The organism is Actinoplanes sp. L3-i22 (assembly GCF_019704555.1).
Lineage (GTDB): Bacteria > Actinomycetota > Actinomycetes > Mycobacteriales > Micromonosporaceae > Actinoplanes.
In genome coordinates, this window is sequence record NZ_AP024745.1 from 895452 (window position 1) to 1010794 (window position 115343).

The following is a 115343-nucleotide window of genomic DNA, read 5'->3' on the forward strand; positions in this document are numbered from 1 at the left end:
GTAACATTGCGGGCGGGTTCCCTGAACGCTCGTTCGTTTGTTCGTTCGTGCGCTCAAGGTCGGCTTCGTTGAAGAGGGAAGGGCAAGGGACATGTCTGATTTCGACGTCTACCGGCTGCCGGAGGATCACGAGACCATCCGTGCCGCCGTGCGCGAGGTCTGTGACGCCCGGGTGGCTCCGAACGCCGCCGAGGCGGATGAGACCGGGGAGTTCCCGAAGGCGTCGTACGACGCCCTGCGCTCGTCCGACTTCCACGCCCCGCACATCCCGGTGGAGTACGGCGGCGCCGGCGCCGACGCCCTCGCGACCGCGATCGTGATCGAGGAGGTGGCCCGGGCCTGCGCGTCGTCGTCGCTGATCCCGGCGGTCAACAAGCTCGGCTCGCTGCCGCTGATCCTGTCCGGGTCCGAGGAGCTCAAGCAGCAGTACCTGACGAAGGTGGCGGCCGGCGAGGGGATGTTCTCCTACTGCCTCTCCGAGCCGGAGGCCGGCTCGGACGCCGCGTCGATGACCACCCGCGCGGTCCGCGACGGCGACTCCTGGGTGCTCAACGGCGTCAAGCGGTGGATCACCAACGCCGGCGTCTCGGAGTTCTACACGGTCTTCGCGGTCACCGACCCGACGGCCCGCTCGCGCGGCATCTCGGCGTTCGTCGTGGAGAAGTCCGACCAGGGCGTCAGCTTCGGCGCCCCGGAGAAGAAGCTGGGCATCAAGGGGTCGCCGACCCGCGAGGTCTACTTCGACAACGTACGGATCCCGGCGAGCCGCATGATCGGCGCGGAGGGCACCGGCTTCGCGACCGCGATGCAGACGCTCGACCACACCCGGGTCACGATCGCGGCGCAGGCCATCGGCATCGCGCAGGGGGCGCTCGACTTCGCGCTCGGCTACGCCAAGGAGCGCAAGCAGTTCGGCAAGTCGATCGCCGAGTTCCAGGGCTTGCAGTTCATGCTCGCCGACATGGGCATGAAGCTGGAGGCGGCCCGGCAGCTGACCTACGCGGCGGCGGGCAAGAGCGAGCGCGGCGACGCCGACCTGACCTACTTCGGCGCGGCGGCCAAGTGCTTCGCCTCCGACGCGGCCATGGAGATCACCACCGACGCGGTGCAGATCCTCGGTGGGTACGGCTACACCCGTGACTACCCGGTCGAGCGGATGATGCGCGACGCCAAGATCACCCAGATCTACGAGGGCACCAACCAGGTCCAGCGGATCGTGATGGCGCGGCAGCTCCTGAAGGACTAGCAGCTCAGAAGTGTGGTGGCCGGGCGTTCACGCCCGGCCATTTTTTATGTCCGCCCGCGATCGGCAATCACCGTGATCTATTACACAGCGTCGCCGAGAATGCCTGCAGAACGCCCAAATGGTACGCGACGGGGTATCGGCGGCTGTGCGGCTGCGGTAGAACTGCGTCGTCCGATCTGACGGCCGCGTCCCCTGTGGAGTGCGCGCCGACTCGGGCACAGCGGCCAATCCGGCCGCTGGCGTGATGGCAACGGGGGTTCCATCGTGGCTTGCTGGACGCATCGCCGTGCGGCGGCTTCAGCCGCGGCCGGCAACACGACACCCACGTCACCGTCCGCGGGCTGACCACCGCTCCACGGCGACGGTGCCACCCGGCGGGGGCGGGCCGGCCCGCGCCACCTGACAAGCGTCGATCTCCGCCGACGTGCTGCTCGATCTCGGGAATGGGTCTCGTGAAATCTCTGATGAAACGCCGCCGGCTGCGCTGGGTCGCGGCGCTGGCCGCCGGCCTGGCGATCGCGGTCGCCGTACCGAACGACGCCGCGGTCGCGGCGCCGCCGCCGGTGGCGGCGCCGATCGCGTTTCCGCACGCGATGACCGTGACGGAGGCGATCCAGCAGTTGCTGGGCTCGGCTCCGGACCCGGCCGACTCGCCGATCGACGACGACGACCTCGATCGGATGCTGACCGAGGACCTCGCCGACTACGACGAGGACCCGGCGGTGCGCGCGGCCGCGAAGGCGGTCCTGGCCACCAACGATCCGGCGCAGATCCGGGACTTCCTGGACAACGGGCTGCCCGTCTACCGCAAGGCGGACCTGCAGCGCAAGAAGGACCAGGCCGAGCGGAACCGGGCGCAGGTCGAGGAGTGGGTCCAGACCGGCGGGCCGATCGTCCGGCAGCAGGCGCAGGCCGCCCTGGACTCCGGGAACGACGCGAAGATCGCCGCGTTCGTCACGTCCGGCAGGGACGCCGCCGACCTGGCCGACAAGCAGGACGTCCTCAACGCGGCCCAGCAGGCCAAGACGATCCAGGCCCGGGTGGAGCTGATGGTCGCGCACGGCGGCTACCAGGTCCAGACGCTCGGGCAGGCCGCGCTGGACAGCGAGGACCCGGTGGTGATCGCCGAGTTCTACAACACCGGCTATCAGGCGGCCAGCCAGCAGGACACCGACGCCCAGCAGCAGATCACCGACGCGCTGGCGGCCAGGTCCAAGGCGGTCGCCGATCTGGCCGACCTGGCGCAGCGGTCCGCGCAGGCCGCGGACGCGCAGAAGAAGATCATCCTGGCCAGCGTCGCCGCGACGCAGGCGCTGACCTCCGCGTCGAACGCGCTGAGCCTGGCCAACAAGGAAGCCAAGCAGGCCGACGCCGTCTACGCGGCGGACGTGCCGCTCCGGAAGGCCGGGCAGCCGACGCACACCGCGGACGTGGCCACGTTGCGGCAGCAGGCGTGTCAGGACGCCGCCACCACCCAGCGGTACGCCGACCAGGTCACCGGCCAGTCCGGGGTGGCCTCGACCGCCGCGGAGACGCTGGACAAGACCGGTCTGACGCACGGGGTGGCCTGGTCCGAGGTCACCCAGGCGCAGGCCGACGCGGGCACCGCGGCCGCGCAGGCCGCGATGACGGCCTGCCAGGCCTCGGTGGCCACCGAGGCCGCCAGCCGGACCCTGGACGCGGACCACAACGCGACCGTGGACGCCGGCAACGCGGTCAAGTACCGGCAGGCCGCCGAGCGTGAGCAGGCCGCCGCGGAGCAACTCGCCGACCGGGCCGAGAAGCTCGCCACGGCCGCGCAGGCCGCCGCCGCGGACGCCCACAACCAGCGGCTGCGGGCGGAGAAGGACGCCGACAGCGCCCAGGGGCACGCCGACAACGCCGCCGCCTACTACGCGGACGCCAAGCAGCAGCAGGCCAAGGCCCGGGCCGCGGCCGGCGCGGCGATCGGCCAGTCGATCACCGCGTATCAGGCGGCCGGCCGGGCGATCGACCAGCAGAACATCGTCGTGAGCAAGGCCGGTGAGGCGAAGCAGAAGCAGGAAGACGCGCTGGCCGCCGGCGCCCAGTTCGCCGACAAGGCCCAGCGGGCGAAGACGTTGGTCGAGAAGGCCAAGGCGGACGACGAGAACACCGACGCCAAGGAGTTGATGGCGCAGGCAGCCGAGGCGAAGCTGCTCGCCAAGGAGACCAACTGCAAGTACCCGGACAACCCGAGCGGGGACGGCTGTCCCGGCACCGCGGAGATGCAGCGGCTGCGGGACGACGCCGCCCGGCTGCGGACGCTGGCCAACGACGCGAAGAACGCCTCCGACCAGTCGAAGACGGACGCGAACGCGGCCTCGGACGCCTCCTCCGCAGCGGCCGCCGACGCCCGGCGGGCCGCGGCTGCCGCTGCCGCCGCCGCGGCGGACGCCCGCGCCGCCGAGCACCAGGCCGCCCTGGCCAGGCAGGACGCGGCGGACGCCAAGACCGCCGCGGTCCGGGCGATCAAGGACGCGAACACGGCGAACGCCGACGCGCGCGCCGCGGTGCAGGCCGCCCGTACCTCGATCGGCAAGGCCACCGCGGCCCGGGCGGACGCGGACCTGACCGCCCAGGCGGCGCAGGACGCCGTCCGGCAGTCCGCGATCGCCTCGTTCTGGTCGCGGATCTCCGGCCGGGCCGCGCTGGACGCGCGGATCTCCGCGGCCGGCATCGCCGACCCCGCCGCTTCCGCGATCGACGTCGCCTCCGGGTACGCCGCCACCGACAGCGACGCCGCGATGGCGGTCGACATCGCCACCAACGCTCTGCAGATCGGTGACGCGCAGGCCGACGCCGCGGAGCAGCACGCCGCCGACGCCGCGGCGGCGGCCGTCCACGCCCAGCAGATGGCCGACCTGGCCGTGGCTCAGGTCAAGCCGGCGTACCTGGCGGCGCAGAAGGCCGCCGAGGCGGCCAACCGGGCCGTCCAGGCCAGCAACGTCGCGGTGCACGCGGCCCAGAGCGCGGCGACCGAGGCGCTGGGCGCCGTCAACGCGGCCGAGGACGCCGCCGGCTCGGCGATGGACGCCGGGGAGTCGGCCGAGAACACCGAGATCGCGGCGGCGCAGGCCGGCAGCGACTCCGGGACGGCGCAGCAGGCGGCGACCAACGCGAGCGGCTACGCATTCAAGGCCCAGCAGGCGGCGACCAACGCCAACGCGCTGTCCCTGAAGATCACCGACGTCAGCAACAACATCACTTCGCTGTCCGACAGCGTCTGGGGCATCGCCCAGGCCATGTCCAAGATGGCCAAGGATCTGAAGAACGCGGCGTGGGCGAAGCACGACGCCGAGCAGGCAGCCGCCGAGAACAAGGTCAACTCTTGGATCGACGAACAGGCGAACTGGCTCAACGACCACGTCTTCGGCGGTTCCCAGGGCGGTAAGGGCATCACCGACAGCGCCGCCGCGATGGCGAAGGGCATGCTCGCCACCAGCAGTTGCGTCGGTGGCACGTTCCTCGGCAGCGACAACGCCGGCGGCGACGAGTGGACCCTTCCCGAAATCAGCTACCTCCCGAAGTCGGACGCGGCCTGCACCGCGCTGGTCGACGGGGTCAAGAAGCTCATCCTGGACCCGAAGCAGCTGCTGCACTGGGACGACTGGAAGACCAAGGGGTGGCAGTACACCCTCGGTGAGGTCGCCTTCGACATCGTCACCATCGGTGGCACCGACGGCCTCGGCATCCTCGGCAAGCTCGGCGAGGCCAGCGCCGTCCAGACCGCGAAACAGGCCATCCGGGACATCGCCAAGCTGTCCGCGAAGGACCTGCTCGCCGGCGTCGCGAAATTCGGCACCGAGAACATGGTCAACGCGATCAAGGCGCTCGGCACGGTCAACGCCGCTCGCCTGGTCGAACTGAGCACCAAGCTCGGCACCCGGATCACCTTCGCGGCGGACGAGCTCGCCGCGATGTCCAAGGCCGTCGTCGCCCGGGGCATGGACGCGATCGAGGACGCGCTGCGCAGGCTCAACGGCACGTCCGTCGTGCAGGGCCTGAAAGACCTCATCGAGAAGTGCTTCACCGCACACAGCTTCACCGCCGACACCCGCGTCGTGCTCGCCGACGGATCCACCCGGCGGATCGCGGACATCGCGGTCGGCGACCGGGTCCTGGCCGTCGATCCGGTCACGCACCTGCGCGGTTCGGAAACCGTCACGGCCCTGCACCGGAACGTCGACACGTCGTTCGCCGACGTGAAGGTCCGGGACGGAGCCGGTCGGGTCGCCGTCATCCACACCACGCAGAACCACCTGTTCTGGGACCAGACGAATCGTCGCTGGAACGAAGCGGGCCGGTTGGCGCCGGGCACGCTGCTCGGCTCGGCGGGTTCCGGGCGGACGACGGTCGTCGGCGTACGGACCTTCGGCGGCAGCCGGACGATGTACGACGTCACGGTCGACGTGTTCCACACCTTCCTGGTGGTGGCGGGCCGCACGGCCGTCCTGGTCCACAATGAGGGTGAGCCGCAGGCACCGCGGCCTGTTGTGGACAATGCGGATCTCCAAAAAATTGTCGACGCCTTGTATCACTCGCTTGCGATGCCGCCCGAACTTTCCCATCTGATCGTTGGGGACGGCACTGCCATGGCGGCGCTCAGCAGAGAGATCGCAACGGGAACTACATCGACCAACGGCGGTAATCATGGCAACTCGATTCCGCAGTTGAGGAGCGCCTTCAATAAATGGGTCACCCTGGACGGAATGCGGAAGCCCGGCCGGGGGTACGTCTCCTTCCTCCCTAAATCGGAGCGAGATCTCCAGGTCGCGACGAGTATTCTCAATGCAATGGATGACGCTTTGCTGGGTCAGTACAAGGGCTTCCAGTCATATCCTGGGCTGGGATGCTGATGGCGAGTCCCGCAGAGGTGGAGAAGCAGGCGGCGGCAAGAGTCGCGGAGGCCCTGATCTCAGCCGTTCCGGATTTCCGCGAATTCTACGAGGACAACATCGAGAACTACGACGAGTTCTTGTTCGTGTTGTTCTTCTGGGACGTCACCCAGGCGACGGTCCGGTCCTACCTCGGCGACCAGGAGGAGCCGGATTGGCGTAGCACACTCGGTTTCATGGAGGCGGCCGTGCAGTCTGCCGACGAAGCCGAGCGAAACGTCGTCGCCTACCGCTTCCTGTACAACCTGCCGAACCCTGGCACCCCGGGGCATGAATTGGTCGGCGAGTTGGGGCCGGAGCTGACGAAGAGATACGCCAGGCTGCTGCAGGGCAACTGAGCGGATCGGACGGGAATGGCCGGGTGGAGCTTCGCCCGGCCATTCCTCATGTCTGCGGGGCCTGGAACGTGCGGCGGTAGTGCTGCGGCGTCACGCCCAGGACCGTGTGCATGTGCTGGCGCAGCAGGGTGGCGCTGCCGAAGCCGGCCTCGGTGGCGATCCGCTCGACCGGCAGGTCGCTGCTCTCCAGCAGGGTCCGGGCGCGGTCGACGCGCCGGCTGATCAGCCACTGCAGCGGGGTCACGCCGACCTCGGCGACGAAGCGGCGGCTGAACGTGCGCTTGGTCATGGTGGCGTGGGCGGCCAGGTCGGCCAGGGTGAGTGGCTGGTCCAGCCGGGTCAGGGCCCAGGCCCGGGTCGGGCCGGTGCCGGCCGACGAGTCGGGCGGGGTCGGGTGGGCGATGAACTGGGCCTGGCCGCCGTCCCGCCACGGGGCGACCACGCAGCGCCGGGCGGCGTCGTTGGCGACCGTCGCGCCGTGGTCGGTGCGGATGATGTGCAGGAACAGGTCGATGCCGGCGGCCGCGCCGGCCGAGGTGAGGACCCGGCCGGCGTCGACGAAGAGCACGTCGGGGCGGACCTCGACGGCCGGGAACAGGGCGGCGAGCCGGTCGCTCAGCGCCCAGTGGGTGGTGGCCGCGAGCCCGTCCAGCAGGCCGGCGGCGGCCAGCACGAACGCGGACGTGCACGTGCTGACCACGCGGGTGCTGGGCGGCAGGGCGCGCAGGGCGTCCGCGACCGCGGGGTCGGGCTCGCCGCTCGCGGACGGTTCCAGGGTGGCGACCACGACCGTGTCCGCCTCGGCCAGCGCGCGCCGGTCATGGTTCACCTGAATCGAAAACCCCGCATTGGTACGGACCGGAGCACCGTCCAGTGAGCAGGTGACGATCTCGTAGCACCGTTCGCCGCCGGCGCCGCGCGCCTCGCCCAGCACCCGGATCGGGATGCCGAGATCGAAGGGGATGACGCCGTCCAGGGCGAGCACCGCAACGCGATGGGTCATGGCACGAATATTACGCACGATGTCATTCGAGCCACTGTCGGCGGGTGGCCCGCGAAACCAGACTTGGGATCATGAGTGAGAACAACGTGATGAACGCGGTCCGGCAGCACCGTTTCGGCGGTCCCGAGGTGCTGGTCGTGGAGCGGGTCGCCCGCCCGGTTCCGCTGCCGACCGAGGTGCTGGTCCGGGTGCACGCCGCCGGCGTCAACCCGGTGGACTGGAAGAGCCGCGGGGGCACCGGGATGGCCGGTGTGCTCGGCGAGCCGCCGTTCGTGCTGGGCTGGGACGTGGCCGGGGTGGTCGAGGCGGTCGGCTTCGGGGTGACCACGCTGCGGCCCGGGGACCGGGTGTACGGCATGCCGTGGTTCCCGCGCGCGGCCGGCGGTTACGCCGAGTACGTCACCGCGCCGTCCCGGCACTTCGCGCGGATGCCGGCCGGGAGCACGTTCGAGCAGGCGGCGGCGGTTCCCCTGGCCGGGCTGACGGCCTGGCAGGCGCTGGTCGACACCGCGGCCGTGCAGCCCGGACAGCGGGTGCTGATCACCGCGGCGGCCGGTGGCGTCGGGCATCTCGCGGTGCAGTTCGCCAAGCACCTCGGGGCGCACGTGATCGCGGTGGCCGGGGCGCGCAACCAGCAGTGGCTGACCGAGCTGGGGGCCGACGAGGTGGTCGACTACACGGCCGGGCCGTTCGAGAAGCAGGTCCGGGACGTGGACGTGGTGCTCGACCTGGTCGGGGATGCCTATGACTCGACCAGCACGCGCTCGATCGGGACGTTGCGGGCGGGTGGGCTGCTGATCGCCGTACCCGCGGGGGTGTCGCCGGAATTGGCGGCGGCCGCGAGTGAGGCCGGAATCCGGGCCACCGCCTTCCTGGTCGAACCGGACGCGCCGGCCCTGGCCCGGATCGCCGCGCTGATCGGCGAGGGAATCGTGAACGTGGAGGTGGCGCGGGTGCTGCCGCTGGCCTCCGCGGCCGAGGCGCATCGGCTGGGGGCGGAGGGCCACACCCGGGGCAAGATCGTGCTGCGGGTCGCCTGACGACAACGACGCCGGCGGCCAGGCCCGGACCCGGCGGCGGCCAGGCAGGGGCCGGGCGGCGGCCGGGCAGGCAGGGGCCGGGCGGCGGCCAGGCAGGGGCCGGGCGGCGGCCGGGCAGGCAGGGGCTGGGCAGCGGCCGGGCAGGCAGGGGCTGGGCGGCGGCCGGGCAGGCAGGGGCTGGGCAGCGGCCGGGCAGCGGCCGGGCAGGCAGGGGCCAGGTGGCGGCCGGTCAGGCCGGGAGCGGGCGGCGGCCGGTCAGGCCGGGATCGGGCGGCGGCGGTTGAGGTAGGCGACCGCGGGGAGCAGGAGCAGGCCGCAGAGGGACTGCTCGAGCTTGAACCAGAGCGGGAACATGCCGGGCAAAGCGACGATCACCACGATCGCGACCAGCATGATCGCGGTGACGATCCGCAGGCGCAGCCGCATCTTGCGGTCGCCGCGGGCCGCGCGCACCGCGAAGAACAGGGTGAGCGCCGACGCGGCGGCGACGATCGTGCCGCGCACCCAGACCGCGTCGGTGACCAGGGTCGGATGGTTCCGGAGGGCGATCATGACGCCCAGGGTGGCCAGGCTCAGGGCGGTGTATCCACTGATCAACCGGACTACGTTGCGCATGTCGTGCTGCCTCCGTCGCTGTCGCTCGCTGACCGGATCAGCGTCGCAGCGAGGCGGTGCCGGGCGGATCGCCTGATCTTCCGGGCGGGCGGTGGAATCGGCCGCTCGCTCACCCGGCGGATCGACTCCACCGATCGGTGGAGCCGGCCGCGGAGCCAGCCGCGGTGCGGCGGTGGGGCCAGTCGCGGGCCAGCAGCGGGGCGACGGTGGGGCGGCAGTGGGGCGACGGTGGGGCGGCAGCGGGGCGACGGTGGGGCGGCAGCGGGGCGACGGTGGGGCGACGGTGGGGCGGCAGTGGGGCGACGGTGGGGCGGCAGCGGGGCGACGGTGGTGTCGGCTTGTGTTCAGTGACTCGCCGGTAATACGTGACGGGCCGTACGCTGGCCACCCACGGTGACGGAAGAGCGAGGCTGGATGTCGCTGACGTTCTCGGTGCTGGGACCCGTCCGGGCCTGGCGAGATGACGCCGAGCTGGAGCTGGGGCCGCCGCAGCAGCGAGCCCTCCTCGCCGTCCTGCTGATCAACGCCGGTCACCCTCTGTCACTGCGAGAGATCGTTGCGGTGCTCTGGGGGAGTGAGCCGCCGGAGACCGCGGACAATCTCGTGCATCGGTACGTAGGGGTGCTGCGCCGGTTGTTCGAGCCCGGGCTGACCGGCCGCGGCGCCTCGCGGGTGCTGGTCCGGGGCTCGGGTGGGTACCGTCTGGACGTCGAGCCGTCCGATGTGGATCTGTCGCGGTTCCGGGCGCTGCGCCGGGACGCCGACCGGAGCGAGCCCGCCCGGGCCGCCGAGCTGCTGCTGACCGCGCTGGATCTGTGGCGCGGCCCGGTCGCCGCGGACATCCCGGCCGACGTGCGGATGCGGCCGGCGTTCACCCAGGTCGACGGCGAGCGGCTGGCCGCCCTGCGCTCGGCCGCCGAGCACGCCCCGGCGGCCGGCGGCGAGGTGGCCGAGCGGGTGCTGGCCGAGGTGCGGCCGGTGGCCGCTGCGCATCCGCTGGACGAACTGCTGCAGGCGCGGTTCATGCTGGTCCTGGCGGCCACCGGGAAGCAGGCGGAGGCGCTGGAGGTCTTCCGGACGACGCGCACCCGGCTCGCCGGGGAGCTGGGCCTCGATCCGGGCCCGGACCTGCGCGAGGCCCAGGATCGGGTGCTGCGCCAGCAAACCGAGGCCAGCACCCGAAAAAGCGACGATAAATCCGACAAATCCGATCGGGCCGACGCCGCGGGCAGCGCCACGGGCAGCGCCACGGGCGGCGCAGCGGGCAGCGCCGCAGGCGGCGCAGCGGAGCCGCCGATCAAGCGACCCGCCCAACTCCCACCGGACCTGGCCGTCTTCGCCGGCCGCCGCCCGGAACTCGACCAACTCCCCCCGATCGGCGACGCCCCCACCCCGGCCACCGTGATCACCATCGGCGGCATGGGCGGATCCGGCAAGACCACCCTCGCCGTGCACTGGGCGCACCGGATCGCCACCCACTTCCCGGACGGCCACCTCTACCTCGACCTGCACGGCTTCCACCCGAACCGGGCGGCGATCAGCCCGGCCGACGCCCTGCACTCGTTCCTGGAGGCGCTCGGCGTCCCGGCCCGGAGCGTCCCGGCCAGCCTGGAGGCGCAGACCGCGCTGTTCCGCAGCCTGCTGGCCGGCCGCCGGGTGCTGATCGTGCTGGACAACGCCCGGGACAGCGAACAGGTGCTGCCGCTGCTGCCCGGCGCGCCCGGCTGCCTCACCGTGGTGACCAGCCGCCACCAGCTGTACGACCTGGTCTCCGCGCACGGCGCCACCGCGCTCACGCTGGGCCACCTGCCGGCCGGGGACGCCGTCGAGCTGCTGTCCCGCCGGCTGGGCGCGGAGCGGGTCGCCCGCGAGCCGGCCGCCGTCGCGGAGATCGCCGAGCTGGCCGGCCGGATCCCGCTGACCCTGGCGATGGTGTGCGCCCGGGCCGCGATGAACCCGGGGTTCTCGCTGGCCGCGATCGCCCGGGAGCTGCGCGAGTCGCACGGGAGCCTGGACGCGTTCGAGGGGGAGTCGGCGCGCTCCGGCATCCGGTCGGTCTTCGACTGGTCGTACCGCGTCCTGACCCCGCCCGCGGCCCGCCTGTTCCGCCTGTTCGCCCTGCATCCGGGGCCGGAGTGCACGACGGCCGCGGCCGCGAGCCTGGCCGGCGAGCCGATCGGGCGGGTCCGGCGGCCGCTCGCCGAGCTGCTGCGGGCGAACCTGATCGTGGAGACCGAGCCGGGCCGGTTCGGGTGTCACGACCTGCTCCGGGCGTACGCGCGGGAACTGGACGACGAGGACGACGCCGCCCGCCGCCGGATGCTCGACCACTACCTGCGCGGCGCGGTCGACGCGGGCGCGCTGCTGTTCCCGGGCCGCGAGCGGTTGCCGTTGGAGCCGCCGGAGCCGGGCGTCGTGGTGACCGGGTTCCGGGACCTGGGCGACGCGGCGGCCTGGTTCGACGCCGAGCGGCCGGTCCTGATCGCGGCGATCAAGCAGTACGCCACCGCCGGGGACGGCTACGCCTGGCAGCTCGCCGTCGCGCTGGAGATGTACCTGGACCGGACCGGGGCCTGGCTGGTGCAGTGGGAGATCCAGATGGCGGCCCGGGCGTCCGCGCTGTCCATCGTGGACCGGTACGCGCTGGCCTGCACCGAGCGCTCGCTCGGGTTCGTCGAGGGCCGGTTGCGCCGGTGGGCCGACGCGGACCGCCGGCTGGGTCACGCGCTGGAGCTCTTCGCCGAGCTGGGCGACGGCAACGGCGAGGCCCGGGCGCACCGGCTGCTCGCGTTCCATCTGAACCAGCGGGAGCGGTACGACACCGCGCTGGAGCACTACCGGGCGGCGGCCGAGCTCTACCGGGCGACCGGCTGGCAGTCCGGGCTGGCGCACGTGCACAACGAGACCGGCTGGACGTACATCCTGCTCGGCGACTATCCGCAGGCGCTGGCGGAGTGCGGGCGGGCGATGGAGGCGCACCGGGCGAACGGGGACCGCAACGGCGAGGCGGCGGCCTGGGACAGCATCGGCTACGCCCAGCACCACCTCGGGGCGTACGACGAAGCCCTGATCTCGTTCAGTCACGCGTTGCGCCTCTACCGCCTGGTGCACGACCGCTACCTGGAGGCGGACACCCTGGTCCACATCGGTGACACGCACGACGCGGCCGGCCGCGGGCCGCGCGCCGAGACGGCCTGGCGCGCCGCGCTGGTGATCCTGGACGACCTCGGTCACCCCGACGCCGGCCCGATCCGGGACCGGTTGCGCCGCCGCGAGGTGCGCGCCGTCGCCTGAGACTGACCGCCCGGTCAGAACTCGGTCAGATTTTCGGAAGTCCCCGCTGCCTACGGTCGCGCCCGATCGTCGCCTCGAGACAGGGACACCGGCATCATGACCGTCACCACCGATCCGCGGCCGCAGCAACTGGACGACCTGGTCACCGAGCACGCGAACGCCCTGCTCAGCTACGTCCGGACGCTGGTCGGCGACCATCACCTGGCCGAGGACATCGTCCAGGAGACGCTGATCCGGGCCTGGCGGCACACCGAGCGGCTGTTCGGCAACGAGGGCTCGGTCCGCGGCTGGCTGCTGACCGTGGCCCGCAACCTGGCGATCGACTGGCTGCGCAGCGCCGCGAACCGGCACGAGAGCCTGGCCGGCCCGGACCACGCCGAGCGCGGCGTGCCGGACCGCGCCGTCCCCGACCACGCGGAGCAGGTGGTGGCCACCGCCGAGGTGACCACCCTGCTGCGGCGACTCTCCACCGAGCACCGGACCGTCCTGCTGCACACCACGATGGCCGGGCGCACCGCGCTGGAGACCGCCCAGATCCTGGGCGTCCCGGTCGGCACGATCAAGTCGCGGCAGCACTACGCGCTCAACGTCCTGCGAAAGGCCCGGATCAGGCCGGAACGGTGAGGGCCGGAACGGTCAGTTCTACGCCGAGCACCGGGATCGCCACGGTCCCGTCGGCGCTCGCCGCCCACCGCCAGTGCGCGCTCTCCCCGGCGTCGCCGCAGACCAGGCCGGTCCATCCGGCGCCGCGGCTGCCGCAGAGCGCGGCCAGGGCGGCGATCTGCGCCTGGTCCGGGGCGCCGGCCAGGACGATCAGGCCGCGGACCGGCCCGCGCACGGCCGCACCACGCAACGGACCAGGCGTTTCGGTTCCGGCCGCTTTTCCCGGCGGGGCAATTTGGGGTACGGCCTCAAGCCCGCTCGGCAGCGCAATGGGCGCCGTCCCGTCCGCGGCCGGGAGGACGAGCACCGGGGTTCCGGGCCGCAGCCGGGCCACCTCGCCGAGCAGGTTCCGCACCACGTCCCGGGCGACGGCCCGGTCCCCGGTGACGCTGAGCACCCCGTCGAGCCGGCTCAGGTCGACGAAGAACGGCTCGCCGGCGTCGTCCGAGCCGGCCCGCACCAGGAACGCGGCGAACTGTTCGGCCGGGTCGCCGGTCCGCCACGAGCTGCCGGTGTCCCGCCGCCACCGGGTGCCGTCCACCCGCTCCCACGGCGCGCCGAGCGCGTCGGCCGGCGACAGCCACACCGAGGCGCCGCCCCGGTCCACCCGCAGCGCGTGCACCAGCCCGGCCTGGCCGGGCGCCGCGGCCGCCGCCTCGCCGACCGCGTCGTACGCCCGGCGCACCGACTCGCCGTCGGCCGCGAACCGTTCGCCGACCGCCTGCCGGACGGCCAGCCGCCGGCGGCGCCGTCCCGGCTCGGCGATCGCGTGCACGATCCGGCGGATCCCGGCGGTCACCTGGCGGCGGCTCATGATCGCGACGGTGATCAGGGCGAGCAGCACGGCGCCGACGATCGCGAGCGCGGCGGCCAGCGGGAAGGTCACCGCCGTACCGGAAGCCGGATCTTGATTTTGACCTTGTTGTTGACCCTGATCTTGATTCTGGGTCTGACCGCCGGTCTCGCGGGCCAGCTTGACGTCGGGGCCGGACGCGTCCTGCGGCAGCCGCAGCACCCAGCCCGGGTGCAGCGGCTCGTCCGCGCTGGTCAGCGCCGCGCCGTCGGGCTGCGGGCGGCCCCGGTTGAGGTCGAGGATCTCGCCGGACCGGCGCTGGTCGCCGAGGGTGCTCGCGGCGATCGCCGGCAGCGTCTGGGACGCGTCGGCGACCACGAAGACCTTGACCAGGCCGTCGTCGGCGGCGGCCGGACCCGCGCCGAGCAGCGCCGCCCAGCCGGCCAGCAGCAGGACCAGCACGGTCCGTAGAAGCGAAGACATGCCACCTACACGGGACCGGGCGGCGGAAAGGTTCGACGAAAAAACACTCGAACCAATTCGCCGGGGCGTCCCGTGTATCCCCCGACGTAGGCGACGGCGAGAGGTGGAGGATGGCGCGGCAACACGCGACACCCGCGGATTTCGAGCTGGTCGGGATGAGCTCGGACCCGGCGCCCGGCGACCCGGATCAGATCCAGGGCGTCGTTCAGCGGTACGCCGACATCGCGGACGCCGCCGAGCGGGCGCTGAACGTCCTCAAGAAGGACGGGTCGATCGCGGCCGGCCGGGGCTCGGCGATGGACAAGCTGCGCGAGAAGGTCGGCGACGACCTGCCGGACAAGCTGTCCAAGACGATGCGGTCCTATCAGGACGCGGCCGACGCGTACCGGTCCTACATGCCGCGCCTGCAGGAAGCCCAGGAAACCTTCGACCGCGCCGTCGACCAGGCTCGCACCGCCGCGCCGCAGGCGAACCAGACGGTGCCGGCGCTGGCCCCGGAGGCGACCGACGCGGACAAGGCCGCCGCGTCGAAGTCGCAGAACGACATCGACGCCGCCAAGGGTCAGATGTCGGCCGCGCGCGGCCTGGCCGAGCAGGCCCGGAGCATGCGCGAGTCGGCCGAGCGGACCTGCTCGGACGCGCTCGACCGGGCGGCCGCCGAGGCGATCCCGGAACGCAACATCTTCCAGAAGATCGCGGACTTCTTCGAGGACTTCCCGTTCGTCCAGATCCTGCTCGGCATCCTGATCGCGGCCGTCGCGGTGTTCTTCCCGGTGGTCGGCTTCCTACTCGGGGCGAGCCTGTTCGCGATCACCCAGATAGCCGCGATATCCAGCGGCAAGTTCAAACTCGGCGACTTCCTGGTCGGGCTGATCGGCCTGGTCCCGGGCGGGTCGGTGCTCAAGGTGATCGGCGCCGGGGTGAAGGCCGGCGCCGGCGTGGTCGCCAAGGTGGTGCCGACGTTCGCGAAGACCGTGAACGGCAGCATCACCGGGATCAAGGCGTCGATCAACTCCAGCAAGACGATCGGACCGCTGCTCAGCAGCAACGCCGGGAAGATCGCCAAGGAGGCCGGCAAGGGCGCCGCGGACAAGGCGGTCGACGAGACGGCGACCCAGGTGCTCAACGGCGACGAGCTGGACGCCGGGAAGATCGCCGCGGTCGGCGCGGGCGGCGCGCTGACCGGCGGCGCCGCGGGCAAGAAGAAGCTCGGCGCCGAGGGCAACGGCATCCCGGTCAAGACCGCGCCGGCCGGCGGGCCCCGGTCGCGCGGCCTGAACGACGGCGCCGGCCCGTCGGCCCCGCCGGTGCACCCGCCCGACCCGGACAGCTTCGGGGCGAACGCCCTCGACCGGCAGGGTGACTCGCTGGCGTTCAAGCACAAGGACTTCCCGGACGAGAGCTTCACCCTGCACAAGACCGATCCGGACGACATCGACCCGGCGGTCTTCCAGGTGGAACGCACCGGCGAGAAGGTCTTCTTCGACATCGACACGAACAAGTTCCGCACGTTCGACGACAAGTTCGACGACGCGCCGGAGGCGGACTTCACCAAGTTCAGCGGGCCGATCCCGACCGATCACTTCCGGGTCAAGGGCTTCGACGGCGTGGACCTCCCGAAGGTCAACGGCTTCGACGACCTGGCGAACCAGAAATCCGGCTCGGTGGTCCTGGTCCCGACCGACTCGATCCCGGACCGGTTGATCCGCCACGACTTCGAGGAGAAGCGGGTCGCCGACATCGTCCAGGGCTTCACCGACAAGAAGGCGTTCAACCCGGTCGGCCTGGCCAAGGACGACCTGACGATCAACGACGGGAACCACCGCATCACCGCGGCGAAGCGGCTGAACCTGCCGTTCGTCCCCATTCAACTCACCTGATCCACCGGTAACACCGACAGAAGGAGAGCACCATGCCCGACTACCGGGTCAACTCGGACGAGACCGCCTCGACCTCGCAGGCGCTGCTCAACGACTTCAGCCAGCTGCAGGACAAGCTGACCGAGGTCAAGGGCAAGATCTCCAGCCTGCTGGCGAACGGCTACAGCACGCCGGCCGCCCAGCAGAAGTTCTCGCCCTTCTTCGACGAGTTCGCCAAGGGCTTCGACCAGGTCAACCAGGGCCTGCAGGGGATCGGCCAGTACGTCAAGTCGGTCGGCGACGCGTTCTCGCAGACCGACGACCAGCTGGGCTCCAACCTCAACTGACCGAGTCCCACGCCGTCCCGACACGAAAGCAGATGTTGCCGTGCGATTGAACGTGAGCGTCCGAGACACCACCGTGGTCGTCGACACCGAGTCGTCGGCCACGGTCGGCGACCTCGCCGCCGAACTGGCCCGCGAGGTCGGGGGCACGCCGGTGCTCTACCTCGGCCCGGAGGCGATCGATCCGGCGAGCACGCTGCGCGCGGCCGGCGTGCGGGACGGCGTGGACCTCGGGCTGGGCGTGCCGCTGCCGGCCGAGCCCGAGGCCGAGGGCCGCACCGAGATCCGGGTCGTCTCCGGGCCCGGTGCGGGCACCATCTACCGGCTGACCCCGGGCGACTACGACATCGGCAGCGGACCGTCCTGCCGGATCCGGCTGGCCGCCGAGGACGGGACCACGCCGGCCCACGCGGCCCGGGTCCGGGTCCGGCTGGACGGCGGCGCCGAGCTGGTCACCGCCGAGCACGCCCGGCTCGACGGCCGCCAGGTCGAGGGCGGTACGCCGTGGCGGGAGGGCAACCTGGTCACGGTCGGCGACATCCTGCTCGAACTGACCTCCCGGCAGTCCCACCGGGCGCCGCTGACCCCGGCCGCCGACGGGTTCGGGCAGGAGTTCAACCGGCCGCCGCGGTTCCTGCCGGCCCCGGCCGGCGGGAAGTTCCGGCTGCCCACCGCGCCGGTGAAGCCGGACAAGCGGCCGATCCCGCTGCTGCCGATCCTGCTCGTGCCGGTGGCCGGCGCGATCGTGTCGATCGTCGCGACCGGCAAGTGGTCGTTCGTCTTCATCGCGCTGCTCTCGCCGCTGGCGGCGCTGCTCGCCCAGTTCGGCGGGCGCAAGCAGATCATGCAGAAGTACCTCGACGACGAGAAGGCGTACCAGGCCAAGCTGGCCGCGGTCCGGGCCGAGATCGAGGACGCGCTGCTCGCCGAGCAGCTCGACCTGCGACTGGCGCTGCCCGACCCGGCCTCGCTGCTGCAGATGGCGAGCCAGCCGTCCGAGCGGCTCTGGGAACGACGCTGGCAGGACCCGGACTTCCTCTCGGTCCGGATCGGCACCACCGAGCTGCCGTCGTCGCTGAGCGTCGACGACCCGGCGAAGGACGAGAACCGGCGCACCACGGTCCCGCCGCTCTTCGAGGCGCCGGTCGCGGTCGGGGTCCGGCAGGCCGGCGTGGTCGGCATCGCCGGGCCGGAGGCCACCGAGCTGGCCCGCTGGCTGGTCGCCCAGGCGGCCGCCCTGCACAGCCCCACCGACCTGCGCACGGTCATCCTGGCCGGCCCGGACGGCGAGCGGAACTGGGCCTGGACCCGGTGGCTGCCGCACGCGCAGGCCGCCGCCGAGGACGCGTACTCGCTGGTCGGCAGCACCGCCGACTCGCTGGCCCGGCGGGTCGGCGAGCTCGGCCAGATCGTCACCGCGCGGACCACCGCCGGTAAGGAGCTGGTCCGCGGCGGGGTCAACGGCCAGCCCGACATCCTGGTCGTGCTGGAGCAGGCGCGCCGGGCCCGGTCGCTGCCCGGCGTGGTCGGCCTGCTGCGCGACGGGCCGGCCGTCGGCGTCTACGTGATCTGCATCGACACCGAGGAGCGGGTGCTCCCCGAGGAGTGCGGGGCGATCGCGGTCACCGAGTTCGGCGCGCGCAACATGTCGAAGGTGCGGACCGGGGGCGGCGCGCCGCTCACCGGGGTCCGCACCGACGCGCCCGACGAGGCCTGGTTCGAGCCGTTCGGCCGGGCGCTCGCCCCGCTGCGCGGCGTGGGCGACAGCGACGAGAGCGCGCTGCCCGGCAGCGTCCGGCTGCTGGACCTGCTCGGCATCGAGCCGCCGACCGCGGGCGCGCTGACCGCCGGCTGGGCGCTGGGCGGGCGCAGCACGCTCGCGACGCTGGGCGCCGGCTACGACGGGCCGTTCGCGATCGACCTGGTCCGGGACGGGCCGCACGCACTGATCGCCGGCACCACCGGGTCCGGCAAGTCCGAGCTGCTGCAGACCCTGGTGGCCACGCTCGCGGTGGTGAACCGGCCGGACGAGATGACCTTCGTGCTGGTCGACTACAAGGGCGGCAGCGCGTTCGCCGAGTGCGCCGACCTGCCGCACACCGTCGGCCTGGTCACCGACCTGGACACCCACCTGGTCGAGCGGGCGCTGGTGTCGCTCGGCGCCGAGCTGCGCCGCCGGGAGACCCTGCTGGCCTCGGCGTCGGCCAAGGACATCGTCGACTACCTGGACAAACGGTCCCGGGGTGGGAACGTGCTGCCGGCCCTGCCGCGGCTGCTGCTGGTGGTCGACGAGTTCGCCTCGATGGTCCGCGAGCTGCCCGACTTCATCACCGGTCTGGTCAACATCGCCCAGCGGGGCCGGTCGCTCGGCATCCACATGGTGCTCGCGACGCAGCGGCCGGGTGGCGCGGTGACCCCGGACATCCGGGCCAACACCAACCTGCGGATCGCGCTGCGCACCACGGACACCTCGGAGAGCCGGGACATCATCGACGCGCCCGACTCCGGCGAGATCTCCTCGGCGAACCCGGGCCGCGCGTTCGCCCGCCTCGGCCCGTCGGTGCTGTTGCCGTTCCAGTCGGCGCGGGTCGGCGGCCGTCGGCCCGCCGGGCAAAGTCAAGATCAAGAGAACACCCCGATTGCCGTACGGGCCGCCGCCGTCACCTGGAAGGACCTGGGCGGCCCGCTCCCCGCCGCCGCCTCGTCCCGCGGTGGTGGCCAGTCCGCCTCGCAGGCCGTCACCGACCTGGCCGTCCTGGTCACCACGATCGCCGACGCGGCCCGCGAAGCCGGCATCCCGCGCCAGCCCAGCCCGTGGCTGCCGCCGCTGCCCGGCCTGCTGACCTGGACCCGTCCGGCGGCGCCCGAGCCGGCCGAAACCCGGGCGGCCGCGCTGCCCAAGGTCGAGTACGGCGTCGTCGACCTCCCGGCCCAGCAGAGCCGGATCCCGCTGACCTTCGACGTCGACCGGGCCGGCCACCTGCACGTGATCGGCTCCCCGCGCAGCGGCCGCTCGCAGCTGCTGCGCACGCTGGCCGCCGCCCTGGCCACCGCGCACGGCGCCGACGACCTGCACCTCTACGGCCTGGACTGCGGCAACGGCGCGCTGAACGTGCTGGCCGCCCTGCCGCACACCGGCGCGATCGTGGACCGCAACCAGGTGGAGCGCCTGGGCCGGCTACTCGACCGGCTGGGCGCCGAACTGACCGCCCGCCAGTCGGCGCTCGGCGCGCGCGGCGCCGCCGACCTCACCGAGCTGCGCCGCTCGCAGGCGCCGGGGGAGCGGCTGCCGCACATCGTGCTGATGGTCGACCGGTTCGAGGTGTTCGACCGGGAGTTCGTCAACTACGACAACGGCAGCTACCTGGAGCGGATGGTCCGGCTGCTGCGCGACGGCGCGGGCGTCGGCATCCACGTGGTGCTGGCCGGCGACAAGGTGCTGGGCAGCGGACGGTACTCCGGCACCACCGAGGACAAGCTGGTGCTGCGGCTCAACGACCGGCAGGACTACTCCACCGTCGGGGTGCCGACCAAGTCGGCGCCGGTGGACCCGGAGCCCGGCCGGGCGATGCGCACGTCGGACCTCAGCGAGGCGCAGATCGCGGTGCTCGACGAGGACCTGTCCGGGGCGGCGCAGGCGCAGGTGCTGTCCGCCCTGGGCGAGGAGCTGACCAAGCGGGAGGCGGCCGTGCCGGCCACGCGGCGGGCGCGGCGGTTGGACGTGCTGCCGGACACCATCTCGTACGCCGAAGCCTGGAATTTGCATCTCGAACGCAGCCCGATGCGGCCTCTCGTGGCGATCGGCGGCGACACCCTGACGTCGCTGGGACCGGATCTGACCGAGGTGCCCAGCTTCGTGATCGCCGGGCCGCCGCGCACCGGCCGGAGCACCGCCCTGCTCACCGTCGCCGAGTCGCTGTTGGCCTCGGGCGCCGGCCTGGTCGTGCTGGCACCCCGGCGCTCGCCGCTGCGGGCGCTCGACGGGCGGCCCGGCGTGGCCGCGGTCTTCACCGATCCGGACGTCGGGATCGGCGAGTTCCGCGCGGTGCTCGGCAACATTCCGGAGCCCAGCGCGGTGATCCTGATCGACGACGCCGAGCTGCTGATGGGCTCGGAGATCGACCCCGACCTGGCGGCCTTCGCGCGGGGCGCGCAGGGCAACGGGTGGGGCCTGGTCGCGGCCGGCAACGCCGAGTCGCTCGCACTGTCCCTGGCCGGATGGATGGGGCAGGTCAAACGGAACCGAACCGGCATGTTGCTGTCGCCGCAGGGGTTGAGCGACGGCGAGATCATCGGCGTGAAGCTGTCCCGGGGGAACGTGGGACAGGCGCCGCAGCCGGGCCGTGGCCTGCTGCATCTGGGGGACGGCAGCCTGCTCAGCGTGCAGGTGCCGATCGGCTAGGGATCCCGGAGGGACGGCCGTGGGGACGGCCGTCCCTCCACTCTGCTTCTCGACTCCGCTATTCGATGAAGCGGAACGTGCTGGTGATCGCGTCGAACAGGTCGTAGACCTCGTTCTTCAGCGGCAGGTTCGGGCTGGCCAGGGTGACCACCAGGAAGTCCTCGGCGCGGCCCGGCACCGGCATCATCGTGTGCATGGTCAGCAGCTTCACGTCGATGTCCCCGGTCAACCGGGTGGTCTCGGTGCCGGTGACCCGGGCGACCTGGCCGACGTGCGGGAGCCGGACCGACGAGATGATCCGGTCGCGGGGCGCGGTGCCGGTCGCGGACGAGACGCCGGCCTGGGCGGACAGCACCGGCAGGGTCAGTTCCTGACCGGGGGGCGTGGTGACGGCGAAGACCATGCCGTACGCCATGAACAGGCCCTCGTCGTACACCGTCGCGGTCCCCGCGGCCAGCAGCGCCCCCTGTCGCCGGGCCGCCCGGCTGATCTCGCGGGCCTGCCGGAACATGTCGTTGATCCGCATCCGCTCGCGCGGGTCCCCGGTCGTCGCCAGGGCCTGCGCCCGGACCTTCGCCAGCTCCTCGCCGCTGAGGTCGACCTGGTCCCAGAGGTCCGGGACGTCCAGCAGGAACCGCCGCGCGGTCGTCGTCGTCATCGCGTTCACCCTTGTCCTTGGTCGAGGCTCTTGACGGCGTCCTGGTCGGTCTTCTCGAACGAGTCGAGGATGCTGCCGATCGCGTCACGCACGCCGACGATCTGCCGTTTCAGCTGGAACCGGCCGTCGTTCCACCGGTCCTCGAAGTGCTGGGCCGAGTGCCGCAGCCGCTCCCGTCCGAACGCCGCGTCGAAGTCGAACGTGTGGTTCCCGATGTCGATGAAGTCGTGGACGAAGGTGAGCATGTCCTGGGCCTCCTTCAACTCGTTGCCGGGAATGTTGACGTCCTCGGCCATGGGCGTTCCTTCCGTTCCGGGTACGTCACACACGAGACGGCCCGCGGCGATGGTTCAAGCGGGGTGAACCATCGGGGTGGCCGGTCTCGTGTGTGCGGTATGGCTTCGACCCCCATCCGCCGCGGCGCCGCGGTCCTGCTCTGCGCCGCCGCCCTGTTGTCCGGCTGCGGCAAGACGATCACCATCACCGACTCCGACTCGAAGCAGCAGCCCGCGGCGACGACCGCGGCCACCTCGGCGCCGGCCGCCTCCTCGGCCCCCGCGCCGGCCGGCGGCGGGAACGGCCAGCTGGAGGTGGTCGACTCGACCGCGGCGCAGAACGGCAAGACCGGCAACGGCGGCACCGTGATCGGCGTGGCGATCCAGGAGAGCCCGCCGGTGTGGGTGCAGCTCGCCGCGGTGACCTCGCCCCCGCTGAACAAGCCGCACCTGATCAACATCAACCAGGCGGCGCTGTACCGCTTCGACAAGGACACCGCCAAGCCGTCCAAGTCGAACTGCAACGACGACTGCGCGGCGAAGTGGCCGCCGGTGACGATCCAGGAGGGTGGCGCGGTCTACCTGGCCGGCGTCGACCCGAAGCAGGTCGGCGCGATCCGCCGGGAGGACGGGACGGTGCAGATCACCGTGGGCGGGTGGCCGGCGTACCGGTTCGCCAAGGACAAGCTGCCCGGCGACCTGAACGGGCAGGGCGTGGGCGGCACGTGGTTCGCGCTCGGCCCGGACGGCAAGCAGGTCGTCGCCGCGAAGTAAGGCGTTTGCGCAGGTGGCCGGGCTGCTGCCCGGCCATCTGCGTTTCCGGCGAAAAAACTTCGGCCCGGGTGTCACCTGGAACCGGGCGGTTCGCGCGTCTATCCCTGCGTCAGACACTGAACGTCACGGGGGAGCAAAGAGATGCGTGCCATCAAGACCGGCCTGGTCGTCGTCGCCGGAGTCCTGCTGACGTCCGGCTGCCACGGGGGCAGCCAGTCGTCCGAGACGTCCGCGGCGTCCGCGCCGGCCGAGGTCGTGGTGGCGAGCACCCCCTCGGCCACGGTCAGCCCCGCGGCCCCGCCGGTCGCCGGGGTCACCACGCTGGACGGGACCGCCTTCTACCAGAACGGCCAGGCGCTCTACTCGGTGAAGGGCACGAAGCCGGCCCGCAAGGTGACCGGCGCCGACCTCTTCCAGCAGACCGTCTCGCCGGACGGCAAGCACATCGCCCACGTCAGCCAGGACGGGATGGTCTTCACCGGGCTGGACGGCACGAGCGGCCGGCGCACGGTCAAGGTGGCGGTCTCGTACCACGGGGACACCACGCAGCCCACGTACTTCTGGACCGCGGACAGCAAAAGCGTGCTCATCGAGCGGGTCGACAAGAGAAAAGCCGGCGGGCAGGCCGAGAAGACCACCGCGGGCACCCTCCGGATCTCCGACGGCACGTTCACCGCCCTCCCCAAATCGGTCCAGGGCGGTCTGAACTACCGGATGAGCGGGGACGGCAAGAAGCTCGTCTACCAGAAGGGCTGCTCGATCTCGACCGCGAACGTGGACGGCAGCGAGGTGCGGCAGGTTCCCGCGATCGGCCTGCAGAGCAGCGCGGCCAACCCGAGCCGGATCGAGGTCTGCTACCTCGGCCCGGTGAACTACGACGGCACCCGGGCCACCGGGGTGGTGTTCCGGATGACCGACGCCAACAACCCGGGCGGCGAGGTGCCCGACAAGCTTCTCGACCTGACCACCGGCAAGGTTCTGCCGATCGACGTCGCCGACGAGGTGGACGCCGTGCAGTTCCTGCGTGGTGACGCACTGCTCGTTCGGGCCCGCCCGAAGGGCGACGGTCCGTACACGCTGACGCTGTTCGCGGCCGACGGCAAGAAGATCACCAGCCGGACCGAGCCGGCCATTCCGGACCCGAACGGCGTCATCAACTTCGCCGGCTACGCGGAGTGACTGACCATGTGGGACAGCGCGGAGGAGACTCAAAGGTTTAAGATCACCGATCTCAGAACCACAAGATCGGAACTGCCCGGATGGAAGACACGGAGGCGGACTTCGCGGAGTTCGTCCGGTCCCGCACGCACTCGCTGTTGCGGTCCGCGTTCCTGCTCACCGGTGACCAGTACCTCGCCGAGGACCTGGTCCAGGAAGCTCTCGCCCGCACCCACCGGTCCTGGGGCCGGTTGGAACGGGCCGGGAACGCCGAAGCGTACGCTCGCAAGGTCATGTACCACGCTCAGGTCTCCTTCTGGCGACGCGGCAAGGTCGCCGAGGTCATGCCGGGCGAGCTCCCGGACCGGTCGGACGCGCACGGCGGCGACCAGGCCGACGCCAGCGCTCAGCGGATCGTCCTGCGCAACGCCCTGCTGCAGCTCAGCGCGAAGCAGCGGGCGGTGATCGTGTTGCGATTCTTCGAGGACCACACCGAGGCCGAGTCGGCCGAGCTGCTCGGCGTCTCGGTCAACACGGTCAAGACGCAGTGCGCGCGGGGCCTGACCAAACTGCGCACGCTGCTGCCGGACATGCGATCCCTGGAGGCGCCGGCATGAACGACGACCTGCGGAACTCGCTCACCGGCATCGCCGACGACGTCCGCTACGTCGACCTGCACCAACGGGCGCTGGGCCGGTCCCGCCAGATCCGGCGGAACCGGGTCACCGCGGCGACCGCGTCGGCGCTGGCCGTCCTCGGGCTGGCCGGCTTCGGCGCGGTGACGCTGGGCGGGGAACGCCCCGACAAGGCGCCGCCGGTGGCGGCCTCGGTGCCGGTCTCGCCCTCGACCGCCGTCTCGATCGACCGGAGCTCCACGCCGAGCGGCCCGGCCACGGTCACCATGGCGGCGCCGCGGTCCACGTCGCTGACCGACCTGACCGGGCACGTGTTCTACCGCTCGCCGCAGAACGGCTCGGTCGTCCGGATCACCGGCGCCGGCGACCGGAGCACGGTGCTGAGCAAGGCCAACCAGGCGGTCGCGGTCGCACCGGACGGCGAGAAGATCGCCTACATCGCGAACGACCGGGTCTACCTGTCCGGTTCCGATCAGCCCGCGGTGGCCGCCAAGGTGGATCTCCACCAGCAGCTCCCGGCCTGGTCGCCGGATGGCGCCCAGCTGTTCGTCGCGGCGCCCGACCCGGGTGTCCTGACCGTCGCGACCGGCAAGTTCGGCCCGATCCCGGGCGGTCTGACGGGGACCCAGTTCCACTGGTCCGGCGACGGCGGCGCACTGGTCCACCTCACCGACCAGGGCCGGCTGCGGGTCGCCGACCGGACGGTCCCGGTGTGGGGCGAGGATGCCGCCCGCAATCCCGAGGGCCTGCGCGGCATCCCGGCCTCGGTGGACCTGAACGGCCGGCGGGTCACGATGACGCTCAGCGGCGCACTGGCCCTCGACGACGGTCGGCCGCTGCAGTCCGACACGGTGGTCGACACGGTCACCGGGGAGCTCCAGCCGATCCCGGTGGCGGGCGACGTCCAGGCGGCGGTCTTCGACACCGCGGGGAACCTGCTGGTCCGGGCGAAGGACGGCGACCGGCTGGTGCTCTCGGTCTTCGCCGCGGACGGGACGCTGCTGGTGCAGGCGCCCGAGCCGGGCTCGGTCAAGGACCTGGAAATGCTCGCCTACACCAAATGAGGGTGCCCGGCAGTGGTGCTGCCGGGCACTTCCGAGGGCACTTTCAGCTGCCCTTCCGGGCATTTTCCAAAAGCCATTCCGATTTGGTACGGACGCAGCCGAACCCCCGGTGACGCGGAGGTGACATCTCGGAATTCCGGCATTGACGGCAACCGCCGCCCCGCCGTGATTCCTAAGCTGTTTCCGGGCATTCCCGCCGACCGTATCGGAGTGATGGTGAGGCAGCAGACGCAGAGCCGGCAGACGTCCGAACGGCCCCCCGGCGCGCGGCCCCGGACCCGCGACGAGGGCGGGGTCGCCACGCTGCAGCGGACCGCCGGGAACGAGGCCGTCGGGCACCTGCTCGCACAGCGGACCGGCGGCAACCAGAACGACCAGGGCAACCCGGGCGGCGCGGCGCTGGTGCAGGGCGTGGGGCAGGTGTTCCACCAGGGCGCGGCCCTGGCCCAGCAGAACCCGGGGCTGGCCGCGGCCGCGGCGGCGTACGTGCCGCCGGCGCCGGACCCGCGGAACGCCCTCGGGCTGGCCGCGATCGCCGAGTCGCTGGCGCCGTTCTTCGCCGAGCAGGAGGCCGAGGCGCAACGCCGGGTCCAGGCTCAACAGCAGGCTGACCAGCAGGCCGGGGCCGAGCCGGAGGTGGCCGCCGAGCCGGCCGCGGCGAGCAAACCGTACTTCGACGGGGACTGGTCCAAGGGGCTCGGCAACGCCGGGGCCGGCCTCGGCCTGATCCTGCAGATCGCCGGGACGTACTCCGGGAACAAGGCGATGACGTACGCCGGCGCCGGCCTCTCCGGGCTGTCCGGTCTCGGCGACGCCGCCTCCGAGGGCAAGAAGATGTGGGCGGACGGGAAGATGAACCTCCCCAAGCTGGCCGGCGGGGTGCTCGGCGCGGCCGCGGCCGGGACGCTCGGCTACGCGGCGTCGGCGGTCCCGGCCGGGGTGAGCGCGGCGACCTACGTGAGCGGGGCGCGCACGGCCGGGCTGACCATCGCGGTCGCCGGGGTGCTCACCAAGGCGCTCGGCGAGGCGAAGAAATGGGAGGACTGCTGGCCGTTCAAGAAGGCCCCGGCCCAGGATCTGGAGATGGGGCCGATGGGCGGCGTGGGCGTCGCTTACTGACGCCGCAAAACGAACGAGACCCGCTTTCCTCCGTACGGGAAAGCGGGTCTCGATCTTTGTCTTTCAGTTTGTGGTCCTGGTCTTCTGCATCAGGCCGTTGAGGTAGAGCGACTCGCGGCACTGGGTGGCCGCGGTCGCGTTGGCCGGCGTGCCGGGGGCGCGGCAGGTCACCAGCATGCTGACCCGGGCGCCGGCCGGAACCCGGATCGGGGTCACCGAGTGGTAGTCCTGGTTGCGGAAGTTCTCCAGCGCGTAGGTCACCACCGGCACCCCGTTCGCGGTCACCCGCAGCGTGCCCTCGTCGCCCTGCACGTTGTCCACCAGGAAGTCGGTGAGCAGGAACGTCTGCTTGGCCGGCACGGTGTAACTGCGCTCGGCCGAGCCGGACTTGTTGGTCTTGAAGGTGATCGCCGCGGAGAACTGCTCGCCCGCTCCGTTGCCGGCCGTCCCGGTCCCGGTGCCACCCTGGGCGCCCTGGTTCCCGGCGCCGGCCGTGGCGGTGGCGGCCGGCGTCGGCGTCGGGTCGGGCGGGGTGGTGGCGAACTCGGCCTCCTGGGCGGCCCGCTGCTGCGCGGTGTTCTGGTCCACCGCCTCCTTCGCGGCCGACTCGACCGCCGGCCGGACCAGCCCGAACCAGAGGCCGAGCAGGGCCAGGAGCAGCGCGAGCAGCAGCGCGAGGAGCTTGAGCAGGCCGGGCGAGATGACCGGCTTCTGGACGAAGACGCCCTCCATCGCGAGGACCCGGCCGCCGGCCGGCTGCACCTCGGCGGTGAACGGGAACTCGCGTGGCGCCCCCCACCAGAGCCAGCGGCGCGCCTTCACGGTCAGCCGGGTCTCCGCCCGGGTGCCGTTGCCGGCGATCACCGACTCCGGCCGCAGCGCGAAGGTGACCTGGTCGGTCCCGTCCGCGGCGGCGAAGGTCAGCTCCTCGGCGACGTTGCCGTGGTTGTCGGTGTCGATGCGGTAGCGGCCCTGCCGGCGGCCGGCCTGCGAGCCGGGCTGCAGCTGGGCGCTGACCTCCTGGAACGGCTCGACGGTGAGCAGGCCCTCCTGCACCACGGTCGAGTCCGGGTGCTCGGACGGCACGACGCGCACGCCGAACGGCCGCTCGCCGGCCGGGACCCGCGGCGACCGTGGGGGAGCGAAGGTGACCGTCACGGTCTCGCTGCCCGCCGGGTAGAGAGTGATCTCGGCCGGCTCGACGACGGCCCACTCCGCGGTCTCGCCGAGGACCTCGAGCCGGTAGGCCTCCACGGTGTCGCCCGAGTTTCGTACGGTCACCGGGACCGTCACGGTGGAGCCGGGGGTGACCGAGACGGCCGCACTCCCCAGAATCGCGGATGCACGCATATCGCCGAGCGTAAAGATCGATGAGCGACAGACCAGGACCGTGCGGGAACCGCCACGGGCAGACCTGCTGCCCGTCCGGTCGGTGTGCTTCGCGTCTCACCGTCCGTTAAGTGCCTGCTAAGTGCTTGCTAAGCGGCGCGGACCAGAATGCCCTGTCCGACGACGGGAGGAAGAGCATGCAGCGGGTGCCGGTGTTTGTCCAGGCCACGGATCCGATCACGTTGCTGGGCATGAACAGCCATCTCGCCGGGCGGCCGGAGATCCGGGTGGTCGGCGAGGCGGAACGGGCGTCCGCGGCGGTCATCGTGGTCGTCGCCGACACCGTCACCGAGGAAACCTTCGCCACGCTGCGTGAGCTCCGCCGCGGGACCAGCCGCCTGGTGCTGGTCGCCGCCAACCTGGACGACCAGCAGCTGACCCGGGCCGTCGAGTGCGGCGTCGTCGGGGTCGCCCGGCGCACCGAGGTGCCGACCGGCCGGCTCGTCCAGGTGCTGCTCGCCGCGGCCAAGGGCGAGGGCAGCGTGCCCGGCGACCTGCTGGGCCGGCTGCTCGAGCAGATGGGCCGCCTGCAGCGCGAGGTGCTGCACCCGCGCGGCCTCACCCTGCGCGGCCTGACCACCCGCGAGGTCGACGTGCTGCGCCTGGTCGCGGAGGGCCTGGAGACCCGGGAGATCGCCTCGAAGCTGTCCTATTCGGAGCGGACCGTGAAGAACGTGCTGCATGAGCTGACCACCCGGCTCCAACTGCGGAACCGGGCGCACGCGGTGGCGTACGCCCTGCGGCACGACCTGATCTGAGGGCAGCTTCTCTGCCCTCGGTGTTGCCCGGTCGCCCGGTGCGGGCGCCGCTCCCTCTTGCCCAGGATGTCATCGTGCGAAAGTCTCGGGCGTTGACGGCCCTTGCCCTGGCCGCGCTCGTCGCGGTACCCGGCGTCTGGGCGGTGGTCGCCGGCGCCGCGCCCGGTGATCCGCCCCTGACCGCCGATGACCTGCGAGTGGCCTACGTGGGCACCGCCCACCGGTCGATCGGCGTGGTCGCCGGCGCCACCACCAGCGACCCACTGTTCTCGACGAGCGTCCAGCACTTCGACGACGAGGCCTCGGCCCGCGGCGCCACGGTGACCTTCGTGAGCCGCCGGACGTCCCGCCTCGCCCAGGTGTGGGCCCGGGTCGGCACCGGTGACCCGGTCCAGCTGACCAGCGACACCGCCCAGGTGGCGAGCCACCCGGTGGTCTCGCCGGACGGGACCCGGGTGGCCTACGCGATGACCCGGGAGGGCCCGGGCAGCGCCCGTGACCTGTGGGTGGTCGGCGTCTCCGGCGGCACCCCGCAGCGGGTCACCGACGGGAGCGGTGACAACTACTGGCCGTCCTGGTCGCCGGACGGCACCGAGCTGGCCTTCGAGGGCCGGATCGGCTCGGACGTCCCGCAGGTCTGGTGCATCGCGGTGGCCGGCGGCGTGGTCCGGTTCGTGACCGCGCTCCCCGGCGGCGCCGGCGAGCCGTCCTGGAACCCGGTCGCCGCCCGCGGCCTGATCGCCTGGACCGCCGCCCCGGCCAGCGCGAACGACCGCAAGGTGCACATCAGCGCGCTGGACGGCACCGGCGACCGGCTGATGCTCAACGCCGCCTGGGAGAGCCGCGAGCCGGCCTGGGCGCCGGACGGTCTGACCGTCGCGTTCATCAGCCGCAGCACCCAGCCGTCCGGCACGCTCGGCGACGCCGACCTGCTCTACAGCGGCCAGCCGCGCGACGACGGCTGCCCCTGCATCGCCGAGCTGAAGTCCGGTGAGGACCGCTCGATCGACACGCCCAGCTGGTACAACCCGGACGGCACCACCGAGCGCCTGCTGGTCACCCGGACCACCGCGCCGGACCGGTACACCGCCGACCTCTCCGACGTCCGACCGGACGCCGTCGACCCGCGCGACCTCGGCGTGACCGTGCTCCGCGAGGACCCGGGCGCGAGCCAGAACCCCGACCTGCTGTGGAACCCGGCGAACGGGGACCCGTGGACGTCCCGGCCGTCGTACTCGCCGGACGGGCAGCGGATCCTGGTCAGCCGGTTCGAGACCGAGGGCGGCAACCGGGTCGCCCGGCTCTGGGTGGTCTGGGCCGACGGCAGCCACGGCAAGCGGCTGGACCTGCCGGAACGGACCGCCACCGGCTCCGAGACCGAGGCGGTCTGGTCGCCGGACGGGACGCGGATCGCGTACGTGCTGCGCACCCCGGGCACGCCCGCGCGGATCGTGGTGGTCAAGGCCGAGACCGGCGCGCCGGTCACCACCATTCCGTCCAACGGCGACGCGGTCGGCGACACCCAGCCGGCCTGGTCGCCGGACAGCGGCACGCTCGTCTTCGACCGCGGGCAGACCGAGGGCGCCGCCGCGAACAGCCACCTCTGGCTGGTCGCCGCGGACGGCTCGGGCACCCAGACCGACCTGACCGTGGCCTCGGGCGGAGCCGGCCGGGCCGACTACGGCGCCGGCTTCTCGCCGGACGGCAACCAGATCGCGTTCGGCCGCGCGCCGGACGGGATGCTCGTCACCGACCTGGCCGGCGGCAACTGCCGGGTGCTGGTGCCGGTGAACAACGCCTGTGACGGCGCGCTGACCGCGCCGGACACCGGGCCGCACCACCCGCGCGAGGTGGACTGGTCGCCGGACGGGCAGACGCTGGCCCACGCGGCGCGCCGGTTCGCCGCCGCGACCGAGCCCGACTACGTCAAGACGTACGACCTGGCCAGTGGCGTCCGCGACGGCCTGACCTGGGAGATCCCCGGCCGGCAGCGCTGGCCCGCCTGGCAGAGCGCCAGCGACGTCAGCACCGCGGTGGTCGACGAGCCGAAGGAGTTCACCACCGGCGAGACCACCACCCTGTCGCTGTCGGTGACCGACCAGGGCCCGGTGACCGCGCACGGCGTGCACGTCGACTTCACCGTGCCCACCGGCTTCCAGATCACCGCCCTGGCGGCGGACAGCGGCACGTGCGACGTGGCCGGCCTGACCTGCGTGCTCGGCACCCCGGGCCTCGGCGTGCCGGTCGGCGTCCGGGTCACCGTCACCGCGACCACCGCCGGCACCGCGAACCTGAGCTGGACGGCCGGCGGCTGGTTCGCCGACGCCGCCCCGGTGAACAACACCGCCCAGGTCGGGCTGGAAGCGTCCGCGCCGCCGGTCCCGTCGCCGAGCGAGTCGTCGGTGCTGCCCCCGCCGCCGGCCCCGCCGCTGCTGGTGGTCAGCGTGGTGATCACGCCGACGCCGACCTGGGTCGGCCACCGCACCACGGTCGTCTACACGGTGCGCAACGTCGGCGGCAGCACCGCCACCGGCGTGACCGTCCGGCCGCAGCTGCCCACCGGCATCCCGGTCGTCACCCGGCCCGCGGCCTGCGACGTGACCGTCTGCCAGGTCGGTGACCTGCCGCCGGGCGCCGCCGGCCAGTTCACCTTCGTGCTGGTTCCACCCAAGAAGATCACCACGACGGTACGGGGCACGATCACCGCCGACACCCTGGTCACGCAGGACGTCGCGACCCCGCTGCGGGTCCTGCAGCCGCGGATCGTCGCCAACCCGGAGCTCGGCCCGCCCGGCTTCGTCACGATCGTCCGGGGCTTCGACTTCCCGCCGGGCGTCCCGGTCCGGCTCGCCTGGGACACCGGCGTGACGGTGGCGGCGAACCCGGCCGTGCCGGACGCCAAGGGCCGCTTCGACTCGCAGTTGCTGGTGCTCTGGAAGGACCCGCTCGGCCCGCGCCAGGTGCTCGCCACCGGCTCCGGGTTCGCCCGGGTGACCACCGACTTCCAGGTCGTCCAGCCGGCACAGCAGCCGCCGGGGCTGGTGCTCCGCAAGTGATCGACGAGGTGGACGCGGCGCTGCTGTCGCTGCTCAACGAGGACACGCTGCCGGGCATGGACATCCAGGTGGCGTTCGAGGCGCCGACCAAGGAGTGGACCGCGCGGCGGACCGCCCCGACGGTGAACCTGTTCCTCTACGACATCCAGGAGGACGTGACGCTGCGGCAGCAGGGCTCGGCCGCCGAGTACGACGACGGCGGCGCGGTGGTGGCCGAGCATGACGCGCCGCGGTGGTTCTCGCTGTCGTACCTGGTCACCGCGTGGACCAGCCGCCCGCAGGACGAGCACCGGATCCTGTCGGTGCTGCTCGCCGGGCTGGTCCGGCACGACGCGGTCCCGCCCGAGCGGCTCACCGGCACGCTGGCCCGGATGGCCCTGCCGGTGTCGCTGACGATCGCGGTGCCGCCGATGCGGGACCGCGGCCTCGCGGACATCTGGACCGCGCTCGGCGGCAACCTGAAACCGTCGCTGGACCTGGTCGTGCTCGCCCCGCTGGCCGGCAGCCGGGTGCGCGCCGCGGCGGCGGTCACCGACGGGCTGCGGCTGCGGACCCGGGACGCGGACACCGGCACGAACGAGTCCCGGCGGCTCAACCAGCCCGAGCTGGCCGCAGCCGACGGGGTGCGCCGGATGGGCGTACCCCGGGATCGTGATCTTCCCGGCGAACGCCGGCGCCGCGGCTCCGGCCCGATCGGCGCACGGTGACCGGCGCGGAGTACCTGGGTGCCCGGCTCGCGCTGATCGAGCAGCGGATCCATCGGGCCGTCGCGCTCCGGCAGGAGACCGACCCGGAGCCCGGCGACCCGCTGCGCGGCCTGCACCTCTCCGCGGCCGCCGCCCGGCGGCTGCTGGCGGACCCGAGCGCCGGGCCACTGCCCGACCTGGTCGACCGGGACGCGCTGGCCGCCGCCGAGGACGCCAGTGACCCGGCCGGGCCGCTGCGCCGCCTGATCGACGAGTTCGGCCTGCTCCCGCTGGACTCGGAGATCCTGCTGGTGGCGATGCTGCCGGATCTCGACCGGCGGTACGAGAAGCTCTACGGCTACCTGAACGACGACGTCACCCGGCCCCGGGCCACCATCGGCCTGGCCATCGAGCTGTCCGGGGTGCCGCCGGTGCTGGGCGCCGCCCGCGCCCGGCTGACCGCCGGCAACCCGCTGGTCGACGGCGGCCTGCTGCTCGTCGAGGACCCCGACCGCCCGTTCCTGACCCGCACCCTGCGGGTCCCGGACCGGGTGCTCGGGCATCTGCTCGGCGACGACCGGCCCGACCCGCGCCTGGCCCGGCTGCTGCACCCGGTGCCCGAGCCGGGCTGGAAGCCGGCCGGCACGACCGGGCTGGCCGCCGCGATCGGCGCCGGGCACCGGCTGGCCTACGTGCACGACCCGGCCGCCGGCGCGGCCGAGGACCTGGCCGTCGCGGCGCTGGCCGCGGCCGGTCGCACCGCCCTCCGGTTGGACCTGGACGTGCTGGCCACCGACCCGGCGCCGGCCGAGGCGATCACCAGCGCGGTCCGCGAGGCGCGGCTGGCCGGGGCCGGACTGGTCGCCGGGCCGGTCGACTCGGCCCGGGTCGGTGCGCTGCGGGGACTGTTGGACGCCGCGGCGCCGGTGGTCCTGACCGGGCGGTCGCGGTGGGATCCACTCTGGGCCGAGCAGGCCCCGGTGCTGGTGGCCGCGCCGGCGGTGGGCGCCGAGCGGCTGGCTCTCTGGCAGGCCTCGCTCGGCGCGGCGGTGGCGGACGGGGTGGACGTGGGGCGGGAGTTGGCGCCGTACACGCTGAATGCGCCGCAGGCGCGCCGGGCCGCGACCGTCGCCACCCACCTCGCCCTGCTGGCCGGCGCGGAGCGGGTCGGCGCCGATCACATCCGGGCCGGGGTCCGCAGTCAGAACGCGGCCGGCCTGGAACTGCTGGCCCGCCGCGTCGAACCGGCCGTCACCTGGGCCGACCTGGTGGTGCCGGACGACGTCGGGGGGCAACTGCATGACCTGGCCGGCCGGGTCCGGCACCGGGACCGGGTGCTGGGCGACTGGCGGCTGCGCCCGGGCGGCGGCCGGGGACGCGGCGTGGCCGCGCTCTTCGCCGGCGACTCCGGCACCGGCAAGACGATGTCCGCCGAGGTGGTCGCCGCCGACCTGGGCCTCGACCTGTACGTCGTCGACCTCTCCACGGTGGTCGACAAGTACGTCGGCCAGACCGAGAAGAACCTGGAGCGCATCTTCACCGAGGCGGCCGGGGTCAACGGGGTGCTGCTCTTCGACGAGGCGGACGCGATCTTCGGCAAGCGCTCCGAGGTCAGCGACGCGCACGACCGCTACGCGAACATGGAGAGCGCCTACCTGCTGCAGCGGATGGAGTCGTTCGACGGCGTGGCGATCCTGACCACGAACCTGCGGGCGAACCTGGACGAGGCGTTCATCCGGCGGCTCGACGTGATCGTCGACTTCCCGGTGCCGGACCAGGCGCTGCGGGGTGCGCTGTGGGACCACTGCCTGGGCGCCGACCTGCCCCGCGCGGACGACCTCGACCTGGAGCTCTGCGCCCGGGTCTACGAGCTGTCCGGCGGCGCGATCCGGGCCTGCGCGGTCACCGCCGGCTACCTCGCCGCGGCGGCCGGCGGCCCGGTGACGATGGCCCAGCTGGTGGCTGCGGCCGAGCGCGAATACCGCAAACTGGGCCGGTTGCTGCCTACATCCCGGTGATCTCGATCCACGGGCTCATCAGCGTGGCGCTGCCGGGGTCCAGGCCCTCCTGCCGTTCCCGGGCCCGCATCTGACCCTGGGCCTCGGCCTCGTTCTGCGTGCCGAGGTTCCAGAACTCGGCCGTCCCGCTCCGGTCGGCCAGGGCCCAGAACTGGTAGTGGGTGAGGGTCAGGTAGACGCGCTTGTTCACGTAGTCGAGCACGATCTTGGTGAAGTGCTCGCTGTTCGTGCCGGCGCCGGTGTACTCGGCCAGGCCGCGCGGACCGGTCGCGGCGTTCTGCACCGACGAGCCGGCGCCGCTCTGCGAACGCTCGTCGTAGTGGTCGTGCAGGTCGGTGGCGAGCGGCTCGGTGGTGGTGACCGCGGTGCGCACCGCGGCCGGTGTGCCGGGGGCGATCCCGGTGCCGCCGAGCCGGCCCGAGTCGTCCTGATGCCAGCTGCGCAGCGTGCCCGGCGCGTGCGGGCTCTTCTCCTGGGCGGCCAGCTCGGTGTCGGTGCGCTCGTCGACGAGGGTCCCGCTCTCCAGCTGGAACCGCACGTCGAACAGCAGGTTGAGCATCGGCCGGGGCAGCATCGACTTGGCCGACGACCAGGCCAGCTGCCCGATCGGGCGCTGCGCGGCGACCCGCGGGACACCGGTGGCCGCGGCCGGGAAATCGGTGCCCAGCGCCGGGCCGATCGTTTCCCACATCTTCTCGCTGTCGGGCCACGTCGTCTTCATGGCCTTCTTGTTCCGGGAGTTGTGCTCGTACCCGCCGGTCGGTTCCACGCTGTAGCGGGTCTCGTGGTTCGCGCGCCCGGTCAGGATCCGGTTGACGTCCTCGACGGCGCCGGTCAGGAAGTCGGCCTGGGCGCCGACCACGGCGCCGGGCTGCATCGCCTGCATGGCCTGGCCCAGCTGACGCAGACTCAGCGTCGCCGTCTCCATCGCGGTGATGTCGGCCGGCACCTCCGCGTAGCCGGTCGCCATCTGCAGGTCGTCGACGAACGCCATCACCAGGTAGTCCCGCAGCTGTTCCCGGGTCAGCGCGGCCACCCCGGCCGCGCCGTGCGCCGCGGCGTAGCCGTCCGGCGTGACCTTGACGACCCGCTGCCGCTTCGCCGTCCACCGCGCCCGGTCCACGTCGGTCACCCGCTGGAGGACCAGACCGGTCGCCGCGTTGCCGATGGTGCGCTGCAGGAGATGCGCCCGGGCCACATCCGGGGCAAGATGTGTCCGATTCGGACCGACGTCGCGCCGGACGGCCGGCTCCACCGAGCGCCGTGGCTCCTGCCTGCTCTGCATCCGGCCAGTCAACACGGTCGCGCGGCCCGGCCCCGGCAAGCGCTCGGGCATCCTTTCTGCCCTCCGTGACGCCCTCGCGGACCTTGGCGCGACCTGATCACCCGGCGAGGCTGGCAGGGTCCACCATCACGGGTTTGAAGGGGTTCCGCATGCCGACGTACCTGTCTCCCGGCGTCTACGTGGAGGAGGCGCCGAGCGGTTCGCGCCCCATCGAGGGTGTCGGCACCGCCGTGACGGCGTTCGTGGGGTTCGCTGAGAAGGGCCCGTTCCACGCGCCGACACTGGTCACCAACTGGAGCCAGTACGTCCAGGTCTTCGGTGGCATGGTCGAGGGCACCTACCTGGCGAACTCGGTGTACGGCTACTTCGCGAACGGTGGCGGTGTCGCGTACATCGTCCGGGTCGGCGCCCCGGCCACCGGCGCCCCGGCGAGCAACGGCCAGAAGGCTCTGCCCAACGGCGCCCCGGCCCAGGTCGGCACGTTCCGGGCGGCCGCGCTGCCCGGCGGCGGTGAGGTCACCGTCGAGATCGCCGACCCCGAGGGCGAGGGCGCCGGCGGCGACGACCAGTTCCGGCTGATCGTGCTGCAGAACGGCCAGCAGGCCGAGGTGTTCCAGGGCTCGTTCCGCCGCCGCGGCGACAACAACGTGGTCACCCAGGTCCGCGAGCACTCCAAGCTGATCGTGCTGGAGGAGGCGGCCGCGGCGAACTCGCTGGCCCGCCCCGCGAACCAGACCGTCACGCTGCCGGCCCCCGCGCCGGGCGCGTCCGTGGTCCCGTCCGGTGTCTCGGTCGACGAGTTCGCCGGTGACGTCGACACCCGGTCCGGCCTGGGCGGTCTCGAGGCGATCGACGAGGTCACCATGGTGGTCGCGCCCGACCTGATGGCGGCGTACCAGCAGGGCTCGTTGAGCCTCGAAGAGGTCAAGGCCGCGCAGCTCGCGCTGATCTCGCACTGCGAGCAGATGGGTGACCGGCTGGCCATCCTGGACACTCCGCCGGACCTCAGCGCCCAGCAGGTGCGCGTCTGGCGGCAGGAGACCGCGGGCTACGACTCGAAGTTCGCCGCGCTCTACTACCCGTGGGTCAAGGTCTTCGACCCGGCCGGCGGCCGCAACGTGATGATGCCGCCCAGCGGTCACGTCGCCGGTCTCTGGTCGCGCAGCGACAACGAGCGCGGCGTGCACAAGGCGCCCGCCAACGAGGTGCTGCGCGGCGTCGTCGAGCTGCAGAACAACATCACCAAGGGCGAGCAGGACCTGCTCAACCCGATCGGCGTGAACTGCATCCGGGCGTTCCCGGGTCGCGGCGTGCGCGTCTGGGGCGCCCGCACCCTCTCCTCCGACCCGGCCTGGCGCTACATCAACGTGCGCCGCCTCTTCAACTACATCGAGGAGTCGATCCTCCTCGGCACCCAGTGGATCGTCTTCGAGCCGAACGACCAGCGGCTCTGGGGCACCATCCGGCGCAACATCACCGCGTTCCTGACCGAGGAGTGGCGCCGCGGCGCGCTGTTCGGAGCCACCGCGGCCGAGTCGTTCTACGTCAAGTGCGACACCGAGACGAACCCGCCCGAGGTCATCGACCGGGGTCAGGTCGTGTGCGAGATCGGCATCTGCCCGGTCAAGCCGGCCGAGTTCGTGATCTTCCGGCTCTCGCAGTTCTCCGACAGCACCAGCCTGGTCAACGAGTAGTAAAGGTAGGCAGCGAACATGGCCGGTGGCGACACCCTTATCGTCCACAGCTTCTCGGTGGAGCTCGGTGGCATCCAGGTGGAGTACGTGCAGGAGGTCAGCGGGCTGACCTTCGAGCTCGACGCGATCGAGGTCCAGCAGGTGACCCCGACCGGCGAGCTGGTCATCCGCAAGATCCCGGGCGCGCGCAAGGGCGGCGAGTGCACCATCACCCGCGGCCTCGACAAGAGCAGCGCGTTCACCGACTGGATCAAGAAGACGTTCCTGAACGGCGCGATCGACGACGCCCGTAAGCACATCAGCATCATCATCAACGACTCGCAGCGCAACGAGGGCCGGCGCTTCGAGCTGACCAACGCGTGGGTCAACAAGTGGGAGGGCCCGAGCCTCAAGGCCGGCGACTCGACCGCCGCCACCGAGAAGGTCACCGTGGTCTACGAGGACATCAGCACGTCATGAGGCGTCGCAACGCGTCCGATGTCGACGTACTTCCCCCGGCGGAGCTGCCGGTCGAGGCTCCGGCCCGGCTGCAGACCGACTTCACCTTCCAACTGCCGCGGGGGTACGTCGACGAGGACGGCCAGGTGCATCGGGACGGCTCGATGCGCCTGGCGACCGCGCGGGATGAACTCGCGCCGCTGATCGACGTCCGGGTGAAGCAGAACCCGGCGTACCTCTCGGTGGTCCTGCTCAGCCTGGTGGTGACCCGGATCGGCACGATCACCACGGTCCGCACCGAGACGATCGAGCGGCTGTTCGCCTCGGACCTGGCGTTCCTGCAGGACCTCTACCGGCGGATCAACGCGGAGGGCCACACCCTCGCCGAGGTCACCTGCCCGAACTGCGACACGTCCTTCGACGTCGACCTGGCCGGCAGCCGCCTGGGGGAATCGTGACGTACGGGACCGACCGGCTCCACGAGGAGGTCGCGTACGTCGCCTACCACTTCCACTGGCCGCGCGCGGAGATCCTCGACCTCACCCACGCCGACCGCTTGCAGTACGTGTCGGAGATCGCGCGCATCAACACCAGGATGAACGAGGTTCGGTAACACCATGGCGGTATGGGACAGGCTGCGGCGGCGCGGGCCGCAAGCCGTGCCCGCCGGGCGCCCGCACGCATCGGAGCCGGCGCCGGCGGCCGCCGATCCGGGCTGGGCTTCGCTGCCCCCGTTGCGCCCGGTCATCGGCGGCGGTGTCGATCTGCTGAGCGACGGGGGCCGCTTCGTCGCATCACTGACCACAAGCCAAAACCCCTCCTTCGGTACGACCATTGCCCCGCGCCGTGACCCCACGGCGCCCGCGGGTGTGGCCCGGGACCTGCTCCGCCCCGCCGGCACCCCGCGAATCCGTCCCGCCGCCGCGCCGTTGGTCCACCTGACCGAAAACGCGTCCGACGGAGCCCCGACCCTGTCGAGCCCCGAGCCCCCGGCCACCCGGTCCACAGCGCCACCCACCAGTTCGTCGCCGCAGGCTCGGTCCACAGCGCCGACTCGCAGTTCGCCGCAGTCCGCCCGTTCCACGGCGTCGACCGGCGGCTCGCCGCAGTTGGCCCGGTCCGCCGGGTCGACTGGTGACTCGTCGCAGACCGCTTGGCCCGCCGCGCAGGCCGGTGACTCGTCGCCGTCGGCTCGGTCCACGGCGTCTCCCGGTGGCTCGTCGCAGGCCGCTCGGGGTGCGGCGCCGGTCGGGGGATCGTCGCGGTCGGTGGTGCCGGCTCGTTCGCCGGCGCGGAACCGTTCGCTGGTGTCCGGGCGTCCCGTCGAGCCGGCCCGGCGCCTGCCCGTTCGTCCCCGTCCGCCGCGGGTCGCGTCGCCCGCTCTGCCGGTGGCCCGCCAGGCCACCTCCGGCGGCGAGACCACCGCCGGCCGCCAGGCCGGCTCCGCCGGCGAGACTGCTTCCGGCCGTCGGCTCGCTTCCGGCGGCGAAGCAACTTCCGACCGTCAGGCCATTTCCGACCGTCAGGCCGCTCCCGACCGTCAGGCCGCTTCTGACCGTCAAGCTGTTTCTGATCGTCAGGCCGCTTCTGATCGTCAGGCTGTTTCGGGCAGCGAAGCCACCTTCGACCGTCAGGCCACCTCCGGCCGCGAGGCCGCGTCCAGCAACCTGGCCGCGGACCCGGCCGGGGCACGACCCGCCGCCGGGAACACGCCACCGGTGCAGCGTGCCGTCGAGAAGCCCGCGTCACCGCCTCGGCGGTCCGCGGAAACTCCGGTGCGAAGGGCCCGCCCCCTCGGCCTCGGCGAACCGATGGACGGCGCCCCGGCCTCCGCCCGCTTCGGCCCGGCGCCCGAGCCGACGCCGCCGCGTTCCCGGCCACCCGTGGACCCGAGCCGCCCGCTCGGCGCACCCGTTCGCCCGCAGTCACCCCGATCCAGCACGCCCCCGCCGCTGGTGGCCCAGCGCACGCCGGAGCCCAGCCCCATTCCCCACTCATCGGCCGGCAGCTCAGACCCGGCGGCGCGTTCCGGTGGCGCGGCCGGTGGCTCGGCGGTGGCAGGCGGTTCTGCGGCGTCCGGTGGTCTGTCTGCCGGTGAGCGGGTCGTGTCTCCGCCGGTGGTCACCGCTCGCCCGGTGCAACGTGAATCGCTGCCCGGCTCGGATGGCGCTGCCTCATCGGCCGAGCGGCGCCGACCCGAGCCTGCTGGCCCGTCGTTCGCGGCGGGGATGCCGGTCAGTCCCGTGACCACCCAGCCCGTGACCGCCCAGCCCGTGATCGCCCAGCCCGTGATCGGCCAGCTGGCGCCGGGGCAGTCGGCCAGTCCCGCAGCTGGCCAGATGACCGTTCGTGATCAGGCTGTTCGGGGGCCGGCTCCGGATTCCGGGACCTCCCGTCGGGCCGGGTTAGGTGCGCCGCTCTCCTCACCGCCGTCGTCGATGTCGCCCGCGCCTCCTGTTGCCCGCAGCGCCGCAGGTGACAACCGGTCGGCCGCAACGCCGGTGCAGCGAATAGCGTCGGCCGCAACGCCGGTGCAGCGAGTGGCGATGCCCACCCCGCCTGCTTCGACCATGCCGGTTAGTCCCGGTGCCCGAACCAACCCCGCGATCTCGGCAAGCCCAGCCACGTCAGACGCCCCGGCCGGCTCAGCGGTCCCGGCCACGTCAGCGGTCCCGGCCATCGTGAACAACCCGTCGGTCCTGGCCCGCTCGGCTGACCCAGGGGCAGCGGCCTCTGGTGCCGGGCGAGCGGCCGGAACATCCACTTCGGACGTCGGCGGAGCTGGTGGTCCTGCTCAGCGGCCCGTGGTGCCGAGGCGTTCGTCGCAGGGCAACGCGATGCCAGGGAATGCGCTGTCGGCCGGTGCGGTGCAGCCTCGGACGATGCCGGGTGGGGCGGTGCAGCCTCGGACGATGCCGGGTGGGGCGGTGCTGGCTCGTGCGGTGTGGGCGGGAACGGCGCCCGACGGCGGGGTGTCGGGTGGGGCGAGTCCTTCCGGGGTGCCGCAGGTTTCGGCGCGGGCGGTTGACGCCGGTATCGGGACCGGGATCGGGAGTGGGGGAGTGCGGCTGGTTCAGCGCGCCGCTCACCCGGCTGGGCCGGGACTTCACGTGCCCGGGAACGCGGAGACTTTTGGCGCGGGTGGCGGGGCTCAGGTCGTACCAAAGCGGGGTTTTGGGGTTGTCCCGAGATGGAAGCGTGAGCCGGAAGCGCAGCCGGGCCACCGCGGACCCGCGCAGCGGCAAGCCGCGACGGCGAGCGCGTCCGCGCCTGCTGAGCGTCCGTTTGTGATCACGGCTGAGACGGCCCGGCCGAGCGCGTCGACGCCGGTGGTTCAGCGGGCTCCGGCTCCGCAGCCGGCGCCCAAGGCGGCACCCGCGGCGGCCCGGCCGGCGCAGCGTTCGTCCGCGGCGGCGGCATCGTCGAAGGCCAAGCCCGCGACGCCGGCAGCGGCGCCCGCGCCGGACCTGGACGCCCTGTTCAAGCGCCTGGAACCGCGGCACGTCGACGCGATCCTGAGCCGTTTCGACGATCGGCAGCTGACCAAGCTGGTCCGGCTGCTGAGGCGGGAGCAACTCGACGAGCTTGCGCATCGCCTGACGGATCCGGTTCAGCGACTGCTGCGGGCCGAGATGCGGACCAGCCGGGAACGTTCCGCGCGGCTGCGGGACGGCTGGCGATGACGGCACCGGCCGTGAACAGCGCAGCAACGCGGATGCGGCCAGGTGCGCGGGCGGAAGGGCCGGGCGCACGGGCAGCAAAGGCGGACCCGCGCGTGGCGGCGACCGATGCGCGTCCAGCAAGGACGGGCTCGCCTGCAGCAAGGGCGGGCGCGCGGGCGGCGGGAGCGGGCGCGCGGGTGGCAAAGGCGGGAGCGGGCGCGCGGGTGGCAAAGGCGGGCGCGCGGGCGGCGACGCGAACGCGGATGAACGCGGCGGTGGCGACGGGAATGAACGCGCCGCTGGCGACGGGGATGGGTGCGGCGGTGGCGACGGGGATGGGTGCGCGGATGGCGCGGGGGAGAGCGGTGACGAGATGAGTGGCGATCCGGGTACCAGCGTCCACTTCCGGCTGCGCATCGACAGCATCGACCTCGGCGAGTGGAACACCTGTGACGGCCTGGGCATCCAGGTCGAGATGGAGCAGCACCAGGAGGGCGGCAACAACGACTTCGTCTGGCAGCTGCCGTCGCGCCTGGTCTACACGAACGTGACGCTGACCCGGCCGCTCACCGCCGACACCGCCAAGGTTTTCAAGTATCTGTCGAAGCTGCCGCAGCGGGTGCGCCGTGGCACCGCGGAGATCGCCGCGCTGAAGCCGGACCGGTCGCTGCTGGTCCAGTGGGGGCTGGCGGACGTGGTGCTGGTGAGCTGGTCCGGGCCGGGCTTCGACCCGAGCCGGTCCGAGGTGGCGTCGGAGAGCATCGAGCTGGCCTATCACGGCTTCACCGAGGTGGGCTGATCATGGCCAGGACCGGGAAGGTGGCCGCCGGCCTCCAGCTCTACCAGCCGCCGCCGGCCGGCGGGGACCAGCCGGGCGGGCCGCTCGGCGGGCCGATCAAGTTCATGTTCAACCCGAACGAGCTGGCGCTCTCCAAGTCGGCGAACTGGATTCCGCACGTGGCGCGGGCGGCCGAGGACGTCGGCGTGGCCGAGTTCAGCGGCTCCGGCCCCCGTACCCTCAATCTCTCGGTTTTCCTGGATGCCACCGACACCCACGACCGGTCCGTGCAGGAACGCGTGGAGAAGCTGCTGACCTGCTGCGTTCCGACGAAGGCGAGCATCGCGGCGAAGGCGCCGTCGCCGCCGTGGGTGAAGTTCACCTGGGGGCAGTTCCAGACCGTCTCGTTCTATTCCTACGTCAGCCAGATCGACGCGAACTACAAGCTCTTCGACCCCGACGGTACGCCGTTGCGCGCCACCTGCACGTTGACGCTGACCGAGATCAGCGGCTCGACCCCGGGCCAGAACCCGACGTCCGGCACGCTCACCGCGCAGCGGGTGCACCGCCTGGTCGCCGGGGACACGCTGGAGATGCTGGCGTACCGGGAGTACGGCGACCCGACGATCTGGCGGGTGATCGCCGAGGCGAACGACATCGACGACCCGGTGCGGCTGCGCCCCGGCCGGCAGCTGCTGCTCCCGGCCGTGGAGGGCTGACGGGTGGGGGTCGGCACCGATCACGTCAACAATCTGCAGCTGGGCCTGCCCGGTCAGCTGCCGCGCAAGTGGGAGCGGCGGCTGGTCTCCGCGTCCGTCGAGGACAGCAGCAACCTGGCCGCGGTGGCCGAGTTGCGGTTCCGGGACGAGCACGGGGTCTTCTACTCGGAGAACGGCATCGCGATCGGGACGAAGGTGACGCTGCGGGTGCGGCGCGGCCGGACCGCCTCGGTCCTGCTCTTCAAGGGTGAGGTGGTCACCCTGGAGTCCCAGCACGACGGGCACGGCACGTTCTCGGTGATCCGCGCGCTGGACCTGTCGCACCGGCTGATGCGCGGGCAGCGGGTGCGCAGTTTCGTCAAGCAGACCCCGTCGGTGATCGCGAAGCGGCTGGCCGGCGCCGCGGGCCTGCCGATCGGCAAGATCGACTCGTTCACCCGGTCGTACGAGATGATCACCCAGCCGAACGTCAGCGACTGGGAGTTCCTCAAGATGCTGGCGGTCGACAACGAGGCCGAGGTCGCGGTGATCGACGGCAAGTTCTACTTCCGGACCAGCGAGCGGGCGTCGACCGCGCCGGGGACCGGGCTGACCGCCGAGCAGAGTCCGAAAGTGATCGAGGCCGGCAACAACGTGCTGGCGGTGCGCTCCACGGTCACCTCGGTCGGCCAGGTGCCGAACGTGACGGTCCGTGGCTGGGATCCCGCCCGCAAGCGGTCGATCAAGACGGAACTGCAGGTCACCGACAGCACCGAGCTGGACATCAAGACCACGCCGCGGAAGGCGATCCAGCCGTTCGGCAGTGGCGGCGCCGGGCTCAACGTGACCGACGTGCCATACGAGACCGAGGCCGAGACCCGCGTGGTGGCCCGGGCCGTGGCGGCCGACGTGACCGCCGCGCTCGCCGAGGTCGAGGTGGGCGTGCGCGGCCGGCCCGAGCTGCGCGCCGGCGTGCCGATGACGCTCAAGAAGATCGGCCCGGAGTTCGACGGCAAGTACACGATCACGGCGAGCCGGCACGTCTTCGCGCCCGGCTCGGTCTACGAGACCTGGGTGACCGTCAGCGGCCGGCAGGACCGGTCGGTGTTCGGCCTGGCCGGGGGCGCCGGTGCGCCTGCCCGGCCGGTCCGGGTGCCGGGCCTGGCGATCGGCATCGTCACCGACACCAAGGCCGACGCCCGCCGCCGGAACCAGGGCCTGGTGCGCCTGCGCTTCCCCTGGCTCACCGACGACACCGAATACCAGACCGATTGGGTACGGACGGTGCAGCTCGGCGGCGTGGCCGGCGGCGGTGTGGTCAGCCCGGACATCAACGACGAGGTGCTGGTCGGGTTCGAGCAGGGGCTGCTGGACCGGCCGTACGTCATCGGTGGTCTCTACAACGGCAAGGACAGTCCCTCGCCGCACCAGTCGGACCTGATCGACGGCACCACCGGCAAGGTCAACCGGCGCTCGTTCGCGAGCCGGGCCGGCGACCGGATGGAGCTGCTCGACTCGCGGCTCAACCCGCAGGGCATCCGGCTGGCCACCGCCAAGGACAAGCTCGTCGTCTTCCTGGACCGCGGCAACAAGAAGATCGTGGTGCACGCCGACGGCAAGATCGAGATCGATGCGACCGGCTCGATCGAGGTCCGCGGCAACGGCATCACCCTCGACGCCGGCCGTGGTGACCTGACCCTCAAGGGCCGTCGCGTCGAGGTGGCCGGCGCCCTGGAGGCGGACATCCACGCGCCCATCGTGAAGCTGAACTGAGGAGCCGCGCATGCCGCATCTTCCCGCCGCCCGGATCGGCGACCCGATCAGCGACCTGGCCGCCCCGATGGTGCCCGGCCCGCCCACCGGCGTCCTCGGCATGCCGGGCACACCCCCGCTGATGGGCGTGCCGACCGTGCTGATCGGCGGCAAGCCGGCCGCCGTGGTCGGCACCGTCGGCGTCTGCACCCCGCACTACCAGCTGCTGGTGACCAACGTCGTCCGCCCGGCCACCCCGCCCCGGGTCGGCGGCCAGGTGCTGATCGGCGGCTTTCCCGCGGCCCGGCAGTTCGACCAGGTCGTGTGCAACGCCCGGATCGTCGCCGGCGCCCCGAACGTCCTGATCGGAGGCTGAGGTGGCCGAGCAGTTCATCGGCAACGGCTGGGCGTTCCCGCTGCGGGTCGACTCGACCGGCGGGATCGCCCTGGTCAGCCGGGAGCGGGAGATCGCCGAGGCGATCCGGCTGATCCTGGCCACCGCGCCCGGCGAGCGCCCGATGCGGCCCGAGTTCGGCTGCGGCGTGCACGACTACGTGTTCGCGCCGGCCGACGAGAACACCGCCGGGCGGATCGCCTTCGAGGTGCGCCGCGCGCTGGACCGCTGGGAGCCGCGGATCGACGTCGCCGACGTGGTGGTCGGCTTCGACGACGAGGACGCCGGCGTGCTCTACATCGACGTGCGCTACACGATCCGCGGCACCAACGACCCGCGCAACCTGGTCTTCCCGTTCTACGTCATCCCGTCGCACGACGACCCGGCCGAAGAGAGCGCCGCCTGATGCCGCTGCCCGCACCGAACCTGGACGACCGGCGCTTCCAGCAGCTCGTCGACGAGGCCAAACGATTCATCCAGCAGCGCGCCCCGGAGTGGAGCGACCACAACGTCTCCGACCCGGGCGTGACGCTGATCGAGGCGTTCGCGCACATGGTCGACCAGCTGCTCTACCGGCTCAACCGGGTGCCGGACAAGAACTACCTGGCCTTCCTCGACCTGATCGGGGTGCGGCTGTTCCCGCCGGCCGCGGCCCGGGGCGGCGTCACGTTCTGGCTCTCCGGCCCGCAGGAGCAGCTCGTCGTGATCCCGGCCGGCGCCGAGGTGGCCACCGAGCGCACCGCCACCGAGGACGCGGTCGTCTTCACCACCGTGGCCGACCTGGCGATCGTGCCCAGCCGGCTCACCCGGCTGCGCCGGCACCCGGCCGCCGGCCCGCCGGTCGACCTGCTCGACGGGGTCGTCGACGGCCGGGACATGCCGGTCTTCCAGACGACGCCCGCGGTCGGCGACAGCCTGCTCGTCGGGCTCTCCGCGGCCGTGCCGTCCTGCGCGGTGCTGCTCGAACTGGACAGCCGGGTCGAGGGCGTCGGCGTCGACCCGCGGCAGCCGCCGCTGGTCTGGGAGGCGTGGACCGGCGAGACCTGGACCACGTGCGACGTCGAGCGGGACGACACCGGCGGGCTGAACCGGCCCGGCGACGTGATCCTGCACGTGCCGGCCGGGCACGCGGCGTCGGTGCAGGCCGGGCAGTCCGCTGCGTGGCTGCGGTGCCGGCTCGTGGAGCCGGCGCCGGGGCAGCCGTTCTACGCCCAGCCGCCGACCGTGCGCGCGGTCACCGCGTCCACCATCGGCGGGACGGTGCCGGCGATGCACGCCGAAGCCGTGCTCGACGAGATGGCCGGGGACTCCGAGGGCGTGCCCGGGCAGCGGTTCGCCGTCGCCCGGCCGCCGATCGTCGCGGACGGCGAGCCGATCGTGGTCGAGACCTCGGACGGCGACGCCTGGGTCGCCTGGAGCGAGGTGGACAGCTTCGCCGGGTCGGAGCCGTTCGACCGGCACGTGACCATCGACCGGACCAGCGGGGAGATCGGCTTCGGACCGGCGGTCCGGCAGGCGGACGGCACGCTGCGGCAGTTCGGCGCGGTGCCGACGGTCGGCGCACGGGTGCGGATCCGGAAATACCGCACGGGAGGCGGCCGGTCCGGCAATGTGGCGCGGCGGGCCTTGTCGGTGCTTCGGACCTCGATTCCGTACGTCAGTGTGGTGGAGAACCGTGGGCCGGCGTTGGGCGGCGTCGACGGGGAGACCGTGGGCGAGGCTCGACTGCGCGGGCCGGTGCAGTTGCGGGCGCAGGACCGGGCGGTGACCGCGGCCGACTACGAGCTGCTCGCCCGGCAGGCCGCGCCGGCCGCGGCCCGGGTCCGGTGCCTGCCCGCCGGGGACGGCAGCGACGCCGGCGGGGTGCGGCTGCTCGTCGTGCCGGCCGCGGTGCCGGACGAGACCGGGCGGCTCCCGTTCGAGGACCTGGTGCCCGACGACACCATGCTGGCCACCATCGCCGCGGACCTGGAGGCGCGCCGGCCGATCGGGGCGCGACTGGTCGTGGAACCGCCGTTCTACCAGGGGGTCACCGTGGTGGCGCGGTTGCGGCCGCGGGCGGATGCGTCCGCCGTGCGTCTTCGGGCGCAGGCCGAGGAGGCGCTCTACCGCTATCTCGACCCGGTGCACGGCGGGCCGGACGGGCAGGGGTGGCCGTTCGGACGGCCGGTGCACTCCGGCGAGGTGTTCGGGGTGCTGCAGCGGCTGCCCGGGGTCGAGGTGGTGGAGGAGGTCCGGATGTTCCCGGCCGATCCGCTGACCGGGCGCCGCGGGGACGAGATCACCCGGATCGAGCTGGACCGGCATGCGCTGGTCTTCTCCCACCAGCACCAGATCCGGGTGGAGGAGCGATGACCGTTTTTTCCGCGCGGCCTTTGCCTTCCGCGCGGCCTTTGCCCTCTGTGCGGGCTCGCTATTTTGGGGAGGCGCGATGAGCGGGCAGCGGGCGGCGATTCCCGGGCTGCGGTCGCCGGATCCGGTGGGGCGGCGGCTGCCGGCCGTCTACGCGGGCGACGACCTGGCGCAGCGGCTGACCGGCGGCTTCGACCAGGTGCTCGCGCCGGTCCACGCGACGCTGGACAGCCTGTGGGCCTACCTGACGCCGGCGCTGGCCCCGGACGACTTCGTCGACTGGCTCGGCGGCTGGGTCGGCGCGACCGCCGGCCCGGACCGGCCCGCCGACCAGCGGCGGACCACGGTGATCAACGCGGTGGCGACGCACCGGCTGCGGGGGACCGCGGCCGGGCTGCGGGCCGAGATCCGCGACCTGTTCGGGGTCGAGGCCGAGGTCGTCGAGAGCGGCGGCACGTCGTGGTCGCCGACGCCCGGTTCGGCCCTGCCCGGCGCGGCGGAGCCGGATCTGCTGGTGCGGGTCCGGGTGGCGGCGCCGTCCGAGGTGTTCGAGGCCCGGCTGCGGGAATTCGTCGAGGCCAATCGGCCGGCCCACGTGCCGTGCCGGATCGAGGTGCTGCCGGCATGACGTTGTGTGACAACTGCGGTTCCCCGGTGACGCCGGGTGACGCCTTCTGCGGCGTGTGCGGCGCCTTCCTCGACTGGTCCGCCACCCCCGCTCCGACCGCACCTGCCCCGGCCGCACCCGCTACACCGGCCCCGGGCTTGCCCGCTGCTTCCACCTCGTCCGTCTCATCCAGCGCGGAACCGCACGCTGCCTCGCCGAGCCCCGCCGCTGCCGCTGCCGTCCCGTCGGCCGCTGAGCCTCTCGCGGCAAGTCGTCAGGCAGAGGACAAAGTGGACGCCGAGGTAGGCGCGGCGGCCGCAAAGGAAGCCGACGAACCGGCTGCGGAAGCGATCGCGGAAGAGCCGAAGCCCGCCGTGACGCCGGAGCCTGCGGAGACGCCGGCGCCGGTGGAGATGCCGGAGCCTGCGGAGACGCCGGCGCCGGTGGAGACGCCGGCTGTGCGGAATCGGGCGGCGGCGCTGGTCGTGCCCGTGGCCGAGGCAACGGCCCCACCGCGGGTGGTGGCGGTGCCCATCGCCGTACCCGAAAATCGCGGAAGCGCCGATCAACCCGGCGCCGTCCAGCCGGGCCGACCCGTCGCCCCTCGTCCGATTCTTCGCGAATTTTCCGACGTTCCGGACACCTCGGGCGAGGTGAAATGCCCCCATTGCGACACCCTGAACCCGGCCGGCCGCGCGTTCTGCCGGCACTGCGGCCAGCCCCTCCGCACCGAGGAGGTCGCCGAGAAGGCCCGCCGCCGGTTCCGTTTCACCTGGCCGAAGGGGCGCGGCCGACTCCGGCGACTGCTGGCCGTCCTGGCGATCCTGGCCCTGCTCGCGGCCCTGGTCTGGGCCGGGATGCGCTACGGCCCGCGCGCGGTCGACGCGGTCCGGGATCGGCTGGCCAAGCCCGAGCCGGTCACCCCGGCCGAGGTGACCGCGTCCAGCTCCACCCGGGGGCACGCGGCCGCGCTGGTCATCGACGGGCTGAGCAACCGGTTCTGGGAGCCGGGCCACGAGAAGCATCCGTGGGTCGAGCTGAGTTTCGGCCGGCCGATCCGGGTGCTGAACGTGATCGTGACCGGGGGCGTCTCCGCCGAGCAGCAGGTCTACGCGCGCCAGGGCCGCCCGGCCGACGTCCGGCTGGAGCTGTGGACCCCGGACGGCACCCGTACCGAGAAGGACCTGCACCTGGTCGATCACGCCGGGCCGCAGACGTTCGAGATGGCGGTCGGCGACGTGACCCGGATGCGGCTGACCGTGTCGTCCGGCTACGGCCTGACCTCGGGCAAGGTGCCGTCGATCGGCGAGATCGAGGTGTTCAGGCGACCCTGAGCGGGGGGTGCGCCGGGACCCCGAGGGTGTCCAGCACCCGGGCGTACTCCCGGCGGGTCCGCTCGGCCGCGGCCCGGTCGCCGACCCGGAGCTGGGCCGCGATCAGCAACCGCCACCCGGCGTCGTGGTGGTCGTCGAGGTCCAGCGCGCGCCGGGCCGCCCGGGCCGCGGCCACCGGCCGCCCGGTCTCGAGTTCCAGCTCGGCGAGCAGCGCGGCGGCGTCCGCGGCCTGGGCCCGGTACCGCGCGCGCTCCGGCACCACCCAGTCGGCCGGCCCGTCCTCGGGCAGCAGGTCCCCGGTGTAGCACTGCAGCGCCGCCTGGAGCGCCGCCCGGTCCCCGGCCCGGCGCCCCACCCGGTACGCCTCCGCGAACAGCGTCACGTCCAGGTTGGACTCGGTGACCAGGCGATAGGTCGGCCCGTCCCGGACGATGTACCGCGATGCCCCGCGTGCCACTCCGGGTTCGAGGAACGTCCGCAGCGTCGACACCGCCACGTGCAGGCTGTTCACCGCGGTGCTGGTGGCCATCTCCGGCCAGAGCGCGTCGATGATCTGTTCCCGGTGGACCGGCCCGGCCGCCGCGGCCAGGTATCGCAGGAGGGTGCGGCTGCGTGGCCGGACGGCGCCGAGGTCGAGGTCGCGTCCGTCGTCCTCGACCCGGAAGCCGCCGAAGCAGAACCAGCGCAGCGTCATGGTGTCCCCTCTCGGTGACCTCGGCGGGTGTTGACCGTCCGGGCAAAGCGGGCCAACCTGGTGGACCGACAGTCTGTCCGATCGGGCTGAGTATCACGGACTCGCGGGTAACAACGGCAGGCGTCAGTTCGGGGACATTGCGGTGTGAGTGATCTTGTGACGGTTGCCCGTTCTGGCCGCATCTGCGCCGCGGCCTGGGAGGATTGATGACTGATAACAAACCGTCGTATTCCGGCACGGATGCACAGGATGGCCGGTTCCTGTCGCTCGAATCACAAAAACCGGGCCGTGCCGCAGATCTCACTATTGAACACTGGCCGATTTCGGACCCGAATCGGCTGGTGAATGCGGCGGTCGTGTTACGAAACGGTGCAATTGCCGACCCGCTGGCGCTGATCGCGGCCGGCGCGCGGGCGGTGCTCGCCGACGAGTCCGAACTGGACGCCGCCGGGCCCGCGGTGGCCGCCGGCGGCTCCTATCTCTCGCCCGCCGTGATGGCCCGGATCCGGCCTGGTGACGCCGCCGAGCCGGTCCGGCTGGCCCCGCGGCAGATCGCCGCGCTGCGCTGCATCGTCGCCGGCCTCACCCACCGTGCGGCGGCGAAGGAACTGGGTGTCACCGAGCAGACGTTCAACACGTACGCCAAACGCCTGCGCCGCAAGCTCGGCGTGAGCAACAAGGCCGAGCTGACGCGACGCGCGGCCGAGTTGGGCCTGATCCCGATGTGAGCGATGTGAGCGATGTGAGCGATGTGAGATCGGAGTTGCCGGTCCACTTGCCTCGTCCCGGCCGGCGCCGATGCGATTGGCTCGGCGCATGGAAGTCGTCGCGGTGGTGTCCGATCCGCCGGCCCGGCGCGCGCTGTGCCGGCTGGCCGGACACCTCGGCGAGGTCCGGCTGGTCGCCTCACCGGCGGAGATCGCGGAGATCGCGGAGATGGCCGACCGACCGGACGTGGTGCTGACCGCCGGCCAGCCGGCCGCGGTGATGCGCGTGCTCAGCGGCCGGCATCCGGTGGTCGCGGTGGTGCAGGACGCCGCGACGGTCTCGGCCCGGGTGGCGCTGCGGGCCGGGGTGCGCTCGGTGGTGGGCTTCTCGGCCGGCGCCGACGAGGTGCGGATCGCGGTCGGGGTGGCCCGCGCGGGCGGCGGCTATCTGAGCCGTGAGCTGTCCGGCCGGCTGCGCGTGGAGTCGGCCGCCGGGGCGTCGCTGGGGCGCCGGGAGAGCGAGACCCTGGCGCTGATCGCGCACGGGTTCACCCACGCGCAGGCCGCGCGGCGGCTCGGGGTGTCCGAGGCGACCGTCAACTCGTACGTCAGCCGGATCCGCAGCAAGCTGGACGCCGGCAACAAAGCCGACCTGACCAGGATCTTCCTAGCGGGTACGAGCATCCTGCCGGCGTAGTTCCCGGCGCAGCCGCCCCACCTCGGCGAGCCGGTCGTGCCGCCCCTCCGCGACCAGGAACAGATCCGCGGCCCGGTCCAGATGGGCCTCGGCGCCCCGCCGGTCGTCCCGGCCCAGCGCGATCGCGGCCATCGCCAGGTACGCCTCGCCGGAGTGCCCCACGTCGTCCCCGGCCTCGAAGTCGTCGACCGCCGCGGCCAGCGTCGCCAGCGCCCGGTCCGCCTCACCCCGGTCGGCCAGCACCATCCCGAGCTGGGTCCGCAGGTAACCGCGGATCGCCACCCCGGGCAGGTGCTCGGCGGCCCCGGTGCGCCACCGGTCCAGCGCCGCCTCCAGCACGTTCCGCGCGGCGTCCAGGTCGCCCCGGGCCCGCAGCACCTCGGCCTGCGCCCGGGCCACCACGACCCCGGCCAGCCGCTCGCCGGTGGCCGCGAAGATGTGCTCGGCCTCGGCGAGGTGGGCCGTGGCGCTCGCGATGTCGCCGCGCGCGGCGAGGACCGCGCCGAGATAGCGCAGCGCCCATCCGACGGCGGCCGGGTCGCCGGCCGCCCGGCCGAGCCGCAGCGCGTCGCGGTGGTGCTGCTCGGCGTCCTCCGGGCGGCCCAGGGTCACCCGCAGCGCCCAGCCCAGATTGTTCTCCTGCGCCGCCTCGGCCCGCCGGTCGCCGAGCGCCCGGGCGGCGTCCACCGCCAGCTGGAAGACCTCCGGCCAGGGCAGAGCTCCGTGCCGGCGCTCGGAGTACCAGTACAGGTCGCCGGCCGCGGTCAGCACCGCGGCAGGCCGGCCGGCGGCGGCGGTGTGCCGGACCGCCCACCAGAGCGCGATGTGCTCCCGGTCCAGCCAGGCCAGCGCGTCCCGCGGCCCGGCGAAGCCGGCGCCGGCCGGCCCCGGGTTCTCCGGGTCCAGCCAGGATCCGGCGTCCGAGCAGCGCCGGAGCAGGTGCGCGGCGAGCCGGTCCCGGGCCGCGAGCCGGACGGCCGGGTCGTCCTCGGCGGCGGCCCGGTCCCGGGCGAACAGCGCCAGCAGGTCGTGTTGGGTGTACCCGCCGCTGGTCCGGGCCGGCTCGACCAGCCCGGCGTCGGCGAGCGTGTCCAGGATCCGTTCGGCGGCCGGCTCCCCGATGTCGGCGAGCGCGGCCACCACCTCGGGGGAGTAGGCCGGCAGCGGCGCCACCGACATCCGCCGCAGCGCCCGCCGGGCCGGCTCGTCCAGCAGCCGGTACGACAACTCGAACGCGCTGCGCACCCCGACGTCCCCGACGTGCAGCCGATCGAGCCGGTGCCGTTCGTCGCGGAGCTGGTCGGCCAGCGACCGGACCGTCCACTCCGGCCGGATGACCAGCCGGTTCGCCGCGACCCGCAAGGCCAGTGGCAGCCCGCCGCAGAGCCGGCCCAGGTCGGCCGCGGCGAACGGCTCCCCGTCGATCCGCCGCGCCCCGACCGCCCCGCTGAGCAGCTGCCGCGACTCGGCGTCGGTGAGCACGTCCAGGGTGATCCGCTCGGCGGCGGACAGCCCGCCCAGCCGGCTGCGGCTGGAGACCAGGGTGAGCCAGCGCGCCCCGGCCGGCAGCAGCGGCCGGACCTGCGCCTCGTCCCGGGCGTTGTCGAGGACGAGCAGCCCGCGCCCCCGGTTGGTGACCGTCCGGTACGCCGCGAGCCGTCGCGCCGTGGTCTCCGGCAACGGCCCGTACCGCAGTGCGGTCAGCAGCTGTCCGAGCGCGTCGGCGGTGCCGGCCGGCTCGTCGTCCATGCCGCGCAGCGCGACGTAGAGCACGCCGGCCGGGAAGCGTGCCGCCATCTCGTGCCCGGCCTGCACGATCAGGCTGGTCTTGCCGACCCCGGGCGGCCCGGCGACCACGACCGTGCGCACGCCGTCCGCGTCGGCGAGCTCCTCGATCCGGCGGAACTGCGTCCGGCGGCCGACGAAGTCGGGCAGGGCCGCGGGCAGCGAGACCGGGCCGGTCACGGCCGGGCGGGCGGCGTCGAGGAGCCGGGCCCGGTCGGCCGGGCCGAGCCCGAGGCAGCCGGCGATCAGCTCCAGGGTGGGGCGCCGTGGCCGGGTGACCTTGCCGAGCTCCAGGTTGCGGACGGTGCGGACGGCCACTCCGGCGAGCTCGGCGAGCTCCTCCTGGGTGTGGCCCGCCGCGACCCGGTGGCGCCGCAGAACCGCGGCCAGTCCATCGACAGTCGTCACCCTGGAATGATCGCAGTCAGGCTCCGGTCACTGTGCTCGGGCCACCCGATGCGATCCGCCGGGCGTTCGCCTCGGCCTCGCGCTCGCCGGCGCCGCCCGGGTCGGTCACGTCGACCCCGCCGACCGTCGAGCCGGCCGCGGTGATCGGTTTGACCACGTGGGTGAGCTCGTGGATCCGGGTCTCCGTGGACTGACTGCCGGCTCCGTACACGATGGAGTCGCCGATCGTGAACGCCTTCGCCTCGACGGCGGCCGCGGCCCGTTCGGCGGCCGGCCCGCGGAATTCCCGCACGCCGGAAAGGTCGGAATTGAAGGTCGACTCCATCTCCCGCTGGAAGGGCGTCTCCAGCGGCTGACCGCTGCCCCGCAGGGCCGTCTCGACCAGCCGGTCCGCGGTGTCCGAGCCGCCGTGGCCGCAGCCGTCGCCACATCCGGCGTCGTGGCTGCGCGCGGCCAGCAGCTCACCGACCGCGCGGTTGCCGACCATCCGCTGCAGGGCGGGCAGGTCCAGGGCGCCCGCCGCCGGTCGCCCGGTGGGTGCGGCCTTCGGCCCGGACTCGGAACGCCTCTCGGCCGGTTGCCGGTTGCTGCCCACGCGCGCACCATCCCCTCACGCCACGGTCGTCCGGCCCGACGGTAGCCCGGATCGTTCCCGGTCGTCCCGGTTCCGGCCCGGACGGGCAGGCAAACGTGCCCTCAGGGTCGCCGCAGATCGGCCGCGACGCGCCGCTGCACGTGCCGGATCAGCGCGGCCAGGTCGGCGCAGTAGACCGAGGGGTTGCGAAACCCATCGGGGGAGCGGTAGCGGTGCGCGTAGTGCCCGCCGCCGCAGACCTGATGCAGCGGGCAGGCCCGGCACCCGTCGCACAGCGCCTCGGCGCCGATCTGCCGGGCGGCCACGCCGGGATGCTCCAGCACCGCGTCGAAGTCGTGGTCGAAAACGGTCCGCCCGGTGGCGCACGCCCCGGGGTACGCCGACTTCAGCGAGTCGACCAGCTCGATCGCGCCGTCGGTCTCCACCACGATCACCGCGACCGGGCTGAGGCCGACCTGCTCGGACCGGCCGGCGCCGCCCAGCAGCAGCGTCATCACGTCCTCGAAGAGGCGGATCGAGGTCTCCTGGCGGGGCGCGTCGTACCAGCGGTCGAAGATCGTGATCAGCCAGGGCGCGTACGCCACGGCCGGCGGGCCGTCCCAGTTCGCGTGCGGGAGCAGCAGGTCGATCGCCGGCGGCCGGTACCGCAGCAGGGCCTCGTAGCAGGCGATCGGATCGGTCGCCGGGTCGATCACGCAGAGCAGCCCGGCGAACAGCTCGGCCGGCAGCAGCCGCAGCGCCCGGTCCACGCCGGCCGCGCTGCCCCGCCCGTCGCTCCGGTGTCGCCGCAGGTCATTGGCGGCCGCCGGGCCGTCCAGGCTGACCCCCACCCGCACGCCGTGCCGGCGGAACACCGCGACGGCCGCCTCGTCGAGCAGCGTCCCGTTCGTCTGGATCAGCACGTCGAGCCGCCGCCCGGCCGGGAACGCCGCCCGGAAGTCGCCGATCAGCTCGTCCAGCCGCGCCGCCCCGGCCAGCAGCGGCTCGCCGCCGTGCAGCACGAGACGCATCCCGGCCAGGTCGTGCGCGTCGGCGTGGGCGGCCGTCCGCTCGGCGGCGAGCCGCCAGGTGCGCTGATCCATCACGGTCGGCCGATCGCGCCAGGACTGGTCGGCCATGGTGTAGACGTAGCAGTAGTCGCACGCCAGGTTGCACCGCTGGTGCACCTTCAGCACCACGTCCCGGAACGGCGTCGGCCGCCATCCGCCGCGCTTGAGGGCACCCACGTCCAGTGCCGGATCCGGCCACCCGCCACTCATCCGGATCCTCTCCCTGTTCGCCGCCCGTTGCATGCTAAGAGCCTTGAGACCCAAAACCCATTTCCGGTACGGCGGAAGCCCCGCCCCAGGCGCACGGCGCCGCGGGCGGGGCAGCGGCTCAGACGGTGGAGTGCGCGCTGCGGCGGGCGGCGCTGGTGACCGCGGCCTGCCGGGCCGCGGCGGACGTCGCGGCCACCCCCGCACCCCAGCGTTCCGCCCGGCCGATCCGGCAGCGGACGTACGTGATCACCCCGTCCCGCCAGGGATGCGTGACCTCCTCGACCACCCGGACCCCGTCCAGGTCCACCGAGAAGCCGGGCGTGACCAGGTATTCGTCCCGGAACAGCGCCCACAGCCCGGCCGCGCTCAGCTCCCCGCCGGCGGCCTGGCCCTCGCTCGCCGCCTGGGCCAGCGCGCCCACCTCGGCCCGCAGCCCGGCCGGCAGGTCCAGCCCGTGCCCGGTCCGCAGCAGGTACGCCACCCCACCCTTCCCGGACTGGCTGTTCACCCGGATCACCGCCTGGTACGACCGGCCCACGTCGACCGGGTCCACCGGCAGGTACGGCACCTCCCACGGCGCCTGTGACGGCTCGACGCCCAGCTCGGCGGCGCGCTTGGCGTGGAAGATCAGCCCCTTGTCGATGGCGTCCTGATGGGTGCCGGAGAACGCCGTGTACACCAGGTCCCCGGCGTACGGGTGCCGCTCCGGCACCGGCAGCCGGTTGTAGTACTCGACCGTCCGGCGGACCTCGTCGATGTCGGAGAAGTCCAGCTTCGGGTCGATGCCCTGGGCGTACAGGTTCATCGCCAGCGTGACCAGGTCGACGTTGCCGGTGCGCTCGCCGTTGCCGAACAGGCAGCCCTCGACCCGCTGCGCGCCGGCCAGCACGGCCAGCTCCGCGCAGGCCACGCCGGTGCCGCGATCGTTGTGCGGATGCACCGACAGGATCACGTCGTCGCGCCGGTCCAGGTGCCGGCTCATCCACTCGATCTGGTCGGCGTAGACGTTCGGCGTGGCGATCTCGACCGTGGCCGGCAGGTTGTGGATGACCGGCCGGTCCGGCGTCGCGTCCCACCGTTCGGTGACCGCGTTGCAGACCTCCAGCACGTAGTCCGGCTCGGTCAGGTTGAAGACCTCCGGACTGAACTCGAACCGGGTGTAGGTGCTCCTCAGCCGATCAGTCGCGGACAGGATCACGCCCGCCGCGTCCAGGATCCGGGCCGTCAGCTCGCTCCGCGACGCCCGTAACACCACGTCCCGCCAGGTCGGCGCGGTCGCGGTGTACATGTGCACGACGGCCTTCGGCAAACCATCAACTGCTTCGACGGTACGGCGGATCAGATCGTCCCGTGCCGCGGTGAACACCACCACGGTCACGTCGTCCGGGACCAGGTCGTCCCGTTCGGCCAGCAGCCGGACGAAGTCGAAGTCCAGCCCGCTCGCCGACGGGTAGCCGACCTCGATCTCCTTGAAGCCCATCGCGACCATCATCCGGAACGCCCGCAGTTTGCGCTCGGCGTCCATCGGCTCCGCCAGCGCCTGGTTGCCGTCGCGCAGGTCGACCGGCACCCACAGCGGGGCGGCGGTCTGCCGCCGGGTCGGCCAGGTCCGGTCGGTGATCGGTACGCCGACCCGCTCGTGCGCGGGGCGGTAACGGTGGAACGGCATCGGGCTGGGCTGCTGGGGATTCCAATTGATCATGACGGTGACTCCGCATTTCGCCGGGAAAGAAGAATCGACCGGCAAAGCACGAACAGCCCCCACGGCGGGGAGCCGGTCGTCGGATCAGGCCCCGCCGTGGCGGCTGAGGAGCAGCGCCACGAATCGCGTCACGGCCGGGACGATACCCGACGCGGCCCGGCCGTCGAGGGGCTGCTTGGATAGTGGGAATGTCCAGGACTTTGCGGATCAGCAGCCGGAACGCGACCTTCCAGCAGTGGCAGGCGCTGCTCACCAACCGCACCAAGCGGCACCGCGCCGGCGAGTTCGTGGTCCAGGGCGTCCGCCCGATCACCCTGGCCCTGGAGCACGACTGGCCGGTCCGCGCGGTCCTGCTCGACGACTCCCGCCGGCTGTCCCAGTGGAGTCACGACATCCTGGACCGGACGTCCGGCGTGTCGCGGTTCGCCCTCGACGCCGACCTGATGCGTGAGCTGGGCGGCAAGGACGAGGAGTCGCCCGAGCTGCTCGCCGTGGTGGAGATGCCGGCCGACGATCTGGACCGGCTGCCGGTCGGGCCGAAGATGCTGACCCTGGTCTTCGACCGGCCGACCAGCCCGGCCAACGTCGGCGCGCTGATCCGCTCGGCGGACGCGTTCGGCGCGTCCGGCCTGATCATCACCGGGCACGCCGCCGACCCGTACGACCCGAAGGCCGTCCGGGCCAGCACCGGCTCGCTGTTCGCGGTCCCGGTGGTCCAGGTGGCGAGCCACCGCGAGGTGGTCGACGACGTGATCGCGCTGCGCCGCGACAACATCCCGGTGGAGATTCTCGGCAGCGACGAGAGCGGCGACGTGGAGCTGGCCGACCACGACCTGACCGGGCCGAAGATGATCGTCATCGGCAACGAGGCCCGCGGCCTGAGCGGCGCCTGGCGGGAAGCCTGCGACCACATCCTGCGCATCCCGATGACCGGCGCCGCCAGCTCCCTGAACGCCGCCGCGGCCGGCACCGTCGTCCTCTACGAGGCGGCCCGCCAGCGCCGTGCCTAGCCGGCCGGGGTGCGGGCGCCGAGCAGCTCCTCGAAGCGCTCCAGCAGGAACGTGGCCTTGAGCTGCGAGGTCTGCTCCGCGCCGAGCAGGCCGCCCCACTCCGGGGCCCAGGTCACGCCGCCGGCCGGGCCCAGGGTCAGCGCGATGCCGTCCGGGAACGGCTGATAGGCGGTGAGCGCGGCCCCTTCGATCAGCGCCCGGATGTTGGCCGCCACCAGCTCGCCGTGCGCGCCGGCCGCCCGGGCCATCTTCATCTCCGGCACCGCGGTCAGGTCGCCGACCGCGAACACCCGCTCGTGCCCGGTGACCCGCAGGTGCTCGTCGACCGCGAGCCGCCCGTCCGGCTGTCGCGCGGCGACCAGCGCGTCGCCGAGATATCCGCTGCTCACCTCGCCGCCGTAGCACGGGAACCACAGGTCGGCGGCGAGCACGTCGCCGTCCGCGGTGGTGACCGTGAACGGGCGCACGACACCGGGCGGAACGTCCGGCGCCGCGGTCAGCTTCGTGCCGAGCAGCACGTTCACCCCGAGCGCGGCCAGTTGCGCGGCCACCTCGGTGCCGAACTCCGCGGGGAACCGGCCGCCGGCCACCGCGGGCGACGGGTCGACCAGCGTCACCGACGTCGAGGGCAGGGCCACCGCGATCTCGCCGGCGAACTCGAGGCCGATCGCCCCCGCGCCGAGCAGCAGCACCTGGCCGGCCCGCCCGAGCGCGTCCCGCACGTCACCCAGCCGGTCCAGGGCGGCGGCCCGGGTGGCGACGTCCATCCTGGACGGGAAGGGGCTGGTCGTGCCGGTGGCCAGCACCACGTAGTCGGCGTCCAGGTGGGCGCCGCTGCCCAGGTCCACCCGGCCCGGCTCGACGCGGGTCACCTGGTCGCGCACGATCCGGCCCCGGGACAGCAGACCGTCGTACGGAATGAAGATCTTCTCGGCCCAGACCGGATCGACCGCGGCGCGCAGCGCGGCGACGTTGTGCACGAACGTCTCGCGGGGTTCGACCAGCGTCACGTCGGCGACGTCGTCCAGGCCACGGGCCGCCGCGATGCCGCCGTAACCGCCGCCCACCACCACTACCTTCGGAGTTGTCATGCCTCGACTTTGTGCTGGTCAAAGCGGTTCGGGGAGACCGGGACGAGGGTGGTAGCGGCAGGGCCACCCAACCGGCCCGGGTGCGGGTTACCGTCGATCGGTGAGCGAGAACGAGCTGGGCAACTTCCTGCGCGCTCGCCGGGACGAGGTGACCCCGGCCGAGGTCGGGCTGCCGCCGGGGAACCGGCGCCGCGCCCCCGGCCTGCGCCGCGCCGAGGTGGCGATGCTCGCCGGGGTCAGCGTGGAATATCTGATCCGGCTCGAGCAGGGCCGGGACAGGCACCCGTCGCCGCAGGTCATCGCGGCGCTGGCCGGTCCGCTGCGGCTGACCGTGAGCGAGCGCTCGCACCTCTACCGGTTGACCAAGGTGGCGAGCGGGTTCAGTTGTGGGGCGAACCTGCGTGATCCGGTCCGGGAGGTCCGGCCCGGCCTGCGCGCCGTGCTCGACCAGTTGGAGCCGGCCGCGGCGGTGCTGCTCAACCAGGTCGGCGACGTGCTGGCGCACACCGCGGGCTTCCGCCGGCTGGCCGGCCCGATCGGGCTGCTGGACGGCGCCGAGCCGAACCTGAACCGGTACGTGTTCACCGACCCCCGCGCGCGGCAGGCCTACCCGGACTGGGCGCACGTCGCCGACGAGCAGGTCGCCGCGCTGAAGGACGGGCCGCCCCGGCCGGATTTCGCCGCCGAGCTGACCGTGCTGGCCGGGGCGGACTTCACCGAGCGGGTGGCCCGGGTGCCGGGCCTGCCCCGGGCGCACGGGCTGGTGCGCCTGGAGCATCCGGCGGCCGGAGCGCTGCGGCTGACCTACGAGATCCTGCAGCTGCCGGGGGACGAGGGGATGCGGCTGCTGATCCAGCTCCCGGCCGACGACGCCACCGCCGACGCGCTGCGCGGGATCGCCCCGCTGCGCCTGGTCGCCGGCTAGAAGGAGCTGGCGGCCGGCTGCTCCGGGGAGGTGGTCCGGTCCGCGGCGATCCGGGCGATCGCCCGCAACGTCGACGTGCCGCTGAGGAAGTAGCCGTCGTGGCCGCTGACATCCGCGGCCGGCAGTGGCAGCGCCCCGAACGCCGGGTCCACCGGCAGCCGCCCGTGACCGAGACCGAACACCCGGACCGACGGCAGCCGCCGGGTCCAGTCGTCCGGCGCACTGCCGGCCCAGATCCGCGCGCTCCCGCCGAGCTCGGCCCGGGCGGTCACGCCCAGCCCCGGGCTGCCGAGCGCCACGATGTCGGTGACCTGCGCCGGAAGGTGCGCCGCGGCCCGCCCGGCGACGATCGAGCCGTAGCTGTGCCCGACCACCGTGATCTGCCGGTCCGGCCGGTCGGCGACCAGTCCGGCCACGAAGCGCTCCAGGGCGAGCGCGCCACTGGCCGCCCGATCCTCGCGGAGCGCGGCCCGGCGTACCCCCTCGGGTGGGTCGTAGCCCAGCCAGGCAACCACCGCGACCTTCTCGCCGGTCTGCTGGAACAGCTGCCGGGCCTGCCACGCCGGCGCGCGCCGCTCGATCCCGCCGAGACCGGTGTCGAAATCGGCAAGCGTGTTGTCCACGCCCGGGATCAGGACGGCCACCCGGTCGGCGGTGGCCAGGTCGCCGAGCACCTCGACGATCCGCCCGTCCCCGCGCCGGTCCAGGGCCAGGATCTGCCGGCCGGCGAAGGCCGGGTCCCGGTTCGCGGCGTAGCGCAGTGCCAGGGGAGCGCCGTCCAGATTGCCGACGACCGACGGGTACTCGCCGGCCAGCGCGGCCGCCGGGCCGGCCGGAAGCGTCGCGAAGAACGCCGCGACCTGGGCCGGCGTGGCCGTCGCCGGGTCCGGCAGGTGCCGCGCGTCGGCCCGCCAGGCCGCCACCCCGGGCAGCTGCCCGGGGACCGCCTCGGTCGGCCCGAACAGCCAGGCCGCGGCGACCGACAGCGCCAGCAACGGGACAATCCACAAGCGACTCACGACGTTCTCCCCGCCTCGATCCGGCACCGGTTTTCCGGTGTGTGGCGAAGCTAGGAGGACGGTGTGGTGGTGAACGTCAATCCGTGGCGGGAACTCGGTCGTAGCCCTGCGGTACTACGACCGTCACCCTGCGGTAGGGTAAGCAAAGATCCGGGTCTATGCTTCCTCGCGTGAAACAAAGCAAGAGCTGCGTGAAACAGAGCTGCGGATGAAGCCGGGCGACGAAGCAAGAGTCACCGTGCGCGACCTCGCGGCCCACACCGGCCTCTCCATCGCCACCGTCTCCCGGGTCCTCAACGACCGGGCGAACGTCGCGCCCGCCACCCGCGACCGGGTGCTGCGCGCGATGAGCGAGCTGGGCGAGCGGGCCCCGCGCCGCCGGGCCGGCCGGGTCCAGGGCGCCGGCGTCTTCGTCCGCTGCCCGTACGTGCTGACCGACTACTTCGGGCTGATCGTCTCCGCGGTCGCCGAGGCGCTCGAGCCGCACGGCCTGCACGTGATCCTGAACGCCGGCACCGCCGCCCAGCAGACCCGGGTGCTGCCCACCCTGCCGGAGCGGCGCGACGTGGCCGGCGCGGTGCTGATCCTGCCGCCGGAGCCGGGCGCCGACCTGATCCGGCTGCGCGACCGCGGCTTCCCGTTCGTGCTGGTGGACCCGCGGATCTCGCCGCCCAAGGACGTGGCCGCGGTCTCCGCCGCGCACTTCGCCGGGGCCCGCGCGCTGACCGCGCACCTGATCGAGCTGGGCCATCGCCGGATCGGTATCATCGGCGGCCCGCGCGACTGGCTGGCCAGCGACAACCGCTTCCACGGCTATCTCGCGCCGCTGGCCGACGCGGGCGTGCTGGCGTCCCCGGAGCTGACCCGCTTCGTCGCCGAGCCGACCACCGAGCTGGGCCACCGGGCCGCCGCCGACCTGCTGGACCTGCCGGAGCGGCCGACCGCGCTGCTGGCCTTCAACGACAAGATGGCGGTCGGCGCGCTGCGGGCCGCCGCCGAGCGGGGCCTGCGGGTGCCGCACGACCTGTCGGTGGCCGGTTTCGACGACATAGACCTCGGGTCGGCCTGTGACCCGCAGCTGACCACGGTCCGGCAGCCGCTCGGCGAGATGGGCCGGATGGCGGTGCACCTGCTGCTGCGGATGCTGGGCGGGCATCGGCTGGACGCGTTGCACATCGAGCTCGGCACGGAGCTCGTGGTGCGGGACTCGACCGCGAAGGCGCCGTATTGACGTGTTTCACGGTTCCGGAACCGAAACGACGCATCCGGAACCCCTAACTCATTGACTGGCGTATTTGGCAAAGGTTTCCTTCCTGTTACGCCATCCCCTTCCCCCGTGAGGGAGAGCCAGTCATGAGATCCCCGAAAGCCAAGGCTGTCATCGCCGCGTCTGTGCTGGCCGGGAGCGTGCTTTTCGCTCCGGTCTCAGCCATCGCGGCGGGTGAGGCCGTCCAGGTCTACCTGACCACCACCTCGGACAGCGGCGGCCGGAATGTGACACGTGGGCTGCAGCAGCAGGCCAACGTCGCGTTCGGGCCGGCCGGCGGCAGTGCCGGCACCACGATCAACGTCAACGAGGGCACCACCTACCAGACGTTCGAGGGCGGCGGCGCGTCGATCACCGACACCACCGCCTATCTGCTGCGCGGTGGCGCGGTCAGCGCGGCCACCCGGGACGCGACGATGGCGAAGCTGTTCTCCCCGACGAGCGGCATCGGGCTCTCCTTCGTACGCAATCCGATCGGTGCTTCTGATCTTTCCCGGCCCGGCAATGTCTCGCTGGACGACACCTGTTGCGACCTGAACGACTTCGGCGGCAACGGCTATGACACCAACGTCCGCCTGCTCACCCAGCAGGCCAAACAGCTCAACCCGGCGCTGCGGGTGATGGGCGTGCCGTGGAGCGCGCCGGGCTGGATGAAGGACAACGGCCGGATGGACCAGATGGGCTGGTTGAAGGCGCAGTACTACCCGATGTACGCCCAGTACCTGGTCAAGTACGTGCAGAGCTACCAGGCGATCGGTGTGCCGGTCGACTACCTGTCGGTGCAGAACGAGCCGAACTGCTGCCAGGCCGGCAACCCGACCGCGATGAACTACCCCGGGATGAGCTGGAACCCGTCCGGGCTGGTCGAGCTGACCAAGAACAATCTGTACCCGGCGCTGCACGCGGCGAACTTGAACACCAAGGTGCTGGTGCACGACTGGAACTACGGCGACTACGCCAGTTTCGGCTCGGGCATCCTCAACGACGCCGGGATCCGGAGCGACTCCGCGTTCGGCGGGATCGCCTGGCACGGCTACGCGGGCACGCCCTCGACCGGCACCGACGTGCACAACACGTACCCGACGGTGAAGCAGTTCGAGACCGAGCACTCCGGCGGCGACTGGATCGGCAATCAGCAGAACGAGGACATGAACAACATCATCGACTACACCCGGAACTGGGGTAGCTCGGTGGTCAAGTGGAGCCTCGGCGTCAACCAGTTCAAGGGTCCGAACAACGGTGGCTGCAGCACCTGCACCGGCTTCATCACCGTGCAGGAGGGCGGCTCGCGGGCCGGCCAGGTCGACTACACCATCGAGTACTACACGATGGGGCACCTGACCAAGTTCGTGAAGCCGGGCGCGGTCCGGATCGACACCAACGCGACAAGCGCGGTGCCGAACGTGGCCTGGAAGAACCCGGACGGGTCGAAGGCGCTGCTCGCGCACAACGGCGGCACGTCCAGCCAGTCGGTCCGGGTGAACTGGGGCGGCCAGTCGTTCACCTACACGCTGCCGGCCCGCACCACGGCGACGTTCACCTGGTCCGGCACGACGTCCACCCCGCCGCCGGCGAGCGGGGGCACGATCACCGGGCTCGGCGGCAAGTGCGTCGACGTGGCCGGCGCCTCGACGACCAATGGCACCGCGGTGCAGCTCTACACCTGCAACGGCTCGACCGCGCAGCAGTGGACCCGGAACTCGGACGGCACGCTGAGCTCGCTCGGCAAGTGCCTGGACATCGTCGGGCCGAGCAACGCCGACGGGACGCTTACCCACCTGTGGGACTGCCACACCGGGACGTCGCAGAAGTGGACGTATGACAGCGCCACCCAGCACCTGGTGAACACCTATTCCGGGAAATGTCTGGATGTAAAGGACAACACCTCGGCGGACGGGGCCCGGCTGCAGATCTGGACCTGCACCACCGGCGCCAACCAGAAGTGGGTGCTGAACTGATGCTGCTCAAGATGGCGATGGTGGCGGCGGTGGCGATCGTGCCGGCCCACCTTCCCCACGCGAAGGCGCCCGTGGTGACCGGGACATACTCGGCGGGCGCCGCCCAGTGGAGCTCACTTCCTGCGACTTATCTCGATAAATCCGACAAATCGGCGGTGGCCACGGTCGTGATCGACCCCAGCCGGACCGAGCAGCACTACGCCGGCATCGGCTTCTCGATCGACGAGACCAGCGTCTCCAACCTGTGGAAACTCACCCCGGCCGAGCGGGAGCGGGCGATCCGCCTGCTCGCCGACCCGAAGACCGGCGCCGGTCTGGACCGGTTCCGCCTGACCATCGGCAGCCCCGACCTGATCGAGCACCTGCCGTTCTGGTCCTACGACGACGGGTCCGGCGAGGACTGGAACCTCCAGCGCTTCTCCATCCAGCGCGACCTCGACCTGCACATCGTCGACACGATCAAGCTGATCCAGAAGTACAACCCGCGGGCCACCTTCTTCGCCTCCGCGTGGAGCGCCCCGGCCTGGATGAAGACGAACAACAAGTTCCTCGGTGAGGTCGCCCTCAAGCCGGGCAGCACGACCGATTACTACCAGTACGGCAAGCTGCGCGACGACTGCATCGACGTGTTCGCCCGGTACTACGTCAAGTACCTGCAGGCGTACGCCCGGCACGGCATCAAGGTCGACGCGATCACGCTGCTCAACGAGCCGGGCATGGACGTCGTCTACCCGGCCATGGACATCAGCGTCGAGCAGCAGCAGAGACTCGCCGTCGCGATCAAGCGGGAGTTCCGCAGGGCCGGGCTGCGCACCGACCTCTACGTGCACGACTTCAACTTCTGGGACTGGCGCGACCCGAACAGCACCGCGACCAAGAACTACTACCGGATCCTGAACGACCCGAAGGCCGCGGCGGCCGCCGACGCGATCGCGTTCCACCCGTACTGGGGTGACCCGACGGTGATGCGCGACGCCTACCAGCAGACCGGCAAGCCGGTGCACATGACCGAGACCAGCGATCTCTCGCCGGCCACCGTGCTCTCCTACTTCCGGCTCGACGCCAGCAGCTACGTCCTCTGGGCGCAGACCACCGACCAGGACGGCGGCACGCTGCACTGGACCGGCGAGCGGAACAACGACGTCGACTGGGACGAGGTCGCGCGGACCAGCAAGTGGCCCGATCGACTCGTCAAGGTCAACACCAACACCAAAACTTATTCGGTACGGAGTGAGCTCTACCCGCTCGGACAATTCGCGAAGTATCTGACCCCGGACCACGTCCGCGTCGAGTCGAGCACCACCGATCACGGCGTGAGCAGCGTGGTGTTCCGGGACGGCGACGACTACGTGGCGGTGCTCGGCAACGGCAACGCCACGGCGACCAGCACCCGGGTGATCATCGGGGAGCGCTCGTTCGTGACGTCGGTGCCGGCTCAGGCGTACGCCACCTATCGCTGGACCGACCGCACGCCGGACCCGCGGCACAATCGTGCCCCGCGCCTGGATCGCGTCCCGGAGGTGACCGCCGACCAGTACGGCACCACCCGGATCCAGCTCCACGCGACCGATCCTGATCACGACCGGCTGTCCTACTACGCCACCGAGCTGCCGGCCGGCGCCGGCCTCGACGCGACCACCGGAGTGATCACCCTGAACCCGGTCGTGGCCGGGACGCAGGACCTGACGGTCGCGGTCACCGACGGCAAGGCGCACGCCGAGACGACCGTGCACGTGACCGTCCGGCCGCACGGCGCGCCGGTCGGCGCGATCGTCGAGGCCGAGGGCTACACCGCGCAACACGGCTGGACCGAGGGCGGCGGGAACTTCGTCGAGAGCAACGCCGCGGCCAGCGGCGGGAAGAACATCGGCTGGACCGCGCCGGGCAACTGGCTCGCCTACCGCTTCGACGTCCCGGCCGGCGCCCACCGCCTGGAGCTGCGCGTCGCCAACGGCAGCGGGGCGGTCGCCACCGGCGCGATCTCGATCCGGAACGCCGCCGGGGACGTGCTCGGCACCGTCTCGGTACCGGACACCGGCGGTTGGGGCACCTACCAATCGGTGGAAGTGCCGGTCTCGCTGGCCGATGGTGATCAGGCGGTCACGGTCTACTGTGAAACCGGTGGGTTCAATCTGGACTACCTCCGGTTGATCGAGTAGGGCCGGTCAATCGCCGACCTGCCGAAGGCGGGCCAAAAGCTCGCCCTCGGCAGCGTCGGAGACCGGGTCGCTCCAGAAATCCAGCGGTACGGCGCGCAGGTTGCGCCCCAGCGGATCCAGCAGATGGCCGCCGAGCTTCATCACCCACAGCGCCACCGAGCGGTCGATGATCGTCAACTCCGGGACCTGCGCGCCCAGTCGCGCCTCGAACGCCGCGATCTCCTGCACCGCGCGCAACCAGACCACGAGCAGCAGGTTGGCCGGCCCGGACAGGGTCGCGCAGAAGCGGGTCTCGCGCATGCCGCTGATCCGGCCGACCACCCGCCCGGTGTCGCCGGGCGGCAGCGTGCCCCACAGCGACACCGAGATCGGATAGCCGGAGACGTAGCGGGCGACCTCGGCCCGGTAGACGATCGACCGGTCCGCGTCCAGCCGGTCCAGGCGGCGGCGGACCGTGGTCGGGCTCAGGCCGAGCCGCTCCGCGATCCGCACCGCCGGCTGCCGCGGGTCGTCGTTGAGCACCCGCATCACGTCCAGGTCCGCGCCGGTCAGCTTCCGGCTGGTCTCGTGCGCGGGCCGGCCCGCGGTGAGCGCCTGCCGGGCCCGATCGGTCAGCCGGTCGAGCCGCCAGCGGCTGCCCTCGAGGTGCACGGTCACCGCGATCTGGGTGCGTGACGCGGCCACCCCGGGCAGCATCCCGAGCCGGAAGCTGAGATAGCGGGCGAGCTGCGCGTGATCCTCGAACGCCGCCTGGATCAGCAGGTCCCGGGCCCCGGTGACGTGCTCCAGGGTGACGATGTTGACGTCCCCGGCCAGGCCCGCCGCCACCTCCGGCAGCCGGCCCGCGACGCAGTCGACCTCGATCACCGCGAGGACCACGCTCGGGATCGCCAGTTGCGCCGGCAGGCAGCTGATCCACGCGTGCCCGGATCGGTAGAGCCGGTTCCAGCGCCGGGCGACCGTCGAGCCGTCCAGGCCCAGCGCCGCGCCGATCCGCTGCCAGTCGGCCCGCGGCGCCAGCTGCAACGCGGTGATCATCTGGTAGTCGAGCTCGTCGAGGGTGACCGTTTCCGGCGCGTCAGCGGGCTGCATCGGCGGATCTCTGCAATCCCGGGCCGAGGGCGATCATTTTGCCGACCATACCCGCCATGTTCACCGCACCCGACGCCCAGCCGTTCGCCGACCGCCTGATCAGCCTGCGGCACGCGCTGCACCGCGAGCCCGAGCTCGGGCTGGACCTGCCGCTGAGCCAGGCCAAGGTCCTCGCCGCGCTGGCCGGCCTGCCGCTGGAGATCACCACCGGGACCGCGCTGACCTCGGTGACCGCGGTGCTGCGCGGCGGACGCCCCGGACCGGCCGTGCTGCTGCGCGGCGACATGGACGCCCTGCCGGTGCGGGAGGAGAGCGGCGTCGACTTCGCCTCGGCGATCCCCGGCGTGATGCACGCCTGCGGGCACGACGTGCACACCAGCGCGCTGGTCGGTGCCGCGCACCTGCTCGCGTCCCGGCGCGCGGAGCTGGCCGGGGACGTGGTCTTCATGTTCCAGCCCGGCGAGGAGGGGCAGCGCGGCGCCAAGGTGATGATCGACGAGGGCGTGCTGGACGCGGCCGGCTCCCGGGTGATCGCCGCCTACGCGATCCACGTCGCCGCGACGATGCTGCCGCTCGGCGTGGTCGCGACCCGGCCCGGCACCATGCTGGCCGCCTCCGACTCGGTCACCGTGACCGTTTTCGGCAAGGGCGGGCACGGCTCGTCGCCGCACCTCGCGATCGACCCGGTGCCGGCCCTCTGCGAGATGGTCACCGCCCTGCAGACCATGGTCACCCGGACCGCGGACGCGTTCGACCCGGCGGTGCTGACGGTCGGGTCGATCCACGCCGGCTCGGCGTTCAACGTGATCCCGTCGACCGGGACGTTCGAGGCGACCGTCCGCACCTTCTCGCCCGCCACCCATCAAAAGATCCAGGCGGGGGTACGGCGGGTGGTGCGGGGCATCGCCGACGCGCACGGGGTGCGCGTGGAGATCGACTACCAGGCGAACTACCCGGTGACCGTGAACGACGCCGGGGAGGCCGGGTTCGCGCTGGACACCCTGCGGGGGCTGCTCGGGCCGCAGCGGGTCTTCCAGGCGCCGCAGCCGGTGGCCGGGGCCGAGGACTTCTCGTTCGTGCTCGAGCAGGTGCCGGGGGCGTATCTGATGGTCGGCGCCGTCCCGCCCGGCGTCGACCCGTCGACCGCGCCGATGAACCATGCCCCGCAGGCGATCTTCGACGACCGCAGCGTCCTGGAAGCGGCCGCCGTGCTCGCCACCCTCGCCGCGGCCCGCCTCGCCGCCGCCGACGTGCCTGCTGCCGTTCCCGCCGCCCTTGCCGCGCCCGCAGCCGGTGCGGGCGCTTCTTCTGCGGGCGGGGCCGAGTGACCGCCGTCGCCGAGAAGGCACCGAAGGTCGGCGCGGTCGTCGGGCTGCTCGTGCTCTTCGAGCTGACCAGCGGTTTCATCCAGGGCAGCATCGCGCCGCTGCTGCCCGACCTGGGCAGCGAGATGGGCATCTCGGACGCCCACCTGAACTGGGTGATCTCGGTGCAGCTGCTGGCCTCCGCGGTCTGCGTACCGGCCTTCGGGCGGCTCGGCGACCTGCACGGGCACCGGCGGATGCTGCGGATCGCGCTGCTCTGCGTCGCGGCCGGCAGCCTGCTCGTCGCGCTCGCCCCGAACCTCGGGGTGCTGCTCGCCGGACGGTTGCTGCTCGGGCCGCTGGCCGCGCTGCTGCCGCTGGAGATCGCGCTGGTGCGGGACCGGCTGCCGGTCACCCTGGCCCGCCGGGCGATCGCCCGGCTGGTCGGCGCGTTGACCCTCGGCGCGCTGCTCGGTGGGGTGCTGACCGCCGGGCTGCACCAGGTGATCGGGGACGCCCGGCTGACGCTGCTCGTCCCGGCCGGGCTCGCGATGCTCTGTGTGCCGGTGAGTTTCCTGGCCGTGCCGGAGAGCGCCCGTCTCGCCACCGGCCGGCTGGACCTGGCCGGGATCGCCGTGCTCAGCGTCTCGATGGTCGCCCTGCTGGCCGGGATCTCGCTGCTCAACGCGATCCTGGTGATCGTCGGCCTGCTCGGCTTCACCGGCTGGGTGGTGTTGGAGCTGCGGGTCGCCGAACCCCTGGTCGACCTGCGGGCGCTGGCCGGGCGGCACGTCGCGCCGTTCTTCGGGGCGTCGTTCGTCTTCGGCATCGTCTACTTCGGAAGCCAGTCGCCGGACTCGACGTTCCTGGCCGCCACGCGCGCCGAGGCCGGCTACGGATTCGGCTTCACCGCGCTGCAGATCTCGCTGGTCGCGCTGCCGGCCGCGGCCTTCGCGGTGCTCGGGTCGGCGGGTACCGCGCTGATCGCCGGGCGACTGGGATACCGGACGACCCTGGTCGTGGCGTTCGCGGTGATCGCGGCCGGGTTCCTGGCGACGGCGTCGTTCCACGACCAGGTCTGGCAGCTGCTGGCGATCAAGGTGCCGATCGGACTGGCCGCCGGGGTCGCCCTGGGTGCTATGCCCACCGTGATCGCGGAGACCGCCGACCCGTCCCGGACCGGCATCACCACCGCCCTCTACAACAACGTCAAGACCCTGGGCGGCGCCGTCGCCGGCGGCGTGGTCGCGGCGATCCTCGGCGCGGTGGTGCTGCCGGGCGGTTCGACGCCCCGCGAGTCGGCCTACGTGACGGTCTGGCTGATCTGCGCCGTCCTCTGCGCGGTCGCGGCCCTGGCCGCCCGCTTCGCCCGCCGAACCGAGTGACCAGCCGGGGCCGCGACCCGCGCCGTGTCCCAGGCCCGGCCGCGCTCGCGGTTCTCCGGCTGGCGCTCATGGTTGTTTTTCGGGTTGGGAAGAGCCGTGAGTGCCGGCCGGGGCGCGAGGCGCGGCTGGGCCTCGGCCCGGCAGGTGGCTTGCGTGGTCCTTCTGAACCGCAACCACCCTCGGACGTCGCCCTGGAGGGTCTCGCGTTCTGGGCGCCCCGCGCCCTTGCGAGGCCCGGAAGGGTCCCCGCGGGAGCGACGATCAGTTATTGGCCGCAGCCGAGGCAATAAAAGATCTTGAAGATTTGAGCCGGCCGATTCCGATCACCCTGCGCCGGCTCACCCACCGGCCGGCGCCGCTCATCCCGCGGCGCCGGCGCTGGTCTCAGTGGGCGACCGGGCAGCCGCCGGTGAGCTTGCCGAGGAACGCGTTCGGGTCGTAGTAGTGCTCGACCTCGAGGAGCTTCAGGTCGTCGTCGACCTTGGCGACGCTCATCCCGAACATCTCGATGGTCTTGTTGTTCGGCTGGTGGCCGTGGTACTCGCCGTCGAACGCGCCCCAGTGCCGCCACTTGAACGTGACCACCGGCGGCGGGCTCAGGACGTCGAGCACCTCCCAGTAGAAGCCGTTCGGGAACGCGCCGTGGAAGACGTCGTGCTGGCCGTCGAACGACTCCGGCTTGTAGAACACGCTCTCGCCGATCAGCACGTTGTAGCTGCCCTGGTCGGCGATGTCCTGCGCGGAGGCCCAGCCGCCGCCGTTGATGTTGGTGCGGAAGTGCTCGGTCACCATCGAGACCCAGGTCGCGGGGTCCTTCTTGTGGGACACCTCCATCTCGAAGACCTGGACGATCGACTCGACGATGGCCTCGAGCGAACCCGGCGCGTGGTTCGTGGTGCGCTGCCCGGGCATCACGACGTGCGACAGGTGGTAGTCAGGGGTGCCGTGGCGGAACTCGGACGGATCGGCGGCCTCGATAACGGCGTCCCGGCCCTGCAGCCACAACGGTGTATCGGACAAGGTGTGGTCCTTCCAAAGGAGGGCAGGGGGCCTCCGTAAAGTTGCTTTTTGGTTACCCCCCGTAGTCCAAAAGCGATGATCACGATATCCATCGTGGACCGATCGCAAAAGGCCCTATTGGTTACGACCTATTTTCCGAACGTCACAGGTATTAACGAACGACAAAGTCGAGCGCCTGTTCCAGGTCTGCCACCAGGTCGTCCGGGTGTTCGATGCCGATGGCAATTCGGATGGTTCCGGGGGTTAGGTGCGATTCCTGCAGTTGTTCCGGAGTCAATTGCCGGTGCGTGGTGCTGGCCGGATGCAGGATCAGCGACTGTGTGCTGCCCAGCGACGCGGCCGCCTTGATCACCCGCAGCCGGCTCATCAGCAGCACCCCCGCCTCGTGCCCGCCGGCCAGGTCGAAGCAGAACGCTCCGGGGAAGCCGGTGACGTGCTTCGCGCCGGCGAGCCGCGGCACGGCGACCCGGCTGACCGCGGGGTGGGCCGCCAGCCGGTCGGCGACCCGGGCGACGTTCGCGGCGTGCCGCTCCATCCGCAGCCCCAGGGTGTGCAGGCCGCGAATGATCAGCCAGGCCGCGAACGGGTCGGCGGTCGCCCCGAACTCGACCGCGTGCGTCCACACCTCCTGGTAGCGGGCCTGGTCGGCGAAGACCGCGAGGCCGCCGGTGACGTCCGAGTGGCCGCCCAGGAACTTCGTCGCCGAGTGCACCACGACGTCCGCGCCGTGCTCGATCGGCCGGCAGAAGACCGGCGTCGCGAACGTGTTGTCGACGACCGTGACCACCCCGGCGGCCCGCGCGATCGGGGCCAGCGCGGGCAGGTCGCTGAGGTGCCCGGTCGGGTTGGCGATCGTCTCCAGGTAGAGCACCTTGGTCCGCGGGGTCAGCGCGGCGCGCAGCTCCTCCGGGTCGCTCCCGCTGATCCGGGTGACCTCGATGCCGAAGCGTTTCGCCAGGTCCTGCAGTTGCGCGTGGGTGCCGCCGTAGACGTCCCGCTGGGCGATCACGTGGTCGCCGGCGTCGAGCAGGCTGTGCAGCAGCAGGCTGATCGCGCCCATGCCGGACGACGTGGCGATCGCGGCGGCCCCGCCCTCCAGGTCGGCGACCGCGTTCTCCAGCGCGCGGACGGTCGGGTTGGTGAAGCGGGAGTAGGTGTACGCGCCGTCCGGGCGGTGCAGCCCGTCGGCGATCAGCTCCGGGTCGTCGAACGCGAACGACGACGTCTGGTAGATCGGCACCGACAGCGGGGTGCTGTTCGCCGGTGCCGGCGCCTCGATGTGGACCATGCGGGTGTCGGGATGCATGCCTTTGATGCTCGCGGACCGTGACCGGACGGGTACAGGGCCAATGCCGCTATATTGGTTCGCTGATGGATCCAATCGAGCTCGCGTCCCGGCTCGGCCGCTGGTCGGCCGGTCGTGGGCCGCTCTACCTGCTGCTCGCCGGGCGGCTCCGGGCGCTGATCGACGACGGTGAGCTGCCGCCCGGGACCGCGCTGCCGACCGACCGGGCGCTCGCCGCCGGGCTCTCCGCGGGGCGGACCACCGTCGTCGCCGCCTACGACCTGCTGCGGCAGGAGGGGCGGCTGGTCCGGCGGCAGGGGAGCGGCACCTGGGTGGCCGGGGCCAACGCCGGGCCGCCGGTCGCGACCGAGCCGACCGTCAACCCGGTCTTCCTGCACCTCCTCGACCCGCCGGACCACGTGGCGCAGTTCGCCTGCGCGGGGCCGACCGGGGCGCCGGCCGCGGTGATCACGGCCTATCAGCGGGCGCTCGGGCTGCTCGGCGGGCCGGACCTCGGCTATCACCCGGCCGGTCATCCGCGGTTGCGGGCGGCGCTGGCGGCGCGCTACACCGCCCGCGGGGTGCCGACCTCGACGGCCCAGATCCTGATCACCACGGGCGGGCAGCAGGGGCTCGCGTTGCTGGCCCGGGCACTTGTCGCGCCCGGCGCCGAGGTCCTGGTGCAGGCGCCGACCTACCCCGGCGCGCTGGAGATCTTTCGCGAATCGGCGGCGGCACTGCTTCCGATCAAAACCGGGATTGCGACGTACGGCGAGGAGCTCGCCCGCCACCACCCGGCGATGGCCTACCTGATCGCGTCGTGCCACAACCCGACCGGCCGTACGATGCCGCCCGCCGAGCGGCAGGAGATCGTGACGGCGGCCCTCCACGCCCGGGTCCCGCTGGTCGTCGACGAGGTCCTCGCCGACCTGACCTTCCCGGACCGCTCCGCCGCCCCGCCGGCGCCGATCGCGGCACTGGCGCCGGATGCGGACGAGCTGATCACCGTCGGGTCGCTCAGCAAACTGGTCTGGGGCGGCCTGCGGATCGGCTGGGTCCGGGCGCAACCGGCCCTGATCGGCCGGCTCGCCCGGCTCAAGGCGGTGATCGACCTGGGCAGCGGGGTGCTGGACCAGCTCGCCGCCGCGGAACTGGTCGCCGACCTCGACCCGCTGATCGCCGAGCGCTCCCGGGTGCTCGCCGCCCGGCACGACCACCTCTGCGCTGAGCTGCGGAAACAGCTGCCGGAGTGGCGGTTCGAGGCGGCCGGTGGCGGGCAGACGCTGTGGGTGCGGCTGCCGTACGGCGACGCGGCGTCGTACGCGCAGGCGGCGCTCCGGCAGGGGATCGCGGTGCTGCCCGGTGGCTCGCTCGACCCGTCCGGCGGGAGCACCGACCACCTGCGGATCCCGTTCGTCGCGGACTCGGCGGCGCTGACCGCGGGCGTCCGGGCGATGGCCGCGGCCTGGCACGGCTTCACCGGCCGGGCGGCAGGAAGTCCGCCACCCCTGCCGGCGATCGCCGTCTGACGCCTACTTCGCCGGGATCTTCAGGACCTCGGTGTGCTCGTCGGGCGGGGTGACCAGGGACGGCATGACCTCGGTCGCGTCGTCGTCCTTCGGGGCGGCGGGCTGCGCCGGGATCACCGTCGTCTGGTCGTCGTCCTTGGGGGCGGCCTGCGCCGGGATCACCGTCGTCTGGTCGTGGTCCGCGTCCTTCGCCGGAACCGTCGCGGCCGGTGCGCTCGGCTCGCCCTTGGCCGGGAGCGTCATGGCGACGGTCTGGTCGTCGGTGGCGGCTGGCTTCGGCGCGATTTTTCCGGCGTCGGGGGCAATAGTCGGATTAGCGGTAATGCCGGATTTATTAGAATTAGGCGCTGCGGGCTTGGCGGCGGCGAACACCGTGGTGGTGTCGTCGCCGGCGGCGGCCACCCGCGGTCCGCCGAGTGACGGCACCCCACCGGCCGGCAGGGCCACGGTCGCGTCCGCGGGCGCGGTCGAGACGGGGGAAGCCGGCGGCGTGCGCAGAACCTGGGTCCGGTCGGCGGCCTGCGCCGCAGGCGGCTGAGCGGTCCGGAACACGGTCGTCTCGGCGGACGCCATCGGCACCCCGGGCGCCTTGGCCGAGCCGCGGAACCGGCCGATCTCGCCGATGATCGGCAGCACCGGCGGCTCGTAGCGGGCCCACCGGCGGGCGCTCAGCGCGGTGCACAGCAGTGGCACGGCGAGCAGCGCGGCCAGTCCGTACCCCGGGCGGCTCAGGTCGAAGCCGTCCTTGACCACGTCCGGCGACCAGATGCCGGCGTAGGAGTCCGGCGCGCTCCACGCCCAGTACGTCACCCCGAGGAACACGGCTCCGGCGACCGTCGGCCCGAGCGGCGAGATCGGCGAGAACGCCATGATCGCGAAGAGGATCCCGGCGAAGATCAGCAGGAGCAGGCCGCTCAGCGACTCGGCGGTGAAGAAGTCCCGCCCGCGACTGGTGAGGTCGTGGGTGAAGCCGACGCCGGCCAGGACCCAGACGGCGGGGGCGAGCACGAGGGCGTAGAGGATCGACCGGAGGTGGCGCATGACCCGGCAGGCTACCTCGCTCCGCCAATCGGCCGCCAAGCCGGTCGTATGGTGCCGATATGGATGATCAGCTCCCGGGGCGACCCACCGCACACGGCCGCGTCACGCTCAGCAAGATCATGACCGCGGTGGACGTGAACCTGTACGGCACGGTGCACGGCGGCGTGCTGATGAAGTTCGTCGACGACGTGGCGGGGGCGGCCGCGGCCCGGCACAGCGGGGGCACCGCGGTCACCGCCGCGATCGACGAGATCGTGTTCCTGGAGCCGGTCCGGGTGGGTGACCTGGTGCACGCGTACGCGCAGGTCAACTGGACCGGCAAGAGCTCGATGGAGGTCGGCGTGCGGCTGGAGGCCGAGCGCTGGGACGCGGTCGGCCCGACCATCCCGGTCGGTACCGCGTACCTGGTCTTCGTCGCCGTCGATGTGGCCGGCGCACCCCGTCAGGTCCCGCCTGTGTTGCCGGCCGACATGGACGACCACCGCCGGTTCAAGGAAGCATTGATCCGCCGTGACCACCGGCTGGCCCGGCGGGCGGCCATCCAGAGGGCGCGGGCTGAGTGAGGCGTCCAGCCTCGTGGGCCCGGGCTGAGTGAACGTTAAGGTGAGTGCATGACGGTGACGACGGGCACAGTCCTCTGGGAACCGCCGGCGGATGCCCGGCAGACCTCGCGGATCGGTGACTTCCTGGCCTGGCTGGCGCGCGAGCGCGGGCTGACCTTCGCGGACTATGCCGCCCTGTGGGAGTGGTCGGTCACCGACCTCTCCGGGTTCTGGGGCTCGGTCTGGGAGTACTTCGAGGTCGTCGCGCACGACCCGCCGACCGCGGTGCTGGCGGGCGACGCGATGCCGGGCGCGCAGTGGTTCCCCGGCGCGACCCTGAACTACGCGGAGAACGTGCTCCGGATGCCCGGCATCGGTGCCGACGAGCCGGTCGTGCTGGCCTATTCGCAGAGCCGTGAGCCGATCACCCTGACCGCGCGGGAGCTCCGCGAGCAGGTGCGACGAGTTCGGGCCGGCCTCAAGGCCCGGGGCGTGGGCCGGGGGGACCGGGTCGCGGCCTACGCGCCGAACATCCCTGAGACGTACGTGTTGATGCTGGCCACCGCGAGCCTCGGGGCGATCTTCTCGTCCTGTGCCCCGGAGTTCGGCTCGCGTTCGGTGATCGACCGGTGGAGTCAGATCGAGCCGAAGGTCCTGGTCGCGGTCGACGGCTACAAATATGGCGACAAATCGGTCAGCCGGGTTGCCGAGGTGGAAGCCATCGCCGCGGCGCTGCCGTCGCTCGAGCACGTCATCAACATCGGATATCTCGGTGAAGGTGGCGATTTCTCCGATCTGGACGGCCCGGACCAGCTCGCCTACGAGCCCGTCCCGTTCGACCACCCGCTCTACGTCCTCTACAGCTCCGGCACCACCGGCCTGCCCAAGCCGATCATCCACGGCCACGGCGGCATCCTGCTGGAACACCTCAAGATCCTCGCGCTGCACCACGACCTCGGCCCGTCCGACCGGTTCTTCTGGTTCACCACCACCGGCTGGATGATGTGGAACTACCTGGTCAGCGGCCCGGCCGTGGGCGCCGCGATCGTGATGTTCGACGGCAACCCGGGCTGGCCCTCGCTCGACACCCTCTGGGACCTGGTCGACACCGCCGGGATCACGTATTTCGGCACGTCCGCCCCGTTCCTGATGGCCTGCCGCAAGGCCGGCCTGACCCCGAACAAGACGCTCAAGGGCGTCGGCTCGACCGGCGCGCCGCTGCCCCCGGAGGGCTTCGCCTGGGTCTACGACGCGGTCGGCCGTGACCTGCAGCTGCTCTCGCTCTCCGGCGGCACCGACGTCTGCACCGGTTTCGTCGGCGGCTCGCCGCTGCTCCCGGTGCGCGCCGGCGTGATCTCCGGCCGCAGTCTGGGCGCCCGGGTCGAGGCCTACGACCCGGAAGGCAAGCCGGTCCTCGGCGAGCTGGGCGAGCTGGTGATCACCGCGCCGATGCCGAGCATGCCGGTCGGCTTCTGGAACGACCCGGACGGCCGGCGCTACCGGGAGGCGTACTTCGACGTCTTCCCGGGCGTCTGGCGGCACGGCGACTGGATCACCATCGCCGAGGACGGCAGCTGCGTGATCACCGGCCGCTCCGACGCCACCCTGAACCGGGGCGGCGTGCGGCTGGGGACCTCGGAGTTCTACTCGGTGGTGGAGAGCCTGCCCGAGGTCGCCGACTGCCTGGTGGTGCACCTGGACAAGGCCGACGACCCGAACGGCGAGCTGCTGCTGTTCGTCGTCCCGGCCGAGGGCTTCGAGGTCGACGACGCGCTGCGCGCGAAGATCGCCCGAGAGCTGCGCGGGTCACTCTCGCCCCGGCACATTCCGGACACCATCTATGCGGTACGGGCGTTGCCCCGCACCCTGTCCGCGAAGAAGCTCGAGGTGCCGGTCAAGCGGATCCTCACCGGCACCCCGATCGAGTCCGCCGCGGCGAAGGGCGCCCTGGCCAACCCGGAGTCGCTGAACGCGTTCGCCGAGCTGGCCCGGGCCCGGCTCACACCGCCAGGACGAGACTGACCTTCTCGGCGGTGGCCCGGGCGTCCAGCTTGCTCTCGTCCAGGTTCGCGCAGAGCACCGCCGACGCGCCCACCAGCAGCGGCGCGAGCAGCCAGTCGACCGGGTCCGGGTGGATCGTCACGTCGATCAGCACCCGGTCGCCGGCGCCGAAGCCGAGCTGGCCGGCCCGTTCCGCGGCGGCGTCCAGCACGTCCTGGTGGCTCAGCTCGACCGGCCCGGCGAACGCCCGGTCGGCCGGGTCGACCGGCGTGCCGCGGAAGTGGTCGCCGTAGTTGCGGACCTCGGTGACGAAGTCCGTGTACCCGGCCGGCAGCTCGCCCAGCGGCATGGCGAGCGGCAGCAGGCCGGTGACGAACCGGTCGGTGGTGGCCCAGGTGGCCGCCCGCTCGATCCGGTCCGGGCTGGTGAACAGCGCCTCCACCGGCTGCGGGTCACCGCCCAGGTCGGCCAGATCGACGGCGAGACCGGCCGCCGACACGCCGAGCAGGATCGCGGCGGTCTGCCAGTGCGGTGGCAGGAGCAGCGAGACGGCGTCGCCGTGACCGAGGCCGACGCCGTCGACCAGCAGGTTCGCCGTTTTCGACACCCAGTTGTCCAGGGTCGCGCCGGAAAGTTCGGCACGATCGCCGGTGGCATCGTCGTACCAGGTGAGCAGGGGTGCGGCCGGGTCTCGCCGGACCGCTTCAGCGAACGCCTGCGGAATGGTGGTGTTCATCGCCTCTAACCCTAGGTCGTCACTGTGGGTAACCGCGCCGGTGCATCCTTACGGCGTCGATTACGGCAACGTAAGGCAACCACCGGTGTCGCGGACACTTTCCCGAAGCGTTCCGGGCGTACGCTCGGGGTGGACGCCGGGTATTCACGGTGTCCGAGTTCCACCGCAGCATCGGTACGTCAGAGACGCCAAGGAGATGCCTCGTGACCCCCGGTCGCCCCCCGCGAGTGCTGGTCGACGCCACTAGTGTCCCCGCGGACAGAGGTGGTGTCGGCAGATATGTCGACGGATTGCTCGGAGCCCTCGCGCTGCTGGGCACGGATCGAGTGGACCTGGCCGTCGTCGCCCAGCGTTCGGATGCGGAGCGTTACCGCCGGATGCTTCCGGAGGCGGAGGTGCTGCCCGGCCCGTCCGCGATCGCGCACCGCCCGGCCCGCCTCGCCTGGGAGCAGACCGGCCTGCCCCTGCTCGTCCAGCAGGTCGGGGCGGACGTGCTGCACTCGCCGTTCTACACCTGCCCGCTGCGGTCGAGCGTCCCGGTCACGGTCACCGTGCACGACGCGACGTTCTTCACCGAGCCGGAGCACTACGACAACACCAAGCGAACTTTCTTCCGCAGCGCGATCAAGACGTCGCTGCGCCGCGCCGCCCGGGTGATCGTGCCCAGCAAGGCCACCCGCGACGAGCTGATCCGCCTGCTGGACGCCGACCCCACCAAGATCGACGTGGCGTACCACGGCGTCGACCAGGCCGCCTTCCACATGCCGACCGAGGAGGAGAAGGCCCGCGTCCGGGCCCGCCTCGGCCTCGGCGACTCGGGCTACGTCGCGTTCCTCGGCGCCAAGGAGCCGCGGAAGAACGTGCCGAACCTGATCCGCGGCTGGGCCCGCGCGGTCGCCGACTGGCCGCACCCGCCGGCCCTGGTGATCGCCGGCGGCCAGGGGCACGACGACGACATCGACCGGGCGGTCTCCGAGGTGCCCTCGCACCTGCGCCTGCTGCGCCCGGGCTACCTGCGCTACGCGGACCTGCCGGGCTTCCTCGGCGGCTCGCTGGTCGCCTGCTACCCGTCCTTCGGCGAGGGGTTCGGCCTGCCGATCCTGGAGGCGATGGCCTGCGGCACCCCGGTGCTCACCACGCCCCGGCTCTCCCTGCCCGAGGTGGGCGGCGACGCGGTCGCCTACACCACCGAGGCGCCGGAGCGGATCGCCGAGGACCTGGCCGACCTGCTGCACGACGAGCAGCGGCGGCAGACCCTGGCGAAGGCCGGCTTCGATCGGGCGAAAGAGTTCACCTGGGCGTCAAGCGCGGAGGTACATGTAACAACGTGGAATCGAGTCGCTTCCTGAGGTTCCACTAAACTCTGCGGCCATGAGCGACGAACAGAGTGGGCTGTACGGAGTGGTTCTGGCGGGTGGCACCGGAACCCGCCTGTGGCCGCTGTCCCGCGCCGGTCATCCCAAGTTCCTGCACCCGTTGACCGGCACCGATGCCTCCCTCCTGCAGGCCACGGTGGACCGGTTGGACACCCTCACCTCCCCCGATCGGGTCTTCGTGGTGACCGGTGTCGCGCACGCCGCCGCGGTCTCCCGGCAGCTGGCCGCGGTGCCCGACGAGAACGTGCTGGTCGAGCCGTCGCCGCGGGACTCCTGCGCGGCGATCGCGCTGGCCGCCGCGGTGATCGCGCGCCGCGACCCGGAGGCGATCATGGGCTCGTTCGCCTCCGATCACCTGATCGCCGACAAGGTCGAGTTCGCGAACGTCATCCGCAAGGCGATGGCGGGCGCGCGGACCGGCCTGCTGATGACGCTCGGCATCACGCCGACCCGCCCGGAGACCGGCTACGGCTACCTGCAGTGCGGCGGTGAGCTGCTGGAGGACGGCCCGGTGCTTCAGGTCGAGGAGTTCAAGGAGAAGCCGTCGTACGACATCGCCGAGTCGTACGTGAAGTCCGGCAACTACCTGTGGAACGCCGGCATGTTCGTCTGGCGCGCCGACGTGTTCCTGGCCGAGCTGGCCCGGCAGCAGCCGCAGCTGGCCGCCGGCGTCAGCCGGATCGCCCAGGCGTGGGGCACCGCCGAGCAGGAGGAGGTGCTCGGCGAGGTCTGGCCGACCCTGCCCCGCATCTCGGTGGACTACGCGGTGATGGAGGGCGCGGCCACCGTCGGCCGGGTCGCCACCGTCCCGGGTGACTTCGGGTGGAACGACGTCGGCGACTTCCACACCCTCGGCGAGGTGCTCACCGCCGACCCGTCCGGCAACGTGGTGGTCGGCAACGACACCGGCGGCGAGCGGCCCACCGTGCTGCTGCGCGACACCGAGAACCTGGTCGTCGTGCCCGGCTCGGGCCGCCTGGTGGCCGCGATGGGCGTCCGCGACCTGGTCATCGTCGACACCGCCGACGCGGTGCTGATCTGCCCGCGCGAGCGCGCGCAGGAGGTCAAGAGCCTGGTCGACCAGCTCAAGGAGCTCGGCCAGCACGGCTACATCTGAGGGTTCAGGGCCGCCGCGGCGGCCCTGAACCACCGTCACCAGGCGACGACGCCCTGGTTGCTCGGCTGCAGCGTGCCGATCTGCAGGGACTTCATGGTGATCCCGCTGCGCTCGGCGGCCGGGAAGCCCTCCAGCGTGGCGACCGGCCCGTCGGTGGACGCCTCCAGGTTGTACCGCATGGTGTTGCCCACGCCGCAGCTCCCGTCCGCCTTGTCGCAGGGGACCCACTTGATGCCGGCGAACGCCGAGGTGCCCGGCTTGACGGTGAACGCCTCGGCCGGCCCCGGCTGGTTGACCTTCTTCGTCGGCACCGCGACCACCTCGTCGGCAGCGTTGACCAGCGAGATCGCCACCCAGCCGTCGAGCGTGCAGGCGCTCTTGCCGTCGTTGGTCAGGACCACCATCGCCTTCTGCGCGGTCGCGGTCCCGTCCGGCTGCAGGGCGATCGCGGTCTTCAGGTCCGCGCTGCGACACGCGGCGGCCTTCGTGCCGGTCTGGGCGGCGCCGGTCGTCTTGGTCTTCGCGGTCGCCGGCGTGCCGCCGGTGGTGGCGGTCGGCGCCGCGGCCGAGGAAGCCGGGGCCGCCGAGGACGCCGAGACGGTCGCGGCCGGGGCGGCAGTCGTCGCGTCCCCGCCGGAACAGCCGGTCGCCAGGCCGATCACGAGCAGGGCCGGGACGGCCAACTTCAGAGCGTCGCGCATGTCGTCTCTCACCATGTTCCTCAGTCGCGGATCAACTGAGGACGATCATGTCGGCCGGGCCGGACCACGAACGGCCCGGTCCGCCCCGTCGGCATGAACCTGGGAGAAACCGCACACTCAGCGCAAGCGGGCCCGGGCCGGCTCGATCTGCTGGACCACGCCGGCCGCGAGCGGGCTGGGCAGCGCGTCGGTGGTGAACCAGGCCAGGTCGGACGACTCGTCGCTGATCTGCTCGACCGCACCGGTCGGCGCGCGCAGCAGAAAACGTACGTCGAAATGGGTGGAAGCCGTCGCCGGCGCGCCCTCCGCGGCCCCGCAGCGGACCTCGTGGATGTCGATGTCGATCGGCTCCGGGTCGAGGAGCAGGCCGGCGATGCCGGACTCCTCGGTCGCCTCGCGCAGCGCCGCGGCGGCCAGCGTCGCGTCGCCGGCCTCGCAGTGCCCGCCGAGCTGCATCCACAGGCCGAGCCGGCCGTGCAGGCAGAGCAGGATCCGCCCGGCGTCGTCGACGATCAGCGCGCTGGCGGTGACGTGCCCGGCCCGGTGCGCCCGGGTCATCGCGGCCGGGCCGTCGGCGAGCAGGCCGAGGGTGCGCTTGCGGTTCAGCTCGGCCGTCTCGGACGTGGCCGTCCAGTCGGTCAGCGTGTGGACGGCATCTTCGTACAGGCTCATGCCGGGTCTCCGAAGGTGATCGTCACGCCGCTGTCGTCGAACTCGATGCTGCTGGTCAGCCCGTCGGCGGCGAGCGCCGCCCGGAGCCGGTGGGCGTCCGCGCCCAGGCGGATCAGATCGGCGGGCGCGGGCCCGGCCGGGGTCAATCGAATGGTCGGGGTGACGGCTTGGATGCCGGTGCCGACCGTGACGATCTCGGCGAGCCGGTCGAGGGCCAGGCCGGCCCGGTCGGCGCCGGCCTCCCGGACCGCGACCTCGTCGCCGAGGTAGGCCGCGTCCTCCAGGCCCTGGGCGCGGGCCTCGGCGGTGCCCAGGCTGAACATGTCGCTCGCGCCGTCCCGGATCAGCACCGCGACGCCCGCGTCGGCCTCGCCGCGCCGGACCGGATAGCCGCGGACCACGGCCACCGGCACCTGGTCACACTTGCCCTTGACCAGCTCGGCCGCGCCGGACAGCTCGTCCACCACGGCCATCTGGGTGAGGCTGAGCTCGTTGCCGTAGGGATCGGTCTGCCCCCGATGGTCGAGGAGCGCGTCGATCCCGGCCGCCCCGAGGGCCACGTCGGTCAGCCCGTTGCGCCAGGCCCGGCCCATCGTGTCGGAGATGATCACCGCGACGTCCAGCCCGCGCACGGCCAGGTCGGCGCGCAGTTTCCGCGCGGATGCGTCCGGGTCGGCCGGCAGCAGGACCAGGTGGGTCTTGTCCACGTTCGACGCGTCGATGCCGGCCGCGGCCATCACGAAGCCGTGGTGGGTCTGCACGATCGTGGTCGGTCCGCGGCGGGCGACCACCCGGGCGGTCTCCGACTCCAGGGCGCGGACCCGGGCCTCCTCGCGTTCCGGGCCGTCGGCCGGCACCTCGACCAGCCGGCCCTCCGCCTTCGACACGATCTTGCTGGTCACCACCAGCACGTCGTCGTCGCGCAGCCAGGGCGCGGCCGTGGTGATCAGCTCGGCCAGGTCGTCGCCGGTGGTGACGTCGCCGATGCCCTCGACCGGAAGGATCTCCAGTCTCATCGGGCCAGCTCCAGCGCGTCGGCGACCATCCGGGTGGTCAGCGCCTCGTCCTTCATCCAGAGCGGCACCGCGCGGGTCCGCACGCCGGAGATCTCCACGCCGGCGTCGGACGTGTCGACCAGCCAGCCGTCGAGCAGCCCGCCGTCGCGGCGCGGCCCGTACATCCGGCCGACGCCGCCGGCGCTGACCTCGACCTCCAGCGTGGCCAGGCACTTGTCGGCCATCCCCCGGACGGGTGAACCACCGATGATCGGGGAGACCCCGACGACCGGCGCCGGGCCACTGATCAGCGCCTCCCGGATCTGCGGCACGGCCAGGATCGGCGCGATGCTGACGACCGGGTTGCTGGGGGCCAGCAGGATCACGTCGGCCCGGGCGAGCGCGTCGAGCACGCCGGCGGCCGGCTTGGCGTTCTCCGCGCCGCGGAAGACGAACCGGTGCGTCGGCACCTCGCCGCGGTAGCGCACCCACCACTCCTGGAAGTGGATCGCCTTGCGCTCGCCGTCGACGTCGACCACGACGTGCGTCTCGAGCCGGTCGTCGGTGGCCGGCAGCATCTCGATCCCGGGCTGCCAGCGCTCGCACAGCGCGGCGGTTACCTGGGAGAGCGGGAAACCGGCGTTGAGCATGCTGGTGCGCACCAGGTGGGTGGCGGTGTCCTTGTCGCCGAGGCCGAACCAGGACGGCTCGACGCCGTACTTCGCCAGCTCCTCCTTGACGACCCAGCTCTCCCCGACCCGGCCCCAGCCGCGTTCCGGGTCGGCCGCGCCGCCCAGCGTGTACATCACGCTGTCCAGATCCGGGCAGATCTGCAGCCCGTGCATCCGGACGTCGTCGCCGACGTTGACCACCGCCGTGACCTCGGCGCCGATGGCACGGGCGTGCGCACGCACGCCGACGAGGAACCGGGCGCCGCCGATACCCCCGGTAAGTACCGCGATCCGCATCAGCCCATCCTCTCCCACCCGCGTCGCCGGGCCGGTTGCCGGGTGGCGGTTTACTCTGGGCGAACCTCGATCACCGTACGTCCGGGAGTAACCGTGACCAGTCCACCGCAGCCCACACCGGCCGAAGGCAAGCCGATCGGCCAGTTCCTGACTCCCCTCCGCGACCTCGCCGCGTACGTTCTGGTCGGCGCTCCGGCGGTGTTCCTGCTCGCCGCTGTGATCAACCTGCTCGGCGACAACTTCGGCGCCCGTACGGCGGCCAGCTTCGGCGGCTTCATCAGCCTGGAGACGGTCGGCATGCCGCTGGCCGCGGTGCTGCTGGCGCTCGGCCTGAAGCCGGTCCACCCCAAGGCTCGGCTGATCACGCTGGCCGCGCTCGTCGAGTACGGCGTGATGGCCTTCTTCGGCGTGATCTTCGGCCTGCTGTTCGGCGTGATCAACATCGCGTCGTACGACGCGGCCGGCGCCTTCACCGCGCTGCTCGCCCGGGTCGCTTGGCTCGGCGTGTTCGGGCTGGCGGCGTACGTGGTGTTCCAGATCTGGCGGGGCGTCTACATGGTGCCGAAGCCGAAGATGCCGCCGGGCGTCTACGGGCAGCCGCAGGCGCCGTACGGGCAGCAGCCCTACGGCCAGCAGCCTCCGTACGGCCAGCAGTACGGTCAGCCGCCGTTCCCGCAGCAGCCGCAGCAGCCGCAGCCGGGGACGTACGGTCAGCCGCCGGCGTACCAGCCGGGCACCTACGGCCAGCCGCCGTCGTCGCCGCCGGCCCAGCCGGGCTGGAACAACCCGCCGGTCGCGGCCCCGCCGGTGGGCAGCACCCCGACGCCGGCCTCCGCGCCGCCCGCGTCCGCGCCGCCGGCCGGGTTCCCCGCGCCGTCCACGCCGTTCGGCGCGCCGGCCCCGGCCGCGCCGTTCGCCGATCCGACGCAGGTCGTGCCGCGTGCGGAGCCGGCTCCGATCGACCGGACGAGCAAGCTTCCGGACGACCGGCCGGGCTTCGGTCCCGCCGATTCGGACCCGCCCCGGCAGTAATTCCCTGTCCACAGGCTCGGCTTGGTGTTTCACGACACTTCGCGGGCCTGTGGACGGTGGCGGCGGTCGAAACGATTCCGGTCTAGGTTGTTTTCGTGGCAGAGGTCAACCAGGCACCGACCGAGGCGAGCATCCGACGTGCGCTGCGTCGGGCCGCTGACGGTAAAGCGATCGACGTCGACGAGGCGACCGCGCTGCTCGCCGCGACCGGCGACCAGTTCGAGGAGCTGCTGGCCATCGCCGGCGGCATCCGGGACGCCGGCCTGCGCGAGGCCGGGCGGCCGGGCGTGGTGACGTTCTCGAAAAAGGTCTTCATCCCGCTCACCCGGCTCTGCCAGGACCGATGTCACTACTGCACGTTCGCCACCGTGCCGCACCGGCTGCCGGCCGCGTTCCTGGAGCGCGACGAGGTGCTGGAGATCGCCCGGCAGGGCGCCGCGCAGGGCTGCAAGGAGGCCCTGTTCACGCTCGGCGACCGGCCCGAGGAGCGCTGGCCCGCGGCCCGGCAGTGGCTGGACGAGCGGGGCTACGACTCCACCCTCGACTACGTGCGGGCCTGCGCCATCGCGGTGCTGGAGGAGACCGGCCTGCTGCCGCACCTCAACCCGGGCGTGATGAGCTGGGCCGAGCTGCAGCGGCTCAAGCCGGTCGCGCCGAGCATGGGCATGATGCTGGAGACCACCGCCACCCGGCTGTGGTCCGAGCCCGGCGGGCCGCACTACGGCTCACCGGACAAGGAGCCCGCGGTCCGGCTCCGGGTGCTCGAGGACGCCGGCCGGGTCGGCGTGCCGTTCACCACCGGCATCCTGATCGGCATCGGGGAGACGCCGGCCGAGCGGGTCGACGCGCTGTTCGCGATGCGCCGGGTCGCCCGCGAGTTCGGGCACATCCAGGAGCTCATCATCCAGAATTTCCGCGCCAAGCCGGACACGGCGATGCGCGGGATGCCCGATGCCGAGCTGCGTGAGCTGGCCGCCACGGTCGCCGTCGGCCGGGTCATCGCCGGCCCACGGGCCCGCATCCAGGCCCCGCCGAACCTGATCGACGACGAGTTCGCGCTGCTCCTGCGCGCCGGGATCGACGACTGGGGCGGGGTGTCCCCGGTGACGCCCGACCACGTCAACCCCGAGCGCCCGTGGCCGCAGATCGCCCAGCTGGCCGAGCGGTCCGCGGCCGCCGGGTTCACCCTCCGCGAGCGCCTCACGATCTACCCGGAATATGTGCGGCGTGGCGACGAGGGCTGGCTCGATCCGCGTCTGGCCGCCCACGTGGCCGCGCTCGCCGGGCCGGACGGGCTGGCCCGCGAGGACGCCCCGGTGGTCGGCCGGCCCTGGCAGGAGCCGGAGGAGACGTTCGAGACCGGGCGTACCGACCTGCACGAGGCGATCGACACCGAGGGCCGCACCGGCGACCGCCGGTCCGACTTCGACTTCGTCTACGGCGACTGGGACGAGGTCGCCGCGCACGTCAAGAGCGCCCCGGCGAACGTGCCGACCGACGTGCTCGCCGGGCTCAAGCTCGCCTCCACCGATCCGGCCGCGCTGCTGCTGCCGGAGCACGAGGACAAGGCGATGGCGCTGTTCAACGCGGACGGCAGCGCCCTCGACGAGCTCGCCCGGATCGCCGACGACCTGCGCAAGCATGTCAACGGCGACGACATCACCTACGTGGTGAACCGCAACATCAACTTCTCCAACGTCTGCTACGTGGGCTGCCGGTTCTGCGCGTTCGCCCAGCGGGAGAAGGACGCTGACGCGTACCGGCTCTCCGTCGAGCAGGTCGCCGACCGGGCCGAGGAGGCGTGGCGGGACGGCGCGTCCGAGGTGTGCATGCAGGGCGGCATCGACCCGAAGATGCCGGTGACGGCGTACGCGGATCTGGTCCGCGCCGTCAAGCAGCGCGTCCCCGGCATGCACGTCCACGCGTATTCGCCGATGGAGATCGTCACGGCCGCGTCCAAGGCCGGGGTGTCGCTCAAGGAGTGGCTCACCGACCTGCGCGAGGCCGGCCTGGGCACCATCCCGGGCACCGCGGCCGAGATCCTCGACGACGACGTCCGCTGGGTGCTGACCAAGGGCAAGCTGCCCACCGCCACCTGGGTCGACGTGGTCACCACGGCCCACCAGGTCGGGATCCGCTCCAGCTCCACGATGATGTACGGGCACGTCGACCACCCGCGGCAGTGGCTCGGCCACTTCCGGGTGCTGGCCGGCATCCAGGACGTGACCGGCGGCCTCACCGAGTTCGTGGCGTTGCCGTTCATCCACACCAACGCCCCGATCTACCTGGCCGGCATCGCCCGCCCCGGCCCCACCTGGCGGGAGAACCGGGTCGTCCACGCGATGGCCCGGGTCCTCCTGCACGGCCGGGTCGACAACATCCAGTGCTCCTGGGTCAAACTCGGCGACGAGGGCACCCGGGTGATGCTCAACAGCGGCTGCAACGACCTGGGCGGCACGCTGATGGAGGAGACCATCTCCCGGATGGCCGGCTCGGAACACGGCTCCGCCCGCACGGTCGCCGAGCTCAAGGAACTGGCCGCGGCGGCGGGGCGCCCCGCGGTCGAACGCACCACGGTCTACGGCCGCCGCTGACGGCACCGGCAGCGGGCGGCCATCCACCGCCCGCTGCCGCCCGGCCCCGGCACCACCCGGCCGGCCCCGGCACCACCCGGCCGGCCCCGGCACCACCCGGCCGGCCCCGGCACCACCCGGCCGGCCCCGGCACCGCCCGGCCCCGGCCCGGCACCGCCCGGCCCCGGCACCACCCGACCCGCCGAGGCGCTGCCTGGCCCGCCACCGCGCTGCCCGCCACCGCGCTGCCCGCCACCGCGCTGCCCGGCGCGGCGCCACCCGGCGGAGCGCGGTGCTGCGGGGCCTGTCACCGCGCTGCGCGCTGTTTGGCGCGGCGTTACCCGGCGCGGCACGGCGTTGCCGGGCCTGCCATCGCGCTGCGCGCTGCTGGATCTGTCACGGCGCCACCCCAGCGGTGCTGCCCGGCCCGGCATCGCCTGCCCCAGCCAGCCACCGCGCCGTCTATCTGCCGCCCGGCGGCCCGACCCATCGCCGGCCCGTCGCCGAGCCGCCTGCCTCTGGCCCCGCTGCCCGCTGCCCGACATCTGACGTCCGGCTTGCTCGCTGCACCCTGACCGCACATCGAGCGAGGTGCGAGGCCGCGTTGGGCGGGGACCTCCGGGGAGGGGCCGGCGTGGCACGCAACAGCTGACGGACGGGTTGGCGGTGGGGTCGGCGTGGCACGCAACAGCTGACGGACGGGTTGGCGGTGGGGCCGACGTGGCGTGCGATGGCTGATGGCGGGTTGGCCGTGGAGCCGACGTGGCGTGCGACGGCTGATGGATGGGTTGGGAGGTTGGGGCGGGGCGGCGTGGCGCGCGATGGCTGGCGGGTGGGGCGGTGGCTGGGGGAGGGGCGGGTGTCGCTCCCCGGAGTGACGACCGGGTTTGCTCTTTGGTGGTACCTGATGGGGTGGGATACGCCACGGGTGTGGTGGGTTTCGATTTCCCGCCACCCGGGCATCCGGCGCCGCGATCCGGGTTCGCGGATCGTTTGGACGGTCTCAACGGGCCTGTCGCGGGCGGACTGTCGCTCGTGGCGGCTCGGGACCCGGAGCGGCGTTACTCGCGGGTAAAAGGCGTCTCGGGCGGAGGTGTTCCGGCTGGTGAGGGCGTGAGCTGGGGCGGAGCCGGGCCCGGTTGCGTGACCCCCCTTCTGCTCCGGTAACAAAACGGGTTAAATTGGACGCGGAGGCCAGCGTTCGCGTTACCTTCCGGTGGCTCCGGGAGATAGGGCAGGAACGGGACCTCGACGCGCCCTGGCGCCGAAGGGAAACGGGCCCATTTATCAGGTTCGGCTTGACGACGCACGTCTTACACGCGTGTAATTTTGGTGGGGTTGTGGGGACGATGTGCGACTTTTGCGTCGAACCCACAGAAACACGCCGCGTGCGTGGGGGGTCAGCGTCGGCACTGTTGCCGGCGCAGAAATTTGGAGGCACGCCGATGGAAGCGCAGGTTGAAGGGGTAGACCTGCTCGGGGACGCGCCCGAGTGGCAGGAACGGGCGCTGTGTTCGCAGACCGATCCGGAAGCCTTTTTCCCGGAGAAGGGCGGCTCGACGCGCGAGGCCAAGCGCATCTGCGGCCGTTGCGAGGTCAAGTCCGAATGTCTGGAGTACGCGCTGGGTCACGACGAGCGTTTCGGGATCTGGGGTGGACTGTCCGAACGTGAGCGTCGCAAGTTGAAGCGGCGCGTCGCCTGACCGCGGCCGGAGTGGCACTCCGTGCAGCAGGTCCGGCAGCCCGCGCGAGGGGGCACGGCAGTCCGGACGGAAGGCGCGGCACAGCAGGACCGGTACCGAAAGCAGGACCAGCACCAACCGCAAGATCAAATAATTGCTGAGCAGGACGCGTGCCGGAGCTGAAACCGCGGGGAACGCCAAGGGCAGGAAGCACGTAAGCGCGATTTGCGGGAATGCGCGGCAACCCCGTGCGGGAACGCAGGGAATGCGCAACGGCTCGCTGCCCGGCGTGCGGATGACGCGAGCGGTCTGTCCGGCGCGCGACGAATGCGCGGAGACGGCGTGAGTGGCCAACTTGATCACGCAATGGGGCGTGCGGATGGCGCGCGACTCGCGCAAGAAGCGGGGTCGGCCGCGCAAAAGGCCGACCAAATGGCGCACGATTCACTCAGGCCGCGCCAGCCGACCGCGCGGCGATCAGAGCCGGCGACCGCGACGACCAAAAGATCGCGACTACCAAAGGATCGCGACGATCAGCAAGATCGCAGCGATCAGAAAGATCGACCGCAGCGATCAGAGAGATTCAGAAAGTCGCGCCGGCTCAGCCGAACACGCGACGGAGCGCGCCACGAAGCGCCACCCCGCCGAAGGGCGTCAGGCCAGCTCGTCCGGGTCGACGCCGAGCAGATTGGCGACCTGCTCGATGATCACGTCGTGGACGAGGTCGGCGAGGTCCTCGCGGTCCATCGCCCGGAATTCCAGCGGGCGGCGGTACAGCACGATCCGTGGCGGCAGCTCGTGCCGCCCCGGACGGCCGGGCAGGAGCCGGGCCAGGGGCACCTCGCCGTCCTCGAGCACGTCCGAGTCGTAGACGTTCAGCTCGGGCGGCACGTCCTCGACCGCGAACTCGACACCGGCGAGCTCTTTCGCATAGCGCCGTTCCAGACTTTCGACGGTGTCCAACACCAGATCATCGAAAATCTCCGCTTTGGTACGGGCGAGCGGCACGGTCGCCGGCACCAGTCGGCCACGGAGGCCGCGGCCGTGCCGGTCACGCCGCGCCGGATGACCCGGGCCGGTGGTGCGCGCCGCCTTGGGGTCGGTGCGTCGGCGTTCGGGGCTGGTGGTCACCCGCTGAGCGTATCCCCACCCGGGCGACATCCGTGGTCAGCCCGTTCCGCACCGTGTGTCCGAGGCGTTAATTCGTCCCATCGAGGCGGCGTGTCGGCCGACCATGGCCGAATCGTGATGCATCGCGGGTCGGCGTGTCGCGGGGTATCGGTCCCCACGAGGCCCGGCGGGGCGATAAGTTGCCGCCGTGAGGTCACCACGGCGCTGCTCCCGGAACGGCTGTCCCCGACAGGCGGTCGCCACCCTGACCTATGTCTACAGCGATTCGACCGCTGTCGTCGGTCCGCTGGCGGCCTTCGCCGAGCCGCATACGTACGACCTCTGCGAGCCGCACGCCCGCAGCCTGACCGCCCCGCGCGGCTGGGAGCTGGTGCGGCACGACGGTGACTTCGCCCCGCCGCCGCCGACCACGGACGACCTGGTCGCCCTGGCCGACGCCGTCCGTGAGGCGGCCCGCCCGGTGCCCCCGCGCCCGGATCCGCACCAGGAGCAGCAGCAGCCCGGCCACCAGACCGGCCGCCGCGGCCACCTCCGGGTCATCCCGCCGTCCCACTGACCGACCCGGCGGCCGGCGAAAGCGGCGGCCAGGGAAGGCGGCGGCCAGAGATGGCGGCGGAGGTAGGAAACCGGCCCGGCTGAGAAAGCCGGACCGGTGGCAGCGAAGCGATCAGGGCAGCGCGACCAGCTTGAACCGGCTCTTCAGCCACGGCAGCAGCACCCGGTACGCCTTGATCGTGTCCGGCTGCGCATAGTCGTGGGACAGCACGATCGCCCCGGCCCTGGTCCGGCTCTTCACCGCGTTGATCACCCGGGACGTGTGCGACCCGTCCGACTCCTCGCGCCCGTGCTCCCAGTCCCGCGGATCGACCTTCCAGTAGATCGAGGTCATCCCCAGTTCCTTGGCGATCGTCACGATCCCCGGCGTGAAGTTCCCGCCCGGCGCACGGAAATACTTGATCTTCGCCCCGGGCGCGGCGGCCCGGATCGCGGCGTTGGTGCGCCGCAGGTCGGCGCGGATCTGCGCGGCGGTCTTCTTGCCCAGCTTCAGGTCGTGGTCCCAGGTGTGGTTGCACAGGGTGTGCCCACCGGCCACGATCTTGCGGACCATCTCCGGGTGCCGCTTCACGTTCTCACCGACCAGGCAGAACGTGGCTTTCACCTTCTGCTTGGCCAGCATCCGGAGCAGCGCCGGCGTGTTGGCCGGGTCGGGACCGTCGTCGAAGGTGAGCGCGACGGTCTTGTTGCCGGTGGTGAGCTTGCTGCCGGCCGGCCCGGTGTGCGCGGTGGTCTTCGGCTTGCGCTTGGGGACGGTGGCCTTCTCCGTACGCGAAGAAGGTTTGGTCTTGGTGGGTTTGGGGGATTCTGGAAGTTTGGTGGGGACCGTGCTGGGCACGATCGCCGCCGGAGCCGCCGCCGGATTGTGGGACGACTCGGCGGCAGCCGCCTGGCCCAGCAGACCGGCCAGGATCAGCGACATGCTGATCAGGAGGGCCCTCCTGGTGTGGGACAGCCGCATCGATTTACCTCCCCGGATGCTCGGCGACTGACGACGATGCCTCGTGCACGGGCGGTCCGACAAGTCCCGTAAGCATCTTTCGCACGGATTTTCGAACGTGGCACCTTTCGTCGTCGTATCCTGACGCACCCGCGCCACCCCGTACGCATGGCCGTAAATGCGCCGAATTGATGGCAATGCGCGTGAGGCAGACTTTTACTATGAGTGTCGACCCGAAATCGCCCAGCGACCCCGTCGCTCACCCGGCAGTGGACATCGAGCTCCACCCGATGCGTGACGAAGATCTCACTCTGATGCGCCGTTTCGCGGTCGAGCCCGGGCTGGTCGGGCTGGACTGGGGCGGCTTCCGGGACGCCGGCGCGGTGGCCCGGCGCTTCGCCGAGGACGGTTACCTGTCCGAGCGACAGAGCATCCTGATCGTGGCGGCGGACGGCGTCACCGCGGGCATGGTCAGCCACGGGCAGAAGGTCGTCGCGGGGCACGGGACGTTCCAGGAGATCGGCATCGCGCTGCTCCCGGAGTTCCGCGGGCGCGGCATCGGCTGGCGGGCGCAGGCGATGCTCTGCGACTACCTCTTCCAGCACTGGCCGATCGAGCGGATCCAGGCCGGCACCCACCCGGAGAACGTCGCTGAGCAGAAATCCCTGGTCAAGGCCGGCTTCCAGCTCGAAGGCATCCTCCGGGCGGTGGAGTTCCGGGCCGGCCGGTGGCGCGACGCGCACCTGTTCAGCCGCCTGAGATCAGACCCCGACCCCTTATTGGGTACGACGTGAGCAAACGCCCGTGACCCGGGGTCCCGAGCCGAGTCACGGGCGTGCTTCACGACGTACCGAAGCCGGAATTTGATCTGTCAATGGGCGAGCTCGGTGAGCTCCGCCGCGGTGAGCAGGCGTGATCGGATCAGGAAGCGGAACCCCTCCGGCGCCTCCAGCGAGAAGCCGGCCCCGCGTCCCGGGACGACGTCGACCGTCAGGTGGGTGTGCTTCCAGAGCTCGAACTGCGCGCCCGACATCCAGAACGTGATCGGCTCCGGCACCCCCTCGATCGCCAGAGACTCCAGGAGCACGTCGGACTGCCCGGTGCGGAACTCGCCCGCCAGGTAACACATCGGCGAGCTGCCGTCGCAGCAGCCGCCGGACTGGTGGAACATCAGTGGACCGTGCTGCTCCCGCAGCCGCCGCATGAGATCGGCGGCCGCGGGAGTCACCTCGACGCGGGTAGCCATGGCCTAGAAGAAGCCCATGGCCTTGGGGGAGTAGCTGACCAGCAGGTTCTTCGTCTGCTGGTAGTGGTCGAGCATCATCTTGTGGTTCTCCCGGCCGATCCCGGACTGCTTGTAACCGCCGAACGCGGCGTGCGCCGGGTACAGGTGGTAGCAGTTGGTCCAGACCCGGCCGGCCTTGATCGCGCGCCCGGCCCGGTAGGCCCGGTTCCCGTCCCGCGTCCACACGCCGGCGCCGAGGCCGTACAGCGTGTCGTTGGCGATCTTGATGGCGTCGTCGAAGTCGGCGAACGGCGTCACCGAGACCACCGGCCCGAAGATCTCCTCCTGGAAGATCCGCATCCCGTTGCGGCCCTCGAAGATCGTCGGCTGGACGTAGTACCCGCCGGAGAGGTCCCCGCCGAGCTCCGCGCGTGCCCCGCCGACCAGCACCTTCGCGCTCTCCTGACGACCGATGTCGAAGTACGACAGGATCTTCTCCAGCTGGTCGTTGGAGGCCTGCGCGCCGACCTGGGTGTCGGTGTCCAGCGGGTTGCCCTGCTTGAGGTTCTCCACCCGCTTGACGCCCGCGGCCAGGAAGTCGTTGTAGTGCCCCTGCTGGATCAGCGCGCGGCTCGGGCAGGTGCAGACCTCGCCCTGGTTGAGCGCGAACATCGAGAAGCCCTCGAGCGCCTTGTCCAGGAAGTCGTCGTCGGCGTGACTGACGTCGTCGAAGAAGATGTTCGGGCTCTTGCCGCCCAGCTCCAGGGTGACCGGGATCAGGTTCTCCGAGGCGTACTGCATGATCAGCCGCCCGGTGGTGGTCTCGCCGGTGAACGCGACCTTGGCCACCCGGTTCGAGCTCGCCAGCGGCTTGCCGGCCTCCACCCCGAAGCCGTTCACGATGTTCAGCACGCCGGCCGGCAGCAGGTCACCGATCAGCGAGATCAGGTAGTGGATCGAGGCCGGGGTCTGCTCGGCCGGCTTGAGCACCACGGCGTTGCCGGCCGCGAGCGCGGGCGCCAGCTTCCAGACCGCCATCAGGATCGGGAAGTTCCACGGGATGATCTGCGCGACCACGCCCAGCGGCTCGTGGAAGTGGTACGCGACGGTGTCCTCGTCGATCTCCCCGGCGGAGCCCTCCTGGGCCCGGATGCAGCCGGCGAAGTAACGGAAGTGGTCGATCGCCAGCGGGATGTCGGCGGCCAGGGTCTCCCGGACCGGCTTGCCGTTCTCCCAGGCCTCGGCGACGGCCAGCTTCTCCAGGTTCTGTTCCATCCGGTCGGCGATCTTGTTGAGGATGTCGGCGCGGGCGGCCGGCGAGGTGCGGCCCCAGGCGTCGGCCGCGCCGTGCGCCGCGTCGAGGGCCCGCTCGACGTCCTCGGCGGTGCCGCGGGCGATCTCGGTGAACGTCCGGCCGGTGACCGGGCTCGGGTTCTCGAAGTACTGGCCCTTGACCGGCGGGACGTACTCGCCACCGATGTAGTGGTCGTACCGGGTCTGGTAGCTGACGATCGCGCCGTCGGAACCGGGCGGGGTGTATATGGTCACGGTCTCGCCTCCTCGTTATGAGGCGGACGTTAGTTACGCCAACGTTGCACGGACGTTGCACGCGTATTCCCGGCCCAGCTCGGCGGCGCGGCGCGCGGCGATCAGGTCGGCCGGCGTGAGCAGCGCGTAGGCCTGCCACATCTCCAGGTCGTCGGCGCCCCACGGGCTGTTCAGCCAGGTCTGCAGCAGGCGGCGGTCGCCGGTGCCGAGGATCGCGGCGCGCAGCCGGTCGTCGATCATCCGCCGCAGACGGACGATGCCGGGCGCGTCGCTCGTCGGCAGCAGCGGACCGGAGTAGGCGGCGAGTGCTGATGCGACTTGTCCATGTTTAATGTGACTTGTAACCATCTCGAAGTCCGTTGTCGGCTGGGTGCGCAGGCGATAGGGGCGCGAGTCGAGCAGTTCCGGGCCGAGGATTCTGCGTAGCCGGGACAATTCGGCCCGGACTGTCACCGGGTTGACGTCGTCGCCGTAGAGGTCGAAGCCGAGCTGATCTCCGGTGCGCCCCTCGGGGTGCATGGTGAGCAGGACCAGCAGCTCGGAGTGGCGACGCTTGAGGCTTGTCCGGATATTTCCGGACGCGACGAGGGCCTCGTCCCGGCCGAGTGCCGCGACCGCCGGCCGGTCCCGGGGAGGTTCAAGACCGCGGAGGTACGTCTCGGCAGCCAATGCCGTGGCCCGGACGAGCGCCAGGCTGTGCGGGTTGGCGAGATGATCGCCCCCGGTGACGTCGATCGCGCCGAGCAGCCGCCCGGCCGGGTCGTGGATCGGCGCGGCGGTGCACGTCCAGCGCTGCACCGAGCGGCTGAAGTGCTCGGTCGCGAAGATCTGCAGCGCGTGGTCGACGGCGAGCGCGGTGCCGGGCGCGTTGGTGCCGGCGTGCGCCTCGTCCCAGCGGGCGCCGGGCACGAAGTTCATCGACGCCGCCCCGCGCAGCGTGCCGGCGTTGCCCTCGACCCAGAGCAGCCGCCCGTGCGCGTCGCAGACCGCCAGGATGTGGTCGCCGTCGTCGGCCAGCCCGCCGAGCAGGTCCCGGAACAGCGGCATGACCCGGGCCAGCGGGTGCGCCGACCGGTACGCCTCCAACTCGTCGTCGCACAGGTCGATCGGGGCGGTGCCGTCGGCCCCGATCCAGGCCGCGGACCGGGCCCAGGACTCGGCGACGACCGCGCGCATCCGATCGGGCCGTTCGTGGCCGGCCACGAACCTCTCATGGGCCCGGCCGACCTGCCGGATCCGTTCGGCGGGATCGTCACCAGGGGTCAGCGCGAGCCACGGATTCACGGGCGCACCTCCAAGTCCCACCCATCGTGACGCGCGTCACGAGAAGAGACAACACGATCTATCCTCACGGCCGTGCAGCCGTGGCCTCGTACCGAAGAAGAAGCTCTTGCCGTGCAGGACCTCCTCCGCGGCCGCGTGGTCGCGGAAGCGGGCCCGGCGTCGCCGGTGACCGTGGCCGGGCTGGACGTCGCCTACGACGACTCCGGGGACCGCCTCGGCGCGGCCGTGGTCGTGCTGAACACCGCCGACCTGTCGGTCCGGGACACCGCGGTGGTCCGGGGGCGGCCGGCCTTCCCCTACGTCCCGGGGCTGTTCGCGTTCCGCGAGGTGCCGGCGCTGCTCGAGGCGCTGGCGAAGCTGACCGTGCGGCCGGACGTGCTGATCTGCGACGGGCACGGGCTGGCCCACCCGCGACGGTTCGGCCTCGCCGCGCACCTCGGCGTGCTGACCGATCTTCCCTCGTTCGGGGTCGGCAAGACCAGGCTGGTGGGTGATTGGGAGCCGGTCGGCGAGGCGCGCGGGAGCCGGTCGGCGCTGATCGACGACGGCGAGACGGTCGGCGCGGTGCTGCGCACCCAGACCGGGGTGAAACCGGTCTTCGTGTCGGTCGGGCACCGGATCGACCTGGACCGGGCATGTGCGCTGACGTTGCGGCTGGCCCCGCGCTTCCGGCTGCCGGAGACCACCCGGGCCGCCGACCGGGTCTGTCGCGATCTTCTCAGTTAACGGCGCGGTCGCGGGGATAAAACCTTGCCGGTCCCGGGGCTCCGATAGCCTCAGCCGAAACGGGGCTTTTTTCGTTAGGAGTGAGCTGGTGCTCGATCTGTCCCAGATCATCAAGGCGTACGACGTCCGGGGAGTGGTTCCGGACCAGTTCAACGAGCCGGTGGCCCGGGCGATCGGCACCGCGTTCATCGAGATGCTGCGTGAGTCCGGCGACCAGCCCGACCAGATCGTGGTCGCGCACGACATGCGCGAGTCCGGGCCGGGTCTGGCCGCCGCGTTCGCCGAAGGGGTCAACGCGGCCGGCGCCGGCGTGATCAATATCGGACTGGGCTCGACGGACCAGCTCTACTACGCCTCCGGTTCGCTGAACCTGCCCGGCGCGATGTTCACCGCCAGCCACAACCCGGCGCAGTACAACGGGATCAAGCTGTGCCGGGCCGGCGCCCGCCCGGTCGGTCAGGACAGCGGGCTGGTGATCGTCCGGCAGCGGGCCCAGCAGCTGCTCCGCGACCTGAACGCGGAGGCCGACGGCCAGTCCCGGGTGGAGCGGCGGGACCTGCTCGGCGACTACGCCGCGCACCTGCGCTCGCTGGTGAACCTGAGCGGCATCCGCCCGCTCAAGGTGATCGTGGACGCCGGCAACGGGATGGGTGGCTACACCGTCCCGGCCGTGCTCGGCGACCAGGTCCTGCCGGCGCTGCCGCTGACCATCGTGCCGCTCTTCTTCGAGCTGGACGGCTCGTTCCCGAACCACGAGGCCAACCCGCTGGACCCGAAGAACCTGGTGGACCTGCAGAACGCGGTCCGGGAGCAGGGCGCCGACATCGGCATCGCGTTCGACGGTGACGCGGACCGCTGCTTCGTGATCGACGAGAAGGGCGACCCGGTCTCGCCGTCCGCGATCACCGCGCTGGTCGCCGTCCGGGAGCTGGCCAAGTTCCCGGGCAGCACGATCATCCACAACCTGATCACCTCGTCCGCGGTGCCGGAGATCATCCTGGAGAACGGCGGCAAGCCGGTCCGCAGCCGGGTCGGCCACTCGTTCATCAAGGCCGAGATGGCGCAGACCAACGCGGTCTTCGGCGGCGAGCACTCGGCGCACTACTACTTCCGGGACTTCTGGTTCGCCGACACCGGCATGCTCGCCGCGATGCACGTGCTGGCCGCGCTCGGCGGGCAGGAACTGCCGCTGTCCGAGTTCGCCGCGGAGTACGAGCGGTACGTCGCCTCGGGTGAGATCAATTCCACGGTGGCCGACGCCGCCGCCAAGAGCGCCGAGGTGAAGGCCGCGTTCCCGGACGCCCGGGTGGACGATCTGGACGGATTGACCTTCTCGTTCGCCGACGGCGCCTGGTTCAACCTGCGGGCGTCCAACACCGAGCCGCTCCTGCGGTTGAACGTGGAGGCGGCGGACGCCGCGCGGATGGCGTCCCTCAGGGACGACGTGCTCGCCATCGTTCGCGGATAGGATCGCCGGGGGAACACTCGCGCGGGTGCCCGCCCGCGTGAGATCCCCGGCTGCATCCGCTTCCAGAAGGAGTAGACACGGTGGCGCTCGATCCACAGCTGCTGGATATCCTGGCCTGCCCGGACACCCATCACGCGCCGCTCGACTACGACGCCGGCGGGCAGACGCTGACCTGCACGGAGTGCGGCCGGATCTTCGACGTCCGGGACGACATCCCGATCCTCCTCCTCGACGAGGCCCGCCTGCCCGAGCCGGGCGCGGGCGCGGAGGGGGAGAACTGATGGTCAGCCCGATGGACGGCCGCGCCGGGGTCAACGGCCACCGCGTCGCCGACGAGTCCCTGCTCAACGACGAGAAGTCGATGCTGGCCAACGACCCGGGCGGGATGCTCCGGGCCACCGCGTCGGCCGGCGCCCAGGTGCGGGAGTCCGCCGCCCTGGCGGCCGAGACCGACCTGAGCATGCTCGCCGACGAGGGCCGCCCGCGCGCCGTCGTGGTCGCCGGCATCGGCACCGCCGGTCTGACCGGCAACATCCTGTCCACCGTCGCCGGCCCGCGCTGTCCGGTCCCGATCATCGGGCACCGCAGCGCCGGCATCCCCGGCTGGGTCGGCGCGGCCGACGTGGTGATCGCGGTCTCCGCGTCCGGTCGCAGCCCCGAGGCGCTGGCCGCGGCCGAGGCGGCGGCCCGTCGCGGCGCCCGCCTGGTCGCCATCGGCAACCCGGACTCCGAGCTCGAGGCGATGGCCCAGCGCGCCCGGGCGCCGTTCATCGGCGTGCCGCGCCGGGCCCCGGCCCGCGCCACCCTGTGGGGCCTGGCCGTCCCGGTCCTGCTGGCCGGCCGCGCGCTCGGCCTGGTGCACGTCACCGAGGCGGACATCGCCGAGACCGCGACCCGGCTCGACGCGGACGCCGAGCGCTGCCGCCCGGGCGCCGACTCGTTCGTCAACCCGGCCAAGTCGCTCGCGCTCGGCCTGGCCGGCTCGGTCCCGGTCATCTGGGGCTCGTCCCCGCTGGCCACGGTCGCCGCACGGCGCTTCGCCGACACCCTCGCCGCGAACGCGCGGTACCCGGTGATGGCCGGCGCGCTGGGCGAGGCCGGCCGGGGCCGGGTGGGCCTGCTCGACGGCGTCTTCGGCGGCCTCGCCGAGGGCTCCCGGGACATCTTCGCCGACCCGGACGAGGTGGACGAGGCGGTCACCCGGATGCGCCTGGTGGTGCTCCGGGACGGCGGTCTCAACCCGGAGGACGACGCCGACGAGCCGGTCGCCGTCGAGGAGCGCCGGGCGGACGCCATCCAGACGCTCGCCGATCGACGTGGCGTACGCTGCGACGTGCTTACCGCCGAAGGCGGTTCGGCGCTGGAGCGGCTGGCCTCCCTCGTGGCAGTGCCCGACTTCGCGTCGTTGTACCTGGCCCTGGCGCATGGTCTCGACCCGATGGCCGTGCCCGCCATCAGCGAGATGAAGGAGCTGTCGAACCCGATGCCAGAGGGACTGCAGTGAGCGCCGAGGGCGGCACCAAGGCGATCATCGCGGCGCTGAGCGCCAACCTGGGAATTGCGGTCACCAAGTTCGGCGCCTGGTTTCTGACCGGGTCGTCGTCGATGCTGGCCGAGGCGATCCACTCGGTGGCCGACTCCGGCAACCAGCTGCTGCTGCTGGTCGGTGGCAAACAGGCGAAGAAGAAGGCCACCCCCGAACACCCCTTCGGGTACGGGCGTGAGCGCTACATCTACGCGTTCATCGTGTCGATCGTGCTGTTCAGCGTCGGTGGCCTGTTCGCCCTCTACGAGGCGTGGCACAAGATCCAGCACCCGGAGCCGATCACCGGGTGGAAGTGGGTGCCGATCGCCGTCCTGGTGGTCGCGATCGCCCTGGAGTCGTACTCGTTCTACACCGCGATCACCGAGTCCAACCACACCCGGGGCAAGACCTCCTGGGTGGACTTCGTGCGCCGGGCCAAGGCGCCGGAGCTGCCGGTGGTGCTCCTGGAGGACGCCGGCGCCCTGCTCGGCCTGGTGCTCGCGCTGTTCGGCGTGGGCCTGACCCTGATCACCGGCGACGGTGTCTGGGACGGCATCGGCACGGCGTCGATCGGGGTGCTGCTGGTCGCGATCGCCGGCATCCTGGCGGTGGAGACCAAGAGCCTGCTGATCGGCGAGGGTGCGAACCCGGAGACGGTCACCAAGATCGAGCAGGCCGTGCTGGCCGGCGACGGCATCGAGAAGATCATCCACATGAAGACGCTGCACCTCGGCCCCGAGGAGCTGCTCGTCGCCATGAAGATCGCGGTGCCGAAGTCGGAGACCGCCGACGAGGTCGCCCGGCACATCGACGAGACCGAGGAGCGGATCCGCGCGTCGGTCCCGATCGCCCGGGTGATCTACATCGAGCCGGACATCTTCCGCGCTCGGGAGTCCGCTGACAGTCCGGTAACCTCCGCGCCACCCGTCACCGCCTGACAACTGCTAATTTGCCGGGTATGACCGTGTACCCGCTGACCGGAGTGATCCGGCCGTACGCCTGGGGATCCCGCACCGCGATCGCCGAGCTGCAGGGCCGCCCCACCCCCACCGAGGGGCCCGAGGCGGAGTTGTGGCTCGGCGCGCACCCGGGTGACCCGTCCACCGTGCCGGGCCCCGAGGGGCCGGTCTCGCTGACCACCCTGATCGACGGTGACCCGGCCGGGCAGCTCGGCACGCCCGTCGCCGACCGGTTCGGGTCGCACCTGCCGTACCTGATGAAGGTGCTGGCCGCCGGTGCCCCGCTCTCCCTGCAGGCGCATCCCGACCTGAAGTACGCCGCCGAGGCGTTCGCCCGGCAGGAGGCCGACCCGGCCCTGCCGAAGAACTACACGGACGCCAACCACAAGCCGGAGATGCTCGTCGCGCTGACGCCGTTCGACGCGCTCTGCGGGTTCCGGCCGGCCGAGGTGTCCGCGCTGGTGCTCGGCGAGCTCGGGCTGCCGCGGCTGGCGCCGGTGGTGGCCGTGCTGCGGGCCGGCGACCTGTCCGAGGCGGTCCGGCTCCTGCTCACCTGGCCCGCCGAGGACCGTCCGGCGCTGATCGACGCGGTGGTGGCGGCCGCGACGAAGCTCGGTGACACGCATCCGCACGCCGAGTCCTTCCGGCTCGCGATCGACCTGGCCGGGTACTACCCCGGCGACCCCGGGGTGCTGGTGGCGCTCCTGCTCAACCTGGTCCACCTGGCGCCCGGCGAGGCGATCTGGATGCCGGCCGGGAACCTGCACGCCTACCTGCACGGGCTGGGCGTGGAGCTGATGGCGGCCAGCGACAACGTGCTCCGGGGCGGGCTCACGCCCAAGCGGGTGGACGTGGACGAGCTGCTCAAGGTGCTGCGGTTCGAGGCGCTGGACGACCCGCTGCTGCGCGGGGCCGAGGTGGCGCCCGGGGTGACGTCGTGGCGGGTGCCGGTCCGGGACTTCGAGATGTACCGGGTCGAGCTGACCGAGAGCCGTCCGCCGGTGAAGCTGCCCGGGACCGGGCCGCGGATCATCCTCGGGGTGGCCGGGGACACGCACATCGGCGACGAGCACGGGATCCCGGTCAGTCTGCGGCCGGGGACGGCGGCGTACGCGCCGGCCGACGCCGGGGTGCTGACGGCGGCCGGACTCGGGACGCTGTTCGTGGCCGCCGTACCGGATTGATCTTGTGGTTGTCCGGGGTTTGCGCTTTTTGCCCCCGGACCGGGATGACTGGTTGCGGTGCGTGAGGAAATCGACTGCGCCGCGTCCGATATTTCTGGAAATAGCTTGACACGGCATGTGCGGAGTGTGAATCTATAACCACGCAGCGTCATTGGTGATCGGGGGGTCCCACGGACGCGCGCGGTACCAAACCGGGGGGATGAACGGGGCGGCGGGTTTCGACCTGTCGCCCCGTTCGCTATCCCGGTCCGGTTCGCGAGTGATCAGAATCCGCCAGGCCGCGCGCGTTGTTCGCCGGTGTCGGCAGGCCCGCGGACGGGTTGGGGCGTCTTTGTCCCGCTGGGTTCTTTCGGGCCGGATGTTCGATTTCCGGAGACCGTCAGGGAATGGCCGGACTCGGGTCGGCGGGACTTCCCGCGGGGTGTTGCTCCGGGTGTTCGTGGATACGTTCCGGCTCTCGGCGTACGAAATCCTGCTTGTCTCCGGGTTTGGTTTTGGAGTCCGGAAAAACGCGATGCCGAGGAATGTTCCGGCTTTCTCGGGTCTGATTCGGCGCGCCTCTCCGGGTTCCGCGGCCGGGGACCACGGCGTGGTGCGGCGGCCCCGGCGGCGGCGAGCCGCGCCGGCAGGGCGGGGAAAGTCCCAAGTCGGGCAGGCCGTGAGGAATCTCCTTCGCGGCGGGCCGGCGTCCCACCGACGCGCCCGAGTCGACTAGTCACCTGTACGGATGACGATGTGGGCACCTGACCAAGATGGATTCCGGCGGACCGCGTGACGATGAGTTTCGGTCACCGGTGATCTGCCCGGACCGGCCTCAAGCCCGCCACCAGCGTATTGATTGCGGAAACGCGGTATCCGCGAGCGCGGAACGACCGGGGTCATCGTCACAGAAGCGGATGATGACGCCCCGCGGGCGGAACCGACCGGCCGCCGGTATTCATCAGTGATCTGCACTGCAAGTTGCAATCTGCCATTGATACGCCGATATGGTGACTGCGTGGCGAGGCCGACATCGACAGCGCGCCGGGAACTCGGCGGCGAATTGCGCCGGCTCCGTGGCGAGCGCCGTGCGGTGGACGTGGCCACCGCGCTGGGCTGGTCGGAGTCGAAGCTGAGCCGGATCGAGACGGCGCACACCGGGATCACCGAGGCGGACCTGGACCGTCTGCTTACCCTGTACGGGGTTCGCGTGGAGGATCGCGGTCGCCTGCACGATCTGGCCAAGCGCGGGCGGGCCCGGGCCTGGTGGACCTCCTACCGCTCGTTCGTCACGGAGCCGTACGACGAATATCTCGCGCTCGAGGGCGAGGCGATCTCGATCTCCCAGTGGGAGGCCCAGGTGATGCCGGGCTTGCTGCAGACCAGTGAGTACGCCCGCGCCGTGATCGAGACCGGCGCCGGCATCGAGGACGGCGAGATGATCCAGCGCCGGGTGAACGTGCGGATGGACCGCCAGCGGGTCTTCACCCGGGAGCCACCGGCCACGCTGCGGGTGGTTCTGGACGAGGGGGTCCTGCGCCGCGAGGTGGGCGGCCGGGACGTGCTGGTCCGGCAACTGACCCGGTTGCACGACGCCACCGAGCAGCCCGGCGTCGAGGTGCTGATCCTGCCGTTCGCCGCCGGAGCGCATGCCGGATTGACCGAATCGTTCCTGGTGCTCGCGTTTCCGGACGGGACACGGAATCCGGTCGTGCACTCTGAAGGGTTGACCGGCGGTCACTTCCGGGTGAAGCCGGAGGACATCGAAGTGTACCAAGACGCCTTCGATGACCTGCGCGAACGCGCTTTGTCGAAAGAAGAGAGCCGAACGGTCATCGCTGAGACGAGGGATCGTTTAGCGCGGTGAACGCCCGCGGTGGGGTCCAATGGAGATGCATTTCCATTGGAAGGGGAGAAACCATGCAGGACGCCACGATCACTTGGCGTAAGAGCAGCCGGAGTGGCGCTGCTGGGCATTGTGTCGAGGTCGCCAACACGCCGGCAGCGATTCTGGTGCGCGACTCCAAGGACGCCACCGGCCCGGTGCTCAGCTTCGACGCGCCGGACTGGACCGGTTTTCTCGCCGGAGTCCGCGCGGGAGAGTTCGACCGGCCCGGCGCGTAACAGCTGACACATCACAGCTGACACATCGAATGTGCGCGCAGCGGGCGGTCCCGGTCCGGGACCGCCCGTTTTCATGTCCTCACTCTGGGTTTCCGCCGCGCTCATGGCCTTCTGGGCGAGGTGCCTTTTCGCGTAAGCTGCCGGGCAAGATCGCCCCCCGGGTAGCGCGGGGGCCGGGAGGACAGTGCAATATTGGACCGCATGAGAGCCCGGGTACTGGTCGTCGACGACGATCCCGCGTTGGCCGAGATGCTCGGCATCGTCCTGCGCAGTGAGGGATTCCTGCCCTCGTTCGTGGCGGACGGCGAACGCGCGCTCGCCGCTTTCCGGGAAAGTCGCCCGGACATCGTGCTGCTCGATCTGATGCTCCCGGGGATGAGCGGCATCGACGTCGCCCGCGCGATCCGGGCCGAGTCCGGCATTCCGATCGTCATGCTGACCGCGAAGAGCGACACCGTGGACGTGGTGCTCGGCCTCGAGTCCGGCGCCGACGACTACGTGGTGAAGCCGTTCAAGCCCAAGGAGCTGGTCGCCCGGATGCGGGCCCGGCTGCGCCGGGGCGAGGACGCCGCGCCCGAGATGCTGACCATCGGCCCGCCCGGCAACCAGATCACCATCGACGTGCCGGCGCACACCGTGTCCCGGGACGGCGAAGAGGTCAAGCTCACGCCGCTCGAGTTCGACCTGCTGGTGGCCCTGGCCCGCAAGCCGCGCCAGGTGTTCACCCGCGAGGTGCTGCTCGAACAGGTCTGGGGTTACCGGCACGCGGCGGACACCCGGCTGGTGAACGTGCACGTGCAGCGACTGCGGGCGAAGATCGAGCCGGACCCCGAGCGGCCGGAGATCATCCTGACGGTCCGCGGTGTCGGCTACAAGGCGGGCACCGGCTGATCGCCACCAGCGGTTAACCTTGCCGCGATATGCGTGCACCGGCCTGGCTTCCCCAACCCGTGCGCCGCGTCCTTCGGGTGACGCGGCGCGGCTGGCGCGTGGTCGCGCACCGGCTCGAGAGTCACACCGCGCCGGTGCGCCGCTCCTGGCGGCGCTCGCTGCAGGTCCGCGTGGTCACGCTGACCCTGGTCGCGTCCAGCCTGCTGGTCGGGACGTTCGGCTGGTTCATCGCGGACCGCAGCGCCAAGATCCTGCTGGACCGCGCGCAGGACGAGATCTCGGCGTCCCTGCAGCGCAAGGTCGACTGGGCCTCGCAGCAGCTCACCGTGCACCCGCAGGCGTACGACCCGGAGCTGCCGACCACGATCAGCGAGACCGTCAACGAGCTGTACGACGGTGACCAGGCCGGCGACAGCGGCACCGTGGTGTCGATCCGGGCGGAGCAGTACCCGGAGATCGACCCGAAGACCGTCCCGTCGATGGACACCCGCGACCTGATCACCCCGGCGATGATCCACGCGGTCGCGGACAACACCCGGGTGGCGAGCCAGATCCGGACCGTCGAGCTCAAGGGTCATCCGACCAAATACCTGGTGTACGGGTCGCCGGTGCCGGCCAAGTTCGGGCACGTCGAGCTCTACTACGCCGTCCCGCTGACCACCGAGGACCGCGCCGCCAACCAGATCCGCAACACCGTGCTGGTCACCGGCCTGGCCCTGGTGGTCCTGCTGGGCGTGGTGGCGGGCCTGGTCACCCGGCTGGTGGTGACCCCGGTCCGGGTCGCCGCGCGGACCGCCCAGCGCCTCTCGGCCGGCCTGCTGGACCAGCGGATGAAGGTCGACGGCGAGGACGACCTGGCCCTGCTCGCGGCCGCGTTCAACCAGATGGCGGCGAACCTGCAGCGGCAGATCGTCCGGCTGGAGGAGATGTCCCGGCTGCAGCGGCGCTTCACCTCGGACGTGTCGCACGAGCTGCGCACCCCGCTGACCACGGTCCGGATGGCCGCCGACCTGATCTTCTCCGAGCGGGAGGACTTCGAGCCGGCCGTGGCGCGCAGCGCCGAGCTGCTGCAGAACGAGCTGGACCGCTTCGAGGGCCTGCTCACCGACCTGCTGGAGATCAGCCGGTTCGACGCCGGGTTCGCCGCGCTCGACTCCGAGCACGCCGACCTGGTGCCGATCGTCGAGCGGGTCGCCGAGCGGCTCGCCGGCCTGGCCGAGCGGGTCGGCGTCGAGCTGGAACTGCACCTGCCCGAGGGCCCGGTGATCGCCGAGGTGGATCCGCGCCGGGTCGAGCGGGTGCTGCGCAACCTGGTCGGCAACGCGGTCGAGCACGGCGAGGCCCGGCCGGTGCAGATCACCATGGCCACCGACGACGCGGCGGTCTCGATCACCGTGCGGGACCACGGCATCGGCCTGAAGCCCGGCGAGGAGCGCCTGGTCTTCAACCGGTTCTGGCGGGCCGACCCGTCCCGGGCCCGGCAGACCGGCGGCACCGGCCTGGGCCTGTCGATCAGCGCCGAGGACGCCCGGCTGCACGGCGGCTGGCTGGAGGCGTGGGGCGCGCCCGGCGAGGGCTCCCAGTTCCGGCTCACGCTGCCGATCCGGGCGGGGGACCGGCTGGTCGCCGCCCCGCTGCCGTTGATTCCCCGGGACCGCACCGCGGAGGTGGGCTGATGCGCCGTCGGAACGCTCGCCCGGTCGTGCTGCCGGCCGCCGTCGCGCTGGTCGCGCTGCTGACCGGCGGCTGCGGGATCCCGGACGAGTCCGGCGTGACAGTGGTCGGGGCCGGCCCGTCCGCCGGGATCACCTCCGGCGGCGAGCGGGACCCGGGCCAGATCGCCCGGGACGCCACCGACGACCGCGCCCAGTTCGTGGAGAACTACCTGCGCGTCGCGGCCGGCGACCTGGACTCCGCGGCCGACCGGATGCGCACGTTCATGACCAAGGACGTGGCGGCCAAGTTCGACCCCAAGGGCACCGGCCTGACGGTGGTCCGGCTGACCCAGGCGCCGCTGGTCACCCCGGGCAGCGACGTGGTCGAGCTCTCCTACGAGCAGGTCGGCACGCTGGACAAGTTCGGCCTGCTGGAGCCGGCCACCGAGGCCCGCCGGGGCAGTTACAAGATCAAAGTGGGCTTCGCCGCCGGCCAGTCCGGCTCCGGGCTGTACGTCACCGACCCGCCGCCCGGCCTGCTGATCAGCGACGACGCGCTGAACAGCTACTACGAAGAGCGCACCATCTACTTCTGGAACACCGACTACACCGGGCTGGTGCCGGACGTCCGCTACATGCCGGACACGGTGCCCGCCGAGCAGCGCCCCACCACGATCATGACCTGGCTGCTGAACGGGCCGGCCCCCTGGCTCTCGGTCTCCGACCTGGCCGACGGCACCACGCTGATCGGCAAGGTGGTCGAGGTCAGCGACAACAAGCTGCAGATCACGCTGAGCACGCAGGCGCTGCCGGCGACCGACTCGGCGCTGCCGCTGAGCCGGCTGCGCCAGCAGATCCAGTGGTCGCTGCGGCCGCTGCTGCCCTCCACCACCCAGCTGGTGCTCAAGGTCGGCCTGCAGGTCGCCGGGTCGTACTCGGGTGAGGACTACGTCGCCAGCAACCCCGGCGCCCAGCTGGACGCGGACCCCGAGCGGTTCGTGGTCTACGCCGGCAAGATCCGCCGGATCTCCGGGTCGGCCAACGCGCCCGCCCAGGTGCCGGTGCTGGAGCCGGAGCAGAACAAGGACGTCCGGCTCGCCGCGATGAGCGCCTCCACCTCGCACACCTTCGCGGCCGTGGTGACCCGGGCCGGCGGCAAGTCGGACGTGCTCCGGGTGGCCTCCGCCGCGACCGGGGCGCAGGCCGCGCTGCAGCCGATCAGCGGGCTGTCCGGCACGCTCGGCACGCCGGCCTGGGCGATCACCGAGCCGGACCAGGCCGACGGCGCGATCGGCCTGATCACCGCGGGCGGCAAGCTCTACTCCTTCGGCCCGAAGAAGGGCCCGGCCCAGCCGATCCCGTGGACCGGGCCGGGCACCACGATCAGCGCGCTCGCGGTGGCGCCGGACGGCCGCCGGGTGCTCCTGGTGGTCGACGGCAAGCTGTACCGCGCGGCGCTCACCACCAGCGGGGACACCCCGGCACTGGACAGCCCGCAGCAGATCCGGCCGGCCGCGCTGCTGTCGGTGACCGCGGTCGGCTTCAACAGCGAGGGCTGGCTGACCGTGGCCGGTGTCCGCTCCTCGGACAAGCGGACGACGATCGTGGACGTGTCGATCGACGGCGCGCTGCAGACCGGGCGGCTGGCCGACCTCGGCGACAAGCCGGTGGAGTCGCTGACCGTGTACCCGGCGAACCCGCTCACCTCGAACCCGAACACCGGCCGGGCGTACTCGCGGTTCGTGTCGTACTCGTACGAGGGCAAGGCCTGGGAGGCGCTCGCCGGGCCCAAGGCGATCGGCGCGGATCAGGTGGCCGGCCAGGCCCCCGACCCGGCCGCCGACGCGGTCCCGACCGCCCCCTTCTACCTGGAATGAGCGGCCGGCCCCGGCTGCCTGGAGTGCGCGGCCGGCTTCTTCCGCCTGGAAAGCGCGGCCGGGCATGACCGGCGTCCTCGCTGAGTTGGCCGACCTGGTGCTGCCGGGCGCGTGCGCGGGCTGCGGCGCGGAGCGCACCCGGCTGCGGCAGGGCGCCTGCGCGGCCTGTGTGACCGAGCTGGAGGGGCTGCGACCGGCCTGGTCGGCGCCGAGCCCGCCGCCGCCCGGCTTTCCGCCCTGCATGGCCGTGGGGCCGTACGGGGGCGCGCTGCGCGGGGCGTTGCTGGCGTACAAGGAGAAGGGTCGTCATCGTCTGGCCCGGCCGCTGGGCGCGCTGCTCGCCGGTGCCGTCGCGGCCGTCGCGCCGCGGGACCGCCCGGTGCTGATCGTGCCCGTCCCGTCCACCCGGGCGGCCCGCCGGGAGCGGTACGGCGACCACATGACCCGGCTGAGCACGCACGCCGCGGACCGGTTGCGGGCGGCCGGCTGGACGGCCCGGGTCGAGCAGCCGCTGCGGGCGCTGCCCAGGCCTGACTCCACGTCACTGGACGCCGCCGCACGGTCGATCACCGCTGTCAATTCGCTGCGAATCCGCCCCGCTCGAATCCGTAATTTGCGGCGCGGCGACGCCTGGCGAGGCACGCTGGTGGTAGCGGACGACATCGTCACCACCGGGGCCACGCTGGCCGCCGCGGTACGTCGTCTAGAGGAGGCGGGCATGCAGGTCACGGGCGCCGCGGTGCTGGCAGCGACACAACTTCGCCGAAACCGTCCGGGAATTTGACTGCAGTCAAGCCTGCGTGCGCCGATAGAGGCGAACGTCAGCCATCCGGTATCCCCAACGAGGGGTGACTCGCAGGGATCGGCAGGTTAGCGTCTAGGTGACGAGGGTAGGGTTCATCAACTTACCCGCCACCGGGAACAGCGATTCTCGCCGTACCGGAAAGGAGTCGTCTCACTACGTTTGCCGCGTCGTTTTTTCTTCCAGGCGCGCGGCGTCCTTCTCAAGCAACACGATGCGCCGGCAGCCCGGCGCCCCATGAATTCACGTTGGGGGAGGTCACGAGTGGACATTGTCGTCAAGGGCCGCAACGTAGAGGTTCCCGACCACTATCGAGAGCATGTCGCCGAGAAGCTGAGCAAGGTCGAGCGGTACGACCAGAAGCTGATCCGGGTCGACGTCGAGCTGTTCCACGAACGCAATCCGCGCCAGGCCGACACCTGCCAGCGCGTCGAGATCACGGTCATGACCAAGGGACCGGTGGTCCGGGCCGAAGCTCAGGCCCAGGATTTCTACGCAGCTCTGGACTGCGCCTTCAGCAAGTTGGACGCCCGGTTGCGCCGTTCCGCCGACCGTCGCCGCGTCCACCGCGGACGGCACGCGCCGGTCTCCGTCGCCGCCGCCACCGCGAACCTTCCCACCGACCTGACCAAGGGTGGCACCGCCACGCTGACCGCTGAGCCAGAGGTCGAGGAACTGGTCGAGCACGACGACGGCCAGCCATGGCGCATCGTGCGCGAGAAAGAGCACTCCGGCGAGCCGATGACCGTCGACGACGCGCTCTTCCAGATGGAACTCGTCGGGCACGACTTCTATCTGTTCCAGGACAAGGAAAGCGGCCGGCCCAGCGTCGTCTATCGCCGGCGCGGCTACGACTACGGCATTCTCAGCCTGGCTGGGTGACCTCCTCGCCGGAGGCCTGCGCCAGCAGGTCTTCGGCGAGCAGCACGAACTGGACGTCATCGTGGCGGGCGCCGGCCATGCCGGGCAGCCGGGAGCGCAGGTACGCCTCGCGCCGGAACCCGGCCTTCGTCAGCACCCGTTGCGACGCCAGATTGTCCGGGAACGTGCCGGCGATCAGCCGGGCGATGCCGGTCTCCGCGAACGCCCAGAGCGCGAGCAGCTTCGCGGCCCGGGTGGTCATCCCACGGCCACGGAACTCCGGCATCAGGCTGTACCCGATCATCGCCTGTCCGGTGCGCGGCTCCTGGTAGTAAAGCGACATCTCGCCGGCCGGGCGACCGCTCGCGGCGTCCACCACGACCATGTCGGCACGGCTGCCGGCCAGCCAGTGCGAGGGCGCCCAGGAGCAGCGCAGGCGCACCTCGGCCGCGCTCGGGGCGGTCGGCGGCACCCCGCTCGCCACGATGTCCGGCAGGCTGTGCAGCTCGGTGTAGAACGGCACGTCGTCCTCGCTGAGCGGGCGCAGCGTGACCACGCCGTCGGTCAGCTCGCCGCCGGGCAGATCCGGCAGCAGCCGCTCGGCCGGCTCGCCGGAGTCGATCGCCAGCCGGGCGTAGACCAGCGCGTCGTCGTGCCCGCCGGCCGGGTTCGGCAGCGCGCCGCGCCGCTCGCCCTCCCGGGTGAAGCCGGCCGCCAGCGCGACCCGCTGGGCCAGCGGATTGTCCTGCTGGATCAGCAGCTCCAGGCGGTGCAACCGGGGGATCCCGGGCGCGCCGTCGCCGAAGACCCGCTCGCCGAGGGTGCGCAGGGCGGCGGTCGCGATGCCGCGGCGGCGCGCGTGCGGCCCGACCCAGAACCGGGCCTCCGCTGCGCCTCGCCCGGGCAGCAGGTGGTCCAGCTCGATCCCGCCGGCCGGGTAGCCGGCGCCTCCGGCGGTTATCACGTACGCATAATCGCTGGTCGTGCCCGGCAGCCGCGGAAGGAAGCGGCGGCCGAGGTGATCCTCGCGTGTCGCGGCGAAAGCCGCCTCGTCCTGCGGGCCGAAGGCGCGCAGTCCCACCTCGTTCTCCTGATCCACCGGGACATCCTTTCTCAGACTCGCCCGGGCGCCAAACAGGTTCGAATCGGTCGCCAACTGCGCTGTCAGCGAACTTCCTGCCCCGTTTAATCCCTTTTGCGAGATTACTGGGAGGCTCGGGTCACAGCGCTCGGAAGAAGATGCCTACGATGGTTCGGCAGACTGTCTAGGGGAGCGCTGACCCGTGTCGATATTGGAAAAGATCCTCCGTGCCGGTGAAGGCCGCATGGTACGCCGGCTCAAGGCGATCGCGGACGCGGTCAACTCGATCGAGGATGACTACGTCGACCTCACCGACGACGAGTTGCGCGAGTGCACCGAGGCGTTCAAGGAGCGCTATCAGGAAGGCGAGGCACTCGACTCGTTGCTTCCCGAGGCGTTCGCGGTGGCCCGGGAGGGCGCCAAGCGGGTGCTCGGGCAGCGGGCTTACGACGTCCAGCTGATGGGTGGCGCCGCGCTGCACTTCGGCAACATCCCGGAGATGAAGACCGGTGAGGGCAAGACCCTGACCGGCGTGTTCCCGGCCTACCTCAACGCGTTGAGCGGCGACGGCGTGCACATCATCACGGTGAACGACTACCTGGCCCAGCGGGACGCCGAGTGGGTCGGGCGGGTGCACGTGTTCCTCGGCCTGACCGTCGGCGTGATCCTGCCGAACCGGCCGGCCGCCGACCACCGCGCCGCCTACCAGTGCGACATCACCTACGGGACGAACAACGAGTTCGGCTTCGACTACCTGCGCGACAACATGGCGTGGTCGAGGGACGAACTGGTCCAGCGCGGCCACAACTTCGCGATCGTCGACGAGGTGGACTCGATCCTCATCGACGAGGCGCGGACCCCGCTGATCATCTCCGGCCCGGCCGAGCACTCCCAGCGGTGGTACGGCGAGTTCGCCGCCATCGTGAAGCGGCTCGAGAAGGGCAAGGACGGCGCCGGCGACTACGAGGTCGACGAGGCCAAGCGGACCGTCGCGGTCACCGAGCGCGGCGTCTCCCGGGTCGAGGACCGGATCGGCATCGACAACCTGTACGAGTCGGTGAACACCCCGCTGGTCGGCTACCTGAACAACGCCATCAAGGCCAAGGAGCTGTACCGCAAGGACAAGGACTACATCGTCAGCGCCGAGGGCGAGGTGCTGATCGTCGACGAGTTCACCGGTCGCATCCTGCACGGCCGCCGCTACAACGAGGGCATGCACCAGGCCATCGAGGCGAAGGAGGGGGTGGAGGTCAAGCAGGAGAACCAGACCCTGGCGACCGTCACCCTGCAGAACTACTTCCGCCTGTACAACAAGCTCGGCGGCATGACCGGTACCGCGCAGACCGAGGCCGGCGAGTTCAACAGCGTCTACAAGGTCGGCGTCGTGAGCATCCCGACGCACCGCCCGATGGTCCGCATCGACCACCCGGACGTGATCTACAAGACCGAGAAGGCCAAGTTCGACGCGGTCATCGAGGACATCGCCGAGCGGCACGCGACCGGCCAGCCGGTCCTGGTCGGCACGGTCTCGGTGGAGAACTCGGAGATCCTCTCCACCCTGCTGCGCCGCCGCGGCATCCCGCACAGCGTGCTGAACGCGAAGTTCCACGCGCAGGAAGCCACGATCATCGCGCAGGCCGGCCGCAAGGGCGGCGTCACGGTCGCCACCAACATGGCCGGCCGTGGCACCGACATCCTGCTCGGCGGCAACGCGGACTTCCTCGCCGCGCAGGAGCTCGCCCAGCGCGGGCTCGACCCGGCGGAGAACCCGGAGGAGTACGCGAAGGCCCTCGAAGAGGTCCTCCCGCAGGTCAAGGAGGCCTGCGAGGTGGAGCAGGCCGAGGTGCAGGCGGCCGGCGGGCTCTACGTCCTGGGCACCGAGCGGCACGACTCCCGCCGCATCGACAACCAGCTCCGCGGCCGGTCCGGCCGGCAGGGCGACCCGGGCGAGTCCCGGTTCTACCTGTCGCTGCAGGACGACCTGATGAAGCGGTTCCGGGCCGGCGCGGTCGAGGCCGTCATGGAGCGGTTCAACATCCCCGAGGATGTGCCGATCGAGTCCAAGATGGTGACCCGGCAGATCCGCAGCGCGCAGACCCAGATCGAGGCGCAGAACGCCGAGATCCGGAAGAACGTGCTGAAGTACGACGAGGTGATGAACAAGCAGCGCCAGGTCGTCTACGCCGAGCGCAAGCGGGTGCTCGACGGCGAGGACATGCACGACCAGGTCACCCACATGATCGACGACGTGATCGCGGACGTCGTCACGGTGGCCACCTCCGACGGCTACGCGGAGGACTGGGACCTCGAGCAGCTCTGGACGAACCTGCGCCGGCTCTTCCCGGTCACCCTCACCATCGAGGACCTGATCGAGGAGTCCGGCGGCGAGCGCAACGCGATCGACCAGGAGTTCCTGATCGAGCAGCTCAAGCAGGACGCCCAGGGGGCGTACTCGGCCCGCGAGGAGGAGCTCGGCTCCGAGGCGGTCCGGGAGCTGGAGCGGCAGGTGCTGCTCGCGGTGATCGACCGCAAGTGGCGCGAGCACCTCTACGAGATGGACTACCTGCAGGAAGGCATCAGCCTGCGGGCGTACGCGCAGCGCGACCCGGTGGTCGAGTACATGCGCGAGGGCTTCGACATGTTCAACGCGATGATGGAGGGGATCAAGGAGGAGGCCGTCGGCTTCGTCTTCAACCTCGAAGTCCAGGTCGAGGAGCAGCCCACCATCACGGTCGACCCGTCGCAGGCGTTCGCGCTGCCCAAGGTCGGCGACGTGCCGGACGACGACGTGCCGGTCGAGCACGTCGAGGTGCGCGCCAAGGGTCTCGGGGGCGGCAACCGCCCGCAGAACCTGCAGTACACCGCGCCGGCGATCGACGGCGAGGCCGGCGGCGGCAGCCCGGTGATCCAGAACCAGCAGCCGGAGGTGCCGTCGGCGTTCGGCCCGGGCGGCTCGCCGATCCCGGCGAACCCGGCCCACACCACGGCCGGCCGGCACGCGGCGAAGGAGTCCGAGTCGAACGGGCCGTCCCGCAACGCGCCGTGCTACTGCGGCTCCGGCAAGAAGTACAAGCGCTGCCACGGAGCCCCGAGCGGCCCCGCCTGACCCGCAGCATTGACGATCGGCCCGTGCCCGGCTCTCCGCCGGTGCGCGGGCCGTTCTCGTTGGCGCGGTCCGCGCGGCCTTGTCTGTGGAACCCGGAACGCCCGCCGCCCGTGTAGCTCACCGGGCGCCCCGGGTGCCTCCCCTGCTACCTGCGCCACCCATCTCCACACCTCACCGACTTCCCACGCCCGCGGCCCCGACCAGGCCCGGGATCAGGCCCGCGCCCGCGATCAGGCCCGCGCCCGCGATCAGGCCCGCGCCCGCGATCAGGCCCGCGCCCGCGATCACGCCCGCGCCCGCGATCACGCCGAGGGCCCCTGGGCCGCGCCCTGGGCCGCGCCCGCGGGACGGGCTGGCCTCGACGCCGGGCCGTGAGGCGGGCTCGGTCGGCCTTCCGCGCCGTGCCGCGCCGTGCCGCGCCGCGCCGTGAGGCAGGGCTGTGCCGGGCTGTAGGGCGGCACAGCCCGCCTCTCCCCGCAGAGCTGTGGGTCGGAGGCTCGGCTTTCCCTGCCGGG

93 protein-coding genes and 2 pseudogenes are annotated in these 115343 nt (G+C 72.1%); 65 read left to right on the forward strand and 30 right to left on the reverse strand.

All coding sequences use genetic code 11. From position 1 onward, the window contains the following. The first annotated feature begins 91 nt into the window (after positions 1-91). From L3i22_RS04200 to L3i22_RS04210, 3 genes are all read left to right on the forward strand, one after another. Positions 92-1246: an acyl-CoA dehydrogenase family protein gene (locus tag L3i22_RS04200; RefSeq protein WP_221325685.1), complete on the forward strand. Its 1155-nt coding sequence runs from the start codon at positions 92-94 to the stop codon at positions 1244-1246. Positions 1247-1698: 452 nt separating this feature from the next. Continuing rightward, the gene (locus L3i22_RS04205) at positions 1699-6123 is read left to right on the forward strand and encodes a polymorphic toxin-type HINT domain-containing protein (protein WP_255657937.1); all 4425 of its coding nucleotides are present in this window, start codon (positions 1699-1701) and stop codon (positions 6121-6123) included. Then, entirely contained in the window at positions 6117-6500 is a 384-nt protein-coding gene (locus L3i22_RS04210) for a hypothetical protein (RefSeq protein WP_221325686.1), read from the forward strand. Before L3i22_RS04205 ends, L3i22_RS04210 begins: the two co-directional genes overlap by 7 nt. A gap of 46 nt (positions 6501-6546) precedes the next feature. On the opposite strand, the gene L3i22_RS04215 is transcribed toward L3i22_RS04210, so the two are convergent. Beyond that, entirely contained in the window at positions 6547-7503 is a 957-nt protein-coding gene (locus L3i22_RS04215) for a GlxA family transcriptional regulator (protein WP_221325687.1), read from the reverse strand. A gap of 71 nt (positions 7504-7574) precedes the next feature. Between L3i22_RS04215 and L3i22_RS04220 the strand changes: the two genes are divergently transcribed. Beyond that, positions 7575-8543 carry an NADP-dependent oxidoreductase gene (locus L3i22_RS04220; RefSeq protein WP_255657938.1) on the forward strand — a complete coding sequence of 323 codons (969 nt, stop codon included), beginning with the start codon at positions 7575-7577 and terminating at the stop codon, positions 8541-8543. Positions 8544-8798: 255 nt separating this feature from the next. Here L3i22_RS04220 and L3i22_RS04225 read toward each other — a convergent pair whose 3' ends face one another. Next, positions 8799-9158, reverse strand: a complete 360-nt coding sequence (locus L3i22_RS04225; RefSeq protein WP_221325688.1) for a hypothetical protein — start codon at positions 9156-9158, stop codon at positions 8799-8801. Between the two features lie 414 nt (positions 9159-9572). Between L3i22_RS04225 and L3i22_RS04230 the strand changes: the two genes are divergently transcribed. Together L3i22_RS04230 and L3i22_RS04235 are read left to right on the forward strand one after the other, a co-directional pair. Continuing rightward, on the forward strand, positions 9573-12452 hold the full coding sequence (locus L3i22_RS04230; protein ID WP_221325689.1) for a BTAD domain-containing putative transcriptional regulator: 2880 nt from the start codon (positions 9573-9575) through the stop codon (positions 12450-12452). Between the two features lie 96 nt (positions 12453-12548). Continuing rightward, positions 12549-13076, forward strand: a complete 528-nt coding sequence (locus tag L3i22_RS04235) for a sigma-70 family RNA polymerase sigma factor (RefSeq protein ID WP_221325690.1) — start codon at positions 12549-12551, stop codon at positions 13074-13076. Here L3i22_RS04235 and L3i22_RS04240 read toward each other — a convergent pair. After that, entirely contained in the window at positions 13060-14391 is a 1332-nt protein-coding gene (locus tag L3i22_RS04240) for a hypothetical protein (protein WP_221325691.1), read from the reverse strand. The genes L3i22_RS04235 and L3i22_RS04240 overlap by 17 nt on opposite strands. A 110-nt stretch (positions 14392-14501) precedes the next feature. Between L3i22_RS04240 and L3i22_RS04245 the strand changes: the two genes are divergently transcribed. From L3i22_RS04245 to L3i22_RS04255, 3 genes are read left to right on the forward strand one after another with little or no spacing between them, the layout of a single operon-like run. Next, the gene (locus L3i22_RS04245) at positions 14502-16271 is read left to right on the forward strand and encodes a putative T7SS-secreted protein (protein WP_221325692.1); all 1770 of its coding nucleotides are present in this window, start codon (positions 14502-14504) and stop codon (positions 16269-16271) included. Positions 16272-16303: 32 nt separating this feature from the next. After that, positions 16304-16597: a WXG100 family type VII secretion target gene (locus L3i22_RS04250; protein WP_221325693.1), complete on the forward strand. Its 294-nt coding sequence runs from the start codon at positions 16304-16306 to the stop codon at positions 16595-16597. Positions 16598-16649: 52 nt separating this feature from the next. After that, entirely contained in the window at positions 16650-20996 is a 4347-nt protein-coding gene (locus tag L3i22_RS04255; RefSeq protein WP_221325694.1) for an FtsK/SpoIIIE domain-containing protein, read from the forward strand. A 58-nt stretch (positions 20997-21054) separates the two neighbouring features. Here the strand turns inward: L3i22_RS04255 and L3i22_RS04260 are convergent, their stop codons facing one another. Together L3i22_RS04260 and L3i22_RS04265 are read right to left on the reverse strand one after the other, a co-directional pair. After that, positions 21055-21654 (reverse strand): hypothetical protein, encoded by a 600-nt coding sequence (locus L3i22_RS04260; RefSeq protein ID WP_221325695.1) that lies wholly within the window; start codon positions 21652-21654, stop codon positions 21055-21057. Positions 21655-21659: 5 nt separating this feature from the next. Then, entirely contained in the window at positions 21660-21950 is a 291-nt protein-coding gene (locus tag L3i22_RS04265; RefSeq protein ID WP_221325696.1) for a hypothetical protein, read from the reverse strand. Positions 21951-22049: 99 nt separating this feature from the next. Here L3i22_RS04265 and L3i22_RS04270 point away from each other — a divergent pair, with 99 nt between their 5' ends. The 5 genes from L3i22_RS04270 to L3i22_RS04290 all read left to right on the forward strand — a co-directional run bounded on the left by L3i22_RS04270 (position 22050) and on the right by L3i22_RS04290 (position 26679). Next, positions 22050-22703 carry a hypothetical protein gene (locus tag L3i22_RS04270; protein WP_221325697.1) on the forward strand — a complete coding sequence of 218 codons (654 nt, stop codon included), beginning with the start codon at positions 22050-22052 and terminating at the stop codon, positions 22701-22703. Between the two features lie 141 nt (positions 22704-22844). Then, positions 22845-23882: a hypothetical protein gene (locus L3i22_RS04275; RefSeq protein ID WP_221325698.1), complete on the forward strand. Its 1038-nt coding sequence runs from the start codon at positions 22845-22847 to the stop codon at positions 23880-23882. A gap of 80 nt (positions 23883-23962) precedes the next feature. After that, positions 23963-24478, forward strand: a complete 516-nt coding sequence (locus L3i22_RS04280) for a SigE family RNA polymerase sigma factor (RefSeq protein WP_221325699.1) — start codon at positions 23963-23965, stop codon at positions 24476-24478. Beyond that, positions 24475-25560 carry a hypothetical protein gene (locus L3i22_RS04285; protein ID WP_221325700.1) on the forward strand — a complete coding sequence of 362 codons (1086 nt, stop codon included), beginning with the start codon at positions 24475-24477 and terminating at the stop codon, positions 25558-25560. The genes L3i22_RS04280 and L3i22_RS04285 overlap by 4 nt, the downstream gene beginning before the upstream one ends. A gap of 216 nt (positions 25561-25776) precedes the next feature. Next, entirely contained in the window at positions 25777-26679 is a 903-nt protein-coding gene (locus tag L3i22_RS04290; protein WP_221325701.1) for a hypothetical protein, read from the forward strand. Between the two features lie 63 nt (positions 26680-26742). On the opposite strand, the gene L3i22_RS04295 is transcribed toward L3i22_RS04290, so the two are convergent. Next, a complete protein-coding gene (locus L3i22_RS04295; protein WP_221325702.1) occupies positions 26743-28029 on the reverse strand; it encodes a hypothetical protein in 1287 nt (428 codons plus the stop codon). 176 nt (positions 28030-28205) lie between these two features. On the opposite strand from L3i22_RS04295, the gene L3i22_RS04300 reads away from it, so the two are divergent. The 4 genes from L3i22_RS04300 to L3i22_RS04315 all read left to right on the forward strand — a co-directional run bounded on the left by L3i22_RS04300 (position 28206) and on the right by L3i22_RS04315 (position 34586). Next, positions 28206-28826 (forward strand): response regulator transcription factor, encoded by a 621-nt coding sequence (locus tag L3i22_RS04300; protein WP_221325703.1) that lies wholly within the window; start codon positions 28206-28208, stop codon positions 28824-28826. A gap of 74 nt (positions 28827-28900) precedes the next feature. After that, positions 28901-31882 (forward strand): DUF11 domain-containing protein, encoded by a 2982-nt coding sequence (locus L3i22_RS04305; RefSeq protein ID WP_221325704.1) that lies wholly within the window; start codon positions 28901-28903, stop codon positions 31880-31882. Beyond that, positions 31879-32589, forward strand: coding sequence for a DUF4255 domain-containing protein (locus tag L3i22_RS04310; RefSeq protein WP_221325705.1), 711 nt, complete (start codon positions 31879-31881; stop codon positions 32587-32589). Before L3i22_RS04305 ends, L3i22_RS04310 begins: the two co-directional genes overlap by 4 nt. Continuing rightward, positions 32586-34586 (forward strand): ATP-binding protein, encoded by a 2001-nt coding sequence (locus tag L3i22_RS04315; protein ID WP_255657939.1) that lies wholly within the window; start codon positions 32586-32588, stop codon positions 34584-34586. The genes L3i22_RS04310 and L3i22_RS04315 overlap by 4 nt, the downstream gene beginning before the upstream one ends. Here the strand turns inward: L3i22_RS04315 and L3i22_RS04320 are convergent. Next, positions 34573-35871 carry a hypothetical protein gene (locus L3i22_RS04320; RefSeq protein ID WP_221325706.1) on the reverse strand — a complete coding sequence of 433 codons (1299 nt, stop codon included), beginning with the start codon at positions 35869-35871 and terminating at the stop codon, positions 34573-34575. The two genes, L3i22_RS04315 and L3i22_RS04320, sit on opposite strands and share 14 nt — an antisense overlap. A 149-nt stretch (positions 35872-36020) precedes the next feature. Between L3i22_RS04320 and L3i22_RS04325 the strand changes: the two genes are divergently transcribed. From L3i22_RS04325 to L3i22_RS04385, 13 genes are all read left to right on the forward strand, one after another. Next, complete coding sequence (locus L3i22_RS04325) at positions 36021-37565, forward strand: phage tail sheath subtilisin-like domain-containing protein (RefSeq protein ID WP_221325707.1); 1545 nt, start codon at positions 36021-36023, stop codon at positions 37563-37565. Between the two features lie 18 nt (positions 37566-37583). Then, complete coding sequence (locus L3i22_RS04330; protein WP_221325708.1) at positions 37584-38024, forward strand: phage tail protein; 441 nt, start codon at positions 37584-37586, stop codon at positions 38022-38024. Beyond that, a complete protein-coding gene (locus tag L3i22_RS04335) occupies positions 38021-38461 on the forward strand; it encodes a hypothetical protein (RefSeq protein WP_221325709.1) in 441 nt (146 codons plus the stop codon). The genes L3i22_RS04330 and L3i22_RS04335 overlap by 4 nt, the downstream gene beginning before the upstream one ends. Then, positions 38458-38616 carry a DUF6760 family protein gene (locus tag L3i22_RS04340; RefSeq protein WP_221325710.1) on the forward strand — a complete coding sequence of 53 codons (159 nt, stop codon included), beginning with the start codon at positions 38458-38460 and terminating at the stop codon, positions 38614-38616. Before L3i22_RS04335 ends, L3i22_RS04340 begins: the two co-directional genes overlap by 4 nt. A 2674-nt stretch (positions 38617-41290) precedes the next feature. Continuing rightward, positions 41291-41686 (forward strand): hypothetical protein, encoded by a 396-nt coding sequence (locus tag L3i22_RS04345; protein WP_221325711.1) that lies wholly within the window; start codon positions 41291-41293, stop codon positions 41684-41686. A 352-nt stretch (positions 41687-42038) separates the two neighbouring features. Next, a complete protein-coding gene (locus L3i22_RS04350; RefSeq protein ID WP_221325712.1) occupies positions 42039-42464 on the forward strand; it encodes a phage tail protein in 426 nt (141 codons plus the stop codon). 2 nt (positions 42465-42466) lie between these two features. After that, complete coding sequence (locus tag L3i22_RS04355) at positions 42467-43162, forward strand: LysM peptidoglycan-binding domain-containing protein (protein WP_221325713.1); 696 nt, start codon at positions 42467-42469, stop codon at positions 43160-43162. Positions 43163-43165: 3 nt separating this feature from the next. Next, entirely contained in the window at positions 43166-44914 is a 1749-nt protein-coding gene (locus tag L3i22_RS04360) for a VgrG-related protein (protein ID WP_221325714.1), read from the forward strand. A 10-nt stretch (positions 44915-44924) separates the two neighbouring features. After that, complete coding sequence (locus L3i22_RS04365) at positions 44925-45269, forward strand: PAAR domain-containing protein (protein WP_221325715.1); 345 nt, start codon at positions 44925-44927, stop codon at positions 45267-45269. A 1-nt stretch (position 45270) separates the two neighbouring features. Then, positions 45271-45693: a GPW/gp25 family protein gene (locus L3i22_RS04370; protein WP_221325716.1), complete on the forward strand. Its 423-nt coding sequence runs from the start codon at positions 45271-45273 to the stop codon at positions 45691-45693. Further along, entirely contained in the window at positions 45693-47642 is a 1950-nt protein-coding gene (locus tag L3i22_RS04375) for a putative baseplate assembly protein (protein WP_221325717.1), read from the forward strand. Before L3i22_RS04370 ends, L3i22_RS04375 begins: the two co-directional genes overlap by 1 nt. A gap of 76 nt (positions 47643-47718) precedes the next feature. Continuing rightward, the gene (locus L3i22_RS04380) at positions 47719-48267 is read left to right on the forward strand and encodes a phage tail protein (protein WP_221325718.1); all 549 of its coding nucleotides are present in this window, start codon (positions 47719-47721) and stop codon (positions 48265-48267) included. A 632-nt stretch (positions 48268-48899) separates the two neighbouring features. Next, positions 48900-49580, forward strand: coding sequence for a zinc-ribbon domain-containing protein (locus L3i22_RS04385; protein WP_221325719.1), 681 nt, complete (start codon positions 48900-48902; stop codon positions 49578-49580). On the opposite strand, the gene L3i22_RS04390 is transcribed toward L3i22_RS04385, so the two are convergent. Further along, positions 49567-50274, reverse strand: a complete 708-nt coding sequence (locus tag L3i22_RS04390; protein WP_221325720.1) for a BTAD domain-containing putative transcriptional regulator — start codon at positions 50272-50274, stop codon at positions 49567-49569. The genes L3i22_RS04385 and L3i22_RS04390 overlap by 14 nt on opposite strands. 206 nt (positions 50275-50480) lie before the next feature. Between L3i22_RS04390 and L3i22_RS04395 the strand changes: the two genes are divergently transcribed. Continuing rightward, positions 50481-51002, forward strand: a complete 522-nt coding sequence (locus tag L3i22_RS04395; RefSeq protein WP_255658649.1) for a response regulator transcription factor — start codon at positions 50481-50483, stop codon at positions 51000-51002. 88 nt (positions 51003-51090) lie between these two features. Next, entirely contained in the window at positions 51091-51678 is a 588-nt protein-coding gene (locus tag L3i22_RS04400; protein ID WP_221325722.1) for a LuxR C-terminal-related transcriptional regulator, read from the forward strand. Here L3i22_RS04400 and L3i22_RS04405 read toward each other — a convergent pair. The 4 genes from L3i22_RS04405 to L3i22_RS04420 all read right to left on the reverse strand — a co-directional run bounded on the left by L3i22_RS04405 (position 51649) and on the right by L3i22_RS04420 (position 57427). Then, a complete protein-coding gene (locus L3i22_RS04405; protein WP_221325723.1) occupies positions 51649-53871 on the reverse strand; it encodes a helix-turn-helix domain-containing protein in 2223 nt (740 codons plus the stop codon). The genes L3i22_RS04400 and L3i22_RS04405 overlap by 30 nt on opposite strands. 16 nt (positions 53872-53887) lie before the next feature. Further along, entirely contained in the window at positions 53888-54466 is a 579-nt protein-coding gene (locus L3i22_RS04410) for a DUF4157 domain-containing protein (protein WP_221325724.1), read from the reverse strand. Between the two features lie 101 nt (positions 54467-54567). Then, the gene (locus L3i22_RS04415; protein ID WP_221325725.1) at positions 54568-55725 is read right to left on the reverse strand and encodes an FxsB family cyclophane-forming radical SAM/SPASM peptide maturase; all 1158 of its coding nucleotides are present in this window, start codon (positions 55723-55725) and stop codon (positions 54568-54570) included. A gap of 118 nt (positions 55726-55843) precedes the next feature. Further along, positions 55844-57427, reverse strand: coding sequence for a 2-isopropylmalate synthase (locus tag L3i22_RS04420; RefSeq protein ID WP_255657941.1), 1584 nt, complete (start codon positions 57425-57427; stop codon positions 55844-55846). Positions 57428-57615: 188 nt separating this feature from the next. On the opposite strand from L3i22_RS04420, the gene L3i22_RS04425 reads away from it, so the two are divergent. After that, positions 57616-58437: a TrmH family RNA methyltransferase gene (locus tag L3i22_RS04425; RefSeq protein WP_221325726.1), complete on the forward strand. Its 822-nt coding sequence runs from the start codon at positions 57616-57618 to the stop codon at positions 58435-58437. Here L3i22_RS04425 and L3i22_RS04430 read toward each other — a convergent pair. Then, on the reverse strand, positions 58434-59528 hold the full coding sequence (locus tag L3i22_RS04430; RefSeq protein ID WP_221325727.1) for an NAD(P)/FAD-dependent oxidoreductase: 1095 nt from the start codon (positions 59526-59528) through the stop codon (positions 58434-58436). The two genes, L3i22_RS04425 and L3i22_RS04430, sit on opposite strands and share 4 nt — an antisense overlap. 100 nt (positions 59529-59628) lie before the next feature. On the opposite strand from L3i22_RS04430, the gene L3i22_RS04435 reads away from it, so the two are divergent. Beyond that, entirely contained in the window at positions 59629-60453 is an 825-nt protein-coding gene (locus L3i22_RS04435) for a helix-turn-helix domain-containing protein (RefSeq protein WP_221325728.1), read from the forward strand. Here the strand turns inward: L3i22_RS04435 and L3i22_RS04440 are convergent. Continuing rightward, entirely contained in the window at positions 60450-61472 is a 1023-nt protein-coding gene (locus L3i22_RS04440) for an alpha/beta hydrolase (protein ID WP_221325729.1), read from the reverse strand. The two genes, L3i22_RS04435 and L3i22_RS04440, sit on opposite strands and share 4 nt — an antisense overlap. Positions 61473-61710: 238 nt before the next feature. On the opposite strand from L3i22_RS04440, the gene L3i22_RS04445 reads away from it, so the two are divergent. The 3 genes from L3i22_RS04445 (at position 61711) to L3i22_RS04455 (ending at position 66856) form a co-directional block, all read left to right on the forward strand. After that, a complete protein-coding gene (locus L3i22_RS04445) occupies positions 61711-62703 on the forward strand; it encodes a LacI family DNA-binding transcriptional regulator (protein WP_255657942.1) in 993 nt (330 codons plus the stop codon). Between the two features lie 122 nt (positions 62704-62825). Beyond that, the gene (locus tag L3i22_RS04450; protein WP_221325731.1) at positions 62826-64697 is read left to right on the forward strand and encodes a ricin-type beta-trefoil lectin domain protein; all 1872 of its coding nucleotides are present in this window, start codon (positions 62826-62828) and stop codon (positions 64695-64697) included. Continuing rightward, entirely contained in the window at positions 64697-66856 is a 2160-nt protein-coding gene (locus L3i22_RS04455) for a carbohydrate-binding protein (protein ID WP_221325732.1), read from the forward strand. Before L3i22_RS04450 ends, L3i22_RS04455 begins: the two co-directional genes overlap by 1 nt. Positions 66857-66862: 6 nt before the next feature. Here the strand turns inward: L3i22_RS04455 and L3i22_RS04460 are convergent, their stop codons facing one another. After that, entirely contained in the window at positions 66863-67948 is a 1086-nt protein-coding gene (locus L3i22_RS04460) for an Lrp/AsnC family transcriptional regulator (RefSeq protein ID WP_221325733.1), read from the reverse strand. Positions 67949-68004: 56 nt separating this feature from the next. Here L3i22_RS04460 and L3i22_RS04465 point away from each other — a divergent pair, with 56 nt between their 5' ends. Together L3i22_RS04465 and L3i22_RS04470 are read left to right on the forward strand one after the other, a co-directional pair. Then, entirely contained in the window at positions 68005-69276 is a 1272-nt protein-coding gene (locus L3i22_RS04465; protein ID WP_221325734.1) for a M20 family metallopeptidase, read from the forward strand. Beyond that, positions 69273-70637, forward strand: coding sequence for an MFS transporter (locus tag L3i22_RS04470; RefSeq protein WP_221325735.1), 1365 nt, complete (start codon positions 69273-69275; stop codon positions 70635-70637). The genes L3i22_RS04465 and L3i22_RS04470 overlap by 4 nt, the downstream gene beginning before the upstream one ends. 384 nt (positions 70638-71021) lie before the next feature. Here the strand turns inward: L3i22_RS04470 and L3i22_RS04475 are convergent, their stop codons facing one another. Both L3i22_RS04475 and L3i22_RS04480 read right to left on the reverse strand, forming a co-directional pair. Further along, positions 71022-71657, reverse strand: a complete 636-nt coding sequence (locus L3i22_RS04475; protein WP_221325736.1) for a SnoaL-like polyketide cyclase — start codon at positions 71655-71657, stop codon at positions 71022-71024. 151 nt (positions 71658-71808) lie between these two features. Then, positions 71809-72963: a PLP-dependent aspartate aminotransferase family protein gene (locus L3i22_RS04480; protein ID WP_221325737.1), complete on the reverse strand. Its 1155-nt coding sequence runs from the start codon at positions 72961-72963 to the stop codon at positions 71809-71811. 65 nt (positions 72964-73028) lie between these two features. Between L3i22_RS04480 and L3i22_RS04485 the strand changes: the two genes are divergently transcribed. Continuing rightward, positions 73029-74471, forward strand: a complete 1443-nt coding sequence (locus tag L3i22_RS04485; protein WP_221325738.1) for a PLP-dependent aminotransferase family protein — start codon at positions 73029-73031, stop codon at positions 74469-74471. Positions 74472-74474: 3 nt separating this feature from the next. On the opposite strand, the gene L3i22_RS04490 is transcribed toward L3i22_RS04485, so the two are convergent. Then, complete coding sequence (locus L3i22_RS04490) at positions 74475-75512, reverse strand: hypothetical protein (protein WP_221325739.1); 1038 nt, start codon at positions 75510-75512, stop codon at positions 74475-74477. Between the two features lie 59 nt (positions 75513-75571). Here L3i22_RS04490 and L3i22_RS04495 point away from each other — a divergent pair, with 59 nt between their 5' ends. Next, complete coding sequence (locus tag L3i22_RS04495; RefSeq protein WP_221325740.1) at positions 75572-76075, forward strand: acyl-CoA thioesterase; 504 nt, start codon at positions 75572-75574, stop codon at positions 76073-76075. A 48-nt stretch (positions 76076-76123) separates the two neighbouring features. Beyond that, entirely contained in the window at positions 76124-78076 is a 1953-nt protein-coding gene (locus L3i22_RS04500; RefSeq protein WP_221325741.1) for an acetoacetate--CoA ligase, read from the forward strand. Here L3i22_RS04500 and L3i22_RS04505 read toward each other — a convergent pair. Continuing rightward, positions 78054-78791 carry a TIGR03089 family protein gene (locus L3i22_RS04505; protein WP_221325742.1) on the reverse strand — a complete coding sequence of 246 codons (738 nt, stop codon included), beginning with the start codon at positions 78789-78791 and terminating at the stop codon, positions 78054-78056. The genes L3i22_RS04500 and L3i22_RS04505 overlap by 23 nt on opposite strands. Before the next feature lie 203 nt (positions 78792-78994). On the opposite strand from L3i22_RS04505, the gene L3i22_RS04510 reads away from it, so the two are divergent. Both L3i22_RS04510 and L3i22_RS04515 read left to right on the forward strand, forming a co-directional pair. Further along, positions 78995-80140 (forward strand): glycosyltransferase family 1 protein, encoded by a 1146-nt coding sequence (locus tag L3i22_RS04510; protein WP_221325743.1) that lies wholly within the window; start codon positions 78995-78997, stop codon positions 80138-80140. A gap of 22 nt (positions 80141-80162) precedes the next feature. Next, positions 80163-81284 carry a mannose-1-phosphate guanylyltransferase gene (locus L3i22_RS04515; protein ID WP_221325744.1) on the forward strand — a complete coding sequence of 374 codons (1122 nt, stop codon included), beginning with the start codon at positions 80163-80165 and terminating at the stop codon, positions 81282-81284. Between the two features lie 35 nt (positions 81285-81319). On the opposite strand, the gene L3i22_RS04520 is transcribed toward L3i22_RS04515, so the two are convergent. The 4 genes from L3i22_RS04520 to cofD all read right to left on the reverse strand — a co-directional run bounded on the left by L3i22_RS04520 (position 81320) and on the right by cofD (position 84620). Continuing rightward, positions 81320-81985, reverse strand: coding sequence for a DUF4232 domain-containing protein (locus tag L3i22_RS04520; protein ID WP_221325745.1), 666 nt, complete (start codon positions 81983-81985; stop codon positions 81320-81322). Between the two features lie 117 nt (positions 81986-82102). Then, a complete protein-coding gene (locus L3i22_RS04525) occupies positions 82103-82657 on the reverse strand; it encodes an NUDIX hydrolase (RefSeq protein ID WP_221325746.1) in 555 nt (184 codons plus the stop codon). Further along, entirely contained in the window at positions 82654-83673 is a 1020-nt protein-coding gene (locus tag L3i22_RS04530) for a coenzyme F420-0:L-glutamate ligase (protein WP_221325747.1), read from the reverse strand. The genes L3i22_RS04525 and L3i22_RS04530 overlap by 4 nt, the downstream gene beginning before the upstream one ends. Next, entirely contained in the window at positions 83670-84620 is a 951-nt protein-coding gene (gene cofD / locus L3i22_RS04535) for a 2-phospho-L-lactate transferase (RefSeq protein WP_221325748.1), read from the reverse strand. Before cofD ends, L3i22_RS04530 begins: the two co-directional genes overlap by 4 nt. Before the next feature lie 93 nt (positions 84621-84713). Here cofD and L3i22_RS04540 point away from each other — a divergent pair, with 93 nt between their 5' ends. From L3i22_RS04540 to L3i22_RS04550, 3 genes are all read left to right on the forward strand, one after another. After that, the gene (locus tag L3i22_RS04540) at positions 84714-85652 is read left to right on the forward strand and encodes a hypothetical protein (protein ID WP_221325749.1); all 939 of its coding nucleotides are present in this window, start codon (positions 84714-84716) and stop codon (positions 85650-85652) included. Positions 85653-85747: 95 nt separating this feature from the next. Next, positions 85748-88246 carry a bifunctional FO biosynthesis protein CofGH gene (locus tag L3i22_RS04545; RefSeq protein WP_221325750.1) on the forward strand — a complete coding sequence of 833 codons (2499 nt, stop codon included), beginning with the start codon at positions 85748-85750 and terminating at the stop codon, positions 88244-88246. A gap of 1424 nt (positions 88247-89670) precedes the next feature. Further along, positions 89671-89928, forward strand: coding sequence for a WhiB family transcriptional regulator (locus tag L3i22_RS04550; RefSeq protein WP_221325751.1), 258 nt, complete (start codon positions 89671-89673; stop codon positions 89926-89928). A gap of 633 nt (positions 89929-90561) precedes the next feature. On the opposite strand, the gene L3i22_RS04555 is transcribed toward L3i22_RS04550, so the two are convergent. Continuing rightward, on the reverse strand, positions 90562-91038 hold the full coding sequence (locus L3i22_RS04555) for a metallopeptidase family protein (protein ID WP_370644366.1): 477 nt from the start codon (positions 91036-91038) through the stop codon (positions 90562-90564). 187 nt (positions 91039-91225) lie between these two features. On the opposite strand from L3i22_RS04555, the gene L3i22_RS04560 reads away from it, so the two are divergent. Next, positions 91226-91594: a DUF3499 domain-containing protein gene (locus L3i22_RS04560; RefSeq protein WP_221325752.1), complete on the forward strand. Its 369-nt coding sequence runs from the start codon at positions 91226-91228 to the stop codon at positions 91592-91594. A gap of 111 nt (positions 91595-91705) precedes the next feature. Here L3i22_RS04560 and L3i22_RS04565 read toward each other — a convergent pair whose 3' ends face one another. Then, positions 91706-92554, reverse strand: a complete 849-nt coding sequence (locus tag L3i22_RS04565) for a polysaccharide deacetylase family protein (protein ID WP_221325753.1) — start codon at positions 92552-92554, stop codon at positions 91706-91708. A 269-nt stretch (positions 92555-92823) separates the two neighbouring features. Here L3i22_RS04565 and L3i22_RS04570 point away from each other — a divergent pair, with 269 nt between their 5' ends. Continuing rightward, positions 92824-93327 (forward strand): GNAT family N-acetyltransferase, encoded by a 504-nt coding sequence (locus L3i22_RS04570; RefSeq protein WP_255657943.1) that lies wholly within the window; start codon positions 92824-92826, stop codon positions 93325-93327. Positions 93328-93404: 77 nt separating this feature from the next. Here L3i22_RS04570 and L3i22_RS04575 read toward each other — a convergent pair whose 3' ends face one another. The 3 genes from L3i22_RS04575 to L3i22_RS04585 are packed head-to-tail and all read right to left on the reverse strand — an operon-like array spanning position 93405 to position 96590. After that, on the reverse strand, positions 93405-93779 hold the full coding sequence (locus L3i22_RS04575) for a DUF779 domain-containing protein (RefSeq protein WP_221325755.1): 375 nt from the start codon (positions 93777-93779) through the stop codon (positions 93405-93407). Between the two features lie 3 nt (positions 93780-93782). Next, positions 93783-95306, reverse strand: coding sequence for an aldehyde dehydrogenase (gene adh / locus L3i22_RS04580; protein ID WP_221325756.1), 1524 nt, complete (start codon positions 95304-95306; stop codon positions 93783-93785). A 33-nt stretch (positions 95307-95339) separates the two neighbouring features. Next, a complete protein-coding gene (locus tag L3i22_RS04585; protein ID WP_221325757.1) occupies positions 95340-96590 on the reverse strand; it encodes a GAF domain-containing protein in 1251 nt (416 codons plus the stop codon). Between the two features lie 72 nt (positions 96591-96662). Here L3i22_RS04585 and nfi point away from each other — a divergent pair, with 72 nt between their 5' ends. The 13 genes from nfi (at position 96663) to hpf (ending at position 110662) form a co-directional block, all read left to right on the forward strand. Beyond that, entirely contained in the window at positions 96663-97316 is a 654-nt protein-coding gene (nfi, locus tag L3i22_RS04590) for a deoxyribonuclease V (RefSeq protein ID WP_221325758.1), read from the forward strand. Between the two features lie 88 nt (positions 97317-97404). Beyond that, positions 97405-98784 (forward strand): phosphomannomutase/phosphoglucomutase, encoded by a 1380-nt coding sequence (locus L3i22_RS04595; protein ID WP_221325759.1) that lies wholly within the window; start codon positions 97405-97407, stop codon positions 98782-98784. Positions 98785-98864: 80 nt separating this feature from the next. Next, complete coding sequence (locus tag L3i22_RS04600) at positions 98865-99065, forward strand: Trm112 family protein (RefSeq protein WP_221325760.1); 201 nt, start codon at positions 98865-98867, stop codon at positions 99063-99065. After that, positions 99065-100288, forward strand: coding sequence for an SIS domain-containing protein (locus L3i22_RS04605; protein ID WP_255657944.1), 1224 nt, complete (start codon positions 99065-99067; stop codon positions 100286-100288). The genes L3i22_RS04600 and L3i22_RS04605 overlap by 1 nt, the downstream gene beginning before the upstream one ends. Beyond that, the gene (locus L3i22_RS04610) at positions 100285-101247 is read left to right on the forward strand and encodes a cation diffusion facilitator family transporter (RefSeq protein WP_221325761.1); all 963 of its coding nucleotides are present in this window, start codon (positions 100285-100287) and stop codon (positions 101245-101247) included. Before L3i22_RS04605 ends, L3i22_RS04610 begins: the two co-directional genes overlap by 4 nt. 20 nt (positions 101248-101267) lie before the next feature. Next, positions 101268-102452, forward strand: a complete 1185-nt coding sequence (manA, locus tag L3i22_RS04615) for a mannose-6-phosphate isomerase, class I (RefSeq protein WP_370644368.1) — start codon at positions 101268-101270, stop codon at positions 102450-102452. 997 nt (positions 102453-103449) lie between these two features. After that, complete coding sequence (locus L3i22_RS04620) at positions 103450-104298, forward strand: helix-turn-helix transcriptional regulator (RefSeq protein WP_221325762.1); 849 nt, start codon at positions 103450-103452, stop codon at positions 104296-104298. A gap of 53 nt (positions 104299-104351) precedes the next feature. Further along, on the forward strand, positions 104352-104555 hold the full coding sequence (locus L3i22_RS04625; protein ID WP_221325763.1) for a DUF397 domain-containing protein: 204 nt from the start codon (positions 104352-104354) through the stop codon (positions 104553-104555). 201 nt (positions 104556-104756) lie between these two features. Further along, positions 104757-105446: an MtrAB system response regulator MtrA gene (gene mtrA / locus L3i22_RS04630; protein ID WP_089293161.1), complete on the forward strand. Its 690-nt coding sequence runs from the start codon at positions 104757-104759 to the stop codon at positions 105444-105446. Between the two features lie 29 nt (positions 105447-105475). After that, the gene (gene mtrB / locus L3i22_RS04635) at positions 105476-107122 is read left to right on the forward strand and encodes an MtrAB system histidine kinase MtrB (RefSeq protein ID WP_255657945.1); all 1647 of its coding nucleotides are present in this window, start codon (positions 105476-105478) and stop codon (positions 107120-107122) included. After that, positions 107122-108978 carry an LpqB family beta-propeller domain-containing protein gene (locus L3i22_RS04640; RefSeq protein ID WP_221325764.1) on the forward strand — a complete coding sequence of 619 codons (1857 nt, stop codon included), beginning with the start codon at positions 107122-107124 and terminating at the stop codon, positions 108976-108978. The genes mtrB and L3i22_RS04640 overlap by 1 nt, the downstream gene beginning before the upstream one ends. 64 nt (positions 108979-109042) lie before the next feature. Then, on the forward strand, positions 109043-109762 hold the full coding sequence (locus L3i22_RS04645) for a ComF family protein (RefSeq protein ID WP_221325765.1): 720 nt from the start codon (positions 109043-109045) through the stop codon (positions 109760-109762). Between the two features lie 282 nt (positions 109763-110044). Continuing rightward, the gene (gene hpf, locus L3i22_RS04650; RefSeq protein ID WP_221325766.1) at positions 110045-110662 is read left to right on the forward strand and encodes a ribosome hibernation-promoting factor, HPF/YfiA family; all 618 of its coding nucleotides are present in this window, start codon (positions 110045-110047) and stop codon (positions 110660-110662) included. On the opposite strand, the gene L3i22_RS04655 is transcribed toward hpf, so the two are convergent. Continuing rightward, on the reverse strand, positions 110646-111740 hold the full coding sequence (locus L3i22_RS04655; protein ID WP_221325767.1) for a GNAT family N-acetyltransferase: 1095 nt from the start codon (positions 111738-111740) through the stop codon (positions 110646-110648). The genes hpf and L3i22_RS04655 overlap by 17 nt on opposite strands. A gap of 184 nt (positions 111741-111924) precedes the next feature. On the opposite strand from L3i22_RS04655, the pseudogene secA reads away from it, so the two are divergent. Together secA and L3i22_RS54555 are read left to right on the forward strand one after the other, a co-directional pair. Next, a pseudogene (gene secA, locus L3i22_RS04660) lies at positions 111925-114619 on the forward strand (preprotein translocase subunit SecA); the annotation flags it as partial. A gap of 116 nt (positions 114620-114735) precedes the next feature. Next, positions 114736-114828, forward strand: a pseudogene (locus L3i22_RS54555) (SEC-C metal-binding domain-containing protein); the annotation flags it as partial. A 171-nt stretch (positions 114829-114999) separates the two neighbouring features. Here L3i22_RS54555 and L3i22_RS53290 read toward each other — a convergent pair. Further along, positions 115000-115134, reverse strand: a complete 135-nt coding sequence (locus L3i22_RS53290) for a hypothetical protein (protein WP_255657946.1) — start codon at positions 115132-115134, stop codon at positions 115000-115002. Positions 115135-115343 lie beyond the last annotated feature (209 nt).

Excerpts from the sequence above, each read along its gene's own strand:
- L3i22_RS04200 (WP_221325685.1), top strand. The coding sequence starts at position 92 with ATGTCTGATTTCGACGTCTACCGGCTGCCGGAGGATCACGAGACCATC.
- L3i22_RS04210 (WP_221325686.1), top strand. The coding sequence starts at position 6,117 with ATGCTGATGGCGAGTCCCGCAGAGGTGGAGAAGCAGGCGGCGGCAAGA.
- L3i22_RS04215 (WP_221325687.1), bottom strand. The coding sequence starts at position 7,503 with ATGACCCATCGCGTTGCGGTGCTCGCCCTGGACGGCGTCATCCCCTTC.
- L3i22_RS04220 (WP_255657938.1), top strand. The coding sequence starts at position 7,575 with ATGAGTGAGAACAACGTGATGAACGCGGTCCGGCAGCACCGTTTCGGC.
- L3i22_RS04225 (WP_221325688.1), bottom strand. The coding sequence starts at position 9,158 with ATGCGCAACGTAGTCCGGTTGATCAGTGGATACACCGCCCTGAGCCTG.
- L3i22_RS04230 (WP_221325689.1), top strand. The coding sequence starts at position 9,573 with ATGTCGCTGACGTTCTCGGTGCTGGGACCCGTCCGGGCCTGGCGAGAT.
- L3i22_RS04235 (WP_221325690.1), top strand. The coding sequence starts at position 12,549 with ATGACCGTCACCACCGATCCGCGGCCGCAGCAACTGGACGACCTGGTC.
- L3i22_RS04240 (WP_221325691.1), bottom strand. The coding sequence starts at position 14,391 with ATGTCTTCGCTTCTACGGACCGTGCTGGTCCTGCTGCTGGCCGGCTGG.
- L3i22_RS04245 (WP_221325692.1), top strand. The coding sequence starts at position 14,502 with ATGGCGCGGCAACACGCGACACCCGCGGATTTCGAGCTGGTCGGGATG.
- L3i22_RS04250 (WP_221325693.1), top strand. The coding sequence starts at position 16,304 with ATGCCCGACTACCGGGTCAACTCGGACGAGACCGCCTCGACCTCGCAG.
- L3i22_RS04260 (WP_221325695.1), bottom strand. The coding sequence starts at position 21,654 with ATGACGACGACGACCGCGCGGCGGTTCCTGCTGGACGTCCCGGACCTC.
- L3i22_RS04265 (WP_221325696.1), bottom strand. The coding sequence starts at position 21,950 with ATGGCCGAGGACGTCAACATTCCCGGCAACGAGTTGAAGGAGGCCCAG.
- L3i22_RS04270 (WP_221325697.1), top strand. The coding sequence starts at position 22,050 with ATGGCTTCGACCCCCATCCGCCGCGGCGCCGCGGTCCTGCTCTGCGCC.
- L3i22_RS04275 (WP_221325698.1), top strand. The coding sequence starts at position 22,845 with ATGCGTGCCATCAAGACCGGCCTGGTCGTCGTCGCCGGAGTCCTGCTG.
- L3i22_RS04280 (WP_221325699.1), top strand. The coding sequence starts at position 23,963 with ATGGAAGACACGGAGGCGGACTTCGCGGAGTTCGTCCGGTCCCGCACG.
- L3i22_RS04285 (WP_221325700.1), top strand. The coding sequence starts at position 24,475 with ATGAACGACGACCTGCGGAACTCGCTCACCGGCATCGCCGACGACGTC.
- L3i22_RS04295 (WP_221325702.1), bottom strand. The coding sequence starts at position 28,029 with ATGCGTGCATCCGCGATTCTGGGGAGTGCGGCCGTCTCGGTCACCCCC.
- L3i22_RS04300 (WP_221325703.1), top strand. The coding sequence starts at position 28,206 with ATGCAGCGGGTGCCGGTGTTTGTCCAGGCCACGGATCCGATCACGTTG.
- L3i22_RS04320 (WP_221325706.1), bottom strand. The coding sequence starts at position 35,871 with ATGCAGAGCAGGCAGGAGCCACGGCGCTCGGTGGAGCCGGCCGTCCGG.
- L3i22_RS04325 (WP_221325707.1), top strand. The coding sequence starts at position 36,021 with ATGCCGACGTACCTGTCTCCCGGCGTCTACGTGGAGGAGGCGCCGAGC.
- L3i22_RS04330 (WP_221325708.1), top strand. The coding sequence starts at position 37,584 with ATGGCCGGTGGCGACACCCTTATCGTCCACAGCTTCTCGGTGGAGCTC.
- L3i22_RS04335 (WP_221325709.1), top strand. The coding sequence starts at position 38,021 with ATGAGGCGTCGCAACGCGTCCGATGTCGACGTACTTCCCCCGGCGGAG.
- L3i22_RS04350 (WP_221325712.1), top strand. The coding sequence starts at position 42,039 with ATGAGTGGCGATCCGGGTACCAGCGTCCACTTCCGGCTGCGCATCGAC.
- L3i22_RS04355 (WP_221325713.1), top strand. The coding sequence starts at position 42,467 with ATGGCCAGGACCGGGAAGGTGGCCGCCGGCCTCCAGCTCTACCAGCCG.
- L3i22_RS04365 (WP_221325715.1), top strand. The coding sequence starts at position 44,925 with ATGCCGCATCTTCCCGCCGCCCGGATCGGCGACCCGATCAGCGACCTG.
- L3i22_RS04375 (WP_221325717.1), top strand. The coding sequence starts at position 45,693 with ATGCCGCTGCCCGCACCGAACCTGGACGACCGGCGCTTCCAGCAGCTC.
- L3i22_RS04380 (WP_221325718.1), top strand. The coding sequence starts at position 47,719 with ATGAGCGGGCAGCGGGCGGCGATTCCCGGGCTGCGGTCGCCGGATCCG.
- L3i22_RS04390 (WP_221325720.1), bottom strand. The coding sequence starts at position 50,274 with ATGACGCTGCGCTGGTTCTGCTTCGGCGGCTTCCGGGTCGAGGACGAC.
- L3i22_RS04395 (WP_255658649.1), top strand. The coding sequence starts at position 50,481 with ATGACTGATAACAAACCGTCGTATTCCGGCACGGATGCACAGGATGGC.
- L3i22_RS04400 (WP_221325722.1), top strand. The coding sequence starts at position 51,091 with ATGGAAGTCGTCGCGGTGGTGTCCGATCCGCCGGCCCGGCGCGCGCTG.
- L3i22_RS04415 (WP_221325725.1), bottom strand. The coding sequence starts at position 55,725 with ATGAGTGGCGGGTGGCCGGATCCGGCACTGGACGTGGGTGCCCTCAAG.
- L3i22_RS04420 (WP_255657941.1), bottom strand. The coding sequence starts at position 57,427 with ATGATCAATTGGAATCCCCAGCAGCCCAGCCCGATGCCGTTCCACCGT.
- L3i22_RS04425 (WP_221325726.1), top strand. The coding sequence starts at position 57,616 with ATGTCCAGGACTTTGCGGATCAGCAGCCGGAACGCGACCTTCCAGCAG.
- L3i22_RS04430 (WP_221325727.1), bottom strand. The coding sequence starts at position 59,528 with ATGACAACTCCGAAGGTAGTGGTGGTGGGCGGCGGTTACGGCGGCATC.
- L3i22_RS04450 (WP_221325731.1), top strand. The coding sequence starts at position 62,826 with ATGAGATCCCCGAAAGCCAAGGCTGTCATCGCCGCGTCTGTGCTGGCC.
- L3i22_RS04455 (WP_221325732.1), top strand. The coding sequence starts at position 64,697 with ATGCTGCTCAAGATGGCGATGGTGGCGGCGGTGGCGATCGTGCCGGCC.
- L3i22_RS04460 (WP_221325733.1), bottom strand. The coding sequence starts at position 67,948 with ATGCAGCCCGCTGACGCGCCGGAAACGGTCACCCTCGACGAGCTCGAC.
- L3i22_RS04465 (WP_221325734.1), top strand. The coding sequence starts at position 68,005 with ATGTTCACCGCACCCGACGCCCAGCCGTTCGCCGACCGCCTGATCAGC.
- L3i22_RS04480 (WP_221325737.1), bottom strand. The coding sequence starts at position 72,963 with ATGCATCCCGACACCCGCATGGTCCACATCGAGGCGCCGGCACCGGCG.
- L3i22_RS04485 (WP_221325738.1), top strand. The coding sequence starts at position 73,029 with ATGGATCCAATCGAGCTCGCGTCCCGGCTCGGCCGCTGGTCGGCCGGT.
- L3i22_RS04490 (WP_221325739.1), bottom strand. The coding sequence starts at position 75,512 with ATGCGCCACCTCCGGTCGATCCTCTACGCCCTCGTGCTCGCCCCCGCC.
- L3i22_RS04495 (WP_221325740.1), top strand. The coding sequence starts at position 75,572 with ATGGATGATCAGCTCCCGGGGCGACCCACCGCACACGGCCGCGTCACG.
- L3i22_RS04500 (WP_221325741.1), top strand. The coding sequence starts at position 76,124 with ATGACGGTGACGACGGGCACAGTCCTCTGGGAACCGCCGGCGGATGCC.
- L3i22_RS04505 (WP_221325742.1), bottom strand. The coding sequence starts at position 78,791 with ATGAACACCACCATTCCGCAGGCGTTCGCTGAAGCGGTCCGGCGAGAC.
- L3i22_RS04515 (WP_221325744.1), top strand. The coding sequence starts at position 80,163 with ATGAGCGACGAACAGAGTGGGCTGTACGGAGTGGTTCTGGCGGGTGGC.
- L3i22_RS04520 (WP_221325745.1), bottom strand. The coding sequence starts at position 81,985 with ATGCGCGACGCTCTGAAGTTGGCCGTCCCGGCCCTGCTCGTGATCGGC.
- L3i22_RS04525 (WP_221325746.1), bottom strand. The coding sequence starts at position 82,657 with ATGAGCCTGTACGAAGATGCCGTCCACACGCTGACCGACTGGACGGCC.
- L3i22_RS04530 (WP_221325747.1), bottom strand. The coding sequence starts at position 83,673 with ATGAGACTGGAGATCCTTCCGGTCGAGGGCATCGGCGACGTCACCACC.
- cofD (WP_221325748.1), bottom strand. The coding sequence starts at position 84,620 with ATGCGGATCGCGGTACTTACCGGGGGTATCGGCGGCGCCCGGTTCCTC.
- L3i22_RS04550 (WP_221325751.1), top strand. The coding sequence starts at position 89,671 with ATGGAAGCGCAGGTTGAAGGGGTAGACCTGCTCGGGGACGCGCCCGAG.
- L3i22_RS04565 (WP_221325753.1), bottom strand. The coding sequence starts at position 92,554 with ATGCGGCTGTCCCACACCAGGAGGGCCCTCCTGATCAGCATGTCGCTG.
- L3i22_RS04570 (WP_255657943.1), top strand. The coding sequence starts at position 92,824 with ATGCGTGACGAAGATCTCACTCTGATGCGCCGTTTCGCGGTCGAGCCC.
- L3i22_RS04575 (WP_221325755.1), bottom strand. The coding sequence starts at position 93,779 with ATGGCTACCCGCGTCGAGGTGACTCCCGCGGCCGCCGATCTCATGCGG.
- L3i22_RS04605 (WP_255657944.1), top strand. The coding sequence starts at position 99,065 with ATGGTCAGCCCGATGGACGGCCGCGCCGGGGTCAACGGCCACCGCGTC.
- manA (WP_370644368.1), top strand. The coding sequence starts at position 101,268 with ATGACCGTGTACCCGCTGACCGGAGTGATCCGGCCGTACGCCTGGGGA.
- L3i22_RS04625 (WP_221325763.1), top strand. The coding sequence starts at position 104,352 with ATGCAGGACGCCACGATCACTTGGCGTAAGAGCAGCCGGAGTGGCGCT.
- mtrA (WP_089293161.1), top strand. The coding sequence starts at position 104,757 with ATGAGAGCCCGGGTACTGGTCGTCGACGACGATCCCGCGTTGGCCGAG.
- mtrB (WP_255657945.1), top strand. The coding sequence starts at position 105,476 with ATGCGTGCACCGGCCTGGCTTCCCCAACCCGTGCGCCGCGTCCTTCGG.
- L3i22_RS04640 (WP_221325764.1), top strand. The coding sequence starts at position 107,122 with ATGCGCCGTCGGAACGCTCGCCCGGTCGTGCTGCCGGCCGCCGTCGCG.
- L3i22_RS04645 (WP_221325765.1), top strand. The coding sequence starts at position 109,043 with ATGACCGGCGTCCTCGCTGAGTTGGCCGACCTGGTGCTGCCGGGCGCG.